92 protein-coding genes and 5 tRNA genes (1 of these 97 running past the window's edge) are annotated in these 115,343 nt (G+C 29.3%); 24 read left to right on the forward strand and 73 right to left on the reverse strand.

The features are described 5' to 3' along the window. Positions 1-225 precede the first annotated feature (225 nt). From JV122_RS00910 to JV122_RS00950, 9 genes are read right to left on the reverse strand one after another with little or no spacing between them, the layout of a single operon-like run. Positions 226-600, reverse strand: a complete 375-nt coding sequence (locus JV122_RS00910; RefSeq protein ID WP_205842594.1) for a hypothetical protein — start codon at positions 598-600, stop codon at positions 226-228. 5 nt (positions 601-605) lie between these two features. Further along, positions 606-2,012 (reverse strand): F0F1 ATP synthase subunit beta, encoded by a 1,407-nt coding sequence (gene atpD / locus JV122_RS00915; RefSeq protein WP_205842596.1) that lies wholly within the window; start codon positions 2,010-2,012, stop codon positions 606-608. A 13-nt stretch (positions 2,013-2,025) separates the two neighbouring features. After that, positions 2,026-2,883 (reverse strand): ATP synthase F1 subunit gamma, encoded by an 858-nt coding sequence (gene atpG / locus JV122_RS00920; protein WP_205842598.1) that lies wholly within the window; start codon positions 2,881-2,883, stop codon positions 2,026-2,028. Then, positions 2,883-4,445 (reverse strand): F0F1 ATP synthase subunit alpha, encoded by a 1,563-nt coding sequence (atpA, locus tag JV122_RS00925; protein ID WP_205842600.1) that lies wholly within the window; start codon positions 4,443-4,445, stop codon positions 2,883-2,885. The genes atpG and atpA overlap by 1 nt, the downstream gene beginning before the upstream one ends. Then, entirely contained in the window at positions 4,445-4,996 is a 552-nt protein-coding gene (locus JV122_RS00930; protein ID WP_205842602.1) for a F0F1 ATP synthase subunit delta, read from the reverse strand. Before JV122_RS00930 ends, atpA begins: the two co-directional genes overlap by 1 nt. A 2-nt stretch (positions 4,997-4,998) precedes the next feature. Next, positions 4,999-5,565, reverse strand: a complete 567-nt coding sequence (atpF, locus tag JV122_RS00935) for a F0F1 ATP synthase subunit B (RefSeq protein ID WP_205842604.1) — start codon at positions 5,563-5,565, stop codon at positions 4,999-5,001. A gap of 3 nt (positions 5,566-5,568) precedes the next feature. Next, a complete protein-coding gene (gene atpE / locus JV122_RS00940) occupies positions 5,569-5,853 on the reverse strand; it encodes an ATP synthase F0 subunit C (RefSeq protein WP_205842606.1) in 285 nt (94 codons plus the stop codon). 18 nt (positions 5,854-5,871) lie between these two features. Beyond that, positions 5,872-6,552 carry a F0F1 ATP synthase subunit A gene (locus tag JV122_RS00945; RefSeq protein WP_205842608.1) on the reverse strand — a complete coding sequence of 227 codons (681 nt, stop codon included), beginning with the start codon at positions 6,550-6,552 and terminating at the stop codon, positions 5,872-5,874. Next, complete coding sequence (locus JV122_RS00950; protein ID WP_205842610.1) at positions 6,527-7,117, reverse strand: hypothetical protein; 591 nt, start codon at positions 7,115-7,117, stop codon at positions 6,527-6,529. Before JV122_RS00950 ends, JV122_RS00945 begins: the two co-directional genes overlap by 26 nt. Positions 7,118-7,207: 90 nt before the next feature. Here JV122_RS00950 and JV122_RS00955 point away from each other — a divergent pair, with 90 nt between their 5' ends. The 6 genes from JV122_RS00955 (at position 7,208) to JV122_RS00980 (ending at position 12,773) form a co-directional block, all read left to right on the forward strand. After that, positions 7,208-7,648, forward strand: a complete 441-nt coding sequence (locus JV122_RS00955) for a division/cell wall cluster transcriptional repressor MraZ (RefSeq protein WP_205842611.1) — start codon at positions 7,208-7,210, stop codon at positions 7,646-7,648. Beyond that, on the forward strand, positions 7,648-8,544 hold the full coding sequence (gene rsmH, locus JV122_RS00960) for a 16S rRNA (cytosine(1402)-N(4))-methyltransferase RsmH (RefSeq protein ID WP_205842613.1): 897 nt from the start codon (positions 7,648-7,650) through the stop codon (positions 8,542-8,544). The genes JV122_RS00955 and rsmH overlap by 1 nt, the downstream gene beginning before the upstream one ends. 26 nt (positions 8,545-8,570) lie before the next feature. Then, positions 8,571-9,791 carry a hypothetical protein gene (locus JV122_RS00965; RefSeq protein ID WP_205842615.1) on the forward strand — a complete coding sequence of 407 codons (1,221 nt, stop codon included), beginning with the start codon at positions 8,571-8,573 and terminating at the stop codon, positions 9,789-9,791. After that, complete coding sequence (locus JV122_RS00970; RefSeq protein WP_205842617.1) at positions 9,784-10,902, forward strand: cell division protein FtsZ; 1,119 nt, start codon at positions 9,784-9,786, stop codon at positions 10,900-10,902. The genes JV122_RS00965 and JV122_RS00970 overlap by 8 nt, the downstream gene beginning before the upstream one ends. A 121-nt stretch (positions 10,903-11,023) precedes the next feature. Continuing rightward, positions 11,024-12,109, forward strand: coding sequence for a nicotinate-nucleotide adenylyltransferase (locus tag JV122_RS00975; RefSeq protein ID WP_205842619.1), 1,086 nt, complete (start codon positions 11,024-11,026; stop codon positions 12,107-12,109). Further along, positions 12,081-12,773 (forward strand): phosphorylase family protein, encoded by a 693-nt coding sequence (locus JV122_RS00980; protein WP_205842621.1) that lies wholly within the window; start codon positions 12,081-12,083, stop codon positions 12,771-12,773. Before JV122_RS00975 ends, JV122_RS00980 begins: the two co-directional genes overlap by 29 nt. 37 nt (positions 12,774-12,810) lie before the next feature. Here the strand turns inward: JV122_RS00980 and JV122_RS00985 are convergent, their stop codons facing one another. From JV122_RS00985 to JV122_RS01085, 21 genes are all read right to left on the reverse strand, one after another. After that, on the reverse strand, positions 12,811-13,107 hold the full coding sequence (locus tag JV122_RS00985; RefSeq protein ID WP_205842622.1) for an HU family DNA-binding protein: 297 nt from the start codon (positions 13,105-13,107) through the stop codon (positions 12,811-12,813). Positions 13,108-13,263: 156 nt separating this feature from the next. Beyond that, positions 13,264-13,350, reverse strand: a tRNA-Leu gene (locus JV122_RS00990). A 3-nt stretch (positions 13,351-13,353) separates the two neighbouring features. Continuing rightward, positions 13,354-13,444, reverse strand: a tRNA-Ser gene (locus JV122_RS00995). 86 nt (positions 13,445-13,530) lie between these two features. After that, positions 13,531-15,390 (reverse strand): P68 family surface lipoprotein, encoded by a 1,860-nt coding sequence (locus JV122_RS01000; protein WP_205842624.1) that lies wholly within the window; start codon positions 15,388-15,390, stop codon positions 13,531-13,533. 77 nt (positions 15,391-15,467) lie between these two features. Further along, positions 15,468-16,283 (reverse strand): ABC transporter permease family protein, encoded by an 816-nt coding sequence (locus tag JV122_RS01005; protein WP_205842626.1) that lies wholly within the window; start codon positions 16,281-16,283, stop codon positions 15,468-15,470. After that, complete coding sequence (locus JV122_RS01010) at positions 16,276-17,211, reverse strand: sugar ABC transporter permease (protein ID WP_205842628.1); 936 nt, start codon at positions 17,209-17,211, stop codon at positions 16,276-16,278. Before JV122_RS01010 ends, JV122_RS01005 begins: the two co-directional genes overlap by 8 nt. A gap of 1 nt (position 17,212) precedes the next feature. After that, positions 17,213-18,349, reverse strand: coding sequence for an ATP-binding cassette domain-containing protein (locus tag JV122_RS01015; RefSeq protein ID WP_205842630.1), 1,137 nt, complete (start codon positions 18,347-18,349; stop codon positions 17,213-17,215). A 19-nt stretch (positions 18,350-18,368) separates the two neighbouring features. Further along, positions 18,369-19,196 (reverse strand): deoxyribonuclease IV, encoded by an 828-nt coding sequence (locus JV122_RS01020; RefSeq protein ID WP_205842632.1) that lies wholly within the window; start codon positions 19,194-19,196, stop codon positions 18,369-18,371. Beyond that, entirely contained in the window at positions 19,189-20,565 is a 1,377-nt protein-coding gene (locus JV122_RS01025) for a hypothetical protein (RefSeq protein WP_205842634.1), read from the reverse strand. Before JV122_RS01025 ends, JV122_RS01020 begins: the two co-directional genes overlap by 8 nt. Further along, positions 20,558-21,337, reverse strand: coding sequence for a Nif3-like dinuclear metal center hexameric protein (locus JV122_RS01030; protein ID WP_205842636.1), 780 nt, complete (start codon positions 21,335-21,337; stop codon positions 20,558-20,560). Before JV122_RS01030 ends, JV122_RS01025 begins: the two co-directional genes overlap by 8 nt. Then, on the reverse strand, positions 21,330-22,661 hold the full coding sequence (locus tag JV122_RS01035) for an RNA polymerase sigma factor (protein WP_205842638.1): 1,332 nt from the start codon (positions 22,659-22,661) through the stop codon (positions 21,330-21,332). Before JV122_RS01035 ends, JV122_RS01030 begins: the two co-directional genes overlap by 8 nt. Positions 22,662-22,731: 70 nt before the next feature. Beyond that, a complete protein-coding gene (gene dnaG / locus JV122_RS01040; protein WP_205842640.1) occupies positions 22,732-24,528 on the reverse strand; it encodes a DNA primase in 1,797 nt (598 codons plus the stop codon). Positions 24,529-24,536: 8 nt separating this feature from the next. Beyond that, positions 24,537-25,895 (reverse strand): glycine--tRNA ligase, encoded by a 1,359-nt coding sequence (locus JV122_RS01045; protein WP_205842642.1) that lies wholly within the window; start codon positions 25,893-25,895, stop codon positions 24,537-24,539. 58 nt (positions 25,896-25,953) lie between these two features. After that, positions 25,954-27,477, reverse strand: a complete 1,524-nt coding sequence (locus JV122_RS04885) for a DUF2130 domain-containing protein (RefSeq protein WP_205842643.1) — start codon at positions 27,475-27,477, stop codon at positions 25,954-25,956. A 20-nt stretch (positions 27,478-27,497) separates the two neighbouring features. After that, on the reverse strand, positions 27,498-29,045 hold the full coding sequence (locus JV122_RS01055) for an MHO_4530 family protein (protein ID WP_205842645.1): 1,548 nt from the start codon (positions 29,043-29,045) through the stop codon (positions 27,498-27,500). A gap of 12 nt (positions 29,046-29,057) precedes the next feature. Beyond that, positions 29,058-31,244, reverse strand: a complete 2,187-nt coding sequence (locus JV122_RS04890; protein WP_205842647.1) for an ATP-dependent helicase — start codon at positions 31,242-31,244, stop codon at positions 29,058-29,060. A gap of 12 nt (positions 31,245-31,256) precedes the next feature. Further along, positions 31,257-31,955, reverse strand: coding sequence for an RDD family protein (locus tag JV122_RS01065; RefSeq protein WP_205842649.1), 699 nt, complete (start codon positions 31,953-31,955; stop codon positions 31,257-31,259). Continuing rightward, positions 31,928-32,920, reverse strand: a complete 993-nt coding sequence (locus JV122_RS01070; protein ID WP_205842651.1) for a glycosyltransferase — start codon at positions 32,918-32,920, stop codon at positions 31,928-31,930. Before JV122_RS01070 ends, JV122_RS01065 begins: the two co-directional genes overlap by 28 nt. A 10-nt stretch (positions 32,921-32,930) precedes the next feature. Continuing rightward, positions 32,931-34,277: an asparagine--tRNA ligase gene (gene asnS, locus JV122_RS01075; protein ID WP_205842653.1), complete on the reverse strand. Its 1,347-nt coding sequence runs from the start codon at positions 34,275-34,277 to the stop codon at positions 32,931-32,933. An 86-nt stretch (positions 34,278-34,363) separates the two neighbouring features. Further along, a complete protein-coding gene (locus JV122_RS04895) occupies positions 34,364-35,905 on the reverse strand; it encodes an MATE family efflux transporter (protein ID WP_205842655.1) in 1,542 nt (513 codons plus the stop codon). A 2-nt stretch (positions 35,906-35,907) separates the two neighbouring features. Beyond that, positions 35,908-36,561, reverse strand: coding sequence for a deoxynucleoside kinase (locus JV122_RS01085; RefSeq protein ID WP_205842657.1), 654 nt, complete (start codon positions 36,559-36,561; stop codon positions 35,908-35,910). Between the two features lie 196 nt (positions 36,562-36,757). Here JV122_RS01085 and JV122_RS01090 point away from each other — a divergent pair, with 196 nt between their 5' ends. The 7 genes from JV122_RS01090 (at position 36,758) to JV122_RS01120 (ending at position 44,186) form a co-directional block, all read left to right on the forward strand. Next, positions 36,758-37,846, forward strand: coding sequence for a YitT family protein (locus tag JV122_RS01090; RefSeq protein WP_205842659.1), 1,089 nt, complete (start codon positions 36,758-36,760; stop codon positions 37,844-37,846). An 89-nt stretch (positions 37,847-37,935) separates the two neighbouring features. Then, on the forward strand, positions 37,936-38,838 hold the full coding sequence (locus JV122_RS01095; protein WP_205842661.1) for a nucleotidyltransferase: 903 nt from the start codon (positions 37,936-37,938) through the stop codon (positions 38,836-38,838). Beyond that, the gene (locus JV122_RS01100; protein WP_205842663.1) at positions 38,838-39,200 is read left to right on the forward strand and encodes a PTS glucose transporter subunit IIB; all 363 of its coding nucleotides are present in this window, start codon (positions 38,838-38,840) and stop codon (positions 39,198-39,200) included. Before JV122_RS01095 ends, JV122_RS01100 begins: the two co-directional genes overlap by 1 nt. A 9-nt stretch (positions 39,201-39,209) precedes the next feature. Next, positions 39,210-42,341 carry an AAA domain-containing protein gene (locus JV122_RS04900; protein ID WP_205842665.1) on the forward strand — a complete coding sequence of 1,044 codons (3,132 nt, stop codon included), beginning with the start codon at positions 39,210-39,212 and terminating at the stop codon, positions 42,339-42,341. After that, entirely contained in the window at positions 42,328-43,416 is a 1,089-nt protein-coding gene (locus tag JV122_RS01110; RefSeq protein ID WP_205842666.1) for a class I SAM-dependent RNA methyltransferase, read from the forward strand. The genes JV122_RS04900 and JV122_RS01110 overlap by 14 nt, the downstream gene beginning before the upstream one ends. Before the next feature lie 75 nt (positions 43,417-43,491). Continuing rightward, on the forward strand, positions 43,492-43,785 hold the full coding sequence (locus tag JV122_RS01115) for a YneF family protein (protein ID WP_205842668.1): 294 nt from the start codon (positions 43,492-43,494) through the stop codon (positions 43,783-43,785). A 310-nt stretch (positions 43,786-44,095) separates the two neighbouring features. Continuing rightward, positions 44,096-44,186: transfer RNA gene (locus JV122_RS01120), tRNA-Ser, on the forward strand. Between the two features lie 56 nt (positions 44,187-44,242). Here the strand turns inward: JV122_RS01120 and rpsO are convergent. From rpsO to JV122_RS01165, 9 genes are all read right to left on the reverse strand, one after another. Beyond that, positions 44,243-44,509, reverse strand: a complete 267-nt coding sequence (gene rpsO, locus JV122_RS01125; protein WP_205842670.1) for a 30S ribosomal protein S15 — start codon at positions 44,507-44,509, stop codon at positions 44,243-44,245. A 90-nt stretch (positions 44,510-44,599) separates the two neighbouring features. Beyond that, a complete protein-coding gene (gene tpiA, locus JV122_RS01130) occupies positions 44,600-45,328 on the reverse strand; it encodes a triose-phosphate isomerase (protein WP_205842672.1) in 729 nt (242 codons plus the stop codon). Between the two features lie 173 nt (positions 45,329-45,501). Continuing rightward, positions 45,502-46,320: a hypothetical protein gene (locus tag JV122_RS01135; protein ID WP_205842674.1), complete on the reverse strand. Its 819-nt coding sequence runs from the start codon at positions 46,318-46,320 to the stop codon at positions 45,502-45,504. Positions 46,321-46,438: 118 nt separating this feature from the next. Next, the gene (locus JV122_RS04905; RefSeq protein WP_205842676.1) at positions 46,439-48,313 is read right to left on the reverse strand and encodes a DUF2779 domain-containing protein; all 1,875 of its coding nucleotides are present in this window, start codon (positions 48,311-48,313) and stop codon (positions 46,439-46,441) included. Between the two features lie 5 nt (positions 48,314-48,318). Next, complete coding sequence (locus tag JV122_RS01145) at positions 48,319-49,158, reverse strand: MAGa7180 family putative nuclease (protein ID WP_205842677.1); 840 nt, start codon at positions 49,156-49,158, stop codon at positions 48,319-48,321. Positions 49,159-49,249: 91 nt separating this feature from the next. Then, complete coding sequence (gene yihA / locus JV122_RS01150; protein ID WP_205842679.1) at positions 49,250-49,810, reverse strand: ribosome biogenesis GTP-binding protein YihA/YsxC; 561 nt, start codon at positions 49,808-49,810, stop codon at positions 49,250-49,252. A 1-nt stretch (position 49,811) separates the two neighbouring features. Further along, positions 49,812-50,234: a pantetheine-phosphate adenylyltransferase gene (coaD, locus tag JV122_RS01155; RefSeq protein ID WP_205842681.1), complete on the reverse strand. Its 423-nt coding sequence runs from the start codon at positions 50,232-50,234 to the stop codon at positions 49,812-49,814. After that, entirely contained in the window at positions 50,227-51,432 is a 1,206-nt protein-coding gene (locus tag JV122_RS01160) for an acetate/propionate family kinase (protein ID WP_205842683.1), read from the reverse strand. The genes coaD and JV122_RS01160 overlap by 8 nt, the downstream gene beginning before the upstream one ends. Position 51,433: 1 nt before the next feature. Next, positions 51,434-52,402: a phosphate acetyltransferase gene (locus JV122_RS01165; protein WP_205842685.1), complete on the reverse strand. Its 969-nt coding sequence runs from the start codon at positions 52,400-52,402 to the stop codon at positions 51,434-51,436. Between the two features lie 218 nt (positions 52,403-52,620). Here JV122_RS01165 and JV122_RS04385 point away from each other — a divergent pair, with 218 nt between their 5' ends. Genes JV122_RS04385 through JV122_RS01180 form a run of 5 tightly spaced genes read left to right on the forward strand, consistent with a single transcriptional unit; the run spans position 52,621 to position 58,248 of the window. Then, complete coding sequence (locus JV122_RS04385) at positions 52,621-52,983, forward strand: type III restriction endonuclease subunit M (protein ID WP_240463385.1); 363 nt, start codon at positions 52,621-52,623, stop codon at positions 52,981-52,983. Between the two features lie 5 nt (positions 52,984-52,988). Then, positions 52,989-54,251, forward strand: a complete 1,263-nt coding sequence (locus JV122_RS04390) for a site-specific DNA-methyltransferase (protein WP_308699320.1) — start codon at positions 52,989-52,991, stop codon at positions 54,249-54,251. A gap of 23 nt (positions 54,252-54,274) precedes the next feature. Continuing rightward, positions 54,275-55,906: a site-specific DNA-methyltransferase gene (locus JV122_RS01175; protein WP_205842686.1), complete on the forward strand. Its 1,632-nt coding sequence runs from the start codon at positions 54,275-54,277 to the stop codon at positions 55,904-55,906. Position 55,907: 1 nt separating this feature from the next. Beyond that, positions 55,908-56,531, forward strand: a complete 624-nt coding sequence (locus JV122_RS04395) for a DEAD/DEAH box helicase family protein (RefSeq protein WP_308699317.1) — start codon at positions 55,908-55,910, stop codon at positions 56,529-56,531. Next, complete coding sequence (locus JV122_RS01180; RefSeq protein ID WP_240463386.1) at positions 56,464-58,248, forward strand: DEAD/DEAH box helicase; 1,785 nt, start codon at positions 56,464-56,466, stop codon at positions 58,246-58,248. The genes JV122_RS04395 and JV122_RS01180 overlap by 68 nt, the downstream gene beginning before the upstream one ends. A gap of 42 nt (positions 58,249-58,290) precedes the next feature. On the opposite strand, the gene JV122_RS01185 is transcribed toward JV122_RS01180, so the two are convergent. The 17 genes from JV122_RS01185 to JV122_RS01265 all read right to left on the reverse strand — a co-directional run bounded on the left by JV122_RS01185 (position 58,291) and on the right by JV122_RS01265 (position 84,141). Next, positions 58,291-58,818, reverse strand: coding sequence for a hypothetical protein (locus tag JV122_RS01185; protein WP_205842688.1), 528 nt, complete (start codon positions 58,816-58,818; stop codon positions 58,291-58,293). 24 nt (positions 58,819-58,842) lie between these two features. Continuing rightward, positions 58,843-59,664: a nucleotidyl transferase AbiEii/AbiGii toxin family protein gene (locus JV122_RS01190; RefSeq protein ID WP_205842689.1), complete on the reverse strand. Its 822-nt coding sequence runs from the start codon at positions 59,662-59,664 to the stop codon at positions 58,843-58,845. A gap of 129 nt (positions 59,665-59,793) precedes the next feature. Continuing rightward, positions 59,794-65,676 carry a phosphatidylinositol-specific phospholipase C domain-containing protein gene (locus JV122_RS01195; protein ID WP_205842690.1) on the reverse strand — a complete coding sequence of 1,961 codons (5,883 nt, stop codon included), beginning with the start codon at positions 65,674-65,676 and terminating at the stop codon, positions 59,794-59,796. Positions 65,677-65,761: 85 nt separating this feature from the next. Next, positions 65,762-66,487: an NAD(+) synthase gene (gene nadE / locus JV122_RS01200; RefSeq protein WP_205842691.1), complete on the reverse strand. Its 726-nt coding sequence runs from the start codon at positions 66,485-66,487 to the stop codon at positions 65,762-65,764. A gap of 80 nt (positions 66,488-66,567) precedes the next feature. Beyond that, complete coding sequence (locus tag JV122_RS01205; protein ID WP_205842692.1) at positions 66,568-70,791, reverse strand: DNA-directed RNA polymerase subunit beta'; 4,224 nt, start codon at positions 70,789-70,791, stop codon at positions 66,568-66,570. After that, positions 70,791-74,447 (reverse strand): DNA-directed RNA polymerase subunit beta, encoded by a 3,657-nt coding sequence (gene rpoB / locus JV122_RS01210; RefSeq protein WP_205842693.1) that lies wholly within the window; start codon positions 74,445-74,447, stop codon positions 70,791-70,793. The genes JV122_RS01205 and rpoB overlap by 1 nt, the downstream gene beginning before the upstream one ends. A 121-nt stretch (positions 74,448-74,568) precedes the next feature. Next, positions 74,569-74,826 (reverse strand): 50S ribosomal protein L27, encoded by a 258-nt coding sequence (gene rpmA, locus JV122_RS01215; RefSeq protein WP_205842694.1) that lies wholly within the window; start codon positions 74,824-74,826, stop codon positions 74,569-74,571. A 6-nt stretch (positions 74,827-74,832) separates the two neighbouring features. Then, complete coding sequence (gene rplU, locus JV122_RS01220; protein ID WP_205842695.1) at positions 74,833-75,132, reverse strand: 50S ribosomal protein L21; 300 nt, start codon at positions 75,130-75,132, stop codon at positions 74,833-74,835. Between the two features lie 178 nt (positions 75,133-75,310). Further along, positions 75,311-77,137, reverse strand: coding sequence for an oligoendopeptidase F (gene pepF, locus JV122_RS04910; RefSeq protein ID WP_308699318.1), 1,827 nt, complete (start codon positions 77,135-77,137; stop codon positions 75,311-75,313). 42 nt (positions 77,138-77,179) lie between these two features. Beyond that, on the reverse strand, positions 77,180-77,917 hold the full coding sequence (gene rsmI / locus JV122_RS01230; protein ID WP_205842696.1) for a 16S rRNA (cytidine(1402)-2'-O)-methyltransferase: 738 nt from the start codon (positions 77,915-77,917) through the stop codon (positions 77,180-77,182). After that, positions 77,904-78,770 (reverse strand): DNA polymerase III delta subunit-related protein, encoded by an 867-nt coding sequence (locus JV122_RS01235; RefSeq protein ID WP_205842697.1) that lies wholly within the window; start codon positions 78,768-78,770, stop codon positions 77,904-77,906. Before JV122_RS01235 ends, rsmI begins: the two co-directional genes overlap by 14 nt. A 1-nt stretch (position 78,771) precedes the next feature. Next, positions 78,772-79,404, reverse strand: coding sequence for a dTMP kinase (gene tmk / locus JV122_RS01240; RefSeq protein WP_205842698.1), 633 nt, complete (start codon positions 79,402-79,404; stop codon positions 78,772-78,774). Between the two features lie 2 nt (positions 79,405-79,406). Then, positions 79,407-79,982 carry a toprim domain-containing protein gene (locus JV122_RS01245; protein ID WP_205842699.1) on the reverse strand — a complete coding sequence of 192 codons (576 nt, stop codon included), beginning with the start codon at positions 79,980-79,982 and terminating at the stop codon, positions 79,407-79,409. Then, positions 79,982-80,263, reverse strand: a complete 282-nt coding sequence (locus JV122_RS01250) for a YbaB/EbfC family nucleoid-associated protein (RefSeq protein ID WP_205842700.1) — start codon at positions 80,261-80,263, stop codon at positions 79,982-79,984. The genes JV122_RS01245 and JV122_RS01250 overlap by 1 nt, the downstream gene beginning before the upstream one ends. 9 nt (positions 80,264-80,272) lie before the next feature. After that, a complete protein-coding gene (gene dnaX, locus JV122_RS01255; RefSeq protein ID WP_205842701.1) occupies positions 80,273-82,816 on the reverse strand; it encodes a DNA polymerase III subunit gamma/tau in 2,544 nt (847 codons plus the stop codon). Positions 82,817-82,927: 111 nt separating this feature from the next. After that, a complete protein-coding gene (gene gap / locus JV122_RS01260; protein ID WP_205842702.1) occupies positions 82,928-83,923 on the reverse strand; it encodes a type I glyceraldehyde-3-phosphate dehydrogenase in 996 nt (331 codons plus the stop codon). Positions 83,924-84,065: 142 nt separating this feature from the next. Beyond that, positions 84,066-84,141: transfer RNA gene (locus JV122_RS01265), tRNA-His, on the reverse strand. A gap of 190 nt (positions 84,142-84,331) precedes the next feature. Between JV122_RS01265 and JV122_RS04915 the strand changes: the two genes are divergently transcribed. The 4 genes from JV122_RS04915 to fmt are packed head-to-tail and all read left to right on the forward strand — an operon-like array spanning position 84,332 to position 88,953. Further along, positions 84,332-84,667: a thioredoxin family protein gene (locus JV122_RS04915; protein WP_205842703.1), complete on the forward strand. Its 336-nt coding sequence runs from the start codon at positions 84,332-84,334 to the stop codon at positions 84,665-84,667. 3 nt (positions 84,668-84,670) lie between these two features. After that, positions 84,671-87,175, forward strand: coding sequence for an MAG2960 family serine endopeptidase lipoprotein (locus tag JV122_RS01275; RefSeq protein WP_205842704.1), 2,505 nt, complete (start codon positions 84,671-84,673; stop codon positions 87,173-87,175). A gap of 10 nt (positions 87,176-87,185) precedes the next feature. After that, complete coding sequence (locus tag JV122_RS01280; protein ID WP_205842705.1) at positions 87,186-88,088, forward strand: variable surface lipoprotein; 903 nt, start codon at positions 87,186-87,188, stop codon at positions 88,086-88,088. Positions 88,089-88,092: 4 nt separating this feature from the next. After that, a complete protein-coding gene (gene fmt, locus JV122_RS01285; RefSeq protein ID WP_373422600.1) occupies positions 88,093-88,953 on the forward strand; it encodes a methionyl-tRNA formyltransferase in 861 nt (286 codons plus the stop codon). A 36-nt stretch (positions 88,954-88,989) separates the two neighbouring features. On the opposite strand, the gene JV122_RS01290 is transcribed toward fmt, so the two are convergent. From JV122_RS01290 to efp, 8 genes are all read right to left on the reverse strand, one after another. Further along, positions 88,990-89,562: a hypothetical protein gene (locus JV122_RS01290; protein WP_205842706.1), complete on the reverse strand. Its 573-nt coding sequence runs from the start codon at positions 89,560-89,562 to the stop codon at positions 88,990-88,992. A 110-nt stretch (positions 89,563-89,672) separates the two neighbouring features. Then, the gene (locus tag JV122_RS01295; protein ID WP_205842707.1) at positions 89,673-90,164 is read right to left on the reverse strand and encodes a redoxin domain-containing protein; all 492 of its coding nucleotides are present in this window, start codon (positions 90,162-90,164) and stop codon (positions 89,673-89,675) included. Beyond that, positions 90,154-91,551 carry an MAG5620 family putative phospho-sugar mutase gene (locus JV122_RS01300; protein WP_205842708.1) on the reverse strand — a complete coding sequence of 466 codons (1,398 nt, stop codon included), beginning with the start codon at positions 91,549-91,551 and terminating at the stop codon, positions 90,154-90,156. Before JV122_RS01300 ends, JV122_RS01295 begins: the two co-directional genes overlap by 11 nt. A 29-nt stretch (positions 91,552-91,580) precedes the next feature. Continuing rightward, positions 91,581-91,654, reverse strand: a tRNA-Trp gene (locus JV122_RS01305). A gap of 15 nt (positions 91,655-91,669) precedes the next feature. Beyond that, positions 91,670-92,461, reverse strand: a complete 792-nt coding sequence (locus tag JV122_RS01310) for an ECF transporter S component (RefSeq protein WP_205842709.1) — start codon at positions 92,459-92,461, stop codon at positions 91,670-91,672. 128 nt (positions 92,462-92,589) lie between these two features. Beyond that, complete coding sequence (locus tag JV122_RS01315; protein ID WP_205842710.1) at positions 92,590-94,452, reverse strand: transketolase; 1,863 nt, start codon at positions 94,450-94,452, stop codon at positions 92,590-92,592. A gap of 11 nt (positions 94,453-94,463) precedes the next feature. Next, positions 94,464-94,775 carry an MMB_0454 family protein gene (locus JV122_RS01320; RefSeq protein WP_205842711.1) on the reverse strand — a complete coding sequence of 104 codons (312 nt, stop codon included), beginning with the start codon at positions 94,773-94,775 and terminating at the stop codon, positions 94,464-94,466. Between the two features lies 1 nt (position 94,776). Continuing rightward, positions 94,777-95,340 (reverse strand): elongation factor P, encoded by a 564-nt coding sequence (gene efp, locus JV122_RS01325; RefSeq protein ID WP_205842712.1) that lies wholly within the window; start codon positions 95,338-95,340, stop codon positions 94,777-94,779. Between the two features lie 94 nt (positions 95,341-95,434). On the opposite strand from efp, the gene JV122_RS01330 reads away from it, so the two are divergent. Further along, the gene (locus JV122_RS01330) at positions 95,435-95,803 is read left to right on the forward strand and encodes a hypothetical protein (RefSeq protein WP_205842713.1); all 369 of its coding nucleotides are present in this window, start codon (positions 95,435-95,437) and stop codon (positions 95,801-95,803) included. 889 nt (positions 95,804-96,692) lie between these two features. Here the strand turns inward: JV122_RS01330 and JV122_RS04920 are convergent. The 9 genes from JV122_RS04920 to JV122_RS01375 all read right to left on the reverse strand — a co-directional run bounded on the left by JV122_RS04920 (position 96,693) and on the right by JV122_RS01375 (position 113,323). After that, positions 96,693-99,101 carry a PTS sugar transporter subunit IIABC gene (locus JV122_RS04920; RefSeq protein WP_205842714.1) on the reverse strand — a complete coding sequence of 803 codons (2,409 nt, stop codon included), beginning with the start codon at positions 99,099-99,101 and terminating at the stop codon, positions 96,693-96,695. Between the two features lie 115 nt (positions 99,102-99,216). Continuing rightward, positions 99,217-99,876, reverse strand: a complete 660-nt coding sequence (locus JV122_RS01340) for a GntR family transcriptional regulator (protein WP_205842715.1) — start codon at positions 99,874-99,876, stop codon at positions 99,217-99,219. Next, the gene (locus JV122_RS01345) at positions 99,876-100,070 is read right to left on the reverse strand and encodes a hypothetical protein (protein WP_205842716.1); all 195 of its coding nucleotides are present in this window, start codon (positions 100,068-100,070) and stop codon (positions 99,876-99,878) included. The genes JV122_RS01340 and JV122_RS01345 overlap by 1 nt, the downstream gene beginning before the upstream one ends. After that, complete coding sequence (locus tag JV122_RS04925) at positions 100,054-102,585, reverse strand: PfkB family carbohydrate kinase (RefSeq protein WP_205842717.1); 2,532 nt, start codon at positions 102,583-102,585, stop codon at positions 100,054-100,056. The genes JV122_RS01345 and JV122_RS04925 overlap by 17 nt, the downstream gene beginning before the upstream one ends. Continuing rightward, positions 102,578-104,146 (reverse strand): PTS transporter subunit EIIC, encoded by a 1,569-nt coding sequence (locus JV122_RS04930; protein WP_205842718.1) that lies wholly within the window; start codon positions 104,144-104,146, stop codon positions 102,578-102,580. Before JV122_RS04930 ends, JV122_RS04925 begins: the two co-directional genes overlap by 8 nt. A gap of 112 nt (positions 104,147-104,258) precedes the next feature. Next, positions 104,259-105,236, reverse strand: a complete 978-nt coding sequence (locus JV122_RS01360) for a hypothetical protein (RefSeq protein WP_205842719.1) — start codon at positions 105,234-105,236, stop codon at positions 104,259-104,261. A gap of 67 nt (positions 105,237-105,303) precedes the next feature. Beyond that, positions 105,304-105,747 carry a hypothetical protein gene (locus JV122_RS01365; protein ID WP_205842720.1) on the reverse strand — a complete coding sequence of 148 codons (444 nt, stop codon included), beginning with the start codon at positions 105,745-105,747 and terminating at the stop codon, positions 105,304-105,306. Positions 105,748-106,028: 281 nt separating this feature from the next. Beyond that, positions 106,029-107,981, reverse strand: coding sequence for a BMP family lipoprotein (locus JV122_RS04935; protein ID WP_205842721.1), 1,953 nt, complete (start codon positions 107,979-107,981; stop codon positions 106,029-106,031). A gap of 233 nt (positions 107,982-108,214) precedes the next feature. Further along, positions 108,215-113,323, reverse strand: coding sequence for a hypothetical protein (locus JV122_RS01375; protein ID WP_205842722.1), 5,109 nt, complete (start codon positions 113,321-113,323; stop codon positions 108,215-108,217). A 360-nt stretch (positions 113,324-113,683) separates the two neighbouring features. Between JV122_RS01375 and ptsP the strand changes: the two genes are divergently transcribed. Continuing rightward, positions 113,684-115,343: the 5' portion of a phosphoenolpyruvate--protein phosphotransferase gene (ptsP, locus tag JV122_RS01380; RefSeq protein ID WP_205842723.1), read on the forward strand. 59 nt of this gene lie beyond the right edge of the window; 1,660 of the gene's 1,719 nt are visible here — the first part of the coding sequence; the start codon lies at positions 113,684-113,686; the stop codon falls past the right edge of the window.

Here is a 115,343-nt window from a genome sequence, read left to right on the forward strand (position 1 = left end):
GACCTTGAAGAAGAATTATTGTATAAAGAATTTATGGAGATATTATCTAAAGTGCTGTTATAAAAAAATATCAACTTTTGTAAAAAAGTGATATTTCTTGTTTCTTGCCTAAACTGGGAAACACAGGAGTAAAATAATTAATTAACTTCTCAAAATGAGAAGTTTTTTTATTGCCTTTTGGCACAAAGCGAAAAACAAAAACACCTGTGGTACAGGTGTTTTGGATTATTTTTTTGATTTTTCAATTTCTTTTTTCAATTGAATTTCAGTTTTGGCTTCTTGTGAAATTTCGTGCTTTGATGTTTGTTGAGCTAAAGAATATTCTTCCAGAACTTTAGGATCGTATGAAACTTGATCGCTAATTATGTTGGCAAGTTCTTTTTCAACATAGACAATTCCAGAAGCAATATAAGCTTCTTTGCGTTCAGGCGAGAATTGGCTATTAATAAACATCTTAGCAGGAACTAAAGAAGAAATGAATGGTTGCATTCCATATTGAATTCCACGGTAACCTTCGGTTGTTTTAAGAGTGATGTTTTCAACTTCTTCTTCTAAAAACACGCCTTTAGGTGTAGTAATTTTCAATTTGATTTTTTTCATAATGATTATTTATTTCTATTTGCTTTTTCAATTGCTTCTTCAATTGAACCAACATATAAAAATGCTTCTTCAGGTAGATTGTCGTGTTTTCCTTCAAGAATTTCTTTAAAACTTCTGATTGTGTCTTCAAGTTTTAAGAATTTACCTTCAATCCCTGAGAATTTTTCTGCAACAAAGAATGGTTGAGATAAGAAGTTTCTGATTCTTCTGGCTCTTGAAACAGTTTTCTTATCTTCTTCAGACAATTCATCCATCCCTAAAATAGCAATAATATCTTGTAATTCTTTAAATTTTTGTAGAATTTCAAGAACTTGACGAGCTACTGAATAGTGTTCTTCTCCAATAATTAATGGATCAAGCATTCTTGAACCAGAAGCTAAAGGATCAACAGCTGGATAGATTCCTAAAGCAGCTATATTTCTGTCTAGAACTGTTTTTGCATCAAGGTGAGCAAAGGTTGTAGCAGGAGCTGGGTCAGTTAAGTCATCAGCAGGCACATAAACAGCTTGAACTGATGTAATTGATCCTTGTCTTGTTGAAGTAATTCTTTCTTGTAGTTGCCCCATTTCTGTAGCAAGTGTAGGTTGGTAACCTACAGCTGAAGGAATACGTCCAAGAAGTGTTGAAACCTCTGAACCAGCTTGAGTAAATCTAAAGATGTTGTCAATGAATAAAAGCACATCTTGATTCATTTTATCTCTGAAGTATTCAGCCATTGTAAGGCCTGTTAGAGCAACTCTCATACGTGCTCCGGGAGGTTCATTCATTTGTCCAAAAACTAGTGCTGTTTTATCTAAAACACCAGCTGCTTTCATTTCGTGGTATAAGTCATTTCCTTCACGAGAACGTTCTCCAACTCCCGCGAAAACAGAAAGACCACCATGTTGAGTAGCAATATTATTAATTAATTCTTGTACTAAAACTGTTTTTCCAACTCCAGCACCTCCAAAAAGACCAATTTTACCTCCTTTTACATAAGGGATAAGTAAATCAATAACTTTAATTCCTGTAACAAGGATTTCAGATGTTGATTTTTGATCTTCATAAGAAGGAGCAGGTGCATGAATTGACATTTTTAATTTTGCTTCAGGTGCTGGCATTTCGTCGATTGGTTCTCCAAGAACATTAAACATTCTTGAAAGAACTTCTGTACCAACTGGCACTTGAATAGGTTTTCCTGTGTCAACAACTTCTAAACCTTTAGAAAGCCCATAAGTCATCTCCATAGCGATTGTTCTAACTGTGTCATCACCAATGTGTTGCTCAACTTCTAGAACAATTTTCTTTTTTGCATCTTTTGTTACTAATTCAACTTCAAGAGCATTTAAAAGAGCAGGAACTTTTCCGTTTTCAAACTTAACGTCAATAACTGGACCAAGAATTTGTACAATTTTTCCAACGTTTTTTTGCATTCTTTCCTTTCTTTTATTCGGTTGATGTTCCACCAATAATCTCTGTAATTTCTTGAGTAATTGATGATTGTCTTCCTCTGTTGAATACAATTTCTAAATAAGAAATTATATCATCTGCATTGTTAGAAGCATTTTCCATAGCACTTCTTCTCGCAGACATTTCTGACATTTTTGATTCTGCTAAAAAACTAAATACTGAAGAACCTAAATATAGTGGAATTAGGTTTTTTAAAATAACTAAAGCAGAAGGTTCAAACTCTGTAATTACCCCTTTGTTTGAAAGTGGTTTTGCGTTTTCTTTAATTATTTCTTCTTTGTTTAGTGGCAATAATTTTTTAATAGTAGGCTCAAAAGAAACGCTGTTGATAAATTTTGTATAAACAACATTTACTGAGCTAATTTCTTTTTTGTCCATTAGATTTTGAGCTCACTTTGTTGCTCTGTAAACTAAGTCATAATTTAGATCATCACCATAGTTTAAAAAGACATCAATAATTTGAGACTCAAATTCTTTAAACAGGGAATTTCCTTTATTTCCGAAAATAATTAGCTTATCATCAGGCTTAATTTCGTTTTTGAGTAACTTAAAAATATTACTGTTGTATCCACCACAAAGACCTAAATCTGATGTGATTATAATATAAAGTTTTCCTTTAGTAGAATCGAGTGTATTTAATTGAGAAATTTCATCAGTTTTAGTTACTAATGAAACCAATATATCATTTATTGTTTGTGCATATTCTTGAATTGAAAGAAAGTTGTTTTTGACTTTTCTTATTTTTGCACTTGATAGCAATTCCATTGCTTTTGTTATTTTTCTTGTATTTTCAATTAAATTAATTCTTGTTTTAATTTTTTGTAATGAAGCCATTAGAACTCCGGCATTGCTGGGTGTAATTGAGCATCATAGTTAGGAATTTTTGAAATGAATTCTAATACAAACTCTTTTACAAGACTTCTAAATGAACTTAATAATTCTTGACTAAAAGCTCTTTCTTTAATTAATTCGGCTTTTAGTTCAAGCGCTCTTGTGTCACTGTTGATAAACTTAATTAATTCATTTTTATACTGAGAAATATAATCTTTTGGAATTGGATTAATTAATCTATCTTTAACTGAAAGTAGAATAATAGCTTGATCGTTTTGGTCAATGTTTACATATTGTCATTGTTTTAATAACTCATAAACTTTAGCACCATGATCAAGGATTCTTCTTGTTGATTCATCTAAATCAGAACCAAACTGAGCAAATGATTTCATTTCATTATATTGTGCTAATTGTAGTTTTAGTGATGATGAAACGGCTTTCATTGCTTTAGTTTGCGCACTTGATCCAACCCTTGAAACAGAGAATCCAACATCAACAGCAGGTTTTTGTCCTGAGTTAAATAATGCTTCTTTCATAAAGATTTGTCCATCTGTAATTGAAATAACATTTGTTGGAATATAAGCAGAAATATCTCCAGCTTGTGTTTCAATGATTGGTAGAGCAGTAATTGAACCACCACCATTTTCTGCATTTAGTTTAGCAGCTCTTTCTAAAAGATATGAGTGTTGATAGAAAATATCTCCAGGGTAAGCTTCACGACCAGGAGGTCTTCTTAATAGTAGTGAAAGTGTTCTGTAAGCAACAGCATGCTTAGAAAGATCATCATAAACTATTAAGACATTTTTTCCTTTGTACATTCACTCTTCAGCAATTGAAACTCCAACATAAGGAGCGATGTATTGTAGAGGAGCAAGCTCGGAAGCTCCAGCAACAACTACTGTTGTATACTCCATTGCACCACTTTTTTGAAGTTTGTTAACTATTTGAGCAACTGTTGAGTTTTTTTGTCCGATTGCAACATAAACACACTGCACGTTTTGACCTTTTTGGTTTAGGATGGTATCAATTGCAACAGCTGTTTTTCCTGTTTGTCTGTCACCGATGATTAGCTCACGTTGACCTTTTCCGATCGGCACCATTGAATCAATTGCTAAAATCCCTGTTTTAAGAGGTTCATTAACCTCTTTTCTTTTCATAACTCCAGGAGCTTCAACGAAGATTTCTCTTCTTTTTGAAAGATCGATTGCACCTTTTCCATCAATTGGTTGTCCTAATGCATCAACAACACGTCCAAGCATTTGATCACCAACTGGAACTGAAATAATTCTGTTTGTTCTTTTAACAAGATCTCCCTCAACTATTTCATTTTCTTTACCCATGATAACAACACCAACAAATTCTTCTTCGATATTTAGTGCCATTCCATAAATATTATTAGGGAATTCGATTAGTTCTCCCATCCCAACTTTGTCAAGTCCAGAAACAAGAGCAACTCCATCTCCAACAGAAATAACTTTTCCTACTTCATCAGAGTTAATTTTTTTATTATAAGACTTAATTTGATTTTTAATAAGTGCAGAGATATCGCTTGTTTTTAATGGCATTATTCTCCTCCTTTTAAAATGTGTTCTTTAATTTGTTGTAGTTGTGAAACTATTGTGTTTTCAAAGATCTTGTCGCCAATAACTATTTTAATCCCAGCTATTAAAGACTGATCAATGATGTTTTCTAAAATAACTTCTTGATTAAGTTTTTTAGATACAAATTCAATGATTTGTGCCATTTTTTCTTTTGAAACTTTTTTAGTTGAATAAACAACACCTTTAGCAATGTTTTTGTGTTTAAGCACGATTTTTTCAAAATCTAAAATGATCTCATTTATTTGTAAAATTCTGTGTTTTTTGGTAATTAGTTTTAAAAAGTTAACTAAAAATTCCTCAAACTTTAATTCATTTAAAAATACATTTGTAATAACTTCTTCTTTGGATTCTTGTTCGATTGAAAAAGATCTCAAAAAGTCGATTAATTCTTGTTGATTCTTAAAGATATCTAAAACTTCTAAAGACTGTTTGTAGTATTTATCAAGTTTGTTTTCTTCTAAAGCAATATCAAAAAGTGCTCTAGAATAATTTAAATGGTTGTCATTTGAAATCATGATTATTCATAAACCTCATTAAGTAGTTTATCAATCATCTCTCTGTCTTCATAATGACTAACGTGTTTTTCAAGAATTTTTGATGCTAGTTTTGTTGCTACAGAAATAATCTCTTCTTTAGATTCTTGTTCGAATCTTTTTCTTTCTTGAGCAACGCTTTGGTGTCCATCTTCAATAATTCTCTTAGCTTCTTTTTTAGCGTGAGAGATGTATTGGTTAGCAATTTTTTCAGATTCGATTTTTGCTTGGTTGACAATTCCAGCAGCAGCAATTCTAGCTTCTCATAATTCTGTGTTTCTTCTTTTCTCTAGTTCAATTGAACTTTCTTTGTTTTTTACACTTTCATCGATATTATCTTGAATAAACTGTCTTCTTTCACCTATAACTCTTTTTAAAGGTTTATAAATTAAAAGAAAAAGAGATACAACCACCACTGTTAAAGCAATCAGTGTAGCAAGCATCATTCAAGGGTTAGGCAAAATGTTTTTAAATAACTCTGAAATACTTTCTGTTGATACACCACTGTCTACTTTTTCTGTGGTTGCTTCACTTAATAGTAATAATTTCATTTTTTAGTAAGCAAATATTAAAAGAAAAGCAATTAGTAGAGCGTAAATTGATGATGTTTCAGCAATAGAAGCACCGATAATCATTAATTTATTGATTTTTTTCTCAGCTTCAGGGTTACGACCTACAGCTTCTGCAGCTTTACCAGCAGCATAACCTTGTCCAGCCCCTACCCCCATAGCACCAACCATGGCAAGTCCAGCTCCAATAGCAACTAATCCAACACCTTGTGAGTTAGCTGGATTGGTTTTGTCTAATTTTTGTGCAATTTCTAAAATTTCGTTTGTCATAATAATTTCCTTTCGTATTTATTCTAAAGCACTGCTTCAGTAAATAGTTGTTAATAATGCAAAAACATAAGATTGCAATACCACACCAAAAATGTCAAAATAGAAAATAAATGGTGCAAAAAATATTGCAGCAGGTAAATTGAATAATCCAAATGCACCAACAGGGAACAGATTTCAGATTCATTGAGTACCTGCATATAATAGTATTAAAATAGCTGATCCACCGATGATATTTCCAAACATCCTAAATGATAAAGAAATCAGTGGAGCAGGTATACTAATAATTTCTAATGGATTTAAATATCTTTTTAAAAACCTGTGTTTTTTAAAACTAAACCCTATTATAAAAATTCCTAACCAAGACAATAGTGCTAATGTAAAGGTTACAGAATAGGTACTTCCGATTGGTTCAACCCCAATCATTGATAGAAGGTTTCCACCTAATAAAAATGTCAGAAGACCGAAAATATAAGGCTTAACAAAAGATAATTTTCCTCCTGAACTTTCGTCCACTAAGTTATCTACAATATAAAAATATTGCTCAGCCATATAAACTACTGCGCTTGGAGCTTTATCTTTTTTTGTTTTTTTGATCTGAAAATGAACAATAATTGATATTAACAGAACAAAGAAAACTAATAAAAATAAAGTGAAGAGTTGAGGCTGATTTCAGTTATTCAGTACTTCTTGTAGATTCATCCTTCTTCTCCTTTATATAGTTAATTAATCAATTAATTAACACAGCTGGCAGTATCAAAGAAACACCTACAATATAACTTATTAAATTGACAGGTCAAAGAAAACTAACTGCTCCATTTCAAGATTTATTAATAAATACCATCGCAGCTATTAATAAACCCTGAAACAAAAGTGCAAATATATATAAAAAAATAATAAGCATATTTGCTACTTTTTTCTTTCTTGAAATTCGAGTCATATCTGGTTTAACATTTTTAGTAACTACTGCTGCAAACATCACTTTTGTAAAAAAAGCATAGCTTACAGAAACTAATGAAAAAAGTCAACCCAAGATAAGTGAGTAATTTCAAATTGTTAAAATTAAAAAAATAAAAAAAACCAAGAAATATATAACCAAATATATATTAATTAAATCTCTAAATTCTCTTATTTTTTCTTTCAACTTCTTACCTCGTTTGGACTTGAATGCAATCAAATCTTTTATTATTTTACTCCTATTTTTAAAAACATAGATTGTTTTTTTAAAAAATGCAAAAAAAGGCCAAAAACTCCCCTTTTTTTGCATTTTAAAAATTTCGCAAAAAAATTCTTTGTTTTTTATTTTCTTTTTTATAAAAAAGGCATATAATTTGGTAGATAGTGGAAAGGAGTGGAAATGTTTGGAAATCACCTCAAACCAATTGATGATAAGAACAGAATCACAATACCTGCTGAATTTAGAGCAGAACTTGGCGAAAAATTTTATTTTTCATTAAGCCTTGATAAAGTGATCGAAATTAGATCTGAATCAGAATTTGAAAGAATCAAACAAAAAATCCAAAACAATAACTCTCTTAACAAAAACTTAAGAGACTTTGCGAGATTTTTCTTTTCAAATACTACAGAAGCTACCTTTGATAAATTGGGAAGAGTTGTTTTACCAAAAAATTTACTGAAACTTACTGCTATCAATAGCGAAGCATACTTAATTGGTGTTGGATCTAAATTAGAGATCTGACCTAAAGATAGATATGAAGAGCAAACAAACAAATTTATGGACGAAGATAATCTTGAAGAACTTCAAGAAAAATTATTTGAAAGCGGAGTGGAGTTATAATGAAACATTATCCGGTTTTGCTTAAAGAAGTAATCGAAAAATTAAATATTAAACAAGACGGAATTTATGTTGATTTAACTCTTGGTCGTGCTGGTCATTCTTCAGAAATCCTTAAAAAACTAACATCTGGTTGACTATATGGATTTGACAAAGACGGTGTAGCTATAAAAGAAAGTAGCTCACTTCTAGCTCAAATTTCCAAAAACTTTACTTTAATTCACTCAGATTTCAAAAACATCAAAGAAGAACTAAATAAATTAGGGATTCAAAAAGTTGATGGAATCTTAGCTGATCTTGGTGTCTCATCACCACAACTTGATGAAATCGAAAGAGGATTTTCTTATAACAAAGACTTTCGTCTTGACATGAGAATGAATCAAGATCAAGAATTAGACGCACACTTTATTGTCAATAATTATTCTGAAGAACAATTAATTAAGATTTTTAGAGAAAATGCAGATGTAATGCTCCCACAAAGAGTTGCGAAAGGCATTATCTCCGCTCGTCCTATTGAAACTACAATGCAACTTGTAGAGGTTACAAAAAGCTCACTACCTTCAAAGCTAGTAAGACAGAAAAACCCTGCAAAAGCTGTATTTCAAGCAATTAGGATCGAAGTTAACAACGAACTCGAATCGCTCAAAACTTTATTAGAAGATGCTACAAGTCTTTTAAAACCAAACGCTGTATTGGCAATCATAACTTTCCACTCAATCGAAGATAGAATTACCAAAAACTATTTTAAAAAACTGATTGAATCTAAAGTGGACTACAGACTACCAATCATTGAAGAAAAAGAATGATCTGCGAAATCTTTTCTTCCTTCAGCACAAGAATTGGAACAAAACAAAAGAAGTCGAAGTGCAAAACTAAGAATTCTGACAAAACTAAAATAACTGAAAAGACCTTAGAAAGGAGAAATATGAAAAGAAACATAAAAATTGTCGCACAACTTGCTACAAACAATTATGCTTTATTTGCTTTTGAAGAAATTAAAAATGAAAACGTTCTCATTTACAATAAAGAATATAGAAATCAAGAGAACTTCATTGATTTTTTCAAAGACGCAATTAATGAATTAAATATTTCTCTTAAAACAAAAGCAACTGAAATCTTTGTTTATTTAAAAGAAACAAAGAACACACAGATGCAAATTAAAAACTTTTCTACAGAAATTTCAGTTAAAAACAAAAAATCAATTATCTCTAAAAAAGAAATTCAAATGATCCAAGAAAAAGCTAAAAACGAGCAAATAGACGAGGCTTTCAATTTAGTTTCCTTTTCAACATTAATGTATCATTTAAAAACCGAAGATAAAGAAGTTAATACAACAGAAGTTCCTTTAAAAATGACTGCTAAATCCCTTAAAGCAGATTTCAGCGGTTTCTTTATTGACAAAGAAACATACCAAAAAATTACAAACATTTTTAGTAGCTTAAATTTAAAAGTAGTGCAAATTTTAACTAATGAAATAGTAAAATCACAAATGATTAAGCAAGAATACAACTCAGACTACAGTGCAACAATTATTAACATTGATGATTTAGATGCCTTTGTAGCACATGTCGATAAGTCGCTTATTACAAGAATTAGCAAAGTAGATTTTTCATTTAATAACCTTATAGATCACTTTAAAAACAACTTTGGTCTTTCTTTAGGCCAAATAACTAGAGGACTAAAAATTTTTGGCAGAATTTTTGAGAATCTAGACAACTACGATCGCAGTTCAGTTATTATTGCAAATCTCGCAATTCAAGACTTTCTAGACGCAATCACTCAATACTTCCAAAAAATAGCACTGATTGTCCAAAAAATTTCTTACAACAATCACAAACCTTTAGTTCTTTGTGGAACTATTAACAACTATTTCAACACAAAAGCAATACTTAAAAATTTAGTTAATAAAGACATAAATGTAATTAAACAAAAATCTAACAAAACAATTTCAAAGCAAGCTCGTGAAGTTCTTTATGGAATTAATTTTCTGGCGGAAAATTTCAAAATTAACTCAACAAGCTTTAGCACACTGCTACACACTCAAAACATCAGTTTTAGTCAATTACTCAAAACTAAACACACTTTTTCAAACTTAATTTCCAAATTATTAAATAGAAAAAACCACATAAAGGAAAACTATGCATAATATTAAAATCAAAGTATTAGGAATTGGGGGTTGTGGAAACAACATTCTTCAAGAAATACTTAAACATCCAAAAGAAGATAATGTTGAATATAAAGCATTAAATACAGACGTGCAAGCATTATCAGTCTTTGATGAATCAATGATTTTAGCACTTGGAAATAAAGAAAGAAAAGGTTTTGGAGCAGGAGGTAATCCTGAAGTAGCAAGAGAGTGTGCTTTAGAGTCCAAAGACCAAATCCAAGATTTAGTTGCTGGAGCAGATATTGTTTTCCTTTTAGCAGGATTAGGAAAGGGAACTGGTTCAGGAGCAACTCCTGTCATTGCAGAAATTGCAAAGCAATCAGGCGCACTAACTTTTGGTTTTGTATTCACTCCTAAAGAAGAATTCACAGGAGATAAACAAAAACAAAACGTAAAAGAAAGCTTAAATAAGCTTAAAGCAAACACTGATGCACTCTTAATTTACTCCAATGAAAAATTAGCTCAAACAAACGGAACACTTGATGCAAAAACTTCAGACGAATTTGCCTTTAGAACACTAAAAAAAGCTATCGACGTTATTTTAGAAATTACAAATAAAGTCGGTAAGAAAAATGTGGACTTTGCAGATTTATTATCAATCACTAAAAACAAAGGTGAGATTTTTATAAACTCTTCTGTACAATTTGGGAAAAATAGAGCCCAAAAAGCAGCAAAAAGCTTACTAAATCCTTCACTTTTAGAAAACCCAAGTATAATTAACGCTCAAGACATAATTGTCAACATTACTGGATCAGATATTACAGCTAATGAAATATCAGAAATTATCAAAGAAATTAGAGAATCTACTACTACAAATCCAAACATTGTCGAAGGTTGAATCATAGACGAAAATTCTAAAGATCTTTCTGTATCTTTAATCGCTTCGGGAATGTCTACAACAAGCACTCAAGCTAATACACAGCAAAACACAGACTTTGAAAAACAAATAACTTCCTCTATTGCAAAAGAAGAAGAAAACATTATATTTCAAAATCTAACTACTACTACAAGGACTATGGAGTACAACCTCGAAAAAGAAACAGACGAAAACGAGCAAGAAGAAAACAGATTTCCAGCCTTTTTAAAATAACGAATCGATGTCTTAGAAGATAAATTATAATTAAAAAGTTCAAAAACAAGCAACAAGCTTGTTTTTATTTTTTTGCAACTTTTTATAACTTTTTTAAGGAATTTTAAATATAATTTAAAGCATGAAAATAGGAATTTTTGGCGGATCTTTTGATCCCATTCACAACGGACACATTAAAGTAGCAAAAGAAGCAATAGAACAACTTAATTTAGATAAGTTATATTTTGTTCCAACCTTTAAAAGTCCTTTTAAAACAAAGCAAAAATATGCACCATGAGAAGACAGAATTAAAATGATAGAAATGGTCAAACCACAAAAGAGTGAAATTTCCCTTTTTGAAATCAAAAGAAAAGGAACAAGCTACACAATCGACACTGTTTCACACTTTAAAAAGCAATTTCCAAACGATGAATTGTTTTTAATTTTAGGTTCAGATAACCTTGATAAACTACACAAATGAAAAGAAATTGAAACAATTTCAAAAAGTGTTCAAATTGTTATTTTTAAGAGAAATAAAAACATTTTTAAAGAGAATTTAAAGAAATTTAATTGTTTATTATTAAACAATCAAATTTATGAATTTTCTTCTTCAGATGTTAAAAAAGGAAATTTCAGCGGTTTAGATCCTAAAGTAAATCAATACATTGGAGATAACTATTTATATATTTTAGACATCTTAAATAACACCTTAGAAGCCAAAAGAAACAAGCATTGCCGTGCTACAGCATCAATTGCTGCAGAGTATGCAAAATTGCTTAAATACGACGCTAAAATTGCTTGATTTGCAGGCCTAACACACGACATTACTAAAAACTGAGATAAAGAGTTTCACCGTATGTTTCTTGAAAATAATGGTGTAGATTCTTCTGTAATTCCTGATTACAAACTTCACCAAACCACAGGTGCTCTTTGATTACAAAAATATTACAAAATTACAAATCCAGAAATTATTCGTGCTATCTCAATTCATACTTCTTTAGATTTTGAACTTGATACACTTGACAAAATTGTTTTTATGGCTGATAAATTATGTGAAGGAAGAAGATTTGAAGGTGTTCAAAGAATAAGAAAACTTGCTTTTGAAGACTTTGATAAAGCCTTTAGCGAAGTTGTACAAATGACTTGAGACTACAATTTAAATAAAGGAGTAGAAATCCTACCGGAGCAAATTGCAATTTATGAAAAATGAATACAAAAAGATAATTAAAAAAGCAATAGTAGTCGCAGACCCAAACGAACTAAATCTTCTTAATTTAGAAAATTGAGTTGTTTGTGATACTTTAGAATACAGAACTAAAAAGGTTTATATTTTAGAAAAAGATAAACAAAAAATAGCTCTAATTCACTCAGGAATCGGTCTTGCAAACGCAGCTGAAACAGTTGCTTTTGTAGCTGCTTTTTTTGAAAACATAGAAGGAATTTACAATTATGGAGCTGTTGGTGCTAATTCCGATAATTTAGAAGTTTATGATGTTGTAGCACCTGAAAAATTCTTTTTAGCAGATGCTAAAACTCCTTGATATCCAGAAGGTCAAACTCCAGGAGAAAAACTTTTTTATCAAAACAATAAAGCTCTCAATTATCTAAACAACAATATTAAAAAAACAAATATTGTTTCTTCAAATTCTTTTTTTGCTAACAAAGAAATTGCAGATTATTACGGAAATATTTTTAATACAGAAATATTTGATATGGAAGCATCTTCTTTTAGTCACATCTGTGATAAATACAATATTGATTTTTACTGTATAAAGGCAATTTCAGATATTATCGGCAAAGATTCTCCAGAAATGGAAAACATCAACCAAAGAATTGCAAATGCAGGAAAATTAGCTCTTAAAAGTCTTTTAGAAATAATTGAAAAAAAATAACTTAACCATTTTTGCGTTAAGTTATTTTTATTTATTCTTAGTTAAAGTCAACTAAGTCTCTTAAGTATTTTGAAGGTTTGTATTTGATTGTTCTTTTTTGTGGAACAACTTGTTCTTCTTTTGTAAAACTGTTAACGATTGTACGTTGTTTTTTAACTGTAGTTGAGAAAATTCCAAAATCTGCTAATTTAACTGAATCTTCAGCAATTAGTTGTTCTTTAAGAACGAAAAGCATTGCGTTTAAAACGTCATCCATTTCTTTTGGTGTAATTTTTACAGTTTCATCTGAAGCTAGTTTTTCTACTACTTCATTAATAAATTCTTTTTTAGTCATTATTAACTCCTATTTGTAATTTTTGCTTTATATAATTGTATAACATAATTTATTTTTTCAATGCAAAATACACAAAATTTCTGTATATTTGAAAAATTATGTCTTTTTTGGTTTTGGCAATGAAAAAGAATTGGAGTTACCAATTCTTGTTTCAAATGGTGCTCAAGACGGGACTTGAACCCGTATGCAATCTCTTGCACTAGAACCTCAATCTAGCGTGTCTACCAATTTCACCACCTGAGCCAATGGCGGAACAGACAGGATTTGAACCTGCGCGAGAGTTGCCCCTCCTAACACGTTTCCAACGTGTCCCCTTCAGCCTCTTGGGTACTGTTCCATTAATTAATATAATTATAATTTATTTTTTCCAAACAAAAAGAAAATCACCTTCAAAAAGGTGATTATCTGTGTTCATTACAGGGATTATCTGTTTTTTTCAATTTTATTAATTTCATCAATTAGTTTTTTTAGAACTTCTTCACCGCTTAATTTAGAGTTTTCAGTGTCTTTATCAACTGTTGCTTCTGATAAACTATCTTTAATAATATAAACTAATGAAGTTGTGTCTGAGTCTGATGCATAGTGAAGTGCATTAATATCATTATTTTCAACGAATTTTTTAATACTTCCAAAAGAAACTAAAGCACTTTTTAGATAGTTGATTTCAGATTGGATTTTATTTTTTGTTTCTTGATTTGTTTCTGCTGTAAATTTAGCTTCTCATTTTGTTAATAATGCTTTAATTTCTGTTTCTTTTTGTTCTGTTACATTTTGTTCTAAAGGAATAATGTAGGCTGAAAGCATAGCAATTAGATCACTAACTTTAATTTTTTCTCCTCTGTAAGTTACTTCTCCAAAGTAAAGTCATTCTAAGAATTTAATTGTTGCTTTGTCTTCTTTTCCACCATTATCTACAGAAATAGGAACTAAACTTGAACCTCCTTCTAAAAATGTTTTGTATGTTTGATTTGAAGTTTCAAATAGCTGTGGATTTAATCAAATATCATCAGCTTGAGCAAAACTTGCTGCTACATCTTCTTTTCCTTTAGCAAAAAATCCTATTGAAGTAGGTGATTTAATTGATTGCTCATAACCTACAGCAGCTGCAAAAGCAAAAGCTGTTTTGTATGTTCTTAAATCTCAAGAAGCTCATTCTGTTTTATTGTCTTCGTATTTAATATCACGTAATCCAATTTTTTTAGTACCAGCACTTACTAAATCTGTTTTGTGTGTTTGTAGAGAAAATTCATTGAAAACTTCCTTAAATTTATTTTGAATTTCTGGATCTGTTTTGATGTTGTAAGAAATTTGTGACTGAATATTTTTGTCACCAACAAATTTTTGAGTTCACATTTTTTTACCATTTAATCTGTTGTTTAAGTCTTTCATTAAAGCATCTTGTTGGTAATCAATTGAAAAGATTTGAATGTTGTCCATTCCATCTTTTACTTTAGTTTGATCGATTTCTAGTCCTGCTTGCAATTTTCTTGCAAAATCCATTGCTGAATTAATTGTTTTAAAAGTTGCATCGTTTACACCAACTCCAGCAAAAGAGTTATTTGCTTTTACTTTTAGTGCTTTTCATAAAGAATTTTCAGGAATGCTTGAACCTTTATTTTCTGATTCTTTAGCTTTTTTATAAACTTCAGAATTTTCGTCTACAACCCCGCCACCTTGTTTAACAAAATCAAATAGAAGTCTCATTAAATCAAGATTCATTGAAATTGCATCTATGTCAGAAACATTGAATGGTAAATTATATAAGTGATCTTTTTCGTTCGCTTCTCCAACCAATTTGTTGTGGTTATCTGCAATTTTTTTGCTAAATGAGTTGTATTTAATTTTTGAGTCTTTTAAATCAAGTAATTTTCCATATGTATTAATTAAGAAAGCTCCTGATTGATTTCCTAAAAGAATGTTAGCAACATCTGGAGCATTTGTTTCAATTGATTTTGCTTGAGCTACTGATAATTGGTTTGGGCCAGGTTGTTTTGTTTCTTCTCTTCTTTTTAATTCTACAGGAATAAATCCTTCTTCATTTTTCATTAATTCGTTATACATTGGAACTAATTGAGACATGGCAATCATCATAGGGAATACTGATGATTCTCCAGTTGCAAAGATAATTTTATTGTCGCTTGCAGCTGCTGAAGTATCATATATTTTTGCTTGTTTATCTGGATTTTGATTTTCGTTGTTTGTGTTATTTTGACAAGATAAAAATGTTGCCAAAGGAGCTAAGGTAAGCGCTCCAAAAGCTAAGGTTTTAGTAATTTTTTTCATTTTCTCTCCTTAAATTTTTTAGTATAAAAATTTTACAACTATAAAGCAAAAATGTGCCTAAAAAATGAAAAAAATCACTAAAAAGCGAATTTAGTGATTTTTTTAGAGAAAATTGCGTAGATTCCAAGTGGAAACAGGATTGAAATGAATGCTCCAGCGGACTGAATATTTTGGAAATTTCCACCCGAAGGTGTTGGCCCTAATTCTCTAAATCAGATCGCAATTGTTTTGTTTTGAGTTCCACTTAAAACAAAGTTCGCTCATAAATAATCATTTCAAACAGCAATGCTACTAAAGATAATTATTATTAAATAAACACCTTTTAAGTTAGTTCAATAAATATAATAAATTCTGTTTCAGATATTTAAATTATCTAATTTAGCAAGTACTAATTTATTTTTATTTGTGTTTTCAATTTCTTTAGCTAATTGAAAACACAAATAGAAAGAAAAAATCGAATTAACTGCAAGATTGAAATAGCTTGCTGTTTGAATTAAATTAAGATTAATTAAAATGGATTTAAGAGCTAAAAATAAACCAAACTCAGGTGTTGAAGTGATTATAAAAAGGCTTATTAACAAAATCTTTTTGATTTTGGCATTAGCTAAATAATAAGCTGCTCCAAAGGTTGTATAGATTGTAATTCTAATTAAATTAAAGATCAAAATGGCACTAAAAGAAAGACCTAAAGCCCTTCAAAAATCACTGGTTGCAAAGAAATTATAGTTTGAAAAATCTCAGCGACTTATGTGAATTGAGTAATCTCCAGAAGCTACAGAATTTGTGTCTTTTAAGCTGTATGCCAGCAGTATGTATAAAGGAAATAAAATAAAGAATAAACAAGACACTAAAGCAATGTATTTTAGTGTTTCTTTAAAAATAGTCTTAAACATAAACACCTCTTTTTTGCTTTATTTTATTTCAAATAGAAAAGCTTATAAAGGGAATTGCACTGATAATCACTAAAAATAGAAGATATAAAAGCGTTAGTAAGCTTGCTGCATATGCTTTATTAAAATTGATTCTTACAGAACCATTTAGTGGGTTGATTCAGTCAATGATGTAGCTTGCCAGTGTGTGTGCTTTTAGTTGATCAATTAATTGAGGTTCAATGATTGCTGATGGAAAGAATAAAAAGGCATAAATCACATTTGTGAGTGCAATTGTAATAAAGCTTGCTTTTCATTCTTTGAGATAAAGTGATCTAAACTTTGTTAAAAAATTAAGATTATCAAGCTTAATTTGTTTTTTATATTTGTTGTCTACTTTTAAAAATAGAAAACTGAAAAAAACAATATTAAAAGAGATTGAACGTCAAATTTGGAAGACTAAAAAGTAGATTTTGATGTCTAAAGGATCTTTGAGCGAGCTAAAGCTATAAGTAGAATTAAAGAAGCTAAAAAAGATGTTTTTTTCTCCAAATAAAAGAGAAAAAGAGATTCCGATTGCAAAGCTTGAAATAAAAAACTGCGAATAAATTACATTAATAAAGATTTTTGAAAAAAGCTTGCTTAATAAACTATTTAAAATATAAGCCAAAACAAAAGAAATAATTATTCCTGAAGGAGCGGCTACAAAGAATAAAAAGGTTGAATTTTTGAGTGCTACACTAAAGGAAGGATCATTTGTGATGTTCTGAAAATTTTCGATTCCTATTTTATAAACTAATCTTTTGTTACCTAAAAATACAACAAAAGATTCTGAAATTGTTTTGCTAAGAGGAACTATAAAAGTTGCTATTGAAAAGATTAAAAAAGGGATTAATAGAGAAAAGAAAGTTATTGTCTTTTTTCAATTAATTTTTTGATAAAGATTTTTCATTTTAAAAGGAAATTAAGTCCTTTTGGTTGTATTTTAGATCAAATTTATCATTGATCTCATAAAGATCTTTTAGTAAAGAAACTTTTATAGTTTGCTCTTTGTTTTTTAGAAAATAAATTACTAAATTACCTGTATATTCTTTATTTTCTAAAATAAATTCGCCTTCTTGATTTGGTAATAGTTCAATTTTATTTGCTCTTATATAGAAATCCTTATCTTGTTCTTTTTTCAAGAAATTAATTTCTGGATAACCAAAGAAATTAGCACAAAATAAGCTTTTTGGTTTTTCAAAAATGGTAACCGGATCATCAAATTGCTCAACAGTTCCTTGATTTAATAAAAGGATTTTATCGCTAATTTTTAGAGCATCGTTTTGCTCATGAGTAACCATGATAATTGAGAGATTGAACTGCTTTTTAGTTTCGGTTAGTCACTGAATTGATTTTTCTTTTATTTTGATATCTAATGCTGAAAAAGGCTCATCCATTAAAATTAAATTGTTCTTTTTGATGATTGCTTTAGCAAAAGCAACTCTTTGTTTTTGACCACCTGATAACTCTTTTGCCTTTTTGTTTAAAAGGTCAGAAATTTCAAGTTTTTGAGCAAGTTCTTCAAGCTGAATTCTGAAGATGTTTTTTAGTTTTGTTTGCTTTAAAAAGTCTTTGTTTTTTGTTTCTTTTTTTGTAAAAAGTCCTTTAATCCTAATTAGATTTCTTAATCAAAACTCCCTATTTTCCTGTATATTTGATTGATATTTAGCAACTAAAGATGCTAATTTTGAATCTTGATCACTAAAGTTTTTTATAGCTTCTAAAAAGCTTTCCTTTTTTCATTTAAAAGAACTTTTAGAACTTAAAAAGATGTTATCAAATACAGAAATTTCATCATAAAGAAAGTGGTTTTGAAGGATGTAACCAATTTCATGAATTTTAAGATTATTTTTAATAAAAACTTCTCCTTTGGTTGGTTTGAGAAGTTTAGAAATAATATTTAAAAGTGTACTTTTTCCTGAACCGGAAGGTCCAACAATTGAGATAATTTCATTTTCACTAAAGTTAAGTTCTTCAATTTTGAGTGTTTGTTTTTTATCATAAAAAAACTCAAGATTTTTAATTTGGACAATGTTTTCTTTTTCCATTTTTGTCTCGATTCTCTATTTATTTTTCTAATAAATAAGCTATTTCTTGTTTATAAATTGGTCCTTCTTCTTTTCAAGGAGTTTCTAAAATTATTGGGATGTTATCAAAATGTGGATCATGAACCATTCTTTTGAGAATTTCTTTTGGAATATAACCTTCTCCAATGTTGGCGTGTCGATCTTTATGTGATTCTAAAGGATTTTTAGAGTCATTTAAGTGAATTACTTTAAGGTATTTAAAGATATTTTTATCTTTGAGCAACTGAATAAACTCATCGTATTTTTGCAGATCATAACCAGCATCTCAAATGTGACAAGTGTCAATGCAGATTCCTGTTCTTTTGTTATTTACGTTTTCCAAAACATAAAGAAGCTCATCAAAATTAATTCCAACTTCAGTCCCTTTTCCGGACATTGTTTCTAAAATAATCTCTACATTTTGTGTGTTTTCTAAAATATAATTCAGAGATTTAATTAGTTGATCAAGTGATTCTTGACGACTGAAAGTTGTGTGTGATCCAGGGTGTAAAACAAGGTATTTAGCACCTATATAGTTCATTCTTTCGATTTCTTTAATTAAGAAATTATTAGCAAATTCTGCTTTTTCAGGGTTTGCTGGGTTAGTTATATAAGGAGCATGCACAACAATGTCTTCTGGTTTGATTTTGTCTTTAAAATCTCTTAAATACTCAAATAACTGGTAGTTTTGAACACTTGCTCTCAAAGTTGTTTGTGGAGCACCTAAATAAATCATTGCACAGTTTGCTCCGTTGTTTAGTGATTCTTCAATTGCTCCATAAAGGTAGTTTGGTTTTTTAAAGGAAACGTGTGAACCAAGTTTAATCATTTTTTGCCTCCAAAATAAAAGTTACATTTTTTTCATAGTTGATAATAAATTCTTCGATTGTGTATTTTTCAAGTCCTGTTGTGTTGACTACAAATTGATTATTTTCAACTTTTACATTAATATATTTTACTTCTTTTGAGCTTACTGTTTTTCCATTTTCTTCTTTTGAATTTAAAAATGATAATTTAACAGCAATTTCAATTGATTTTATTTTTGAGTCACCTTCATTTAGTTTATAAGTTTTAGTTTTGTTTTGAGCATCTTCAGATACTAAAGAATAGCTTGGAGAGTAATTGTAAGACAAGGGTTGAGCTATGTTAATTTCTCTTTGATTTTCTGTAAATTCCTGTCCATCTCTTGTATATTTAAAGGATACATTAACTAAATTGTATTTTTTATCTGGATCAAAATCGCCTTTAGAAAACTCAATTTCTGTTTCTAATAATCCTGAGTCGCTTTCTTCGTCATAATCACCATAACTAAAGGGAATTTCCTTTGTAATCGTCTTTTTAGGCATTGAATCTTCTGTATTTTCTTTTTTATCTTCTTCGAAAGTATAACTAATTGAGTGTATTTCAGAAGGAAGAGCTTCAAAAGATTTTGAAATAGTTTTTAGAATTACTTTATCTTTTGTTTGTTTAACTTGGATAGGACTTAAATCAATTAAAAGAGGATATTTAGATAAATCAAAAAATTCATATCTTGTGATTTCTGTTTGATCTTCGTTTGTGTCAAAGATTACTATTTTGTATTTTTTGTTTTTATAAAAAGGATTTTTGTTAGGTTTAAAGAAAAATCTTACTGCATCTTTGAAAGGTTGGGGTTTTATAAATTCAAATTCATTTTTTTCACTATAAACATTTTGAACAGTACCTCCAACCGCAACTTGATCAAAAATTGGAGTTCAAAGATGATCATCTTCAATAATTCTAAATTGAGTATCTTTTGTAAGATCATAGAGATTAACAAAAGAATAGGTGTTTTGTCCTATTATAAATGATGATTCTGCATCTTTAAGTTGAGCCGTTTTTAATAACTCTAGTAATTTGGTGTTTATTAGTTCTGCTTTTTGTTCCTCTGTTTTATCAACAGGATCTTTTGGTTTTTCAGGTTCAGGGTCTTTTGATCCTGTTTCTCCAGGATTTGGATTGTTTGGATCGCTTTTCCCTGGATCTTCAGGTTTCGGAGTGTTTGGATCGCTTTTTCCTGGTTCTTGAGGATTTGGTTTATTTGGATCGGGTTTTCCTGGGTCTTGCGGATTCGGTTTTGCTGTATCTTTTTGTTCTGAAACTTTAGAACAAGAAAACACAAATGCAGGGCTAAAAGCTAAAACAGATAATGGAAGAAGTAATTTTCACTTTTTAAACATTTCTTATAATCTCCTTTAAATTAAAAATTTCAATCTCAATTCCTTTTGTTTGTTGTTCTAAAATTTCTTTAAAATAACCTAAATTTATTTGTTCTACTAAATGTGGAACAAATAAAACATTGGTTTTTTTCAGTTGATTGTAATTAATTAACTCATTTCATTTTGGATCTGAAGTTATGTATAAATCGGCTTTATTTTTGATAACATCTAGCATATTCTCAAGACCTGCAGCACCTGGTAAAATAGCTACTGTTTTAAGTTTGTAAGTGTCTTTAAAAACATTTGTTTGCAAACAATTTAAATTTGTTTTTTGTTTGAAATTATTGACAAAATCACTGAATTTAATGCTATTTTCAAGTTCATAAATAGCATTAAATTGACTAACTGAAACGACTCTTTTTCCAGCTAATTCCAGTGATTTGAAAATCAAATCAGAACCTGTGTTAGCAACATAATCAAAGTTTGTGTGTACAGAAAAAACACTTATTTTGTTTTTCTTTAATTTGCTATAAATGTTTCTTTTGTAAGGATCAATTACAAAGGATTCTTTGAGTGTTTTCTTGTAAAAAAGGAAAGTGTGATAATTTAAAATAAAATCAAAATTGTTGTTGATTGCATAATCAACAACTTCATTTGTTAAATCTAAAGAAATAAGAATTTTTTGAATGTTTTTTTCATAAAAAGAAGAAAAACCCACTTTGTCTCAATCCTCAATTGATTCTTGTGGGAATTTTCTGTCTAAAATGTTTTGAATGTCTGTAGTTTTAGTCATTATTTAAAAAGTCTTTTAGTTTTGTTTTCTTATTTCCATGTTTTAGTTTTCTTAAGATTTTGGTTTCAATTTGTCTAATTCTTTCTTTAGTAACTCCTCTTTCCATTGCTAACTCTTCTAAAGAGTGAACTTTGTATTTTTCACCATTTTCATCTTCACCGACACCATATTTTTTCATAATAATCTTTCTTTCATCTTCATCAAGATTATTCATTAGCATTTCTTTTAAAACAGCTGCTAATTCTTGGTTTGAGGTGTAATCGACAGGAGAAATCACTGATTCATCCTTTATAAAGTCAGAAAAGAAAGAATCGTCTTCTTTTCCAATTGGCTTGTCTAAAGAAATTGGATCAACATTAATTTTTCTGATGTATTGAACTTTTTCAGGAGTAAAATCATCGCCCATTCTGTCTGCGATTTGTTGATCAGTTGGTGTTTGTCCTAATTCTTGTTGAAGTTCTCTTTCAACTTTAGTAAGTTTATTAATTGTTTCAACCATGTGAACAGGAACTCTGATGATTCTAGCTTGATCAGCTACAGCTCTTGTAATCGCTTGTCTAATTCATCAAGTTGCATAAGTTGAGAATTTATAACCTTTTTCATATTCATATTTTTGAACAGCTTTTATAATTCCGGCGTTTCCTTCAGAAATTAGATCAATAAAGGAAAGTCCTCTATTTTTGTATTTTTTAGCATTGTTAATTACAAGTCTTAAGTTTCTGTTGATTAGTGTGTGACGCGCTTTTCTTGCTCTGTATGGTGAACCGTGTCTAATTTCTTTAGCAAGCTCAATTTCCTCTTCTTGAGAAAGGAGTTTTCCATATTTACCAATTCAACGCATGTATCATTTGATGATATCGTTTGTTTCTGTAAGTTTGTTTCTTAACTGAGAATCACTTAGATCGTATTCTTCAACTTCGAGATCGTTGTCGTCATCAATTTCATCCATTGAATCATAGTCTTTTAGATATAAATCATCGTCTTCATCATCTAAATCATCGAGCATGACTTCATCATCACCAAAGTCGCTTTCTTTTTCTTTTTTAGCTTTTTTGGTTTTGCTTTTTGTTTTTTTAGCTTCTTGTTCAAGTTCTTTTTCGGATACCTCTTCTAAATCTGAAGCATCTGCTTCAGACTCAATTATTCCTTCTTCGATTAATAAAGCAAATAATTGATCTGCTTCATCTTCTTCGATGTAGTATTTTTTATTATTGATAAATTTAAAAACTTCCTCTTGTGTGAGGTGTTTTTTATTCTTTTTCTTGGAAATTTCTTTCTTTAATGCCTCAATAAGAGTTGCGTATGTCCCAACTTTAGTACCCATTCTTCTCCTTTTCTATTTTATTAAAAAAATAGAGAAAATTTACTATAAATTATATAATAAAATCGACTTTTTAGAGCCTTTTTTCTTTTTTTTCTTTATTTTTTTTATCAAGTATAGCCATATAAACTTGAATTTGTCTTAAATATCTTTCTTTTTCTTCTTCGTTTTCAGAATTGATTAAACAAGATTCATAATATTTAATCATTTCAATGATGTTTAAATTTAATTTTTGATCGTTTAGTTTTAGTAAATTTGCCTTTATTGAAGTTCAATCTGAGTTCATTTTAGCATATTCTTCAATGTAAATATCTTTTAGTTTTAAAAATTCTCTGCGTTTTTCTGTGTCATAAACCAATAATAAATTATCAATTAAGTCTTTGTCGCTGTCTTGAATTTTGACACTTGATTTATCACTAAGATATAGTTTTTCGATGTCCGGAAGTAATAATACAGAAGTTATTAGAGTGTTAGTTCACTTTCTGATCTCAAAATTAATGTCTTCTTTAATTTGTTTTGAGGTTCTTGCTTTTTTTTCTTGAGCTACAAATTGAGTTGCACTTGGGTAGTTATTGCGATCAAAATTATAGTTATTAGCGTGATTAAAATTGTGTGGATTTGAAATTTTGATGTTGATTTTAAAGTCTTCTTCAGCTCTTTTGATAAAGAAGTTTTTTTCATCTTGGTTGGCAAATTCTAAATAAATTGAAAATTCATTTGAGAATTTTTGAGCTGATAAATAATCATTTTGATCAACTTCTTGTGATAATTTATTGTAAATAAAAGATAGAGCAGAAATTCTTTTGTCTGCTATTAAACGACTTAATTCATCTTTTCCGTGTGCTTCTAAATACTCATCTGGATCTAAATCTGTTGGATTATTAATGATCTCAACATTAATAGAAAATCTTAAAAGTGTCAAAATGGACTTTTTAGTCGCTTCTAGTCCAGCTCGATCTCCATCAAGCATTAAAAGGATTTTTTTGTGTTTTAGCAACGGAATGTGATGCTCTGTAAGTGCTGTACCCATCAGTGCGACAGCATTTTTGATGCCGGCTTTGTAAAGAGCTATAACATCCATAAATCCTTCTGTAATTATCAGTTCTCTTTTGGAATTAAGATTTTGATTTGCAAAGTGGTAATTATAAAGGATGTTTGATTTTGAAAATAGTTGATTTTGCGCACTATTTAAATATTTTGGACCATTGTCATCAAAAAGAAATGTTCTTCCTGAAAAACCAACAATGTCGCCATATTCATTTTTAATTGGAAAAATAACACGATTTTTGAAAAAGGAATTTTCTGTTTCTGTAATTAAAGAAGCATTCATTAAGATGTCGACAGGATTCTTTTTGAGTAATAATATTTCTTTTAGTTGCTCGTTGTTACCATTAAAACCAATCTCAAATTGTGAGATTGTTTCTCTTGAAAAATTTCTTTTTTTAATAAAGGCAACTAGCTCTTTATTCTTAGTTAGTTCTGTGTTTAAATTAAGTTGAAAAAAGGCACTAGCATCTGTGTTTGCTTTGATGATTTGCTTTTGAATTTCTGTGTATTCAACAACTTTTTGGTTATTGTTTTCGTGAATATCAAGATTAAGATTGTATGTATTATTAAATCATTTTAGAGTGTCGATAAAACTTCAGGAATTGTATCTCATGATAAAATCAATAACAGTTCCAGAAACATTACAACTGAAGCACTTAAAGATCTTTTTAGAGGGTGAAATAGATAAAGAAGGCTTTGTGTCGCTGTGAAAAGGACAAATTGCTCAATAGTTATTTCCGTTCTTTTTAACGGAAATAAAAGAAGATATTGTGTTTACAATATCAACATTTTCAAGGATAAAGTGTGCTGGTGTTTGGTCCATTTAACTCCTTACAAATATTTTTTTATTTCGTCAATGAAAATTCTTGTTTGTTCCATTGTGTCTCTATCTCTTATTGTTACTTTATTATCTTCTAGTGTGTCATAATCAACTGTTATACAGTAATTTGTCCCAATTGCATCTTGTCTTCTGTATCTTTTTCCGATTGATCCTGCTTCATCGTAAATTGCGCTGATGTTATTTAAAATTAAGTTGCTAAAAATCTCTTCTGCTTTGTCAGAAAGTTTCTTAACTAAAGGTAAAACAGCAATTTTGTATGGTGAAAGTTCTTTGTCAAGTTTTAAAACAATTCTTGAGTCACCTTCAGCAACTTGTTCTTCTTCATAAGCATCAATTAAAAGTGCAAATAGTAGTCTATCCATTCCAATTGAAGGTTCGACAACGTGTGGAATTAGTTTTTGATTTGTGTTTGGATCTAAATACTCAAGTGATTCTCCTGAGTGTTTCATGTGTGAAGAAAGATCAAAATCACCTCTATGAGCAACTCCTAATAACTCTCCTCAACCAAACGGGAACATAAACTCAATATCACTTGTTGCTTGAGAATAGTGAGCTAATTCGTCTTTTTCATGTTCTCTGATTCTGATTGATTCTTCTTTAATTCCTAATGTTAATAAGAAGTTTTTTACTTTAGAAATGTAGTCTTTATAAACTTCTAAAGATTGATCTGGATGACAGAAAACCTCGAGTTCCATTTGTTCAAATTCTCTAGTTCTGAAAATAAAGTTTCCTGGTGTAACTTCGTTTCTAAAGGATTTTCCGATTTGTCCAACTCCAAAAGGAAGTTTTGCTCTTGTTGTTCTTTGAACATTTTTAAAATTAACAAAAATCCCTTGAGCTGTTTCAGGTCTTAAATAAATTTTGTCTTTTTTATCAACAACTACCCCTTGGTGTGTTTCAAACATTAAATGGAATTCTCTGATTGGTCCTCAGTCAGCTTCTGAACCATCATATTTTTTTACATTGTCTTTAATTAGTTTTTCTAATTCTTCTTTTGATAAAGCTGCAACATTAACTTCTGGAAATAGCTCTTCAGCAATGTGATCTGCTCTGTATCTTTTGTTGTTTTTTCTGTTTTCGATTAGTGGATCTGAGAAATTAGCAACGTGCCCTGATGCCTCTCAAGTTTTAGGATTCATTAAAATTTTTGAATCGATTCCGTAGTTATTAGGTACTTTTGTTATAAATTCTCTTCATCATAGATCTTTAAGATTTCTTGTAATTAAAACTCCTAAAGGTCCATAATCTCAAGTGTTTGCAAGTCCTCCATAGATTTCAGAACCCTGAAATACAAACCCTGAATTTCTTAAATGATTAATAATATCTTGTATATTTTTGCTCTTATTCATAATATTTAAATTATATAAAATTTAGCTCCTTTTTGTGTTTAAATAGTGATTATTGTTATTAGTCTTCATCGATTTCGATTTGATCATTGACATCAGCTTTTTTAAAACTGAATTTTTGAAGCCTTTTAGCTGCGTTTTCAATGTATCTATTAATTTGAGCTTCAGCTTCTTCTTGAATTTTTTCTGCTGTTGAAATAATTTTTGTAGCTTTATCAAGAATTGAATTTGCCTTTTCTCTTAAAAAGCGCAGTTCCTTTTGTAATAATGTGTTTTTAAGTTCTTCAAATTCAGCAACAATTTCTTTGTTTGACTTGAATTCATTTTGATCAATAAGTTCATTTTCTCTAGCTCAAAGACTGGCTGCAATTAATTTTAAAACAGATTTTGCATAAGCTGGTCTTACAATAATCATTTTTGGATATTCAGAATCGAAAGTGATCGAAAAGTCTAATTCAGGTTCTAATTCAGTAATTAAAAGAGAGAAATCTCCGTTGAAATTAATTCTGTCCATTTCGAGTTTTTCAAAGTGTTCACTATTTTTTGTTTTTCCTGAAGTGCTTTGAGCTTTAACCTCGATTACAACACTTCCTAAAACTAATTCCTCTTTTTGTTTACTTTGAACTTCAAAATAAAAATCTGGTTTTTTTCCGTTTATTGCTTTTGTTGTTTTTTCGTATTTGATTCCAGACATCATATCAAAGCCATCACGCAGTATTTCTTCAGAAACATATCTTTCTAGCTCTTCTCCAATGAGTTTTGAGTTGTTTCCTCTTGACCTTTCAAGCTGATCGATTTTGTTTTTTAATTCAATATTTTCATTTGTTAAAGCTAATTTTTGGTTTGCTATTTCACTATCGAATTTAAGTTGGAAATTTTGTTCCATATTAACTGTTTCTTGTTCTAGTTTTGAAAGTTCTTTGCTTAATTTTGAGTTTTCAGCAACTATTTTTGTATATTCTTCTGTTTTTTTGAATTGTTCTACGGCTTCAATTCTAGTTGTTTTAAGTTCTTGTGCATGAACTTGAATTTTGGTGTTATTTTGATTGTTAATTTCTTTTTGCTGCTCAAGTTCTTGTAGAAGTTTTCTAAATTCATCGCTTTTTCTAAATTCTTCAATTGCTTCTGCTTTTAGTCCAGAAATTTTTGCATCTTTTTCTTTTACTAAAGCTGTATTGTCAGCGTTTTGTTGTTTAAGATCGTTGATTTCTTTTTGTAGTTTTAGATACTCATCGCTTTTTCTAAATTTCTCAAACGCGGATAATTCAGCATTTTTAAGTTCTCCGTCTTTTTGTGTAAGAAGGTTTTTGTTTTCATTTAAGTCGTTTTTGTATTTGTCTATTGACTCTAATAAACCTTTGTATTCTGGATTTTCTTTTTTGTATTTATCAATAATTTCAGATGTTAGTTTTTGTCTTAAATCATTTGTTAGTTGCAGCTCAATTGCTTGAGTTAATTGAGCTAATTCTTTTTCATTATCTGTTTGAATATAAAAGAAATCGCCTTTTTTAACATCGTCAGAGTTGATTTGGAATTTTAGTTTTGGTTCATTTTCAATTAATATTACTTTTATTTCTTTTGACATTTTTTCTCCTTGTTTATTGTTTATTTTTCTATTTTGTAGTTAAAGATAACATCGAGTCTCTTTGTGTGAATTTTATCTGGTTCGTTTTCAGAGAATTCATAGATGATTGAGATGGTATTAAGTTTACAGATTTTAAGCAGTGTTTCGAGCGAAAGTGCTACTCCACTGTTTTCTAAATGTTCTGTAATTAAATAAGAAATTACAAGAAATTGTGGTTTTAATTCTTTTAATAAAGAGAAGAAGTGAATGTTGAGTCTATCAACATACAATCCTCAATTTTTGAAATCATTTTCATGAATTTGATTCTTAAATTCCTTTAAGAAACTTGAATAATTTCTTGTTTTAATTATTAAGCTTGGTGTGTTTTCATTAAAGGTTTTATATTGTTTTAAAAAGAGTGATGAATTAATGAAAATGATTGAATTTGGGTTAGGATTTTCTAAATAGTGACTAGCAAGCTCGTTAAACAGCCTTTCTTTCTCTCTTTCATTGAAAAACTTCATCACTTTTTTAGGAACGTCTGGGTAAATAATTTTTGAATCAATCGGTTTTTTCCTTTTTAAAATAGAAATTTCAGTTATTGGCATTGCATCATTATTAACAAGTCTTTTGTATTGATCTTTTGCTTCTCCAAAAGCTTCCATTTCTCTTGAATAATCAATTACATAAGGTAAATCAAGTTCAAAAATTGTTTTTTGTTGTGATGATTTTCAAAGGGAATAATTTACTAAAGGTTTAATTCTCGGACCATAAATTAGAGATTCTGAATAAGAAGATTCAGCAATAACAGCTATTTCGTTATAGAAATAATTGTTTCTGAATTTTAGAAATTTTTTGATTAGTCTTGTTTTAATTTTTGGAAGTGCTTTTTTGTTTTTTCTTCTAAAACCTAAAGATAAAACACCATCTTCGTAAATAATTTCATTGATTATAAAACTGTATTCAGGGTGTCAAGTAAAAAATCTTTCCATAATTTGTTTTACAGATTTTTCACTGTTTCAGATTTGTTTTAGAGAAAATGAGATGTATAAATGGAAGTTTTTGTTTGAGTTTTTAATGTCTCTAAATTTGCTGAATTTGATTTTTTTTCTTAAATAAAATGGTGGCTTGATTGTAATTTTAGAAACTTTGTTTCTGAAAATTAAAATCATTTTTTCATTGTCGCTTTCTGTAAACATAAAGCTATATTTTTTATAAGAATCAATCTTTTTGTTTTTGGTTCTATCTGCAATAACAACATCCATAAACTCATGTTCTCAAGTTTCAATGTTTTCTAAAAATTGATCACGATAGTTTTCTGTAATAGTTTTTGAGAATTCATTGATTGAGAGTCAGTTTCCAGAGTAAATGTGTTCTCTGTGTCCAAAAACTTCTTGAGCACTGTCAAGGTACTTAACATCAATCATTCTAATACGTTTTTGTTCGTGATCATAAAGCATTGGAACAATCAACGAGCTACTTCTACGCAGTTTTTTTGTTGTGTATCTAAAAATATAAACTGTTGCAATTATTATCGCAACAGCACATATTATTAATACAGAAACATAAATTAAGAGTTTATAATCCATCTATTTTTTCCTTTATAACTGTATTTTTTCTAATGATTTATGGTTTTTAAGAAGTGTTTTGATTAAGCCATCTTTTTGGAACTTGATGACAGCAACATCGCCTTGAATTTCAAGTACAATTCCTTGTCCAAAAACGATGTGATTTACAATATCACCAGCAATTAATTCGGCAGCTTTATCATCTTTTGAGTAGTTAAGTTTTCCGTCTTGACTTATTCTTGTAAAGTTAAGTAGTTTTTCTGATTTAATTCCCATTTCAGAAACAAAACGAGATGTTTGAGAAAGTTGGTTGTTGTCATAGAAACTTCCACCAGAATCACTGATAAATAGACGTTCTTTAGCACGTGTTACAGCAACATAAGCAAGTCTTCTTTCTTCTTCAATATCTTTATCTTCTAAACTTCTTCTACTTGGGAAAATCCCTTCAGACATTCCAACTAAAAAGACATTTTGGAACTCAAGTCCTTTTGAGCTGTGAGCTGTCATTAGAGTAATTCCTCCAAAACTTGAGCCTAATTCATCAGAGTCTGTAAGTAGTGAAATTTCGTCTAAATAAGCATTTAATCCTTTATCTTTGTTTTTGTTTTCTCAAGATTTTATTGCAGCTAAAAGCTCATTAATGTTTTGTTGTGCTTCGTGTTTTTCGTTTGGTTGAACTTTCATTGATTGCATGTATTTAATTCTTTCGAGGAATTTTTCTAAAATAGCATGAATTGGGTGTCCATCTTTGATCATTTTTCTTGATCAGTTGATGTCGTTTAGAAACTTAACAACTTCTTTTTGTAAATTGTGTGAAAGAGGCAATTCTTGGAAATTTGCCTGTGTTTTTAGTTGTTTTAGGTTTCCAAAGTAATCAATTAAACACTCAAAAGGACTCATGTTTTTATTGTTTGCAAACTCAACTATTTTTTGAATAGCAACTGGTCCAATTTTACGAGAAGGAACATTAATAATTCTTAAAAGACCTACTGTTGAACCATCATTGATAACTTTTAAATAAGCAATGGCATCTTTAATAACTTTACGCTCAAAGAATTTTTGTCCACCTAATAGTTGATAAGGAATGTTTTCGTTGATTAGTGCTTCTTCAAAAGCTCTTGAATAAAAGTTAGAACGATAAAGAATGGCAATGTTTTTTAGTTGAACTTTTTTCTTTTTAAGTTCATCTATTTTATGAACAACTCATCTTGCTTCAGATTCCATGTTAAAAGCATGATAAAACTGAATTTCATCTTCTCCTTCATTTTCTGTGAAAAGATTTTTTTCAAGTCTGTTTTTGTTATTTTTGATTAGTGAGTTAGCTGCAGAAAGAATGATTTGAGTTGAACGATAGTTTTGAGCTAGTGTAATTGTTGTTGTGTCTTTGTAAAAATCACTGAAGTTAACAATTAAGTCTGGATCAGCTCCTCTTCAGGTATAAATTGTTTGATCTGGGTCTCCAACTATTGTTAAAATAGCGTTTGTTGAGGTTAGTGATTTTACAATATCAAATTGCAGTTCTGAAGTATCTTGGAACTCATCAACTAAAATGTATTTAAACTTATTTGCCCATTTTTTCTGTATATTTGGAAAGTTTTTAAAGATTTTGGCAACAAAAATTAGAAGATCATCAAAATCAAGAGCTTTGAGTTCTTGTGTTTGTTGATGGTATTGTTTGTAAATTTGAAAATGAATTTCTTCGTCTTCTTCAAGAGATTCGACTTTGATGTCTTCTGGTTCAATTTCATTGTTTTTTCATTTAGAAATTCGATCAAGAGCAGAACCATATGTGATGTCTTTGTTTGTGATTGAGAGTTTTCTGTAAATATTTTCAAGAATTGATTTTTGATCAGAAGCATCTAAAATATCAAAACCAGAATTATAACCTTCTAAAACTTCGATTTCTCTTCTTAAGATGTGGTTGCAAAGTGAGTGGAATGTTGTTATAAAAGCAGAAGCACCCTTTTGACCAATTAAATCAACAACTCTTTCTTGCATTTCTTGAGTGGCTTTATTTGTAAAAGTTACAGCTAAAATTTCAGAAGGATTGGCTAATTCTTCTTGAATTAAATAAGCTATTTTTCTTGTTAAAACTCCTGTTTTACCACTTCCAGCACCAGCAATTATTCTGAGGTGTCCTTTGTTGTATAAAACAGCAGCTTTTTGTTCTTTGTTTAGATTTGCAATTAAATCTACTTTTTGGTGATCGGCATTAACCATTTCTGCCTCCTTCTATTTTCAAATAACTTCTTCTCAATTTGCGTCTTCTGGTTCAAATATAACTTTTTGTTTAATATCAATTGTTTTATTTAAATAGATTGTTCTTGTTTTGGAATATATGTCCATAAAAGACATTTTTCTTTTGCTAATTAATATTGAAAGCATTGATAAAAACATAGCAATAAAAATTAAATAAGAAAATCAAACAGGGAAAGTGATTAAAAAGATTTCTAAATTAGAAAAGCCTTTTAGTTTTGCTACACTAATTTTTCCAACATTTGGATTTGAAAGTCATTTATGAGCCAAATCTGGGTTTATTACAATCGGAAATAAAGTTAGTAAAATGATTCAAATAACGCTAAAAGGAATTTCTTTTTTTACTAAAAAGACTATTTTATCCTTTGTTTTGTTAATTGGTTCACTAAAAGTAACTCCTAATTTACAAATCTTTCTTCCTAATGTTTGAGTTTTAGAATCAAACAAAGGAGCTATGATTTGCAATCCTGCTAATAAAAATATTTCTAAAATAAATCAAAGAAAGTAACTTATATAAAATGTTTCTTTGCTTGTTGATCAATGAAATAATAAAAACGAAATTACAAAAGAAAAAAACAAAAATATAAGAATATCAACAAAACCAGCTAACAGTCTAATCCAAAAAGTAGCTAGTTTTGAAGCTTTAATTATATTTTTTTGTGTAGAGTTATTCATTTTGATGGTGAAAAGCTTTGGATTATTAATTTACTTTCTTCGCAATTTTGAAGAATGTATCTGTTAATTGTTGTTCATAAATTGAATTCCGCTTTTCTTATTTCTTTGAGTTTGTCATAGTATTTTAAAACAAGTGGAGAAAATTTTTCTTCGTGTTTTAAAATTCTTTGTAGTAAAGAAACTTTTGTAAGACCTAAAATTGCAGGGAAGAAAACTTCAAGTTGATAAAGTTTTGCATACTGGATTTCTGCTTTAAAATTTGGGAAATTTTCTGTTGTAAATTGATCAATTTCACTTCAATCTCTTAAGATTTGCATTGGGTTTGAGATTGGAATATTGTTATTTCATTCGTTAATTATAACTTCATCAATATAAACAAAAGTGTCAAAGGAAATAATTGTTTTGTAAAGTAAATCAATTAAAAATTTGTTGTTTGCATCACGATAATTTCTTGCTTGAGCGATTTCTTTAAATTTTTCTGTTTTAAAGAATTTATTAAAAATTAAAGGGAATGTGTATGCAACAACCTCTTTGTTTTCTTGAATTTTAAAAATTTTAGAGTCTTCTAAACGTTTGTGTGGTTCAAGTTTGAAAAATCCCTTGAATTGCGGTCTAAATTCAATGATGTCTGTTTTGAATTTTTTTGCTGTTTCTAAAAACTTAGCAACAAAGAAATCTTTTAGGTTTGTTTCAGGGAAGACTACAATAAAATAGTCTCCTTCGGCAATTTTAAGCATTGTTTCAATGTTGTTTACAACACCTTGTCTTTTAGTTGTAAAAATAACTTTTAATTTGTCTTTAAAAATTTCTTTATAGTTCTCAATTAATTTTAATTCTTCGTTTGTAGGTTTTGTTAAATTTAAAATAATTTCAAAATCCTGTTTTTTCTGCGCTATACAGGAATCAAGCACTGATTTTAATTCATTTTTTTGTTTATATGAAGGAATAACAATAGATAATTTCATAAAATCTCCTTTACATTTTTAGGTTATTTGATGTTCTTGGGAACGGAATTACGTCTCTGATGTTATCAATTGCTGTAACATACATTACAAGTCTCTCAAAACCAAGACCAAATCCAGATGAACCAGAGTCTCCAAAACGTCTTAAGTCCATGTATCACTGTAAATCATCTTCTGGAATTGAAAGTTCTCTAATTCTTTGTTGTAATTTTTCGTATCTAACTTCTCTTTGTGAACCACCGATTAGCTCTCCGATTCCTGGAACTAATAAATCAAAGGCAGCAACTGTTTCTCCATCTTCATTTTGGTGCATGTAGAACGCTTTGAAGCTTTTTGGATAGTTAATTACAGCAACAGGTCCTTTGAATAATTCTTCTGCAAGATATTTTTCGTGTTCTGTTCCTAAATCAAGTCCAAATTCAATGTTCTGTTCTTCAAATCTTGTTTTAACTTTTTGTAATTCTTTGATTGCGTCTCTGTAATCAATAAACTGTAATTCTTTTGCAATAAACTGCTTTAATCTTTCTCTTACATCAATTCCTAGATATTCATCAAGAAAATCAAATTCAAGTGAGTTTGTTTCAATTGTTGCAGAAATAACAGATTTTAGCATCTTATCTGCAAGTTGCATAATGTCTTTAAGTTCATAAAAAGCAACTTCAGGTTCAACCATTCAAAACTCAGCAGCATGCTTTTTGGTGTGAGAGTTTTCAGCTCTAAAAGTAGGAGCAAAAGTGTAAACCTTATTCATTCCAATTGCATAAGATTCAGCATGTAGCTGTCCTGTAACTCCTAATGTAGCCTTTTTACCAAAAAACATTCCTTCTGATTCATCATCAACAACAAAAGCTTCACCAGCTCCCTCTCCATCGTTTGATGTGATTATTGGAGCAGAAACATAAAGGAAATTATTTTGTGAAAAGAATTTGTGAATTTCAAGCGCTAAAGTAGAACGGATTAGCATAATTGACTTAAATAGTCTTGTTCTGTGTCTTAGGTGTGGAATTTCTCTAAGTGCCTCTAGTGAGATTTCTTTCTTTTGAATAGGAAAATCTTCGTCTGTGTTTTTTAGCAACACAAACTTTGTAGCTTGCAGTTCAATTGGTTGTTTTGAGTCAGGAGTATATTTTAGAATTCCTTCAATTTTGATTGAAGCTCCGTCTCTTGCTTTATCAACTTCTTCAAGGTTGACATTTTCTTTTTTCAGAACCACCTGTAGGTTAGCAACTGTAGATCCATCGTTAATTGTAACGAACTTGATGTTCATGTTTCCTCTTGAACCAGTCAGTCAACCTAAAACTTTAATTTCTTGACCATCAAATTTTTGAGCATTTAAAATAATTTCTTTTATTGTTTTCATTTTTTCTCCTTTAATTTACTATTTAAATTTTACCACTTTAGAGCAATAGAATGAAAAGAAAAATAAAAAAACTGCCAAGCAGTCTTTTAGTGTTGTGTGATGTTTTTTGTTCAATGAATTTTTTGGTACATGATTTCAAAAGCAATCATCTTGACAAAGTCTGAAATAAAGAATATAAAATAGAAAAATCCCATTGGATATCTGAAAGTTTCGATATGTCCCGGAACCATTAAATAAACTATTAAAGCAAGTCAAGCCATTTGTAATACACTGATTAAAAATTGAATGATTGCTGTTAAGTTTGTTTTTCCACCCGAATCAATAATTCTAATACTTGTTGCAAAGTAGATTCACATTGGATTGAAAACAGCAATTGAAATACAGGTTAGTTGAATTTCTTTTAAATAGTAGGATTTTGCCATTTCTACCTGTGTTTTTATTTGCTCCGGACTTAATTTTCCAGCATCTTTAAGCTTCTGTTCTACTCCGTGTTCTAATCCACCTGCTAAAAAGGACATCAGTGGTATAAAAATAATAATTATTGCAAACATTGAAGATAAACACATTGCTAAAACAGCATGAAATCCCTTTAGTTCCTTTGCGTTCTTTTTAGCTTCTTCAAATTCGTTATTTCCTAATTTAGCCCCTACAAACAGAGCAATATTTGCTCCAATAACTCCAAAAGCGGATGTAAAAATGTTTGTTAAAGAAGCTGTTATACCTAAAATATCTCCAGACCCAAGTCCTCAAATATTTTTGTATTCACCTTCTCCTAAAGAACCTATTTTAAAAGCACTAGCCCATAAAAAAGTTCTTACAGAAACAAATAAAAAGCTTGTTGAACTTAAAATAAAACTTGGAATTCTTTTGAAAAAGTGATTTCAAATTTCTTTTGAAACTTTAAATAACAAGTGCACCTTAAAGAAATATCTTCTTGCTTTAAATCAAATAAAAATAAAAGACATTATTAAGGTTGCAATCCCTGAAGCAATTGTTGCTCAAGCTGATCCAACAACTCCATAATGAGGAATTAATGTAAGGTTTAAAACAATATTAGCGCCTAAAGCAGCTAGAGAGATGTAAAAAGAAATTGAACCATTTCCTGTTTCTCTTAATAAAGATACAGAAGTAAAGGTAATTCCTGTAAGAATTCAAGAAAATGACACAATTTTAATGTAGTCAGTTGCTTGATTTAAAATGTTTAAATATTGTTCTTGGTCTCCTTTTGAGTCTTTTTTGGCCACAGAAGAAATAAAGAACTCTGGGCTGATTCAAATAATTGCAAAGAACGCAAGAACAAACGCAAGACAAATAATATATCTTGCCCTTATTACTTCTATGTCTTTGTCTTTTTTGTTGCTAGAGCCTCGATACTGGCCAAAAATTGCAGTTCCTATAATGTTTATACTAATTATTATTCCTGTAATAATTCCTGTATAGCTGTTTGCAAAACTTAAAGCAGCAACTCCTCCTGAAATATTAGTAACCATAAAGTTATCAATAAAACCATTAAAAGAAACTAAAATCCCTGAAAAAACAATAGGAACAGCAATTTTAAAATATAATTGTCATCTTTGTTTTGTTGAAGGAAAATGCGATAAAAAAGATAAAAATGCTCTTTTAAACATTTTTATCTTTCTTGGTATTTTTCAATAATTTTAATAACTTTTTCTTCAACTTCTTGTTCTGAAAGATTGTTTGTATCAACGATTTCATAACTTAAATTATAATCCTTACACAATTTTTCAAAAATAGTTTTGTAATTTTTGTGTAAGATTTCAAAATAATCCTTGTTAATTTCTCAGTTATCAACCTCAACAGCTCTTTCTCTTTTGAAAAATCTTTCTTTAAATGTTTCAAAAGTAACATCAAGAAAAATAGCAAGCTCTGGTAATTCTTCTTTTGTAATTAATTCTTTAAAAGCAGCATCATATGCTCTCATGTATTTTTCATCTTTTTGGGCAAGATTTATTTTGGCAAAAATATAGTGTTCTAAAGAGAATCTATCTAAAAAGAAATGTCCTTTTTGTGTGTTGTTTTTATTTTTTTCATTAAAATCTTTTAACATTTTTGAAAAAATTGAAGAGTGTGACTCAATAATATAAGTTTGAAAACCAATTGTTAAGTTCTCCTTTTTTTCATAAAATCATTTTAAAAATGTATTGAATACTTCGTCGCTTTCGCTAAATTCTAATAAAAGCTCTGAATTAGGAAATTTTTGTACTAAACTTTTTGTTAGTGTACTTTTTCCACTGCTAATCATTCCACTTATTCCAATAATCATAATGTCTCCTTTTTTGTTTTTTTGTAAGTTATAAAATAATAATAAAAAAGTTAAAAAATGGAAATAAAAAAATTACAATTTTCAAAAAATCGAAAAAAATCTCTTTATAGATTAATTTTTGAAAATAAGTTTTATTTTTAATAAAGAATTTTGGAATTTATTATAAAATTTTATTTATTTATTTTAAGGAACTAAAATGAAACACGACAAAGACAAACACAATCAACCTCCAAAGACCAAAAAGAACAGATTTCATGCAATTTCTAAAGAAATTATCAATTTAGAACACCAAACTACCCCACAAACCTTTTTACAAGTAATAAAAAGAAAACCTTTTTCAATTTTTATGATGCTTATTTCATCAATGATGTTTTCTTTTGGAATCACAATTATTCTTTCACAATCCAAAACAATTCCTTCAGGACTAACAGCGATTCCAACACTTATTACTTACATTGTGCCTCAAACTCAACCTTATTTTGCACTTTTATATTTAGCATTCAACTTGCCTTTATTAATTATTTTTTGAAAGCATCTCAAAAAGTCATTTATCTTACTAACAGTTATTTGAATGCTTTTCCAAAACTTATGACAATTAGTGTTTAACATTACAGAAATACACAAGTTTTTAGTGTATCACGTTTCAATTACACCACAAAACTGAAATGTAGAAAATGCACTAAAAGATAACTCAATTGTTTTTCCTTTTATTTACTACACAGTAATTGGAGCGATTTTAATTGGAGTTTCAATTGGTTTAGCTTGAAAATTCGGTGGATCTACAGGTGGAACAGACATTATTTCTTATTACTACTCAACCAAAAAGAAAAAATCAATTGGTAAATTTATGTTTATTATTTCTTTAATAATTGCATTCAGTTCCCTTTTAATTTTTGGTATTTTAGGTCACTTCGATATCGGTGGAAAAATTTATAGAGTTTTAGGAATCCAAGTTGTTTCAACAATGATCTATATCTTCTTAACTTCAATTGTTGTAAACTGAATTTTCCCAAAATACAAAAAAGTTTCAATTTCTTTTTACACAGCAGAACCTGAAAAAATCGTTGCTCACTTAAAAAATATGAGATACTGACACTCATACAATATTTGAGAAGGAACTTCAGGATACACAGGAAAATCTACATATAAAGTTAAAACGGTTTGTTTATATTTAGAAGCAAAACCTCTAATTGAGCAACTCAAACAAATCGACCCTACAATTTGAGTATCAATCAAGCCTGTTTTAGAAACAAGTGGATTATTCGATACTTCAAAAATTGAATAGTTTAAAATCTTAGTTTTGACTAAGATTTTTCTTTTCAAAAAATACAAAATTTTTTCTATTTTTTGGCTAAATTAATATAAAATTTGAATATGGCAATAGCAGTAATAGCAGAATACAATCCCTTTCACAATGGACACAAATATCAACTAGAATACATTAAAAAACATTTTCCAAATGATAAAGTCTATATTATTTTATCTGGAAAATATGTCCAAAGGGGCGAGCTTGCTGTTGCTTCTTTTGAACAAAGAAAACAAATGGCACTACAACATGGGGCAGATGAAGTAATTGAGCTACCTTTTGAATATGCAACACAGGCAGCTCATATTTTTGCTAAAGGGGCAATTGACATCATCGCAAAACACAATATTGATAAACTTCTTTTTGGAAGCGAATCAGATGATGTTGAGTCTTTAGTAAAAATCGCTGAAACAATCTACTACAACGAAGAAATCTACAACAAACTACTCAAAGGCTTTTTAAAACAGGGTTTTTCCTTTCCAAACGCTTCAGCAAAAGCACTTGGAGAACTTACAGGAGCTGAAATTACAATGCCTAACGACATTTTAGGTTTAGAGTACATAAAAGCAATCGTCTTTAATAACTACAACATTAAACCTTACACAATTAAAAGAACTGTGGGTTTCCATTCTGAGCAAACAAATGAAAATTTCGCTTCAGCTTCTTTAATTAGAAAAATGATTTTTGCTGGTGAAGATGTTTCAAAATATACACCAATGAAGTTTGAGACGCTTCCCGATCGAATTGAAAATTATTACAAAGATTTTCAAGAAATTGTTAGAAATACACCAGCTGAAGAATTAGCAAAAAACCCTATGATTTCTGAAGGGATGGAAAATCTTTTTAAAAAAAATATAGATATTGAAACATATGAAGAATTTGTTAATAAAACTAATTCAAAAAGGTATACATCCAGCAGAATCAAAAGAGTAATGTTGTGAGTGCTATTACAAAAACACAAGGAGAAATAATGAAAACAAAAGATAAATTTTTAGTTGGTTTTTTAAGTGTTATTACACTTGGTTTGATTTGAATCTACTGAAAAAAAGCCGCAAAGCCAACTCAACACAATCAACTATCACAAAGCACAAAAATCCCTTTTAATCTTAATGAATTAATTTCTTTATTAGGCAATAAAGAAAACATCACAAAAGTTGAAAACAGCCATAAAAAAATCAAAATTTATCTAAACAACACAAAGAATTTAGAACTGCAAAAAATACAGTCTCTAAAGGGAATTTCAGGCGTTTTAGCATCTTCTAACTACATAAATTTAATTGTTGGAAACAACGCTGAATACTTAAAACAACAAATAGAAAATATAATTAAATAAAGGAAAAATATGTATAGTAATGAATATGAAATAGCAAAGAAAAACAAAGATAAATACAAGAGTGTTCTTGATAATTTATTTGATTTAGGTCCTAATGACACTTCGTTTTTTGTAACAATCAATGAACACGATTTCATCGATTTAACAAAGCTTTTAGATGAAAAACACTTAGAAAAAGTTTATACAAATGCTTCTTTTAGAATTCCATTAGATGAATACAATCTTAAAAAATTTACAAAAAGCTTACACAAAGCAACTTCAATTGATGGAATTTTAGAATTAGCTCAAATTCACGAGCAAAACATTTCTGCAGAAGATCTTAAAAGATTTGAAAAAGACTTTGATAAAAATCTTTCTTTATTTATTGAAAGAAATGAAGAAAGAATTCAAAAATCAAATCTAAAATGAAAGAAATTTTTAGCTAAAGCAAAAGCTATTAACAACGAAAGAAATATCTGGCCTATGCAAATAGGTGCTGTTTTTGTGTCTGTTGAATTAGAAAACAGAAAGGTGTTTGCTCCTTTATTTTTAAAAGAAGTAAATATTGATATTGAAAACTCAAGACCAATTTTATTCTCCAATGGAGAACTTAAATTAAACGAAAAACTTGTTTGATTACTCGAAAAAGGTGGCTTTTTAGTTGATGTTAACCAAGATGTCTCAAACTTTAGTTTAGAAGAACTAGAACAAACAATTTCAAAAGACTGAACAAACTACAAAATCCCTTCTTTAAAAGGATTGAGTCAAAAAATTAGTCTTAAAGACGAAAATTGAAACAAAAACTTACAATTCCATCCAGGAATTGTTCTTGGTCTTTTCAACTCTTTTAGTAGCTACCAAAGAAAAGTTATGGAACACATCATTGACAACGATGAAGTAGATACCATTTTGGATGTAGAGTTTGATAAAAATCGTTATAAAAAGAGAATTCACAAAACAATTTTCGAAGATACTTTTAACTTTATTAAACTAAATAAAACAAACTACTCACAAGACAAAGCAACAGTGTCTGCTTTAAGTCACAACACAGTTATTTGAGGTCCTCCAGGAACAGGAAAATCTCAAACCATCTCCAACATCATTGCAAACATTCTCTTTTTCAACAAAAAAGCTTTAGTTGTTTCACAAAAGAAAGCTGCTTTAGATGTTCTAAAGAGCAGAATGAATGAGCTATCACCGTTTTGTTTATTTATTCTTAATGATAAAAACATGAATAAAAAAACATTCTTTGATCCTATTGAAAACTTAATTAACACACTTGAAAATTTTGAATCAAATGCTAAATTTGAAACACTAAAAATCATTTATGATGATGAGAAAAAATACATTGATTCCTTTAAACAAATTAAAGGACTTGAAGACTATGAAAACTTACTGGAAACTTACTCATTTTTAAAAAGAGAAGTTCCGGAACTTGCTTTTGATACAGTTGAAACACTCTTTCAATTAAGCAAAAATATTGATCTTAACAACACAGAAGCTCCTAAAAATCTTAAAAAACTTAAAATTGCTATTTTAGAAGCTAAACAAGGTAAAAAAGCAAATATTTTCCAAAAATTCTTTGATAAAAGTGCTGATTTAGACGCTGAAATAATTTACAAAGATCTTCTAAACTACAAAGGAAACATTAAAGAACTTACAGATAAAATCGAAAACATCAAACCTGAAAACCTAAAGGATATTGATGCCTTTTATAACTATGTTTTTGATAACAAAAAACAAGAACTAAATGATGGTCAAGAAATTGCTGATTTCATTTACCTTCGTCTTTACAAAAAAATCCTTAAGTTTTCAGAAGAGCAAAGACGTTTATACAACCAATTTGTTTTCCAAGCAAGAAAGAAAACCAAAAACCCTTATAAATTTGTTCTAGAAAACGCAGAGATTATAAAGATTCTTTTCCCAATCATTATTTCTTCTGTAGACACAGAATTAAGTAAGTGATCAAAGAATGAATTTGACTATGTAATCTTAGATGAATCATCACAAATTTTTATCGAAAAAGCCTTTCCTATCCTGTATTTAGGAAAAATTAAGATCCTTGCAGGAGATGACAAACAGATGCAACCAAGCAGCTGATTTGCTACAAGAAACGTTGATGAAGAAACTGAATTAGGAGACGTTAAATCTGTATTAAGTTATGCAAACTATAAAGGGGTTTATTCTGTTCTTTTAGACAAAAACTACCGTTCTCAATTTGCTTCTTTAATGACCTTTTCTTCAAAACACTTCTACGATTCTAAGCTTGAAGTTATTGATAAATACAATCCAAATGAGTTTGAACCAATTGAAGTATTTCAGGTTGATGGAGTTTGAGAAGAAAAAATCAACAAAGTAGAAGCGGACTTTGCAATCCAAAAAACAAAAGAAAACCTTGATAAATTTGAAAAAATTATTCTTCTTACACTCAACAGTACTCAAAGAGATGAAATTGAAAATATGATTTTCTCTTCTCATCCAGATCTTGAAGAAGCAATCTATAATGAAAAACTACTTCTTAAAAACATTGAAAACATTCAAGGTGATGAAGCTGATCTTTTAATTATTTCGATTGCTTATGACAAAAACGCAGCTCTACACTCAACTTACATCGCAAGACCTGGAGGTCAAAACGCACTAAACGTTGCAATTTCAAGAGCTAAACAAAAAATGATTATTATAAAATCAATTAAAGCGGAAGAAATAGATGTTTTAGGTGCAAGAGAAGATATGGTGATGCTTAAAAACTGACTTCAATTTTTAGAATTATCAAAAGAAGAAAGAACAAACTACATCAATATCGATTCTCAAATCAGAAAAAGAAAAAACTCAAGTAATTTAATTTCAGAAATTGCACAAGTGATTAGAGAAAGCGACTTTATTAAACAATATAATTTATCAATTATTGAAAACTATTCTATAGGAACTAAAAATATTGACATTGCAATTTTAGATCAATATAACAATCTTTTATCAGGATTTTTAGTTGATGATTTTAATAAATACAACTCTTATGAAGACTTTATTGAATACAAAGATCAAAATAACTTCTTATTCTCTAAAGGTTATAATTTAAAACAAATCAACAAACTACAATGATCTATTAATAAAGAAAAAATTGTTGAGAATCTGAAAGAAGAACTAAACAATGCCCTCAACTAAAATTGTTTATTACAATCAAAAAGGAGAAGGTGTTGGAATATATAATCAAAAACCTGTTTATTTACCTTTTAGTATTTTAGGAGAAGAAGTTGAGTTTGAAGTAATTCAGCAAAAAGAAAAATACTATATTGGTAAGGTTTCTAAACTAATTAAAGCCTCAAAAAACAGAAATTATAATCTACCAGAAGGTGTTGAATACATCGGCGGTTATGAACTTATGCACATGAATAAAGAGGCAGAAAAAGAATATAAAATCTACAACATTAAAAACCTTTTTAAAGGGAAAATCCCTGTAGAACAGCTTGAAAATATAGAATATTTCGCAGGACAAAAAGAACTAAGATACAGAAACAAAATCACTTTGTTTGATGGCGGTCTTAAAAAGAAAAACACAAATGAAATCTATTATTTAGATGACTTTCTTTTAAGTGAAATAAAGCCAAAAACAGATAAAAAAGGAAAAATTATTTTAAGACAGTTAGATAGTCTAATTGTTGGTAAAAAGAGCGATAATCTCTTTACAACAGATACTTTAGGTGATTTTAAATTTAAGGTTGGAATCGGTTCTTTTTATCAAGTTAACAAAGAAGTTACTTTAGAAGCTTATAACACGATAATTAGCTTTATCGAGCAAGGTGATAATGTTTTAGATCTTTATTCAGGAATTGGAACTATTAGTGCTTTTGCTTCTAAAAAAGCAAAAGCCGTAATTGGTGTTGAAGTTAATAAATCTTCATTTAAAAATGCTCTTGAAAACAAAGAAATTAATAAATTAGATAATGTCGAGTTTGTTAATGCTTCTGTTGAAAAGTTTTTATCACAATACAAAAACACACAAAACACAACACTGATTGTTGATCCCGATCGAACAGGTCTCAAAAAAGAAGTTGTTGATAAAATAGCTAATTTAGACTTTAAAAGAATTATTTATTTATCTTGCAATCCAGCAACTCAAGTCAATGATATAGCTGCTTTATCTAAAAAATATCAAATAAAATTTATGAAAATTTTTAATATGTTTCCTAAAACATATCACATTGAAAACCTAGTTGTTCTTGAAAAAATCAACAACTAATAAGCTCTTTAAGATTTATTATCTTAAGGATTAAAGATTTTATTATATAATTAAATAATAAATTAGGAGGAATTAATGGTATCTTTATTTAATGAAGCAACAACTACTGCTACAGTTTATGTAAACGAAGCTGGAGGAGTTGGTCTTGGTGGATGAATAGGAATTGTAATAGCTGTTGCTATTGTTCTATTCATTGCAGGAGGGTTCGTAGGATTCTTTATAGCAAAAAGAATGTTTGAAAAACAACTAAAAGAAAATCCTCCTATTACAGAAAAAATGATTAAAGCTATGTACGCTCAAATGGGTAGAAAAGCTTCAGAATCACAAGTCAAAGCAGTTATGCGTGCTGTAAAAAACGCAAAAAACTAAAGAATTGTCTCAAAAACAATTCTTTTTTTATTCTTTGGACAAAAAAATGTCAAAATTTCGCGTTTTTTTCATCGATTTTTATTTTTTTTAGCTTTTTTGATCAAAAGTGTATTAAAATTTAATTGTAAATAAATTAAAGGAGGTGCTTAGATGTCAAACTGCAAATGCAACAGCTGCACATGCAACAACTGTTCTTGTTCAACATGTACATGTGGTACAAAATAGTTAGAAACTAGATATAGACTCCCAAAATGGGAGTTTTTGTTTTGTTTTTTTTGGTTTTTTTGTATAATATTTTTATAAATCTTGTGGGGCAATACTCAAGAGGCTGAAGAGGACGCATTGCTAACGCGTTAGGGGCTTAACCGCCCGCGCAGGTTCAAATCCTGTTTGCCCCGCCATTTTTTTTATTCCTTTTTTGAGCAATAAAAAAAACAAGCCGAGGCTTGTTTGTCAACTATTTTCTAATTCCTAATTTTTCAATAGTTGCTTTGTAAGAATCGAAATTGTTTTCTCTTAGGTAAGCTAAAAGTTTTTTACGTTTGTTAACTTTTGCCATAAACCCTCTTTTTGAGTGTTTATCTTTTTTGTTAACTGCAAAGTGGTGTTTTAGAGATTCGATGTCTTCTGTTAAAATAGCAATTTGAACTTCGATCATCCCTGTGTTTTTTTCGTTTCCACCAAATTCGATTGTTAGTTCTCTTTTACGTTCTTTTGTAACCATGTTAAATAGTCTCCTTTATTTTATATTTAAACCCAGCAAAGAATCGAACATTTTCTAGACCGAGAATAAATTTTTTTTAATTATACCACATTATTTGTTTAATGTTAATAGTTTAATAAATGAATCTACTTTTAATGAAGCTCCACCAACTAATGCTCCATCGATATCTTTTTGTGACATTAATTCTTCAATGTTTGCTGGTGATACAGATCCTCCGTATTGAATAACAACATTGCTTGCTGTATTTTGTCTAATGTATGAACAGATATCTTGAGCAATTTCTGCTGTAGCTGTTTTTCCTGTACCAATCGCTCAAACTGGCTCATAAGCAATAACAACTTTAGAAAAGTCTTCTACACCTTTTAGTGAGTGTTTAATTTGGTGTAAAATTACATCTTTTGTTTTTCCACTTTCGTATTCTTCTAAAGTTTCTCCAATACATACAATAGGAGTTAAGTTTTCTTTTAGTGCTTGATGTAATTTTTTGTTTACTACTTCATCTGTTTCAGAGTAGTATTGTCTTCTTTCTGAGTGTCCTAAAACAACATATTCAACACCTAAATCTTTAAGCATTGATGCAGAAATTTCCCCTGTGTAAGCTCCAGAATCAAAATTTGAAAAGTTTTGAGCTACTGATGCAATTCTTGAGTCTTGTAGTAAAAATAAGTTTGTGAATGGTGCAGCAATTCCAAATGAAGTAGTTGCAGCAATTTTATCTTTGTTTGATTTGTATTCAACTTCAAATTGATCTAAAAATTCTTTTGTTTCTTTAGAATTTTTATTCATTTTTCAGTTTCCAACGATGAATAATTTTTTCATGTTTCTCCTTAAGATTTTATTTATTAATATTATATATTCTTTTTTACATTCTTTGTAAATAAACTATAAAAATGTTTGTGTTTGTTAAAAACAAAAGAAAAACAGTTTGAATAAGCAATATTATCTTATTTAAACTGTTTTTTTGTATTTTAATTAGTAGGGGAAATTGCTTTTTATTTAAAATCGTTAGTAGGGGAAATTTCTTTTGATTTAAAATCAGCAAATTCATAATCAAAGAAGTATTGTCCTATATGAATTGCAGGTTCAAATCCTGTAATGAGATAACTGTAAGTGTGTGTATAAACAATATATTTTTTATTTGTTTTTTTATCTATTTTTGTAGTTAGCTTTGTGTGTTTTGGAGAAAGCAAATTATCACTAAATTCTTTAGGTTCTGCATTTTTAGAAACAAATTTGACTCTAAAACTACTTCTTTTTCCTGCGTTTGTTTTATCTGTTTGATCTATAAGAATTGGAATATATTTCGGTTCTTTAATCTCTGTTTTTTTCTCGTTTTCTTCAACTAAATCAGAGACTTCAAAAGTCATGAAATTAACTAAATATTGTTTTTTATCTTTTTCTGTTTTTGTGGAATCTTTTAGTTCACCAAACTGATATCCCACATATTCATTTACATCAATATCATTTTTTATGTTTTCTTTATTATAAGAAATATTTGGAATCATCTCTTCCAAAATCTTAAAGGTGTCAAGGTTATATAAATAAAAATTATAAGCAGAATATCTTTCTTCAATGGGTTTATAGGTTTTGGGATTAAAATGAACCACTCCAAATTCAAAATTTGAAAAGTAATCGGATGTCTCTGTTTCGCTAAAAAAGGACAAATCAGATTTAGATAATTTGTGTTTTAGTTTTGCTGTAGAATCTGGTTTATGACTCTTTTGGCAAGATGTTAAAACAGGCATTGTTGAAACTGAAGATATTGCCATAAATGTTGTAGATAATTTTGTTAAAAGTGACATAAATTTCATTTTTACTCCTTACAAAAAATTGTTTTTTAGATAAACTTAATCTTTTGTATTTCAATTTATTCTCTATATTAAAATTATATACCTTTAAAAAGCGATATTGAAATAAAAACCAAAAAGCTTATTTTTTGCTTTTTGGAGTCGTATATTGATAGTTTTTCATAATATAGTTGATAAAATCTTTTACCATTATCATTGCCATAACATCATTTTCACAGTATTTTTTGAGATTCTTTTTGGTAATTTCTCACTCATTATCACCGATGTCGCCAACAGCTCTTGAAATAGCTTTTGACATGGCAATTAAACCATTTTGAACTTCTAATTCTACATAAGGTGTAATTAAGTGATCGAGTTTAATATTGTTTTTAGTGATGTATTTTTCTATCTTTTTGATACTGTAAAAACCTTTAAGATCTGGAATAAAAATAAAAGGGAGATTTTTGTTTTTTTCTGAGTAACCACTAAAGAATTTAGCTAAGTCAATTGTTTTTTCTTTGATGTGATCAGCATATTTTTGAGCTTCTAAATATTTTGAATAATAAGGTGTGTTTTCTGTTTTTGCTTTGATGATGTTTAGCATTTCTTTAATTCTTGTGAGTTCATAACCTTCATTGAAAACAACAAAGTGATCCGCTTTATTAGAATAAATTCTTTTGATGATTTCAAAAAAAGAATTTTCATCAATTTTTTTAGGATCATAAACAATATTTCCTGAATCAAAACTTTCATCAATAATCTTATTGTTGTGTGTTTCTTTAATTGATAACTGGAAAACAACTTGGTTGTATGGACCAACTCCATCAATCGGAGGATAAGGCAGAGAGTAACCTTCGAAGTCGTATCAAACAATCCGTTTTTTAGGATCGTTTAGATCATTTAGAATCTTTTCCAATTCTTCTGAATGGTGGATTTTAATTTCACCTTTGATTATTTGTTGGCTTAAGAAAACTTCACGTAATAGTTGATATAGAGGAATATTTGGATTATTAACCATATCAATAATGGTTTTTTTAGAAAGAATATTTCCACTAAAACCCGCTAATTCAGGGTGTTTTAGAGCAACTATTTCTGAAAAATTAGGATTTGCAGCAAAATCGCCATTGTCTAAATTACTTATAGGATCTAACGTTGTAATTTCTTTTGCTTCCATAATTGAATCAATTGCATAATTAATTTCTGGAAGTTCTTTTTCAGCTATTTCACGAGAAGAAATGATTGCAAAAATATTATTGTCAATGTGGACATTTTCTATATCTTCATCTAGTTCTGCTGCTGATAATTCTAAACCTTCTTGAGCTAATCTTGTTTTAAAATAAAAGAAATCATTTGGATCTGCTCCTTCTGAAATCAGTTTTTTCTCTTTTGCAGGAGATCATTTTTTTGTTGTTTTTCCTGTGTTGATGTGAAAAATTTCTTTAAAAGCTTGTTGATCTTTTTTAGGAAATTCAACTTTTTCTAAAAGAAATAAAGAGATTTTGTGTATTTTCAGAGTTTGTTTTGCAATTCAGAAACTTCAATATAGTTTTAAAATATCATCTTTTTTAGTTGATGATGAAACCTTTATTTGTGAAATCTTTTCTTCTTGAAGATCTATAAAAGGAATTTTTGCAATTGCTCCTTTATACTCAAAAGCTCCATAAAGGATAATTCTGTATTTTTTGGACTCAATTACCTTTTTAGTTTCTTCAATTGCTTCTTCATTGCTTTTGGCTTTTACAAAATAAATTTGTTCAATACCAAAAGTAGATCTTATTTGATCTTCAAAAATTTCATTTAGTTTATTGAAAGCTGAAGTTGATGAATGGGTTGGTAATTCTTTTGTTTCAATTGAAGAAAAATCTTCATAACCAAAAACTTCTCAATAATTATCAGCAATCTCATCATCTTCTATTTCATCGCTTTGTGCTTTTTCAATTGTGTTTCAGATGAAATAGGGTTGTGAGTTGCAAAATCTTTTAAATTGAGAAAAAGTTATATATTCTTTTTTGTCCATAATTACTATCTATCAATTTTTCCTTCATCTGCTCATTTTTCAAGAAGCATTCTTCACTCATCCATATTTTTACACTCTAAATACTCTAAAAGAGCTGCATCCAGTCTTTCGTTGTATTTTGGAGAAACTCCTGAATCTGTGTATTTATAGTATCAATCTTTGATTTTTACAATATCATCTTTAATTTGTTCTTCGTTTGTTTTGAATTTAAAAGACTTAACAATTCTTTTGCTAATGTCATAATCTTGGGGATTTTCGTAGTCTTCAGGCTCTAAAAAAGTTGCCACAATGATAAAGTGTGGTGAGTTCATTAAATAAGAGTATAGTTGAGCTTGTTTTAAGTAGTTTAATGGAATATCTCCTGATTCTCATTTTTCTAGGTTTTTGATTTGTGTTGTTTTGATTTCGATAATTACATTTTCTTGAGCGATGTAACCATCAGGAATTCCACCAATAACATCATCTTTTCCTCTAAAATAATCATAACCATATTCAACTGGGTTAAATGTTTGTACTTCTCTGTTTCATTTTTTAGAAATTAAATCAATAACTTTAGGTTCGATCGCAACTCCGGCATCAATGTATTTTGTGTCTAAAATTGGCAGATCAAGTTTTGACATTCTACAGAATGCTAAAAACTGCGATTTTCATTGATCAGTTAATAAAACATCACCTAATGATGAACCTCCAATTTTTTTGAATCCAAAATTAGTACCTCTTTGTTTTAGAAGCATTTGGTGGAATTCTGGTTTTAGTCTTACCACTCTTTCGATTTTATCAATTTCATAGTGTTGTGTATTAAAGTATTTTCTATTTAGAAAGTCTTGTATTTTTTTTCTTTGCATATTTTCTCCTTTTTATATATTTTTATTATATTTTAAAATTGCTAAATTCGACCAAAAATTTTTAGGAATTTAAAAAAGAGGATAAGTCCTCTTAGTTATTAAACTCTTCATTAATTATTTGTTGAAGATTTGCAATATTTCTTTTTGTTTGAGATGAAACAATAATGTTTTTGAAATTGTTGTATTGCTCCATTTGTTTTTTGATAGCGTGCTGTTGAGACTGATTTAGTTTGTCCATTTTAGTTCCCACTAAAACTATTTTTCTGTTGACTGAATTTAAAAACTCAATCATTTGTTTATCGATTTCTTGTAGACCTAAACGAGAATCAAATAGCAGAAAAACGGTTTTAAGTTGGAGTCTTTGAGCAAAATATTGCTCAATCATTTCAAACATTTTTTCAGCAGCACTTTTAGACATTTTAGCATAACCATATCCAGGTAGATCAACAACAACTCTGTTTTGATCGTCGCTGAAAAAGTTAATTAATTGTGTTCTTCCTGGTGTGTTTGAAGTTTTGGCAATTTTTGTGTTTGCAAGAGCATTAATTAAAGAGGATTTTCCAACATTAGATCTTCCAATAAAGCAGATTTCAAATCCATTGTGATCATATCAGTTGTCTTTTTTGGAAGAGGATACTATAAATTTTCACATATTACTTACCTAAAATTCTTTTATGCCTTTCTAGTGTTGAACTGATTGTTTTTGTTGATTCATCAGGAAAGAAAATAATTGTTTCTAGCTCACTATTAACAATTTTATTTCCTAACGCAAGTTCAAGTTCATAGTTAAAATCAATGTTGTCTCTTGCTGATCTAATTAAGAAATTTACACCCAGTCTTTTTGCTAAAACACCTGTTAATTCCTTTTGATTGACTAAAATTTCTATGTTTTTTAGCTCTTTAGTCATCTCTTTGACGTTTTGAACTTTTTGTTCAAAATCTTTGTTGTTGTCTTTGTCTGGATTAAAAGTAACAATGATATAAATATAATCAAAAAGCTTTTGAGCTTTTTGTAATATATTCAAATGCCCCGAGTGAAAAGGGTCGAAGCTCCCTGGAAAAATTGCTTTATTCATATAGTTTTAGTGCATCTTGAGCAATTAATAGCTCTTCGTTTGTTCTGATTACATAAACTGGAATATCAGAATTTGCTTTAGAAATTAGAGCAAAATCTTTAATTTCTGAAGGACTTACAGCGTTTTTAGAATCATCTAATTCAACATTTAAATTCATTAAGTTTAGTTTTTTGATTACTAAATCTCTAATAAAGAATGAGTTTTCTCCAATACCTGCTGTAAATACTAAAGCATCAATGTTTTTACCAACTTTGTTGATGTAGTTAACTAAATAATCAACAATTTTTTGTGAATATAGTTCTAGTGTAAATACAACATCTGCATTTCCTTCTTTGTATTTTGAAACTAAATCTCTCATGTCTGAAGACACTCCAGAAACACCTAATAATCCTGATTGTTTGTTTAAAAGGTTTGTAAATTCTTTGATGTTCATGTTTGCAGCTGAAAGTGCATATTCATGGATTGCAGGATCGATGTCACCACTTCTTGTCCCCATCATAACTCCTGCTAAAGGAGTGAATCCCATTGAAGTATCAACTGATTTAGATTCTTTAACAGCACATAATGAAGCACCGTTTCCGATGTGTAAATTAACAAAGTTTACTTTGTCTTTTTTAAGGATATCTTGTAATTTTAAAGTAATGAATTTGTGGCTAATTCCATGCATTCCGTATTTTTTAATTCCGTATTTTTTAGCAAATTCTTTGTTGATTCCATAGTATGAATAAACATCTGGCATTGTTGTATGGAAAGCTGTATCAAAACTTGCTGATAACTTAGCAGCTGGCACAACTTCTTGGAAAGCTTTAATTGCTTGAACAGCTCCTGGATTGTGTAGAGGAGCAAATTTTGAACACTCATCAATTAAATCAATTGCTTTTTGATCTAATTTTGTTGAGTCTTTGAAGTATTCTCCACCGTGAACAACTCTAAATCCGATTAATTCGATTTCTGAAAGATCTGAAATTACATTGTTTTCTTTTCACATTTTAATTGTTTCAACAACTGAATCTTTGTGATTTGATAATTTGATTTCGTTTTTAAAATCTTGATCTCCAAAAGACATTTTTAAAAATGATCCATCAATTCCAATTCTTTCTGCAATTCCGTTTGCTAAAACAGAAAAATCACTTTTGTTGAAAAGAGATCATTTCATTGATGAAGATCCGGCATTAATAACTAATATTTTTTTAGACATCTTAGTTTTCTCCTTCAAAGCTTTGTAGTGCTGTAATTAAAATTGTGTTGTAAACATCTTCTGTTGTTGAACCTCTTGAAAGGTCATTAACTGGAGCTGCAATACCTGTGATGATTGGACCAATAGCTCCAAATCCACCTAATCTTTGTGCAATTTTGTATCCAATATTTCCTGCATCTAGTGTAGGGAATACAAAAACACTTGTTTTTCCTTGGTATGCTTCTTTTTTGTATTTGCTCATTCTGATTTTTTCATCAAATGCAGCATCAAATTGAATTTCTCCGATTGCTTTTGTGTTAACACTTAATTGATTGAATTTTTCTTTAGCTTCTTGTACTAATTTTGATTCTTCGCTAACAGCTGAACCATCTGTAGAGAATGAAAGGAAAGCAACTTTTTGCTCAATTCCTAGGCTTCTTGCGAATTCAGAAGCATTTAATCCAATTTCTGCTAATTGATCTGCATTTGGTTTAATGTTTACAGAAATATCTGAAAAGATGAATTTTTCATCTCCTTTGTGCATAATCATAGCTGAAGAAATAGTTTTAATTCCTTGTTTTGGTCCTATAACTTTAAATCCGGCTCTTAAAATGTCTGCTGTTGTGTAGTTTAGTCCACCAACAACACCATCTACTTCATTATTTTTAAGCATCATCATTGCATAGAATGGTTTTGTTCTCATTGCAGCTTGTGCTGATTCTAATGTTTCTTTTCCTTTTCTGAAATCAAAGAATTTGTGTGCATAAATGTTTTGTTTTTCTTCTGAAACAACTTCTTGAATAACACGTTTATCAATATTTTCATTTATTTTATCAACCACTAAAACAGGTGTAATTAAATCTGTTTTAGCAATCATTTCTGCAGCTTCAATCGCTCTTTTATCATCTCCATCAATTAAAACAATTTTTCTTTTTGATTCTTTTTGATTGTTTAATGAAATGATTTCTTGTAATGTTTTTTGAAATTCCATAATATCCTCTTTCTTATTTCTTAATTAATATATTTAATTATATCACTACTACCATAAGAATAATTAATAGAAATGATTAAAAATTAATAAAATTCCAAAAAACTTCAAAAATTAAGATTTTTCGCAATTTCTTTGTCTTGTAATTAATTTAGTGCTTGATTTGTATTTAAATTTATCTGTAGTAAAATTTAATTACAAAGTTATTATTAAGGAGACAAATGACACTATTAGAAAAATACAAAAGAGATCTACAAGAGATCTCTTCAAAAGAACTAAACCAAGATCAAAAAGATCTTGCAATAAAAATTCTAGAAAAATTCGAAGACAAAGATCTAGAATATGTTTTCCAATTTGTGACTCAAAGAGTTAAAACAGGATTCAGATTTGATGCAGCACCAGAGAGTGATTCTCAAACTGTTGCTCTTTTAGAAAAAGACCAAAAGTTATCTTTTGTTTTAGACAAAGATAAACCAACAGAAAACACACTAATTATTGGTGAAAACTACGATGCACTAAAGAATCTTTTAGTGATCGAGAGAGAGAGAGAGAGAGAGATGCGCTTAATTACAACTACGATGTAATTTACATTGATCCTCCTTATAATACAGAAGCAACCAAAAATGATGGAAATTCTGTTGCAAATGACACAGAAAACATCTCACCAAACAAGTTTATTTACAGAGATAAATATTCCAGAAATGGTTGACTAAACTTGATGAATGAAAGATTGAAACTTGCTAAACAACTGCTCAAGGATGATGGAGTTATTTTTGTTTCAATTGATGATTCAGAGCAGGCATACCTAAAGGTTTTAATGGATGAAATCTTTGGAGAAGAGAATTTTGTTGCATGTGCTCCAAGAAAAACAACAAGTCACATTAGAAAAATATCTGACCGTGAACTGCAAATACTTCACGATTATTTACTAATTTATTCAAAAAACAAAAACGAAACAATTTTCACAAAGGAAATAACAGGTCAAAAAAAATATGATTTTTCTGATGAAAAAGGGAATTTTCTTCTTAAAGAATTTCAAAATTCGGGTGAGGAAGGGAAAAGAAAAAATAGACCTAATTTATACTATCCAATTTACTACAATGAGAGCGAAAAAACATTTTCTCTTGAAAAATCAAATAACTCGCTAGAAATTCTTCCAAACAAAGTTCAGAACGAGGATGGAAGATGATTATGGAGTAAAGAAAAATTTTTGAAAGATAATAATTTATTATTTTTCCATAAACAAAAAATATATAGAAAAGAATATTTTACAAATGATGAATCTTCTCTTAAATTTAATAATTTTAAAACTTGACTTGACAACTTTTTAAACGCAGAAGGGAGCAGACTTAATTCATCGATAAATAAAGAATCTTCTTTTTCATATCCTAAGCCCCTTTCTTTAATTAAATGATTATTGTCTATTATTTCTTCTAAAAATATTCGTGTTCTTGACTTTTTCGCAGGCTCTGGAACTGCAGCTCATGCAGTTTTAGAACTCAATAGAGAAGATGGCGGAAATAGAACTTATACCATTGTTACAAACAACGAAAACAACATTGGAGAAGACGTCACTTTTGAACGTTTATACAGGATTAATGCAGGAAAAGGTACAAAAGGAGAGTCTTTTGATTGACTTAAAAATAACGAACCTTACAACACTAATCTAAATGTTTTCAGAATTAATTACTATGATGTTTCTGTTAATTCAAATGAAATAAATTCGCTGGAATTAACGAATAAATTAATTTCTTTATTAAAAGAATTTGGAATTGAAAACATCGATTCCGTAAACGATTCTAAATATGTTGATCTGCTCTCTAAACTACTGTCTTTAAAACCTCAAAAATAATTTAATTTACACAAAAATAAATTATGACATTATTTGAAAAATACAAAAGAGAGCTTGAAGAAATCTCTTCAAAAGAACTAAACCAAGATCAAAAAGATATTGCAATTAAGATTCTGGAAAAATTCGAAGACAAAGATCTAGAATATGTTTTCCAGTTTGTAATTCAGAGAGTTAAAACAGGATTTAGATTTGATGCAGCACCAGAGAGCGATTCTCAAACTGTTGCTCTTTTAGAAAAAGATGAGAAATTATCTTTTGTTTTAGACAAAGATAAAGCAAGAGAAAACACACTAATTATTGGTGAAAACTACGATGCACTAAAGAATCTTTTAGTAATTGAACGAGAAAGAGAAAAAGATGCACTTAATTACAACTACGATGTAATTTATATTGATCCTCCTTATAATACAGAAGCAACCAAAAATGATGGAAATTCCGTTGCAAATGACACTGAAAATATCTTCGCAAACAAGTTTATTTACAGAGATAAATACTCCAGAAATGGTTGATTAAACTTAATGAACGAAAGATTGAAACTAGCCAAACAACTACTTAAAGAGGACGGAGTTATTTTTGTTTCAATTGATGATTCAGAGCAGGCATACCTAAAGGTTTTAATGGATGAAATCTTTGGTGAAGAGAATTTTATAGAAATGTTTTTATGAAATAAAAATGTTGGAGGATCCTCCTTATCGAAATTCACGAGAAGTGATTTTGAATATGTTATTTGTTATTCATTGAATAAAGAAAAGATAACAAATAAATTTTTCTCAAATTACAGCGATGGTATGGAAGATAGCTCACTAATTAATGCTCCAAATAAATATAAGCAACTAAAATTCCCACCAAATACAATAAATTTTAATTCGATTGAGAACGGATTTATAAATCCTTTTAAGGATGAAGATTTAGAATTGCACAATAGATTAGAAATAGAAAATAATTCAAATAAAAATGAGGTTTTAATTTCTTCAAAATGAAAATGAAGCCAAGACAAATTAAATGAAGAATTAAAAAACAAAACCACTTTAATTTCAAGAACACAAAACCTCAGAATTAGATATATAAAAAATAATAGCGGAACAATAATTTCTCCTACTAAATCAATAACAAAAAATAATAACGTAGGATATACAGTAACGGGTTCAACTGAACTAATTTCGATAGTTAATAATTCTAATTTTAATTTTCCCAAACCTGTATCATTAATAAAATATTTGATTAAAATGATTTTATACAACAACAAAAACTCACGTGTTCTCGACTTCTTCGCAGGTTCTGGCACTACAGGGCATGCGGTTTTAGAACTAAACAAAGAAGACGGCGGAAACAGAACTTATACTATCGTTACAAACAACGAAAATAACATTGGAGAAGATGTAACTTTTGAACGTTTATACAGGATTAATGCAGGAAAAGGCACAAAAGGCGAATCATTTGATTGACTCAAAAAGAACGAACCATACAACACTAATCTAAACGTTTTTAGAATTAAATATTATGATGTTTCTGTTAATTCAAATGAAATAAATTCACTTGAATTAACCAATAAATTAATTTCTTTATTAAAAGAATTTGGAATTGATTTTAGCGATATTAAAAGTGCTGAATTACTTAATAAATTACTAGCACTTAAACCTCAAAGAAAGGATTAAAATGAAACTAATCAAATCCCAAGAACTTGTTGTGGATCAGTTGGTTGAAAAAACAAAAGTTTCTTTAGATCAAAACACTAAAACTTCTGTTTATTTCAAAGCTCCAACAGGTTCTGGAAAAACCTTTATGATGATCAATTACATTGATAAATTAATTGATCACTCAAAATATGATCAAAGTCAAAAATTGATCTTTGTTATTGTTACTTTATCAAGTGCACAACTTCCACAACAAATGGAAGAAAACTTCAAAGAATACAAACACTATATCAACAACAAAGACTTACAAATTCACAGAATTGAAAGTCCTTCAAACACAAAAACAAGCTCTAAAATTGAAAAGAATTTTAAGTTTTATGCAGAACAAAATCATGTTTACATTATGGGTGGAGCTTCTTTTAAGGCTAACTCCATTTTAAGAGAAGAAGAAGCGATAGAGTCTTTTTTAAGTGAAATCAAGCACAAAAACTACAAACTGATTTACATCAGAGATGAAGCTCACATTGGTTCTGATGTTGAAAAAACAGCTTCAAAAGGTAAAAACGAAATTGCTTCTTTTGAAAAAAAACATGCAAACAAATGCTCACTTTGTACTCAAAATGACAGCTACACCAAACAATGATAATGAAGTTGTTGAACTAACAGAAAAAGAGCTAAACAATGATCAAATAAAACTACTAAAGCCAATCAAAAAATACAATGATGATTTAGAAAATGCTGAATTGTTAGATAATCAAACAATTCTAAGAACAGCATGTGCTAAATTTAAAAGAATTAAGGAATTATATAATAGTCCTCAAGAAGAACCGGGTTTAGTAGGAATTAATGCTGCTATGTTAATCCAAGTCGAAAACAGCAGTACAAAAGATAAAGAAAAACAAAAGAAATTCGACGAAAACATTGATTTAATTATCAAAGTTTTAGAAGAAAATAACTTGAGTTGAGTAAAATACTTTGATCAAAACGATAAAAGTAGTAACTTAAGACTTAAAGAAAATTACTCACTTAGAGATATTTCAAAAAATACCTCAACAGTAGATGTTATTATCTTTAAAATTGGACCTGCTACAGGTTGAAATATCCCTAGAGCCTGTATGTTAGTGCAACTTAGAGATGTTTCATCAAACAACTTAAGTATTCAAACTTTAGGAAGAATCAAGAGAAATCCAAATCCAGGTTTTGATTTTGGATTTAATAGTGTTGCTCTAAATTACTATATTTACAGCAACCAAGATATCAAAGATAACTCTCAAAAAAGACTGATTCTTAAAAATGAATTTAAAGATCAAGTCTTTAGCTTTGGTAAGCTACAAAACGTAAACTCAAGCACTATTTTTAACAAAGAACACTATCAAAAACAAGCTTTTGAGTTTATTGATAAACTCGATGTTGATGACTTTGTTAAACAAAATAAAGCAATTGAAAAAGAGTTTGTTAAAAATAGCTTTGTTGTTGCAGAAAAGAAAAAATATGGTTCTCAAGAAATCGTTGCTCAAAAACTCGAAAACAAGATTGAAATGGAAATTTACAATCTAAACTTTCTACAAAACAACAAAAAAGCAATTTATAAAGAAATCAAAGATAAAATCCAAGATTTTTATAACAAAAATCTTGTTTCTAAAATCGATCCTACTGTTTTTTGATACATTTTTATCAAAAACAAAATGTTTTATTTATTAGACCTTTACAAAAATGAATTGCAAAAACAATTAGAAAACAACGATATTCAATACAAACTTGAAAAAGCAAAAGCTCTTCCCAATACAATCTTTGAGCAAGTTGGTGAAAAAAGCAAAAATGTAAACGAAAAATACGCTTATGAAGAACCTTCTTCTTCAAAAACATCACCACTTTCTTTAGATTCTGATGCTGAAGAAAAATTTGTAGATGTTTTATTAAATATGAGTGAATACAACCCTGATATACAGCAAAATCTAACTATTTGAACCAAAAACCCTTCTTATTCAGGAATTAACTTTGAGTATGTTAGAAACTCTTTTGAAATTGCAAATAGTTATCCTGATTTTTTAATCAAATACAAAGATCACTATTTATATATTGAGGTTAAAAAATATAAAAATGATATTGATGCTGCTAAAACACTTGATTTATTTAAAGGCTATAGTCAATACATCAAAAACAATCAAAACTCTAAAACTAAACTTAGTCTTTTAATTGCTCTTGTTGGTCAAGCCAATAATGAAATCTACTTTGCTGGAGCAAGCACAATTGAAGCACTAAACACAAAACTTCAAAATAGAAACCCTGAAGCAAAAGACATTCACGAGCAAATTAAAACCAAAGAATCTTTAAGTTTAATGCAGATAATCATGGCAAACTAAAACAAAAAAAACATCAAAACGCAATGTTTGATGTTTTTTTATCTAAAAATCAGGATCGTTTATATAGAAATTATTGAAATCGTTTCCTGAAATCTTATATCCTCATTTTTCTAAATTTCTTTTAGAAAATTTAGCAAAGAAATCAGGATAACGCTTTTCAAATTCACTTAAATTATATTCGAGATTTTTATAAATCCCTGTCATGATAAAATCAAGACCTTCATTTCAATTGAATTTATAGAATCTATATTCACGCGAAATGGAAGCATAAAAATACATTAAATAAGAAATTATATAAACACGATCAACAAAATCTAAATTATATAAATCTTTTTTTTCTAATCCAGGAATATAGACAATATCAAAATGTGTATTATCTCCATAATAAATCTTTTGTCTTTTAGGGTTGTTTGTAATATAAAATGATTTTGTGTCTTCGAAATCTCTAATAAAGAAGTTAATATCTTTATATCCTAATTTTCTGTAGATGTTATCTTCTTCTGTTGGTTTCATGTGATGTTCGTACTTTAAATCTTCATAGATTTGCTCAAAAATTGGATTTACTCTCATTTTTCTCCTTTACAAATTCACTTTTTAGAAAAGCTCTGAGAATTTTTTCTTTATTCTAATTAAATGACTTATAAGAGTTTGAATTTCAAACTCATCCTCCGTCTCTAATTTATTATTTTTTAAATATGTTTCATAAAAAATAACATTTTCTCTTTTGTTAAACAAGTCGATAATATCATTGAAAAGAGTAGCTATTGTTTCAAAATGCACATTTTTAGCTCTAAAAAAGCTATAAATTTCCTTAAAATCAGCAGTTACCCTATAAACTATCAATCAAGAAAAATCAAGAAGATATTTTATAAAGTTATTGTCTTTAACTCTAAATTGACTTCCTTTAATGCCTTCAATATTTTTTAGCAGATACTCAATTTTATTAAAACAGTATTTTTCAATACTATAAGTATTAATTGAAAATATTTTATCATTATAGGTAATATTTTTTGTAATCACTTCATATTCGTTATCTTCATAAACTAAATCAACATTTACTGTAATTGTTAATCCTGTTTTAGTACTAGAAATTTTCATTTGTACAACGTTATAATTATCTTCTTCATACTTTTGCTCATTTATTTTTAAAGTAATATCTTTTTCATTTTTAAAAATTTCAGTCATTATTTTGAATAACTTGTTGTTTTTTTCTATATCCTTTAAATTAAAATCGATATCTTTAGGAAATCTATAAAATAATTTTGTTTCATTTTCTAAATCTGAATCAGTTTGATCAAACAATAAAGCGTTCGATCCTTCAAGAATAAAGTTTTGTTTGAACTGTGAACTAAAAATTTTATAGATTATAAAATTCATAAAGTCTTGTTTTTGGTTTTGTATTGTCAATTGTTTCATAATAAATATATTCTCCTTCTCATTATTTCTATTCATTTATTATCTGTTAATATTATAATACAAAAAACTTGCTATATCTTTTTAGTTTGTTAAAAATATAAAAAATACAAAAAAGCAGCATTTTGCTGCTTATCTTCTGTTTGTGTTAATTATTTCTTGAACTAAAGCATCTCCAGGGAAATCACTTACCACAATTCCGAGTTTTTTAAGATCTTTATTTTCTCTAATGTGCTTTGTAACTGGTTCATTTATTCCGCTTGCGACATCTCAAACAGAGTAAATTCCCTGTGTATAAGAAGTAAAGTTAATAAACATTATTCCTGATAAATCTGTATTATTTGAGTCTTTGAAATGATTTTTGATTGAACCAAGTTTTTCGGCCTGTGAAACATTTTGGAATCTATCTTGAATTCAGAATGTGTAATTATTTTGATTTCTGTAGTATAAAGGACCATAAGTTGTGTCTTGAGAAATATCTGAGTGAAGATCATTAAAGACAATAAGTTTTCCTCTAACGTCTTTTACTTTAGGTCAACCACCAGATCTGTTATCTGCTGTTTTATAAAGCATGTCATAGTGTTTTTTGAGTGCTTCTTCGACTTTTCTACGGTAGTTTTCGTTTCTTCCACCACCATAGTTTTCACTTTTTAGTCTAATTAAAATAAACTCATGTGGATGTTGTTTTAAGAAGCGTTCAAATTCTTTTAGCATCTCTGGAAGACTTGTAAGCGATTTAGCACTACCGTGGATTATATTAAGATTTTCTTCAATTCTGACATCAAAGAATCTGATTCCTTGTTTTAGTTGGTATTCTCAACTTTTGGACTGCGTTTTAGCTCACAATTGACCAAAGAAGTAAGTTCAACCACGACCACTAAACATCCCGCTATCATGTGTTCCTGGAATACTAATATCTGAAATTAGTTTATTGTCATTTAAAGAAGACATTCAATCTCAGTTATTAAGCCCTGTGGTAGAGCCATTACTTATATAGTCATTGTTATTGACTGGTTGATCATAATTGTAGTTAGGTTTAGGTTTTTCAGGTTCTGGTTTTGGTTTTGGTTTTTCGGGTTCAGGTTGCACAACAACATTATTTCCAGTTTCTTGGTTTTGAGTTTTTTGTGTTGAGAATCTGATTCCGGTTGGGAAATCTATTGCAACTTCATCATAGTCTTGATAACCATAAAATGCACCGTAAATTTCATAAGTTCTGTTAGCAAACAGTGAATATGTAGTTGTTGAAATGTATTTATCAGAATTTAAATAAGAACCATCAAATTTCACTTGAATATCTTTGTATTCTCCAGTATCAACTGTTTTAATTTTTAGTTTTATTCTTTTAGAAGAACTATAAGCATGATCGTCTATTAGATGTAAATTAAATGAAGCTACAGTTCCTGTATCAGAAGAAGTATTTGATACTTGAATTGAATCAATTCCAGGTCTGTTCGCAACCGTTGTAAAGGATTTTTCCTGTAGATTAGAAGGAATAATAACTTCTTTGTTAGCGTATTTAATCTTTCTAATTGTATAAGTTGTTTTTGGACTTAAGTCATTGATGTTAAACACAAAATTGTTAGCATAGTTTTTGTTGTAGTTTGTAACTTCTTTTGTGATGTTGTTATTAAACTCAAAAACAAAAGGCGTGTTTTCGTTTATTAATTCTTGATTTTTAAAACTTATTTCTAGAGTTGCAGAGTTGCTTTGGACGTTAGTGATATTAATTGAATTAAGCTCAACACTTTTTGGAGTTTCAAGAGTTCTAAAAGTGTTAAATACAGTGTTATTTGCAACTTGGAAAACTTGATTTAAGTGTGTAATTCCAGAAATTTTGTATTCTGTATTTGGACTTAAGTCTATTAATTTAAATTCTATTGTGTTATTATCAATAATTTCATAAGCAACATCTTCGTGAACTGAATCATCATTTAATAAAACACTAATTTTTCTATTTGTTGTTGAGAGATCTTTTAGATTTCTTAAATTTAGTCTAAATTTAGCTGAATTATATGTAATTTCAGAAGCTGTAGCTGAACTAATATATAAATCACTTTCTGTTTTAAAGTTTCTGTTTACTTCTTTAATTTCTAGCTCAATTCCTTTATGAATTATTTTAGAAATTTCATAAATGGAATTGCTTTCTAAATTGTCTAAAATAAAGGAAATAGTGTTATTTTCGATTCTATAACCAGTAATTTCTCTTCTTATTTCTTGATTATCTTTAACTAAAGCAACCACAATTTTTTCGTTTGTATTAATTCAGTCTTTGTTTTCTAAAACAGCAGCAACTTTAGTTGTAAGTGCGCTTGTTTCAGAAAAACTTAAGTTCGAAACAGAAGCTGGAGAAAGTGTTGTTGTGAATGCAAAAGATGAGCCTTTTTTAGCTATTTGTTTTCCATTGATTACCAAAGATTCTAAAGAATAATTAGTGTTTTGAGTTAGATTTTGAAGGTCTAAAACAATTTTATTATTTTGAATCACATAGTCGTTCAGTGTTTTTGCGTAACCATTGCTAAATGTTGCGACAATAGAGTTAGTGTTTGTGTAATCTTGAGCATTAATTAAATTTAGTTCAATATGAGCAAAATTTGGACCAATACTTGTTTGATTTAAAGAAGTAACTTTTGTGTCTTCTAAAGTTTTAAAATCGGCTACAGAAATAGATTTTTTGATGTCTTTATTATCATATTGAATCTTTGTAATTCTATAGTTTGTTTCTGTTGCTAAATTATCTAATAATAAAGAAATTCTATTACCATTTTTTGTGAAGTTACTAAAGGTTTTTTGTGTATTTCCGTTTAATTCTACTGTAATACTTTTCTCTGTTTCGATATCTTTTGAGTTAATAAAATTTAGATTTAATAAAGCTGAATTTTTAGTTATTTCAGACACAGAAAAAGAACTTAAATCAATTAGTTCTCTTGTTTTAAAACTGTGAATTTGATTAAAAACAAGCAGCTCTTCATTTTCATATCTTGCAGCAATTAGTTTATATGTTGTGTTTGAAATTAAAGAATTAAGATCAAAACTAAATTGATTGTTTGTTAAAGAACTGATAGCGATATTTTGGTTTAAAACATGAGAAGTATTGTTTTCTTGATAGCTAAAGTGAAGAACTAAATTGCCTTGTTTTGATTCAAATCAGTTTGCATTTTCCACATTTAAAACAACTCTTGCAGAATTTTGGCTTATGTTTGAGAAAGTTGCGTTTGAAATTCTTGCTCTTGTTTTTGAAGTTGTAAATACAGGATATTCAACAAGATTTTCAACTACTTTATTATTTATTTTAATGCTATTTAATCTGTATTCTGTGTTTGGATTTAAAGATTCTAAATTAACATTAATTGAACCTGCACTTAAATTTGAAGTATTAAGTGTTACAGTTTTATTGTTACTAAATTCTACTAAAATTGTTTGATTTGGTTGAATTAATAAAAAGTTGCTAAAAGAAATTGAAAGATTGGCACTTGTTTCATAAACTCCATTAATTCCAACTGCATCAACTTTTGCTTCTTCTAAAGTTGTAAATTCAAAATCTTTGTCTAAAACTTCAATTGTTTTTCCATTTAATAAAACATTAGAAATTGTGTATTTTGTGTGTGGTGATAAGTTGTCTAAATGAACTTCATAAAGGGAATTTTCTATATTTACAGAAGTTTTTTGGATTTTTTTACCGTCAGATAAATCAAAAGAAAAACTTTGATTTTTATAAGAATTATCTGCATTTGCAAAGGCAAAAACTAATGTTGCTGCATTATCTTTAATATCCTTTGCAGAGATGTTTTGAACTTTAATATCATCAGCTGTTTTAAATGATTTTGTGTTTATAAAATCAATGTTTTGAACAATATCATTGATTGAAATTTCTGTAATTGAATAGTTAGTTTCAGCAACTAAATTATTTAGTTCAATGTCAAATTTTGTTTGAGAACTAATATTTGAAAAAGTTTTTTCAAATGCTTGATTGTTGTCTAATTTAACTTTAATTTTAAGTGAGTTTTCAACTACGGGATCTACATTGTTAATTGCTAAATTAACTGAAGCATTGCTTTTTGTGATGTTTGCGATAGAAAGATTAGAAACTTCAGGTCTTCTTTTTGTGCTAAAAGATGGATAGCCAGTTTCAGGAACAATAGCATTTGTATCAATTAAAACATAGTTAATTATGTAGTTTCTATCTGATTCAAGATTTTCAAGATTAAAAACTACATCATTTCCGCTAATTGTATAGTTATTAAAAATGAGTTCTTTTTGAATTCCTGTGTAGTCGCTTAAATAAATTTTTATTGGCTTGTTTTGTAATAAACTAGCGCTCGCAAAGCTTAAAACAGCTTGTGCACTTGTGTATTTTTCATTTTGAATTCTTATTGATTTTAAGCTTTGTTTTGGAGCATTTCTATCGTTTGTTTTAAATCTGATGTTGGCATTATCAAGTAACAAACTTTTGTTTCTGTGAGTTGCTTCAATTAGTCTATAATAAGTATTTTCTTCCAAATTATTAAATAGAAATAATTTCTTATTTTCTTCTCAAATAAAGGAAATTTCCTTTGTTTCGCCAGAATCTTTCTGTAATTTAAATTTAATACTTTGATTTTTTCTTAATGATTCAGGATTTAAAAAATCAATGTTTGCAATAATGGAAGTATAGTCGCTTTGTGAGATTTGAAATGAATTAATTTTAGCATCAGGTGTTGCTGTTTGAAACTTAATTTCATTTTCTGTTTTTAGTTCTTTTTGATTTATTGTAAAGTTGCTTAAAACATATTCTGTTTTAGGTTGTAAATTTTCTAAAACTAAATTGAAATAATCATTTGTTTTTGCAACGTTTTTAAATTCTTTCTTTTGACCATTAAGATCAAAACTTAAAGAATCTATAGAAGTTAAATCTGGATAGACTTTAAAGTAGAATTTAGTTGAATCTCCGTCTGTTTCAATAAAGTATGAACTTTTAATTGTGTAGAATTTTTTAGAAGTTGAAAAGTCAATTGTTTGTCTAAAAGCTACAAAATCATCTCTTTCTAAAGCTATAAATTTGTAGTTTGAGCTTTCTTCTAAATCGCTAATTTTAAACTCTAAATTGTCCCCATTAAAACTGTAAGACTTCATTTCTTTTTCAATAATTTGATCATCTTTTTGCAACTGAATTTTAAATTTGGTGCTTGAGGTTAAAAGTTCTTTGTTCTTTGTGAAGAAAGAAAAACGCATAACTGTTGGTTCAAGTTCTTTTAAGCTCGCTTCTAAAACATTAAATTTCTTAATTTCTTTAGTTCTGAAATTAAATTCTTGATTTGAGGAATAAACTGAATCAAAATCATAGTTAGCATGCATTATATAAGTTGTATTAGGTTTAAACTTTTTAAAAAAGTGAAGATGAAACTCATTTTTCTGTGTGCTAAAGTCATAAAAATCTTCAGAAGATACAACGTGTCCGTCCTCAGAAGCAAAACGAAAATTAAGGATTTTCCCTTTTTCTAATAATTCACCATTTCTTAAATAAACAACGGCATCCATTGAATCTTCACTAATATTTTTAAACACAACATTTTCTACTGTTAAAACTTTTTGTTTTGTTTTAAAAGTTGGATTAGCTATTTCCATTTTAGATTTGATGTTGTTAATTCATAAATCGCTGATTTTGTATTCTGTGTTTGGTTGAAGGTTACTTAGTGTAATTTCAAGCTGGTTTTTGTTTCTGTTAATTTTAGTTGGTTTTGTGAGTTCTGTATCTGAATTTAGTTTTAAAACAATACGATCGATGTCAATTTCTTGAGGAAGTGAAGCAAATTCTAATTCTAAATCAGCGTATTTATCATCTATATTTTTTTCGCTAAAGTTAACTAAATTAGCCTCTTTTAAAACTGGTTTTGGGTCTGGTTTTGGTTGTTGTGTTGGTGTTTTTTTAAGACCGAATAATAAACCAATTCCAACTCCTGATGCAACAATAACTGAAGCAGCAAGGGAGCTTAAAATTATGATTGCTTTTTTCTTTTTGTTTGTTTTGTTTTCCATATTATTCCTTAAGTATGTATTATTATAAAAAATTAAAAAAGAAAAAATACTTTTTTAAAGTTTTTTCTTCCTTTTGTGAAATATTTTAGATTTCTGAATATTTTTTTGGTCTTGGAAGTGGAAGGCGCTTGTGTTCTGTTATTTTGTGTTGCCTCTCAATTAAGTTAATAATATTGGAATCTAGTTTTGTTTTATCTTTTATATATTGATCAAAATCGTCATAGCTAAAGCCTAATTCTGCTTCGTCGCTTTGGTTGTCTCAAAGACCTGCTGTAGGGGTTTTTAAGATGATTGATTCAGGGATTCCGATTTCTCTGGACATTTGTCTTACTTCGCCTTTTGTTAGCTGTACAATAGGCAATAAATCAACTCCACCATCTCCATATTTAGTGAAGTATCCTAAAAACATTTCTGAAAGGTTATCAGTACCTAAAACTAAGTATCTTTTGTCTTGAGCAAGGGCGTAAAGGGTTGTCATTCTTAGACGTGGTTTGATGTTTGCGATTGCTAGTTTGTTTGAAAGATCGAAGTTTTGGATCATTGTTTCATAAGTTGATTTGAGATCGATTGTGATGTTTGGAATATTAAATTTGGTTGTTAGTTGTTTGATGTCGTCTAAATCCTTTTCCATGCTGTTAATTGGCATTATTACACCAAGCATATTATCTGGAAAAGCTTTTTTAGCAATTGCTGCTACTAATGAAGAATCGATTCCGCCTGAAAGACCGACAATTACTCCATCCATGTTTGCTTTTTTTACTTCATCTTTTAGTCATTGGACTAGATAATTAAAATAGTTTGTATAATTCATAAAGTAATTTTACTTCAAAAAGGCAAAATGGCACAAATTAAAATAAAAAAATGCTGAAAATACAGCATTTTTAGTGTTTATTAGTCTTTAAAGTAAGTAATTGGGTCTTTAATATCGTATTTAGATTTAGCTTCATAGTTATAGTTTGTTCCAGCTGGAATTTTGTGTCCAATAACAATGTTTTCTTTTAGACCTTTTAGAGGGTCAACTTGACCTGTAATTGCAGCGTGAACAAGTGTTTTAGCTGTTTCTTGGTATGAAGCAGCTGCTAAGAATGAATCTGATAATAAAGGAATTTGTTTAGCTCCTTTAATAACAATATTTCCAAATGCAGGTTTTTTACCTTCTGATAATAATTTACCATTTACTTCTTGATATTCAAATACATCAACTAAAGAACCAACAAATAATTGTGAGTCTCCGGCTTCTGTAATCAGAATTTTTGAAAGCATTTGACGGATGATAATTTCGATGTATTTATCACTAATTGAGATCCCTTGCATTCTATATAGACGTTGAACTTCTTTTAGTAAGTAGTTTTGTACTTTACGTGCATCTGTGTGTTTTAGAAGTTCTTTAAGAATGATTGGTCCTTCAACAATTTTTTGTCCTGGAACAACTAAATCACCAACTTTAACTCTTAGTTTTCTGTTGTTTGGAACGTGTCATACTTTTTCGTTTTGTAGTCCATCGTTGTCTACATAAAGCAGTTTAACAAGGTTTCCTGTTTTGTCTGATTTTTCATCAATTGAAACGATTTTTCCTTCGTATTCAGAAATAACAGCTGGTTTTCCTCAAGGACGATCATAAGCATCGATTAGCTCGATAAGTCTTGTGAACCCTCCTGTAATATCTTCAACCCCGGCAACCCCTCCTGTATGGAATGTACGCATTGTTAGCTGTGTACCAGGTTCTCCGATTGATTGAGCAGCAATAATTCCTACAGCTTCTCCAATTGCAACGATTCTGTTTGTTGCAAGGTCTTTACCGTAACATTTTTTACATACTCCGTTTCTTGTATGACAACTTAGGATTGAACGAATTTCTACTTCTTTAATTCCTGCATCAATGATTTCTTGAGCAATTTCTGGAGTAATAAATTCGTTTTCTCTGATGATTAATTCACCTGTTTCTGGATTTGAAATTGGTGTGTTTGTGTATCTTCCTTCAATTCTTTCATATAAAGAAACGATTGATGAGTTTGTTTTTGTATCAATGATTTCTTTTACTTTGAATCCAAAGTCAGAACCACAATCTAATTGAGATACAACGATGTTTTGAGCCATATCTACAAGTCTACGTGTTAAGTACCCTGATTTAGCTGTGTTAAGCGCTGTATCTGTCCCCCCTTTTCTAGCCCCGTGGGTAGATGAATAGAACTCATATGATGTAAGCCCTTCAAGGAATGAACTCTTAACAGGAACTTCAACAGTTGAACGCACAACACGTTCGTTTTCAGCATCGGCTTTAAGTGTTTTAACGTTGTTAGCCATCAGCCCACGCATTCCCGCTAGTTGAACGAAGTTAGAGATATTTCCACGCGCCCCTGATTTCATCATCATGAAAATTGGGTTGTTGTCTTCTTTTTTAGTAACTTCGTTAAGATCTTTTTGGATTTCATCTTTGATTTTGGTTCATTTTTCAATTGTTAGAATATATCTTTCGTCATCTGTTAACATACCCATTTTGTAGAATTTGTTAAGTTGTGAGATGTATTCATCTCCTTCTTTAATAAATTCTTCTTTTCTTGGTGTTAATTTGATGTCGCTAATTGAAATAGATGTACCAGAAAGCATTGAGTATTTGAATCCAAGATCTTTGATTTTGTCAAGAATTTCAGCAACTAGGTTTGTGTATTTGAATCAAACTTTTTCTAAAAGAATAACTTTTTCTTCTTTTGTTAATTCTCTGTCTGTTCCAAAGTTTCTTTGTTTTACTTTTGAATATAGACTGTTGAATTCTTCAAGTGTAAATTTAGTTAAGTTTGAAGCGTGAATTGAAGAAATTGTTTCGTTTTTGTAGTCAATTAGTTTTGAGTATTGGTTGTTGATGTATTCTTGTGTGTTTGTGTCGTAATTAATACGTTTGATTACAGAAGCAACATCTTCCATTGAAACAACAACATCAAAATTGTCGTATGTTTGTCTAATGATTTTGGCAATGTGTTTTTTGTTTAGAGCTTCTGAAAGTGGTAAGTTTTGGACAAATTCTACAATATTTGCACCTTTTGGTACAGAGTATTTTTCAATTTGTCTTACTTCGCTTGCATATAAATTATCAACATTTGCATCAAATACAAATGGGAAGTTTCTTGGGAAAGCATTATTGAAAATGAATTTACCTACAGTTGAAACAACATATTGTTTGTGTTTGTTTTCAAGATCTTCTTTAACTTCAGAATAAGGAAGTGCAACTCTTGTATGTAAAGAAATAACTCCAGCTTCGTGTGCTCTAAGCATTTCTTTGTAGCTTGCATAGTATCTACCTTGTGCATGAGTTGTTTTTTCGTCGTTTAGTTCTTGTGTTAAGTAGTAAAGACCAAGAATCATATCTTGTGAAGGGTTAACAATAGGTTCTCCATCTTTAGGTCCAAGAATGTTTTTGTTTGCAAACATTAACTCTCTTGATTCTCTAATTGCTTCTGGAGAAATTGGAACGTGAACAGCCATTTGATCCCCATCGAAGTCGGCGTTGAATCCTGCTGTTACAAGTGGGTGTAGTTTAATAGCACGCCCTCTAACTAAAACAGGTTCAAATGCTCTAATTGATAGACGGTGAAGTGATGGCGCACGGTTTAGAAGAACTAATTTACCTTCAATTACTTTAGCAACGTGTGGTCAAATTTGTGGGTTTAGTTCATCAACCATTTTTCTTGCAGTTTTAATTGAAGAAGCAATATCTTTTTCAATTAATCTTCTGATGATTCATGGTTCAAATAGTTTTGCAGCCATTTCACGTGGAATACCCACTTGGTGCATTTTTAAGTTTGGACCAACAACAATAACACTACGTCCTGAGTAATCAACCCTTTTTCCAAGTAAGTTTTGTCTAAAACGACCTTTTTTCCCTGTAAGAGCGTCAGAAATTGACTTAAATTGTCTTCCGTCTTTTGCAGCAACTGGTGCTGGACTTCTTCTTTGGTTGTCGATTAGTGCATCAACAGCTTCTTGAAGCATTCTTAATTCATTTTGGATAATTAACACAGGCGCGTCGTGTTCAAATCATTTTTTAAGACGAGCGTTTCTGATGATAATACGACGGTAAAGTTCGTTAATATCACTTGTTGAGTGTCTTCCTCCGTCTAGCTGAATTAGTGGTCTAAGATCGGCTGGAATAACAGGAAGTTTGTTAATTAACATGTTTTCAGGTTTTTGTCCTGAATTAATAAATGAGTTAATAACTTGAAGTCTTTTGTAAAGTTTGTCTCTTTCTTGAATCTTAGTGTCAGTTCTTTTTTCTGGACTAAGGTTTTGAATTTCATCTACTTGAGCTTTAACTTTATCTCTTTCTTCTTCTAAGTTAATGTTTTTTAATAGATACTCAATCGCTTTTGAACCTGTTGCGATTTTAGCATCTGAGAATTCTTCAATAATGTTGTTAAGTTCATAGAAGTCGATTCCGTATTCTTTACCAACTTTTGAACCAGCACTATCCGCTAAGTCTTTTAGTGCGCTTGTAATATCTTTTCACTCTTCTGAGTTTTCAGCATATTTATCTCTAATTTCTAAAAGAGCATTTTTGTAGATAATACCAGCTTCATTAAGCTCAATAATTTGGTTCTTAGGTAAAGCTTTAATTCCGCCTGATTCTAAAATAATGTGAGCTTTGTAGTAAATTAGTGATTCTAAAGAAGATTTAGAAACAGCTTTATTGTTGTCTTCTGTTTTGATTCCTAAAAGTTTAGAAATAATTGAGTGGTCAATTTTGAAGTATCAAAAGTGAACAACAGGAGCTTCTAGAGCAATGTGTCCCATTCTTGATCTTCTTGAAATTTTAGGTAAAATTTCTGATTTTAGTTCTTTACACTCTTCAGTTGCTAAACAGAATGAACCTTCGTTTGATTTTTTGTATTTTCTACCACAAACAGAACATTTGTAGTCAATCACTGGACCAAAAATTAATTCATCAAACAAACCATCTTTTTCTGGTTTGAAAGTTTTGTAGTTAATTGTTTCAGATTTAGTAACTTCCCCGTGAGATCACTCCATTACATCTTCATCTGTAGCTAAAGATAGTGAAATTTTGTCAATTGTGTTTTCGTCAATTGTGGCATATTTTCTTGAAATTTTTGTTATGTTATTCATTAATATTCACCTTCTTCTGAGTCCTCTCCGTATTCTACATCATCTAAAATATTTGTTTTATATTCACTTAAAAAGTCTCTTGAGTACTCTTCTTCGATTCCGATTGTGTCATCTTCGATCATTTGAGTATCTTCGTTTTCATAATCGCTGTAATTTTGTTCTTCAATGTCTTTTTTGTGAACTTCTAGTTTAATACCTAAACCCCTTAATTCATAAGCAAGAACGTTAAATGATTCTGGCATACCTGGTTTAGGGATTTTCCCACCAATTGCAAGTGAGTTATAAAGGATATTTCTTCCTTGAATATTATCTGATTTGTAAGTTAGTAATTCTTGTAAAACAGTTGCTGCTCCAAAGGCTTCAAGAGCTCATGTTTCCATCTCTCCAAATCTTTGTCCCCCGTTTTGAGACTTACCCCCAAGTGGTTGTTGAGTAATTAGTGAGTAAGGTCCAACACTACGTGCATTCATCTTATCATCAACCATGTGTTGTAGTTTTAGCATGTACATGATTCCTACAGAAACTTCATTGTCAAAAGGAAGTCCTGTAATTCCGTCATAAAGCTTGAATTTCCCTGTTTCAGGTAGTTGAGCATCTTTTAATAAACTCTTAATTTCGTTGTTTTTAACTCCATCAAATACAGGAGAAACGAATTTAACATTAAGTTTTTTAGCAGCCATTCCTAAGTGTAGCTCAAGAACTTGACCGATGTTCATACGTGATGGCACCCCTTGTGGGTTAAGAAGAATATCAACTGGTGTTCCATCTTCTAAATAAGGCATGTCTTCAACTGGTAGAACTAAAGAGATAACCCCTTTGTTTCCGTGACGTCCAGCCATTTTATCCCCAACTTTGATTTTTCTCTTTTGAGCAATGAAAACTTTAACAATTTTGTCAATTCCATCTTCAAGACTGTCTCCGTTTGCTCTTGAAAGAATTTGCACATCAATAACTGTACCAGCATCTCCATGTTTTACTTTTAGAGAAGTATCTTTTTGGTTTGAAGCTTTAGCTCCAAAAATAGCGTTAAGTAGTTTTTCTTCTGGTGTAGGGTTTTCTTCACCTTTTGGACTTGTACGCCCTACTAAGTAATCTCCTGCACTAACTTCAGAACCAACACGAACAATACCATTTTCGTCTAAGTGTCTTTTTGCTTTTAGTGAGGCATTTGGGATGTCAGCTGTTAGAATGTCATCTCCAACTTTTGAAACTCTGAATTGAATTGTTTGTTCTTCAATGTGAATTGATGTAAACACATCGTCTTTAACAAGTCTTTCGTTGATGATAATAGCATCCTCGAAGTTGAATCCGTTTCATGTTGAAAAGGCAACTAAAACGTTTTTACCAAGAGCAAGCTCTCCATCTTTTGTTGAAGGACCATCACAAATTAAGTCTCCAGCTTTAACTTTTTGACCTACTTGAACGATTGGTTTTTGTGTAATGATTGTACCTTGGTTAGATCTTTCAAAAATTCTAAGTGTGTAAGTTAGAATTTCTTCTTTTGGTTCGTTTGATTTGATTTGAATTTTTGTTGAATCAACGAAAATAACTTCTCCGTCTTTTCTAGCTCTTAAGTTTGTTGCTGCATATTTGGCAACATCGTGTTCAACACCTGTTCCAACAAATGGAGCTTCTGATTGAACTAATGGAACTGCTTGACGTTGCATGTTCGCACCCATCAGTGCACGGTTGGCATCGTCATTTTCTAGGAAAGGAATTGCACTAGCAGCAATAGAAGTCATTTGTTTTGAAGCAACGTCAACATAGTCAACAGCTTCCGGTTTAACTAATTGGTATTGGTGATCTTTTCTAACTGTGATTGTATCACCTAAAATTCTATTATTTTCATCAACTGTAATTGATGATTGAGCAAATGTGTAACCATATTCTTGCACAGCTGTTAGTCATTCGATTTTGTCATAGTTAACAACACCGTTTTCTACAGCATAATAAGGAGTTTGGATGAATCCATAGTCATCAACTTTTGAGTATGATGCAAGGTTAAGAATCAACCCGATGTTTTGTCCCTCTGGTGTTTCGATTGGACAAATACGTCCATAGTGAGTAGCATGAACGTCACGAACCTCGAATTGAGCTGTATCTCTGTTAAGACCTCCAGGTCCAAGAGATGTAATTCTTCTTTTGTTTGCAATTTCAGCTAATGGGTTAATTTGATCCATGAACTGTGAAAGTTTTGATGAGTTAAAGAATGTTTTGAATTGGTTGTAAATTGGTTTGTTGTTTGTAATTGATTTAGGTGTAATTTTGTCAATTTCTTTTGAAGAAAGTTTTTCTTTTGCGTGTTTTTCAAGTTTTGTAAGACCAATAATGAATTGGTTTTGTAATAACTCACCAACTCCAACGATTCTTTTATTAACTAGAGAATCTGGGTCATCTTCTTTTCCTAAGTTATCAATTAGGTTGAAGTAGTAAGAAATAGTTGCAATAAGGTCAGAAATTAATAGATGCATTTCTTTTGAAGTTGGATCGTTAGCAATAACTAAAGTAGGTTCTTTTTCAGTTTCCATTGCTTTTTTAGAAGATCAAACTCTAACCATTATTACTTTGGTTCTTTTTGCAAGTTCTGGATTAACTTCAAGTTGTCTTCCATAAACTTCTTTATCAATTTCTGGAATTTCTACTGTTGGTAAAATACCTTTATCATATTGTTTTTGAATTTCAGCAGCTAATTTAGGAGTAACTAGTGTTCCTTTTGCATAAAGAACTTCACCTTGTTTTGTAACAAGATCTTGTGCTAAGTATGTTTCAAGAATTCTTTCTACAAGGTTAAGTTTTCTGTTAAGCATGTATCTACCAGTTCTTGATAGATTGTATCTTCTTTCATTGAAAAGAGTAGTTGGAATTAAATTGGCAACAGCTTCATCAGTGATTCTGTCCCCTTTTCTAATAATTCTGTAAATGCTTTCTAGGTTTTCTTTAGAGTTGTAGTTTTTCTCTTTTTTCAGTGATTCTAAAAGAACTTCTGAAGTTCCAAAAAGTTGTGAAATTGTTTCTTTTTGTAGTCCTAAAGCATTTAAAAATGAGATTAATGAAATATTTTTGTGTTTGTCAATTCTGATTTTTACTGTATCGATTGTGTTCCCTGTAACTCTGTGAAAGATTTCGATTCATGATCCTAATTGAGGCAAGATTTCAACTTTGTTAAATAAGTCATCCGCTTGTTTATTACGCACGTTTCTTCCGAAGTATGCTCCAGCAGATCTAATAAGTTGTGAAACGATTACTTTTTCAGAACCATTAATAACAAAAGTACCACCATTAGTCATTAGTGGTAATTCACCATAAAGAACTTCATTTGGTTCTAATTCCCCTGTTTCAACTGTATGTTTTCTTAATGTTGCATAAATTTTACATACATATGAAGTTCCTTTTTGTTTAGCTTCTTTGATCGCCAAAAACTCGTCTTCAGGCAGTTCTAATCTTACTGTCCCTTTCATGTATTGAATTTCAATTTTTCCATTTGTTGAAATAATTGGATAAATTTTATTTAGTGCTTCTTCAATTCCTTCTTCCAAGAATCATCTAAAAGACTTTCTTTGTGTTTCAAGAAAGTCTGGTGTTTCTAGTGATTGTTTAGTTTTTGAATAGTCACGTCTTTGTGTTTTTGGTCCAAATTTTTTAATTTTATATTCCATTTTTGGCTAAATCCCTTCCTCTTTGCGTTTAAAATAATAGTTTTTGAATTATACCATTTTTTTTAAAAAAATAAACAAATAACTAGACTGAAAAATCTAGTTATTGTCTAAAAAAATATTTTTATTGTTTTTCTGAATAAACAGAAGCAACTTTTCTATTTCTTTTTGTTTCGAATTTTACGTATCCATCTATTAATGAATAAAGTGTGTCATCATTTCCACGACCTACATTATTTCCAGGGAAGATTTTTGTTCCTCTTTGTCTGAAAATAATTGCTCCAGCACTCGCGAATTGACCATCACTTAATTTAACACCTAGACGTCTACCGATGGAATCTCTACCGTTTCTGGTGGATCCCCCTGCTTTGGTTTTTGCCATTTTAAATTATCCTTTCAATTCTGTTATTTTTACACGAGTGTAAGGTTGTCTATGACCTAATTTTCTCTTGTGTGTAGATTTAGCGTTGTGACGGTAAACAACTAATTTTTTAGCTTTACCTTGTTTTTCAATCACACCTTCAACTACAGCTCCGTTTACAAAAGGTGTACCAACTTTTTTGTCTAATACTAACACTTCTTTAAAGCTTACTTTTTCTCCTTCAGCTCCTTCGATTTTCTCGATAAAGATTGTGTCTCCAACTTTAACAATAAGTTGTTTTCCACCAGTCTTAATTACTGCAAACATGATGTCCTCCTTATAGTGGCTCATCCTTGAGGTGCTATGCTTGTAAACCTCTTCGGTATGGTTACATAAGTAACGCATAAATTATACTACTTTTATTAATTTTTTGTCACTTATTTTGACTTTAATTTAAAAAGTTGATTTTTGTGTGTATTTTTTCTGTATTTTTTGCTTTTTTAGTTTATTTAAAGATCTTTTTACCAATTTTTTCGAATAATTTTATTTTCTCATCAAGCACTGCAAAAGCTTTTTCGTAGATTTTTGAGTCATTTAAATCAACTCCAGCATCTTTTAATAACTGAATTGGTCAATCTTTTGAACCGGCAGATAAGAATTTATTGATGTAGTTTTGTAGTTCTTCTGTTCCACTTTCTTTATATTTTTGGAAAAAGACATTAGCAACTATAAATCCAATTGCATATTTATAAACATAGAAGTTGTAGTAGAAGTGCGGAACCATAACTGAATAAACGTTTCTTGGATCACCTGTTTTAACTTTTTCAGGGTTATTTGTGTATTTTTTCATTGTTTCCACATATAAATCTTCAAATGCTTTATATGATTTTACAGGAATTCCAGCATCTATTTTTTTGTATAACTCAAATTCATAGTTTGCTCATTGAGTCTGTTTAACTACTGTACCCATGAAATCATTGATTGATTCTTGTAGTAAATAGAATTTCATTGTGTCCTTTTTTGAGTTTTTATACATGTGATCAAAAAGCATTAATTCATTGAAAATTGAAGCTATTTCTGCTAAGAAAATTGGGTATGCAGCAAGCTCAAATGGTTGGTTTTCATCTGAGTATCATGAGTGCATTGAGTGTCCCATTTCATGAGCTAAAGTAGAAACAGCATCTAAAGTTCCGTTGAAGTTCATTAAGATGTATTTTTTATCAATTCCAAAGTGACCACCAATTGAATAAGCTCCCCCTCTTTTGTTTTGAACTGGTAAATAATCAACTCATCTTTGCTTGATTGCTTCTTTAACCTTGTTTAAATAAACAGTTCCTAAAGGTTCTACTGCTTTATAAAGTAACTCTTGAGCTTCTTCAATTGAGTAGTCTTCCTTAACTTTAACTAAAGGTAAGTTTAAGTCTCATTTTTTTGGTTTTCTATTGTATTTTTTAGTGTGGAATGCTTTTAGCAGTTTTTGATATTTATCATAAGAACCTTTGTATTTTTGCACAGAACTAAAGAGTGTTTCTAGTAATTCAACACTCACTTTATCACTGAAGATTTCAGCTTCTGTTAAGGAATTAAATTTTCTTGAAATAGCTGCTGTAGATTTGTTTCTTAAGTGAGCTTCTAATAAAGAAGAAAAGGTTTCTTTGTGTCCTAAATAACCTTCAAAAAAGTTTTTGTAAGTTTCTTTTCTTAATGTTTCATCTTTGTTTTTCATCAATTTTGCATATGTTGATGGATTTAGTGTGTATTCTTTTCCTTTTGAGTCTCTTGGCTTTTGGAATTTTGTTTCTGAGTCTCTTAAGATTGCAAAAGTTTCTTGTAAAGCGATTTGTCCTTTAGAAACTTCTGAAAGGTAATCTTCAATTTTGTCGTCTAGCTTGTGTGAAAAAGAATCGATGATTCCATCAATTTCTTTTTTGTAAATAGCAACTCTTGGATCGTTTTTTCAAGCTTGCATTTTGTCAATGTTTTTGAAAAATCTGTTTTTTTCAGATCCTAATTCTTTCATGAAGATTTGGTATTTATTCATGAAAATACCAAAAACTTTAGTTGTTTCTGGATCAACTAAATTTGTATTTCTTTTGTTTGAGATATAGTTATAAACCTTGTTGAAATAGATTTGAAACTCTTTGCTTTTTTCTTTGTATGCAATAAATTCTTCAATACTTTGGTATTGTTTTTCTTTATTCTCAACTAAAACTTTTGTATATTGATCTAATCCTTCAATTAGTTCTTCAATTGTTTTTCCTTGTAATAAGTCTTCTAAATCAAATTTGTATTGATTAGGTATTTCTTTGTAATTATTATATTTTTTTATCATATTAAAATGATACTACATTTTTAAATATTAAGTTGATAAGTCTTAAAAATCTCTTTGTTGTGCTTTTGAAAATTTTTGATATTTATTAACTTTTTGCTTTATTTTTTGCTCTTGTTTGATTTTAAAACAGAGGGTGTATTCGCCTTTGATGACTTCTGGTAATTGAGCTAAAATTTCTTTAGGATTACCTAAAAAATGCTTTTCAAACATTTTTGTGATTTCTTTAGATAAAAAGACATCAACTTGATCGCCAAATACAGAATCTAAGTCCTCTAAAGTTGCTATAAGTTTGTGTGGAGAAACATAAATAATATAGTTTCCAGGAATCAATTCAGCAAGCTCTTTTTGTCTTTGTGAGCTTTTATCTTTTAGAAAACCTAAAAAGCTAAAAGTTCCATAGAACGGAGATAAAACAAAAGAGGAAATAGCAGCATTAGGACCTGGAATAATTTCTAATTTGATGTTTAATTCATTTGCTTTTTCAATCAAAATAAAGCCTGGATCAGAGATTTTAGGCATTCCTGCATCAGATACAAGAGCAATTTTTTGGTTCTGTTCAAATAAAGAAAAAATGTAGTCTATTTTTTCTTTTTCATTGAATTTGTGATAAGAAATTAGCTTTTTGTTTTTGATTTCTAAATGGTTCAGTAACTTTTGAGTCACTCTTGTGTCTTCACATAAAATAACATCAACTAAATTTAGTGTTTTTATAGCTCTTAAAGTAATATCTTCGAGATTTCCAATCGGAGTTCCTACTATGTAAATTTTATTTTCTTCCATTAAACACCTCTGTAATTTTGGTTAATAAAGCATTTTTTTGTAAATCAAAATTTAGGTTGTATCTGCTGATGTTAATACTAAAGTCAACTAATAAATTAATGATTTCAATAATTTGGGATTTATCAATGTTTTTGATTTGAGTATGATGATTAAAACTTTGTTTAAAAAGGGAAATAAACAACTCACAAATCAAATCAAAATTTTTAGCATTGATGTTTTTGTAAAGAATTTTTAAAAAGGCTTTGTAGTCAAATTTTTTAGTAAGATTTTTAAATTCTAATATTAAATTTTGGATTAGATCTAAGTTTTTTTCAAGAGTTTCTTGTGATTGTAAATAAAGATGTTCAAGTGTATCTTTAAATTCCAAAAATACAGGATTTTGCTGTATAAACGCTAAATTTTGCTCATTTGTTTCAGAAACACACTTAACTAAAATACAACGTGATTTAATTGTTTTTAAGATATTGTTTGAATTAAAAGTACTGAAAATAATGAAAGTATTTTCAGTAGGTTCTTCAATTGTTTTTAAAAGGGTATTAAGAATTATATTGCTTGCTTTTTCTAAGTTTTCAATAATTAAAATTTTGGATTCAGATTCGTTTTGAGATCTAAAAGAGAGTTTGTTTAAAAAGTGATCAACAGCTTCTTTGTTTAAAGAATTAGAGTCTATAAATAAGGTACTGTTTTTTATTTCTAAAAAACTTTTATATTCTTTTTTTCTAATTTGAGAAACTAAGAAAGTTATGTGTTGTTCAAAAACAAAAGCGTTTTCAGATTCTAATATTCAGGAATGGAAAGTTTTATTTTGACTAAAAGCATTTTTAATTAATGTTTTTGATTGAGAAAGTTGCATATTATTTGTTGTTTAGTAATTTAATAATTTCGATTTTTACTTGCTCAAAGACTTCTTCAACACTTTTTGTTGCATCAATTATGTAATAACGATTTGGTTCTTGTTTTGCTAAGTCGTGATATGCATCGTAAGTTCTTGTGAAAAAATCTATTTTATTCATTTCCATTCTGTCATCGCTGTGGTTAGTTTTGGCTAGCAATCTTTTTCTAGCTTCTTGTGCAGAAATATCAAAAAGGAATGTTGCGTTTGGATAGGTGTTTTCAATAACGATTTCATTGAGTGCTCTAACTTTTTCTACTCCAATTTGTTTTCCAGCCCCTTGATAAGCGATGGAAGAATCGATGTAGCGATCACAAATAACTATTTTGCCTTCTTTTAGTGAAGGTCAAATAATTTTTTCTAAATGAAGTCTTCTTGAAGCGGCAAATAAAACAGCTTCTGACATTGGATCAATTTCGTTTTCTTTATCAAGAATTACTTCTCTTATTTTTTCAGCTTCTTTTAAACCACAACCTCCAGGTTCACGCGTGAAAACAAAGCTTAAATGGGAGTAGTTTTGAGCTAAAAAGTCTCTTAATTTATCTACTATTGTAGTTTTTCCGCTTCCATCAAGACCTTCAAATGTTATAAACATAATTACTTAACTTCCTTTCTGTTTTTCAGAGATTCCATAATGGTGTTTTCGTCCATATAGTCAATTGTTGCACCAATTGGAATTCCATAAGCAATTCTTGAAACTTTTAAATTAGTTTTATCTGCTAAAAGCTTTTCAAGATAATTAGAAAAAGTCATTCCTTCAATTGTTGGTGATAAAGAAATGATTACTTCTTTAAAATCATCAACAACTGAAAGTAGTTTGTTTGTTGTTTTTTCAAGATTTTCTTTATCTTTGTAATCGAAAATGTAATATTTACCATCAAATAAGTTGTGTTTTTCAAGCTTAATAATATCGTTGTTTGTTTCAACAATTAATAAGTTTTTTCTTCTGTTTAGATCTAAACAAATGTAGCATTGTTTGTTTTTAGTAATGAAATTGCAAGTCACACACTGATTAAGATTTTGATTAACAGACTTGATTGAGTCTGTTAATTTTTGTAGTTGCTCATGATCTAAATTAAGAATATAAAAAGCAATTTTTTCAGATTGCTTTTTAGTAACAGATGGTATCTTTTTTAAATTTTCAATTAATTCATCAAATTCTGGACCAAACATTAGAATCCAAGACCTTTTGGCATAATGCTTTCGTGTTTTTCGTCTAATTCTTCCATCGCATCGTTAATTGCAAGAATAATTAGATCTTCTAATGTTTCTTTGTCATCTGGATCAATTAAAACTTCGTTGATTTCAACTGATTTAATTCTTCTGTTTCCGAACATTACAATTTTAATTCCTTGTTTTTCGAAAACGAATTCTGTTTCATTTAATTGTTTTTGTTTAGCTAAAATTTCTTTTTGAGCCTTTTGAGCTTGTTTCATCATTTCTTGTATATTCATAATTTTCTCCTAATCTTTTATAAATTTTGAACCGAAGATTGACATAACTTTTTCTTCTTCTAGTTCTTGTTTTGTTTTTTCTGTTAATACTGGTAGTGGTGTTGGATCTGGAACTGTTTTGGTTTGTAAAATTCTTTCTCACTTCATTTTTGACTCAAAAAACAGTGATTTTGAAATTGCAAAGAAGTGAATTTCTTTTCCAAAAATAGATCTCATTAGTTCTCTAAATAATAGAGAGTTTTTAAAGGAATTTATTTTTCAAATTGCTTCAACGTTTGCATCATCGGCAGAAACTAAAATAAAATCTTCAAGACTTGTAATTATTTTAACTCTTAATAGCTCGCTAATGTAGTCTTTATATTCTGGATTGGTTTCCATAAATAACTTCAAGTTGTCGCTTGAAAGTTCAACTTTTCTTCTTTCAATAATGTCTTTTTTCTTTCTTGACTTTTGAGCTAAAGAGAATAAATTTATTGTCTCATTTACACTTAAGCTATCTTCTGGAATTGCTAAAGAGATTTCTGCAGTTAAGCTTACATCTTCCATTCCTTGAATTGGAATTTCTTTTGTTTCTTCAAATAAAAACGCTGGTGGTTTTGGTTTTTCTTCTATGATTTCTTTTTCTTCATCATCAATTGAAAGGTCTGCAAAAACTTCGCCTTTAATTCTTTGTTCTGGTTTTTCTATAGCTTTATCATATTCGTTTGTAGCTTGATAATTATTGTTTTGTGTTTCTAAAATAACACTATTTTCTGTATTTTCGATTTTTTGTGTCTCTTGAATTTGTTCTTGAGTGTTGTCTAATAAGATGGTATTTGTGATTTTTGGTTGGGCATCAAATTCTTGAGTTATAACAATTTCTGTTGTTATTTCTTTAGAACCAACAATCTCATTTTGATTTAATATTAACTCTTGAGATCTTGAAATAATATCAGTGTTTGAAAGACTTTCAAAGTTTTGCGAAAACATAGAAGGTTCTTCAGAAATCGGATCAAGTGGTATTGATTGTGTTTGGAACATTTCTGATGAGAAGATTGAAGGGTTTGAGTCTTTTTCTAAATATTGTGTTTGAGAAGAATCAAATACATTTTGCTCAAAAACAGAGTGAATTTGTGTATTTTCAACTTTTGGTGGTTCAATTTCTTTTAGTGAACTTTTTACAAATTCTGGGTTTTGTTTATATTCAAACACTTTTGCTTCTGAAAATAAAACATCTAAATCATGTAGTTTATTATCTTCTTGTTTTGGTTGTTGCTCTTGTGGTTTTTCTACAATTGGTTCTGGTTTTATTGGTGTTTCTTTTTCATAACTCTTTTGATTAAAACTAAAGTGATCATCAACTTGATTTTGCTTTGAAAGAGATTCAAGTGCTTCTTTTACTTCTTTTATTTCTTCAACATGAGCACTTTGTTTAGGAACTTCTATAACTGTGTTTATTTCTGTATTTTTGTTTATTGGAGCAACCTCAATCTCTCGTTGAGTTGATTCATAAAGAATTTTTATAAAGCAAATTTCAAGTGTTTGAATTGAGTTGTGAGATGAATTTAGGCTTTGAGAAGTATCAAATAAAATATCAATGTATTTCAGAGCTTTTTTAGGATTAATCTCAATCATTTGAGCTTGGTTAACTGTTATAAAATTAATTAAATCAGCGTTTTTAGTCTTTTTATAAACTAAATAATCTCTTAAAATGGAAATTAGGTTTAAAACGATTGAATTAATGTCATTTCCTGTTTTTTCAAACTCTTTAACAAGAGCAAAAACTTCGCTTGAGAGGTTTTGGTTTAGTTTGTTTAGCAAGTCAATTAGTTTAGTTTTTGAAACAATTCCAAAAACTTTTTCTACAGAATCTTCTGTTATATTTTGTTGAGAATAAATTGAAATTTGCTCAAAAATTGATAGAGCATCTCTCATTCCTCCGTCCGCTAAAGCAACAATTTGTTTTAGAGCATTTTGCTCAAAGTTAATTCCTTCTTTTATTGCAACAAATTTAAGTTGTTCTAAAATAACTGAATCAGATATTTTTGAGAAATTAAACTTTTGAAGTCTTGAAAGGATTGTTAGAGGGATTTTGTATGGATCTGTTGTAGCTAAAATGAAAATCGCATGTTTTGGTGGTTCTTCTAATGTTTTTAATAAAGCATTAAAAGCTGATTTAGTTAACATATGAACTTCATCAATGATATAAATTTTGTATTTTGATGCAACAGGTCTATTTTGAATTTTATCTCTTAGTTCTCTGATTTCTTCTACTCCATTATTGGAGGCAGCATCCATTTCGATTATGTCGAGGGAATTATTTGCGTTTTGAATACAATAATCACAAGGCTTAAGAATATCTTCTGAATGTGGACAATTGATTGTATTTGCAAAAATTTTCGCAACAGAAGTCTTTCCAGTTCCTCTTGGACCTGAAAAAAGATATGCATGAGAAATTTTGTTTGAAGTAATAATATTTTTAAGAGTTTGAATTATAAATTTTTGTCCTCTTACTTCATCAAAAATTTGTGGTCTGTATGTTCTATATAAAGCTTTGTAATTTTTATTTTCCATATTTTATATTTTACCAATAAATGGCCTGATTTTATAAAAATTGCTAATGTTTTGAGTATATAAAAAATGCATAAAAAAACACCAAAAATGGTGTTTTTGTTTTGAGTGTTATTATAGTTTTGTTAAGTAGTTTAATACTCTTACATATTGGTTTACATATGATGATTCATTATCGTATCATGTGTAAATTTTGTATAGACTTTTTCCATCAACTGACATAACTTTTGTTAAAGTAGCATCGAAGATTGATCCTTCTGTTGCTCCAATGATGTCTGATGAAACGATTGGTTCATCTGTGTATCCAAATGATTCGTTTCTGTTTTCAAACATTAATTTGTTGATTTCTTCTGCTGTTGCATCTTTTTTAAGTTCAACTACTAAGTCAACGAATGATCCTGTAATTGTTGGAACTCTTAAAGCGATACCATCCATTTTTCCTTTTAATGAAGGAACTACTAAACCGATAGCTTTAGCTGCTCCTGTTGAAGAAGGAACGATGTTTGTAGCTGCTGCTCTAGCTCTTCTTAAGTCTGAGTGAGGAGCATCTTGTAGTCTTTGGTCAGCTGTGTAAGCGTGAATTGTTGACATGTATCCACGTTCAATTCCAAATGCTTTGTCTAAGAAGTGAACAACTGGTGCTAATGCGTTTGTTGTACATGAAGCAGCTGAAACGATTTTGTCGTCTGCTGTTAAGATGTCGTGGTTTACGTTGTAAACAACTGTTTTTAAGTCTCCTGAAGCTGGTGCTGAAATAAGAACTTTTTTAGCTCCTGCTGCAAGGTGTTTTTCTGATCCTTCTTTTGATGTAAAGAATCCTGTTGATTCAACAACAACATCGATTCCCATTTGTCCTCATGGTAATAATTCTGGGTTTCTTTCAGCTAGAATTTTGATTTCTTTTCCGTTAACTACTAAGTTTCCGTCTTTAACTTCAACTGTTCCGTCAAATCTTCCGTGTGCTGAGTCGTATTTTAATAGGTGTGCTAATGTTTTAGCGTCTGTTAAGTCGTTAATAGCAACGATTTCTAAATCTTTGTATGATTTTAAAATTGCTCTAAAAACTAATCTACCGATTCTACCAAATCCGTTAATTGCGATTTTTTTCATTTCTATCCTTTCGTTTAAAAAACTTTTATTTCTTTAATATTATAATACTATTATTTTTTTTTGTATAAATTTTATTAACTAAATAAAAAAAGTAATAAAAAAACCATTTTTTAAGATACCTAATTATAGAAATCTTAAAAAATGGGGCGGACGACGGGGATTGAACCCGCGAATGTCGGAGCCACAACCCGATGCGTTAGCCACTTCGCCACGTCCGCCATATTCTTTTATATTCTACCATATTTTTTATTTATGATAAACAAATTATAAAAAATAGTAAATATCGGAATTTTTAAGCTCGAAAAGACTAAATTTACACCAATTACACAAAAAACAACTATAAAATAGTAAAATTTAGATATTAAATGAAAGGATTTACAAATAATTTTCTTTTGTAATTATTTAAATATGGAATTAAAAGAAATGAAATGAGCAGATGCTCAAAAAGAAATTGAAAGTGGTGTAGTTTATTTAGAATTCACTACAGCTTGATGTGGAGACTGCAAAATGATGGCTCCAGTTGTTAAACAAGTTGCTGATCACTTTAGTGAAGATAGCAAATTAAAAATGATTAAAGTTGATGCTGAAGAAGCTCAATTATTTAGAAAAGAAGGAACAAAATTTGAAGTTCTAAAAGTTCCTACACACCTAGTTTTAAAAAATGGAGAAATTCTAAACAAAGGTTTTGAATACTTTCCAAAAGACATTTTGATTGAATGAATTGAAAATGCACTAAAGAAATAGTAAATGAAGTTATCTAAAACTATATTTAAACTTTTTTTATTAAGCTCATTTTCTGTTGTTGCAATTAGTTGCAATCAACACCAAGTTCAACCAAATGAAAACACTATTAATAAACCAATAACAGATGATTCTAAAAAGACTAAAATAACCAATATTTCTTTTGAAAAGGTTGCAGAAACTTCTGTTAGTGTTTTTGTTTTTCTAAAAAATCTGGATTTAAAGTCAAATAACAAAATTTACATCCAGATTAATAATAATAAAATAGAAATGAATGCTTTTGATTCTCAGGAATCAAAGGCTTCTTTTTTAGTTAAAAATCTTACCGAAAACACAGAATATACAGTAGAAAAAGCATTTTTAAATTCTCAACAAATTGAATTATCAAAAAAATATTCTTTTAAAACAAAAACTCAAACAACAGAGGGTATTGAGCTTCCTATCAAACCAGAAGATCCACAAAAACCACAAGATCCTTCTGAAACTAAAGAACCAGAAAAACCCACAAATCCAACTCCTTCAACAGAAGATAAAGAAAAACCTCAAACACCAGACGATCAAAACAATCAAACAGATAACAAAAACCCCGCTTTAAGTGAATTTGCAGAAAAATTCAGTTTATCTCTAAATGATGTTTTTGATACTCAAACACAAAAATACAAAGAAGCATCATCAATTCAAACAGCAACTAATTTATATAAAACAAGCTTAAAAGAATTTAAAACATTTTTAAAAACAGAAAATATCGATTTTTCAAATTACAATGAAAATCAAACTGACAGATTCTTTGAGAAACTTCAAAATGTAGGGATTTATGGGGATTTTGGAGAAAATGATGAAGAAAAAATCAAGTATTTTACAGATGGATACAGACAAAAATGAATGACAACTGCAAAATATTTAGAAAACTTTGATGTTAAACAACAAAGTCAAAATCTAAATTCTCAAACTCTTCAAAAACTCAAAGAATTTATTAGCAAAAATCCTTTTGGATTACTCCCTTCAAACTTAAGTCAATTTCTATATTTCTTAAATTTAGACTCAATTCAACAACTATTTTCTATAGAGTCTAAATTAAGTGATGTAAAGGCTAATTTTGATGATAAAAAAGGTGAAATAACTCTTTTATTTAAAACAGAAAAAGGAGATTTTCTCTATTATTTAAATAAACAAAATTCAGATCTAAAAAGCGATAACGACTTTTATTCCTTTATTAATGACAGAACTTTTAGTATTGCTTTTGATTATCTCGTGATCAAACAACAAAATTTTGAACCTTATCCAAAACTTCATAAAGCTAATATCGGTGGTACAGCCTGAATTCTAGACAGAATCACAAATGCACAAAACAGAATTGATGGCGTTTATGATTTTATTGTTGGAACTAATGCTCACGTTATCAACTTTGGTGATTTCTTTGATAAATCACAGTTCTTTTTTGACCCTAATGAATCAACTCAAAAATCTAAAGATTGATATGGTGGTTTTGATTTTAATGCAGTTCCAAAAGTAGAAGATGTTACACAAAACAACAGGATTTCACACCAAAAAATCACAAACCTGCCTCAACAAAATCACCAGTGACTAACAAGAGTGACTTTTGCTAAAAATAACTACAACTCAAGTTATGATTTTGAGCAAAATATCTACAACAGACCAGAATTAACTTATAGCACCTTTAACCTTTGAAGAGAGTGAAAAGACATGTTACTTTACACTCCATTTTTTGCAAGTGAAGGTGTTAAAACAAAAAGAGATGTTGCAGATATTATGCTTAACAAAGGACATCAAAACAGAATCGGAACAACTCCTTATGGTGGCGGAGACTTTGTCTTAATTAAAATAAGACTAACAAAAGCTGAAATCCAAAGAATGTTTCCAAGCTTATATGATGTTTTAGATACAGACAAAGAAAAAGATTGATATTTAGGTCTTGGAAATGAAAACAGCGACTCTAAAGAACTTGAAAATCCAACTAAAACACACTTTGTAGGTGGTTATCCTTTATATTTTGGAAGTTCTGATTATAAATTTGCTTTTAAGGTTGCTAAATCTAACGGTGGAACTATTATTGCTAAAAATAGAATCATTGATAACAAAGATTTTGTTAATATGTGGACTAAATATGATGAGCAAAAAAATAAAGAATATAACAGCTTAAACGAAGACTGAAAAAAATATCAAAAACCTTTTGTTGAGGGCGTTGATCATGGAATGAGAATCAGAATCATCAACCAAATGCCTATTTTAAATCTAAACAACTCAAAAAGCCCACTTGATAGCGGTTCTTCGGGTTCTATGGTAATTGATTCTAAATTTAACTTAATTGGAGTTAATTTTGCTCATGTTTATGCAGCAGACCACAAAGAAGAAATCGGAAACTCTGTCGCACTCTTTAAATCACCTATAAAATACTCAGATTCAAGATTTTCAGGTGATATTAAACAAGATTTTGTTAAAATTCTAAAAGACAAAAATATTCAAACTATTAAGCTAAATTCAGCAAACTAGAAAGGAAAATATGAAGAAAAAATTATTACTATCTCTATTGAGTCTTGCAACAATTCCTGCAATTGCCTTTAGTTGTAATCAAGCTCAAAAAACCGAACAACAAAAACCTGATGATCCAAAAAAAGATAATCAAAAACCTATTAAAGGATCTGACGACTCAAATAAACCAAAAGACACTAAAGAAACTAAACAAGACAAACCAAAAGAACTAACTCAAGAAGAAAAAGACAAATTAGAGCAAGAAAGAAAAGAAAAAGAACAAAAGGAAATACAGTTCAAAAGAAATGTAAAAACTCTTTATCGTGTAACTAATGAAATTGATACTAAACTATCAACATATGCTTATAACTCAAATTATCCAAGATACATTTTCCACTTTAAAGGACTCGATTTATTAAAGCAACTACTTAATTATATAAATGAGCAATTTCCAGAATTAAAAGAAATTGCTTGAAACAAAGATTTTCCTGAATTATTCCTTAACCTTAAAAAAGAAGCTTATAAATTAGATCAAAAAAATCCTGATACAAAAGAATTATTTAGTCTTATCGACAGTTTAGAAAAAAAACATTTAGCAGGAATTAAAACCTCTTTAGGGCAAAGAATTGGTGTAGATAAAAATGAAGATAATTACTTTATCGATTCTAAATTTATGTGAGAAACATTTTCAGATATTTACAAAGATAAAATCGCTGATCTTCACATTTATGGAATAGAACTTATTGATCTTTATTTATCTTATTATTTAAGTCACAACATCACAAACGAACAAAAAAGACAGCAAGAATCAGAAAAATTAAAAGAAGTTAGAGAAATCCTAAAAAATTGATTAATCACATCAACACTTACAAAAGAAAATGTTGAAAAAATAACTAATTTTTTCAATAGCTATGTAAATATAGCTAATAAATAGAGGAATGATGAACAAAAAAATTAAAATAGTTTTAGCAGGAACACCTGAATTTTCAGTTCCTATTTTTGAAGAAATAATCAATAATTTTGATGTTGTAGCAATTGTTTCTCAACCGGACAGACCAGCAAATAGGGGCTATAAATTAGAACCGACTCCAACAAAACTTCTTGCTCAAAAATACAATATCCAACTGTTTCAACCAGAAAAAATTTCTCAAATTTATGATCAATTAGCACAATTAAACTTTGATTTCTTTGTTTCAGCAGCTTTTGGACAATGAGTTCCTGAAAAAGTCCTAAAGCTTGCTAAAAAAGCTTCTGTTAATGTCCATGGTTCTTTATTACCAAAATACAGAGGAGCAAGTCCTATTCAGTATACTTTATTAAACGGAGATAGTGAAGCAGGAATAACTCTTATTTACATGACTAAAGAAATGGATGCAGGAGATATGATTGCAAAAGCATCCATTTTAGTCAAAGAAGAAGATACTTCTCTTGAGTTATTTAAAAACCTTTCTGAATTAGCTAAAAACAATATAGTAAGCTGATTGAGTGATTTATACAATGATAAATTAGTAGCTCAAAAACAAGATGAATCCCTTGTGAGCTTATCACCTAAGATTTCTAAAGAGTTTGCTCAAATATTTAAAGAAGATAAATTAATAGAAACATACAGAAAAATAAAGGCTTTAAACGATAACCCAGGATGCTTTATGTTTGATTCTAATAACAAAAGAATTAAAATTTTTAGAGCATCTTTACAACCACTAAAAAATGCTCTAAAAATTGAATTAAGCGACGGAATTCTATATGCTTACGAGTATCAATTCGAAGGAAAAAAGAAAGTAAACATCCTTTCAAAATAAACAAAAACACGGAAAATTCCGTGTTTTTTGGTTAAATTATTTTTTAGCTAAAATAACGTCTGTGTTTGTGTCGTATTTTAATGAAGAAATTCCTAATGAAGATAATTCAGCAGTAGTTCCTTCGTTTATAGCAATTTTAAATTCATAGTGAGGTGGTAGATCTAATTCTCTTCCAGCTACTACTTTTTTCTCTGCTGCTACAAATGTACTTGTTGCAGTAAATGTTTTTGCGTTTTCTTTAGCAGCTGTTCCTTCTTGGTTTAATTCTTTTAATTCAATTGTAAATTGTTTTGAACCATTATCGTGTGAAACATCATCACCGTCTTTATTTTTTAGAACTAATCAGAAAACAAATTCATTTGATTGTGCTCCATTTTTTTCAAATTTGAAGTAGTAGTTAGCAAACCCTTCTGTTGTTGAAGTGAAGTATGAGTTATCTTCCATGAATTTTGATAATAGTGCTTGTTCTTGTGTTGCTTGATCTGGTTTTTCTGGATTTTCTGGTTTTTTCTCTTCTGCTTTGTTACATGAAACAGCGAAAGCTAGTCCTGAAACTGCTGCAACTGTTGCACTTGAACTTAATAAAAAGTTTTTTAATTTGTTTGACATAATTTTTTTATATCCTTTCGATTTGTATAAGTAATATTCTACCATAATTTTAAAAAAATCAAAATCCACAAAAAAACAGGCAGTTTTTATGCTGCCTGAATTTTTATAGTTTATTTATTGTTTTTGATAATATCTTCTAATTTATCAAAATCAATTTGTTGGTGAACATCGCTGTTGTAAGCGAAGTCAACTACTTTAGAATTTTGGTCTACTACAATGTATCCTCTATTTAATAAAAAGACTTGATCAATTAAAAATCCATAGCTCAATCCAAAGTCTCTTCTTTTGTAATCTGAATAGATTTCAATGTTTGGCATCATGTTTACGCTTTTTCATTCTGCAATTGCACTTGGTAAATCTACTGATACAGAAATAAAATCTACTTCTGGATATTTGTTTGCTAAAATTGAAATTCCTTTTGTTTGCTCATCACAAACTCTTGTGTTAATTGAAGGAAACACAGAAATTATGCTTAATTTCTTAAATTCTTTAATTTCAATATCTTCAAACATTGTGTTTGTAAGCTTTAGTGAAATTTGTTGTCCTTTTTGTAAAGAAGTTCCAAGTAGGTTATATTCTTTATTTTTAAATTTAGTTGTCATTTCTACCTTTCATAAATAACTTGTTGATTATTTGCTTATATTTTATGCTATTGTCACTATTTATAAAAACTAAAAGTTTTTTTAGTGAAAAATCAGCAAAAATCTTGATTTTTTCTCCGGTATTGCTTTCAAAATAATAGATTTGGTCTCAGTAATTTAATAATTCAATTTGCTTATCGATTACCTTAAAATCATAGAGTTTGAGTTCTTCAATGAGATCTTCTACTTGTTCTACTCCATAAACTTCAAAATCAATTATTCCTTTAAAGGAATTCATTTTTTTGAAAATCTCTTTTGTTTTGTCAAAATTTGAGTTTTGAGTCTTTTGATAATTTAAGAAATTAAGAATTAAAATAACTTTAACAAAGGGATTTTGTTTAACTAAATTGTTTAAATAGCTAAACTCAATTTCTTGATTTTCAAGAAGCTCTATTTGTTGTTTAAGTACTTTTGAGGAGTTTGACATCTTTTGATTTAGTAAATCAAAATTAAAGATGGAATTGAAGTTGTTGATGATTTTAGTATCTTCTGCTGTTCTGTAGTTTTTAAAGAAGATTAAAAAGAGAATTTGCTCTTCTAAAGTCATTTTTCTGTATTTTTTATTTTCTTTTATGTAAATGTCAATTTTTTGGCCATTTGAATAAATATCAATAATAACATCTGGTTTTTTATAAAAAGAAAATAACTTGAGTTTGAGAGCTTTGTTTTTTGACTTTTTGAAAAAAGGTAAAAAGTAATATTTGAAGTCTAAATTACCAATTAGGTGCTTTTGTAATTGATCGATTTTGTAGTTTTGAGACAGAAAACCAACGCTTAAAATTCTGCTTTGATCTTTGTTGAGATCTAAAGAACCAAAGGTTTTGGAAATAAATTCATTAAAGATGTTTTTGGTGCTTAAAATGGAAATATCGCTTTTGATATTTGAGTTTGAAAAGACTTCTTGCTGTAGTTGTTCTGCTTTTTGTTTGAGTAGCTCAAAGTTTGTGGAACTAAATAAATTGAATTTTGAGTTGTAGATTTCTAAAACATATTGATTTGTGTTTTTGTCTTTGTAGCAATAAAAAGAAATGGCAAATTTAGAGCTTTTAGCTACAAAATCAAAAATTGGTTTTAAAACAAAATCGCTTTCTTTTAAAGAGAAAACTTTGATGTGGGATTGGTTAAGATTTTGGTTGATGATGTTGATAATTTTTTTAGAAAATTTGTCATTATCATGACAGCTCAGAACTTTAATAATTGTTTGATCTTGTGGTTTTGAGAGTTGAGCAATAGCTAAAGCAAGAACTTTAAGATTTCTTTCGCTAAAGATTTCTTCTTTTGCAGATTCTGAAGCGACAAATTGGCTTTTTTTAAGGTTTTGTGGGAAAAATGTGTTATTTTCTTTCATTGTACTCCGTTTTTTGGTGAATTAACATATGGCGGAGGTTAAAGGAATCGAACCCTTGCGAGCGGGTTTGGAATCCGCTGTACTACCATTATACTAAACCTCCATAACCCAAAAAGGGTTATATTGCTCATCCGTTTTGATAATTTCTTGCATATTTCTTCTGTAATTTTCATAAAACAGGTGTGAGCGACACTAAAAATAGTGTATAAATAGGAATTGTAATTAATCCCTTAAGAATAATTGGTGTTAAATAAATGTAGAAATATTTGCTGATTTCTCTGCTTTTATTACTTTTAACACCAATAAAGCGGTTGTAATACTGCACAAAAGCAAAAGGACCTCATAGTCATCTTGCAAGCATTATTACAATTAAAATAATTGCAAAAACAAAGGTAATTAGGAAATAAATTTCTTTTTTAGTCTTGATTCAAAGACTAAAAAAGGTACTAAAGAATGCTAATGATAAAATCATGAATCCTATTAATAATCCTAAAATTACTTCTTTTGTGAAAAAGGATGAAACATCTTTTTCAATACTATCTAATTTAATAGTTGATTTTGCATTTGGTTTTGTAATTTCAAGTGCATAAATTGTAATTAATAAACAAAAAACAACAGCAATTGAAATAATAATTATTGTTAAACTCCACTCTCGTGGTAGTTTAAAGGTCTGGAATAAGCCTCAAGAAACTAAAACAACAAACACAGGGACAATTGCATATTCAATCATCCAAGTTGCAATTGTTGAGGTTATTAATAAATTGAGTGTGTCAGCCAGAACTCCTAATAAAGAACCTTTGAAAGGTCCTAAAATTAATCCAAAGATGATGAAAAAAGGAATTTCAAAGCTGATATTAAGTTTTTTGGTGAGAATGGTTAGTCTTAATAAAAAGGCTAATCCTAAATACATTCCTAAAAGGATTGCACTGATTGTAATATCATATGTAGTAAACTTAAAAATTTTGTTTTTTTGAAAATATTCGAAAAACTTATGTTTTCGAATATTTTGTTTATTTAAATTGTTATTTGTATTAAAACCTACTTAGCTTCTAATTTAAAGTGTTTTATTACATATGCTCTTACTGAATCGTAATCTAGTTTAATTTTTTTGTAAACTAATGAACCTGGTGCTGAGTAACCAAAGTCATCGTGTCCAATGTTGTGACGAGCAACTTTTGCTCATCCAAAAGTTGAAGCAGCTTCAATTGAAATTGCTTTTGAAGGATTTCAAAGAAGTTTTCCGTCTCAGTTTGAAGCTGAAATTAAGTTAAGGTTGAATTCTTTAGCAACTTTGTATGCATTTGCTAATTCACTTCCTGTTGCAATAAGTGCATATGGTGAATCTGTTTTTTGTACAAAGTAGCTTCCTTGTTTGAATAGTTCTTTGTTTGTGTTTTCTAATGAAGTAATGTTTTGTCTTGTTAGAACGATTGTGTATGGTTGGTGTTTTGAGTTAATTGCAAGTTCATATGAAGCAACTACTTCTTTTTCATCAGCTGGTCTTAGAACTTTCATTCCTGGAAGTGAACGTAACATTGCTAATTGTTCAATTGGTTGGTGTGTTGGTCCATCTTCTCCAACAAACACTGAATCGTGTGTAAATACATAAGTTACTGGAAGTTTCATTAGTGCTGAAAGTCTCATTGCTGGTTTTACATAGTCAGCAAATACAAAGAATGTAGAAACAAATGGTTTTAGAACTGAGTGTAGAGCTAATCCGTTTGCAATTGTTCCCATTGCAAATTCTCTAACTCCAAATAAGATGTTTCTTCCTTTTCTGTTGTCTCTTGAGAAAACTCCGTCTCCTCCACCTGCTTTAGTTGAAGCAACTAAGTCAGCTGAACCTCCGATTCATGTTTCAACATTATCGTTTAGGTATTTGATTACAGAACCTGAAGAAGATCTTGTTGCATCATCTTTTTTAAGTTGTAAATCAAGTTTGATTTCTTTGTTTGCACTGTTTAAGTAAGCTTTTAGAGCATCTGATTCATTAAATGCAGACATAATTTCTTCTGATCTTGCAAATAATGTATCTTTGTAGTATTGACTAACTTCTTCTGGAACTTCGAAATCTCCGTGTTCTCAGTTTAATTGAAGTTTAACATTTGCAAAGTCATCTCCTAAAGGTGCTCCGTGAACATCACTTGTTCCTTGTTTTGTTGCACCTTCACCAATAACTGTTTTAACTTCAATAAATGAAGGTCTTTTTGTTTTTTTAGCTCTATCGATTGCTGCAGAAATTCTTTCTACATCGTTTTTAGAAACTAATTGGTAATCAAATCCCATAGCTTCCATTTTTAGTCTTAGATCATCTGAGTTTACTTCTGAAACTGGTGTATCTAATTGAATATCGTTTGAGTCGTGTAGAACAATTAGTTTGCTTAATTGTCATTTTCCAGCTAAAGAAAGAGCTTCGTTTGCAACTCCTTCTTGTAGATCTCCATCTCCACATAATACATATGTGTAGTGGTTAATTTCTGGGAATTTTGCGTTTAGGTGTGATTCAGCAAGTGCTAAACCAACAGCCATTCCAACTCCTTGTCCTAAAGGACCTGTAGTCGCTTCAACTCCAACTGTGTGACCAAATTCTGGGTGTCCTGGTGTTAGAGAATCTAGTTGTCTAAAGTTTTCTAGGTCTTGTTGTTTAATTAAACCTAAAATTCTTAGTTGTGCATATAAAAGAGCAGATCCGTGTCCTGCTGAAAGAATAAATCTATCTCTGTTGATTCATTCTGGAGCCATTGGGTTGAACACTAAGTGTCTTGTGAATAGTGTATGCATAATTGTAGAAGCACCTAAAACAATTCCAGGGTGTCCTGAATTAGCTTTGTTAATTGCTGCTACTCCATTAACTTTTAAAGTGTTTATGGATAATCTATCTAAATTTTTATCGAATTTCATATTAATATCCTTTATTTTTTAATTTTGCCTTTGTATTGCAGAGTCATGTTTTCAGCTTCAACTCCAATTAAGAATTTGATAGCTTCTTTAAGGGAATTTAATAAATTGTTAACTACATCACTAAAATCTTGATTTGTTTCAAAAACATAAAAAGCAAGATCTACAGAAACATTTGTGTTTGTGTTGTTTATAACAACTTCGATATCTCCATCAAGTTTAACATCTCTGTTTTTAACAAAAACTGCTTTGATTGTTTGGGCAAAGGCATTTTTGTGAATTGAGTATACTTGATTTAATCCGTAATTAACAATGACATATTCCATTTTATTTACCAGCTCTTCCTACGTATTTTCCTGTTTCACTTGAAACAACGATAATTTCACCTTCTTTGATGAACATTGGTGTTTCAACTTCGAAACCAGTTTCTAATTTAACTTTTTTCTGTGGGTTTGTAGTTGTGTTTCCTTTAACAGCTTCTGGAGCTTCTACAACTTCTAATTCAACATTGATTGGTAATTCAATGTCTAAAACTTCTGATTCGAATTTTCTTACGATTACTTTTTGACCATCTTTTAGAAAATTCATTTCTCATTCAACTTTTGAGTTTTCAATTACTATTTGCTCATATGTTGTTTCATCCATTAAAACGATTCCTGTACCATCGTTGTATAGATAGTTCATTCCTGTTTTTTCAATGTGAGCTTTTTCAACTTTATCTCCACCTGTGTAAGATTTAATTGTTGTTGATCCTGTTCTTAAATTTTTTACTTTTGCTTTTACAGTAGCTTGTCCTCTACCTTGTTTTGAGTGTTGTGATTCAAGCACGATAAATAACTCACCATTTTCTTGGTACGTTATTCCTGGTTTAAAATCATTAACGTTAAACATTTTTCCTCCTATATTAAAGTAATTTCTTTATTAAATTATATTATCTTTGATGAATTTAAATAACAAAAATTTATAAATCTTATATAATTTTTTTATGAATTTTTACCAGTTTGCCCAAGAAACAACAAAACAAGCCTCAAATCCAGCAAATTACACTATTTTTCCTTATTGATTACAAGTAATTTTAGGAGTTCTTTTTATTTTATTAGGAATTGTTACTTTTTTGCTTTATCCTAAAGCAAAAAGAAAAGCTGAAGAATACAAAAAAGGACAATTAGAAGAATACAAAAAACTTCATAAAATTGCCCCAGCAACTAATGTAAGTTATGAATCAACAAAGATGTATTTACCTGCTTGAGAAAACTTTAAATTAGGTTTACCTATAATTTTTGGAATTGTATTTATTGTGATTGGGATTTCATTTATATTTGGAAGTTGAATCTTCCCAAATATTCTAAAATAAAAACACTAGCTAAATTTAGTTAGTGTTTTGTTTTGCTTTTGGTTTGCCAAAAACTATTGTTTTAGTGCTATTTTAGAAAATTTTAATCATTTCTTCAAGGGTATTTATTTCAAAAAATCTTTGTTTTAAAACTGATGTATTTAGGTCTTTGTACATGTGCACTAAAAACATTTCTAATGTGATAATAGATAAATAGAAGAGCGTAAATTAATATTCATAATATATTGACAAGTGATAGATAAACTAAATCAGAAGGGTGGTCCGTATAGAGTTGAAAAGTTACATATCCTAACGGAACAAGAAGCGAATATAAAAGAACTACTAAAGTAGCTAAAATTATTTTAATTCTTCTTATTTGTTTCTTGCTTCATTGTTTCTCAAAATCTAATTTAACATTAACTATATAAGAGAAAAATAGTCAATTTTTCTGATCTTTTGGAATTGGTTGTTGGTTTTTGTTAAATAAATAATTAAATTTCAAGGCGTAAAGTATTCTGAAAAATGCAAAAAGTAGTCAATAAAGACCTGTAAAAAAATAAAAGTTAATTACTAATATCTGCTTGCCTTTGAAAGATCAGTGCAAACAAAAAAGAAATAAAAGAAATTAACAAAAAAACTAATATGAGTATTTTTGTCACTAAATAAGTTTTATTTTTGTTATCAATATCCATTGTTTTTTCTCCTTTGTCAAATTCATTTTTTGAAGTTAATCTTTTAATTTTCAGTTCTTCTCTCATTCTATTATAAATATATCTACAATTTAATTATATAACTTTTTAGACTAAAAAATTAAAAATAATGAATTTTAGCAACTTCAAAAATTTTTTATAGTATAACTAAACAAAAGCTAATAGAAAAGATGCAATTTCTTGCATCTTTGTCTTTTGTGTTATTTTACACTGAAAATTTCATCTTTTTCTGTTGCTTTTCCGTATTTGAAATCAAATACTTCGTTTTTAGATGATTCAGACATAACGATGTAAACGATGTCTGTTTTTTCAATTTCAGGTCTGATGATATTCATATCAACTTGTCCTAATAATTGACCTTGTTTAACTTCATCTCCTTGTTTTACAACGCTTGAGAATCCTTTTCCACCTAAATTAACTGTATCAATTCCAACGTGAATCATAATTGCAATTCCGTCTTTTGATTTAATTCCATATGCATGTTTTGTTGGGAATAGAGTTTCTACTACTCCATCAAATGGTGCATACAGATCGACGATTTGTGTTGATGGATCAACTTCAATTACAACTCCATCACCAAGCATTTTTTCTGAAAATACTCCATCTTGAATGCTTGATAATTCTTTAATTGTACCTGAAGCAACTGATCTTAAAGAAATAGATGATGAGTTATTTTGTACTTCTGTGTTCACTTGAGCTTCTTCTTTCATTTGTTCTTGAGGTTGCTCATTTGATAAGTCTTCTCCAATGTGAGAACTTAATTTTGAGTTAAGTTGTTCAGCTATTGGTCCAAAAATAGCTTGAACGTGGTTTTCTCCAACAAAAACAACCCCAACCGCACCTGCAGCTTTTAAGTCATCGACATTAACTAACGTTTTGTCTTTAATGTCGTATCTTAATCTTGAAGCACAGTTGTTGAATTTTGAAATGTTGTCTCATCCACCGAAAGCTCTAATAACTGCTTTTTCTTTTTCATTTAAAGAATTTTTGTTTGATTTTGTTTCTTCTGTATCTTTATTTTTGTAGTCTGCTTTTGTAAATAGTTTTACATTTTTTCCTCTACCTGGAGTTTCTAAGTTTGCTTTTTTGATTACAAAGTAGAATACTACAAAGTAAATAGGAGCATAAACAATACCTACGACGATTCATCATCAGAAGTGTGTTCCTTTAACAACAGGAATAATTCCATAGATAATTAAGTCTAGGATTCCTCCTGAGAAAGTTTGTCCGATGTGAGCTCCAAGAACGTTCATTAACATAAACGCTAATCCAGCCATAACAGCGTGGAATCCTCAGAACATGTAAGGAGCTAAGAATAAGAATGTAAATTCGATCGGTTCTGTAACCCCTGTAATAAGAGCTGTAAGAGCTGAAGGCATAACAGCACTTAAAGCAACTTTTCTGTTTTCTTTAGGTGCTGCAAATACCATAGCTGCTGCAGCTGCTGGTAATCCAAATTGCATAAATGGATATTTACCTTGTAGGAATCTACCAACTTTAAGACCTAAGTTTGTTTGTAGGAATTCAAATATTGGTAATATACCGTATTTTTCGTCTGTTCCTTTTCAGTAAACATAGTTTTGTGGTAACCCTAAAACAGCTGAAGAGATTTTAGAGTCTCCTGCTCATTTTTCAACATCAAGTTTTACTAATGCAGCAAAATCGTGAATTGAAAATGCTTGTGATTGTGTAACTCCAAGAGCTTTGAAATCAATGTCTTTATAGTCATCTAAGTATTTTCCGTCTGTTAGAGCAGTTTGTAATAAATCATTAACATCCCCTCCAACTGATGTATATCATAGTGGTGAGTAGAATGCATGGTGAAGTCCAAATGGAATTAGAGATCTTTCAATAAATCCAAAGATTAATGACTCAAATCCATATGGCACATGGTTAAGTGATTTTCCAAATGCTGTTAGTCCAGCACCGACTCATGGTCAGAATAATAGGAAAACTAATGAAATTGGCACCATAGCTAAAATAGAAACTATTGGTACAAATCTTTTACCTCCAAAGAATGAAATCATTTGAGGTAGTTGAATTTTGTAGAATTTATTGTATAGATATGAAACAACAATACCTACGATAATCGCTCCAAAAATTGATGTTTGCATTGATTTAATTCCAAATGCAAAACCTACAATTTGTTTAGAGGACTCAAGGGTTCTTCCAGCCCCTGCGAATAAAATAGTATAACCTTCAAGTGTTTTACCATCTGCGGCTTTAACTTCGTCTATAAAAGGAACTTGAAGTCCTAAGAAAACAAAGTAAGCAACCATTGATGAAAACACAGCCGTACCTGCATCATTTGTAAAGGCGATAACAAATGCTGCTGTAAATAATATTGGAAGAGCTCCAAAAACTGGGTCTCCTAGGTTTTTAATTAAAAGACCGAATTTTATTAAGCCTGTTGAATTACCTGCTTGAGATACAATTGTAGAACCGATTCCAAGCATTAATCCAGCAATAGCCATAACAGCAATTGGAAGCATGAAAGCACCAGAAATCTTAGATAAGATTAATTTTGCTTTACCATTACCACCATTTACTTTTGGCTTGTTCTTTTTAAACTTAAAGAACTCAGTAAATTTCTGTGCGAATTTATGCATATTTCCTTTCTTTTTAAACTTGTTTCTACAAGTTCTTTAATATTATATATTATTTTCGTATATCATAGTAAAAACAATATATAACACTGTGTTTGAATACTAATTTTGCTCAAAATTAGTCCAAACTGTGATATTCAATAAATTCTCACTCAAAACTATTTAAATAGTAATTAATAGATATTTCTAGTAATTCATTTTTGTCTGAATAGGTATAAGAAACTAACTTAATTAAGTGCGAAGCACTAACATGAAAATACTTTTTAATTTCTTCAGAAACCTTAATTAACTTAATTTTCTTTTTTGCAAATTTAATGTTTATTCCACTTTCTTTAAAAGCGGAATAAACAGAGTCTTCTGCTTTTTCTTGTCCTACTTTGTTGATAATACTTTTTGGCACTTTTTGGATGGTATAAATAAAGGGTAAGTCTTTATAGTAGCGAATTTTCTTTATTTCATATCATCCGTTTGATTTTAGTTCTTCTGAGAAATCTGCATGAAAAATTGTTTTGAGGTGCACAGATTGTGCACATTCTCCATAAACTTCTAAAAATGAACCTAATACATTATTAGATTCATTATAAACATATCCCTTTCCTTGAAAAGGGATTAAGACTCTAGAAGAAACAAGCTGTTTTAGAGCAACTCTCACAGTTGTTCTAGAAACAGCTAAAGTTTTAGATAATTCATTTTCAGAAGGAATTAATTTATTAGGTTCAATTTGGCCGCTTTTGATCATTTCTGATAAATAAGAAATGACTTTTTTGATCTTTGACATTAGCTTTTTGGCTTTTTAAAAATAAATCAAAAACTTAAGATTATTAAGGCGAAAATAGAACCGATTGCTAAAGGAATAATAACAAAACTATATCAGTTTTCTTTTAATCCTTCGATACTAAAACAAAGAATTATCCCAATAATGATTCCAATCAAAAACACGCTTGGAATCATTATTTTAATTACTTTTTTCATTTATAAATTCCTTTTTGAATTTCTGTTCAACAGCTGCTCATAACTCTTTTTGTTTTTGGAAGGCAAGCGGTTTTGGAGGTAGTGAAAGCGCTCCGACTTTTTCAACAACATAAGAAGCAACTACATTAGAATCAAAGACTTTTTCAATTAGTTCTAAATTGAACTCAAGTTTCTTTTTAGTTCCTGAATTAAGACCAAGTCATTTGGCAATGAAAGTTCCAAAGAAAGCATCTCCAGCTCCTGTTGTATCGATTTGTTCTGCTTTTCTAGAAGGAACAACAAAGTGTTTTTGATTTAAATAAACAAGAGTTCCTTCTTTTCCTAAAGTCACTAAAAACACTTTATTTTCATAAACAGCAAGCTTTTGTAGTGCCGATTCAAGATCTTCTGTATTTGTAACTAAAAGTAGTTCTTCTTTTGAGAATTTAACAAAATCAGCATATTCAATGAACTCATTTGTTTTTTCTAAAAAGGAATCTAGTTGATCTTTGTATAGTGCTTCTCTGTAGTTAGGATCAAAGAAGATTGGTTTGTTTTCTGTTTTAGCTTTTTGAGCTAATTTTCTGTATGTTTGGAATAGATCACCACCTAAAAAGGCAGTTGCAGATACTAAAGCAAGCGCACTAAATTTTTTGTTTTTGATTCTTTCGTAGTTAAGATCTTTATCAGCTCCACGAATGAATTCAAAACTTCTTTCACCTGCTTTATTTAATTTAACAATTGCTCTTGTTGTGTATTTGTCTTCTTGTCAAAAAATATTGTCTCCATCTAAATCTCATTTTGCTCTAGTTTCTAATATTTTTGCAAAATTTTTATCTTTACCTCCGACCATTCCACAGAAAGCGCTGTTTATGTCTTGGTGCTTAATTGCTACCGCAACATTAAAGGAAGCTCCACCAATTTCTTCGTGTTTTTTTCTTCCGATTCTGTATTCATCGAACACAAGTTCTCCAGGAACTAAAACGTTATGTCCATAGTCTCAATCAATTGAAATTGGCTTAATATCTCCTTTTCAAACATCAAGATTTTTTGGTGAAAAAGTAAGATCTCCATCGATAAAGTATTTTATTGTGAAGGCTTTTTGACCACCATTAAAGTGAATTTCAATTAATGAAGAGTCTAAAATCATACTAAATTCAGTCGCATCAGGGATATCTCTTGTGATGATGTTAGGAGAAGTTTTAGAAACAATTTCTGTCATTTGTTCTCTATTAACAATCAGTTTTCCTCTTTTGTATTCAAAAGTAATTAAACCTAAAATATTACCTTTTTCATCATGCCCTTCAATCTTAAATGATCAACTCTTTTTATTTGCTCTTGCATGAAATACTGCTTGTCTTTTGTATTTATCTAAAACTACAGGCGAAGAAGTGAACTCATAATCATCAAATAAGTAATCAACTTTTTTGATGTATTGAGTTTCTAATTTATTTTCAGGAGAAATTCAGAACTGTCTTGGTAATGTTAGTGAGTTAGCATAGTGATAATCAAAAGTTGCCACAGATTCTGTTTCTGGGTTTCCTGCTCAAGCTATAAAGTGAGCATTTTGATCATCTGGATTATTCATAATTTGTGGTGCATAAAAATCCGGACCAAGGTCTAAAAGATCTCAGCTTTCAACCTCAAATTCCAGTGTGTCTCAATTCATTTGTCCTAATAAATAAATTGAAACATCTCTGTTTTGATTGTCTTTTTCATAAAAATAAGCACCTTGTGTTGAAATAAATAAAACATCTACAAAGGCATTGTAAGTAAAACTTGGACACTCAAACATAAAGGCATCTTCGAGTTGTTTTGGTGCATTAATAAACTTAATTTCACCAATTCACTCAAATTTAGAATCAGCTTTTTTAGATCTGTATACAGCGATTTTCCCTTTTGATTCTAAATTTTGAGCACCTAAAAGTAAATAGTAATAACCATCTTTTTTAAATACATAAGGATCTCTAAAGTGTCTTGTGTATTTTGTTTTATCAACTGAAAAAAGTAGTTTTTTAGTTTTTTCAGTTTCTTTTCAGTTGTCATTAAATTTAGCAACCATGATGTTTGAAGTTGCTTCTTTTGAGCCATAAGTATTATTTTCTTTTATATTACCTGTGTAATATAAAAGTGTGCTTTTGTTGTCTGAAATAGCAGAACCAGAGTAGATTCCGTTTGCATCATATTCATTTGAAGGTCTTAGACCAATTAAATGGTGCTTAAATTCTCTAAAGTTAGTTGTACTAAAATAAGCTTGATGCTTGTTTGCATGAATTGGATCAAAGGGATTTCATTGATAAAAAATGTAGTAAGTTCCTTTGTGGCAAACATAGTTATTTGGATCATTTAATAATCCAGAATAAGCAGAAAGGTGAAGTCTATTGTAGTAGACATCACCTTTTGTAATTAAGTGTTTTTGATATAATTCAGCAATTGAATTATCATCAAAAACTTTAGTTTTATTTTTTTGTTCTTGATAGAGTTTTTCAATTTTTGAAAGTGTTGTTTGATATTTTTGTTCTTTTTTATTAAGCATTTTCCTTTATAAATTCCTTAAGAGCTTTTTTACCAAATGTTTTTGAAAAAATAAATGTTAGAGTAGCTGAGGAAATTGAAGCAATTACTGAAGCAATTGCAATGTTTGCCATTGGAGCAAGTGCTCTGTGGAAGAACATTTTGTTTCCTCATGGAACTAATTTTTCATAAGCATCATAGTATTTAACTAAAGCATCGCTCTTAACAGGAGAGAATTGAATAAATCCAAGTCATGAAGCTGAACCTAATGAACTTGCTACTGTTTGTGACATTCCTACTCAGTATCCTCCAATACCAGCTGAAATTGAAGCAGCTAACATAGGGAAGAATAGTGGAATATTTGTACCAAACATTGCTGGTTCAGTAATTCCTAAATTAGCAGCAATACCTGATGAAAGAGCTGATGATGCTAGTTTTTGTGATTTTTTGTAAAGAATAACAAACATCATTAGAGCAGCAACCCCTTGTGCAATGTTTGAAACAGTTGCAATAGAAGTAATTCAAGTAAATCCTTGTGAAGCTATTAATTGAGCTTCAATTGCTGTAAATCCTTGGTGTAGTCCTGTTACAACTATAAATGGATAAGCCATACCAATTAATAATCCACCTAAACCAAACCCTGGGAAGTTTGTGTAAGTAAAGATTGCATTAGCAGCATAACCAATTCCGATTCCGATGTATCTTCCAATTGGACCTACAAATCAGAATCCAAAGAAGACACTGAATACTACAGTTACTAAAGGAACTACAACGATTGCAAGTGCTTCTGGTGTGTATTTTTTAAGTAATTTTTCTACATAATAAGCCATTGCAATAATTAATAGAACTGGGAAGATTTGTGCTTGATATCCAATGAATTTTCATTGGAAGAATGAAACAAATGAAGGGAATAGAGCAAAAGCGCCTTCTACTTCTTTTGCATTTGAAGAATTTCATCCATTTACTAAAGCTGGTGAGATCATTATTAGACCAATTGCAAGACCTAAAAATGGATTTCCGCCGAACTTTTTCATTGCTGTATAACCCACTAAAGCAGGTAGTCCACCTAAAATTGCTCCACCAATTAATTCAAAGAATTTAGCAGCACCTTTTGCAGATTCGCTATTTGAAACTGTTGAAATAAAGGATGTTAGAGCAAGAGAGATCCCTCCTGCAATAAACACAGGGATTAATGGTACAAAGATCTCTGAAAATGATCTAACTAGTCATCTTAAAACTAAAAATAAATTACTTTTAAATGATAACTCAGGATTTCAGAGTTTTTTCTTTGTGCTTGTTTGTTGTTTGTTTTCTGTTGTGTTGTTGTTATTTAGATAATTATTTAAATTATCAACTACTTTGTTTACTGTCCCTGGACCATAAATAACTTGGTATTGATCACCTTCTAAAGTAGCACCTTTAGCAAGTGCTACTTTTGAAAGTTTTTTAAGATCAATTTTAGTTTGGTCATGAACATAAACTCTTAATCTTGTGGCACAGTTAAAATATTGTTTAATATTTTCTTTACCACCTAATGCTTCAACGACTTCTTTTGAAACATTATCTCAATCAAATTTTTGCATTTTGTCCTTTCTAAAAAACTTTATACTCTAATTATAAAATTTTAGAAATCAAAATACACAACTTGTTGATACAAGTTAATTTTATCAATAAGTCATGTATTTAAAAACTATTTTATGATTTAAACATTGAACATAATTGCTCTATGTGTTTTTGAATGAATTTTTCAACTTCAAAAACACTACCATTTTGTTTAATTACTTTGATTGTGTAGCGATAGGGAAGTAATTGTTTGTTTTCTAAACAAAACTTGATTTCATTGTAATCAATGTATTCAAAATCTTTAAAATCACTCTTTTTCATTTCATTAACAATGTATTTCATTTGTGTATGATGAAAAAATGTTTGCAAGCTTTTTGAGTGAACTAAGTGATTTCTAAGATCTTTATAGAAAATAAGACTATTTTCAATTTCTAGAATATCTTTATATTCTAAAACACTGAAATTTCAGTGTTTATTGATTCTTTTAATTAAAGTTGTTTTAAATTCGGACTCAATTCTATTAGATTTTAGAATTGAAACTAAAAAATCAACTAAAGAACCAAAAGATAATTCTCTTGAGTTTTCAAACATATCTTTTGTTTTTTGAAAAACAACATAAAAGTTATGTTTTTCAAAGTTTTCGATTTTGTGTTCTAAAAACTCAAATCAGTTTTTAGAATCAATATTTTCTAGTTCCATATAAAAAGAAATGAAATTAAAAACTAAAGAACGGATTCTTCCTTCTAGTTTAATGAAATTAGAAAGTAAATGACTTGAAAAATGCTTATTTTTGTTTTCAAGTTGTTCTAGAAAACCAAATCTAAAAGTGATGTTTCTATCTCTGTTGTGTTGTTTGCAATCGCAAACAAACTCATCATGCATTTCCGGAAACAATTGATTTAAAGCAATCTTTTGTTTAATTATTTTTGTTATTTGTTCTGGAGTTTTAAGTTCTTGGATAATGTGTTTATAATTATCGATAATTCAAATATAGTGATGATTTTCTAAAAAATCATACACTATTTGTTTTTGTTCTTCTTTAAACAAAATACCTCTATTTTTGAGTTCTTGAATCTGTTTTTCAAAGTTAAAAATATCTAGTTTAGCCATATTTAAATTATATTGCTTTTGGATTTTAAAAGGCAACAAAAAATTGGCAATTACTGCCAATTGTGTTTTAGTTAAGTTTTTTGATTTGTGAAATTGTAATTGCTCCTGTAACAATAGGAACTATTAATGCTGCTATTTTAATAAATGTTCCCGCTAAAGGTATTCAACCAAGTAACAGACCTACAATTACTAAAACTAATGTTGCTATTCATAAACCAAATAAATTTACTAGATAATTTTCTTTCTTTAAATCTAGATATTTAACAAAAGCAATTATCACAACAACAAGTAGTGCTATTGATAAAAATACAGTAAATAGTATTGATAATAGTGAAAATGCTGCTGCTCCTGTAGCTGCTGCTACAGCTCCGTTTGCATTTTGAGTTGTTGCAGCAACTGTAAATACAGCAATATTTACTATTCAAAAGATAATATCTAAAGCAACTCCAACTGATAAGATAGCAATTAGAGCAATAGATAGCTTTTTAAGAGTTGTTAATTTATTGTTCATTTCTCTCCTTTCGTTTGCTTGAGAGAATCTTACAAAAAAAAAAAAAAAAAACAAAGCCTTTGCTTAATATAACTAAATCCTCTTTTCTGTTTTGACTATTGTTTACATTTATCTTACAGCACTTTTCTCTCCTTTAGAAAACAAAAAAAAACATTACCAATAATTGATAATGTTTTGACGTTTATATAGGAATTTGTGTTATTTTTGTTCTTAAATTATTTTAGATTTAAAATGTTTTAATTAACAAAATACTGAATTAACAGAATGTTTTTTAGTTTATTCTAATTGGTCTGTGTTTTAATTTTTCCTGTTTGTTTGTTTATTTTTTGTGCTAGTTCATCAAGTAATACTTGATTAGTTTTTTCTCCAGGAACATTAGCTTCGCCGCTTACAGTCATAAACGGAATTGCTAAATCTGATTCCATTTTTTCTCTATTATATTTATTTGTTTCTGGTAATAATTCCTTGAATTTAGCAATCGCTTTGTCTAGTGAAGCTTGAGCGATTGTTTTTTTATCATCTGAAAGTGAAGATTTAGAAACATCTGTGAAACCATCGTAGTATCCTAAATAAACGTGTGCGTTTTGACCTTCCGCTCCTTCTTTAAATTCAGGAATAATATTTGAATTAGTTCCTTTTTGAATAAATAGATCTGTTAGAACTCTGTACAGGGTTGCTCCAAGTCTTTTTTCGATTGAAGTAAAGAATAATTCTGCATCTGATTCAAAAGCTTTTGATTGGTCTGTGTCAACCCCGATAATTAGTTGTTCTTTATTTGCTTTTTTAACACCCTCTATGACGACATCTATAAGTTTTCCAGAAATAGGTAAAATGATTTTAGGTTCACTATTTTTAACTAAATAATCAACTTTTTCTCTTGAGTCAGGATTATCTGGATCGAAACCTGTGTAAAGAATGATTCGGTCGTCTGTTAATTTTGTCACCTTTTCATGTTCTTCATTGTATTTATAAATTCCTCCTAGATAACCTGCAATAAAGTTTGTTACCACAGCTGCCGGATGACCTCCAAACGCAACAGTCTTTCTTTTAGAATCATCTTCTTCTGTTTGAGCTAAATAGTTTGCAGCAGCATATCCTGCTATTCATCCCGCTTCCTCTTGTCTATAATTTAAAGAAATAAACTGTCCTTTTGGGAGTTCGCTATCATCTTCATCTCAGTGAACAGCAATAATAATTGGATGTTTTGCATCAAATCTTGCCTTCTTGCTTGAGTTTTTATATCATCACTTAAATGCATAACTGTGTTGGTATCCCGATAATACTCACACATTCATATCAGTTTCAAGTAGTTGATCATACAAATCAGAAATTTCAGATTCTTCAACTTCTACATATCTACTTGTTTTGTTATTAGTCTGAAATGATTGTTTTGAAATAGCTTCTCAGAGCGATTGATTGAATGCTTTATCACTCACCTTACTATTGACTGTAATTAACGCTATTTTTAAGTCCTTTGTTTTGTTAGAATTAATTGCTTCAGCAACTTCATCTGTTTTTTTAGCTACTAAATCACTTATTTCTGCATAGTCTGTTTTTGCATAATAATCATTTATTTTCTCATCATCAATTTTAAAATATTTAGAGTATGGAGACTCTTTTTCATTGTTTTTGTCGCCACCTTTGTTATTTGGTTCTTCATTATTTGAAGGAGTTGTTGGTTTGCTATTTTCAAAATTTGATTCGTGTACTGGAAACACTTTTCTATCTTCAATAATAAAATTTTTAAATAATCATTTTTGTCCTTCTTTTTCAACAGAATAAAAATGTGATAAAGCGCTTCTAAATGCTTCTAAATTTAATCACGATGCTGAAACGGTAATATCTAAACTTATTTTTATAGAACCTTTTTCTAAATCTGTTTTTATAGTTGGGAGAATTTCATCAAGAGAGTGAAGGTAGATAATATCATAATTCTGATTTAGATTTGAATTTAGAATTTTTGTAAGAGCTTGCTCTTTTTCATTTTCTGATAAATAACGGTATCTACCATTTTCACCCCTAGTTATAAGAAGGAGATTTTCTCTCACAAAAGTTACTGCACTTTCAAGTAATTTATTTCTATCATTTCATACTTCATTGTCACTTCTCTTTCATTTAAAAGTTCTTGAATCATCTGTATTTTCTTTATCTTTTGAAGAATTATTACATGAAACAATAGCAAATGAACTTAATGCTATTGCAGGAGTAATAAAACTAATTAATTTCTTTTTCATATTTGTTCCTTTCTTGTTAAAAATTTTATTAGCTTACATAAATTTTCTTTATATATACAAGAAAATCTTACAAAAAAAAAAAAAAAAAACAAAGCCTTTACTTAATATAGCTAAATCCTTATTTTTGTTTTGTCTGTTATGAGTGTTTGTTTTTCAGTACTTTTCTCTCCTTTAGAAAACAAAAAACATTACCAATTATTGATAATGTTTTGACTTTTATACAGGAATTTGTGTTATTTTTGTTTTTCTTCTTTATAAATATCACTGTATTTATTTGGATAGAGATAGCTAACTTTTTTAACTTTATTATAAAAAGTGTTTGGGTTATAAATATTTGTTTCTGTTCCCATAAATGAGAATCTTTGTGTGTCTGCTATTACAAAGTTAGAAAAAGTATTTAGATTTCCGTTTGTATCAATTCCTATTAGTTTTCCTTCGTGATCGTATGTTCCTGAACTTGAAGAACCACTATATAAATCGATGTTTTGTGCTTCTAATTTAATTGAAGGTCTTGAAGCATAAACAACTCCTCCTTGAGGAGAACGAACAACTTTAAATCCATTGTATCCATATAGATATTCACGATATCTTGCTTCATATGTGCTTTCTGGATTTACAGGAACTTTATCTTTAGGAATTGAACCCATATAGAAATTAAGGTTAGAATAAGTATTAATATATTTACCTAAATCAGATTGTTTAAGAGGTTTTAGATTTTTGAAATCTAAAAATCTCTTAATTGCATTTTTCTCTCTTTGTTCCAGTTTTTTGCCATTGTGAACATAAGTATCTAAATCAACATTTTGGAATTTATTGAAAATTGGTTTTAGATCTACAATTGCAACAACCATATCAATGATTTTTTCTCTATTGATTTCTTTTTGTTTTTCAGCGTTTTCATTTTTTTCTATTTCAACAACTTCTCCCATGTTGTCATATTGTTTTCCAAATGGATTTTCTAATGAACTACTGAAATCAGAAAACATTTCAAAATGAATTTTGTTTTCATCTTCGATTGGATTTCCTTTTGGATTAAACTCAAAAATATTACCTAAAAGTGGAATTGTTTTTTCTCTTTCTTTTCCACCTTCTGTTTCAGGAGCATATTTATAGATAGGAGAAATTGGATTTGCTATTTCGTTTTTATTTAGTGGTGTTGAAGTTACTAATTCAATAATTTTGTTTTTAAGAACTTCTCTACCGTAAGCACTTTGAGACTTATCAGCAATTCCAGATTTTTCAGATCTGTTTGTATCTCAAACGTGGTAGTTTGCTACTGTATAGAAACGATAATCATTTGAATCATTGTTAATTTTTCCAATGATATTTCAAGTTCCATCACTTTGAGCTCACATTGAAAAGAGTCTTTTTCTTGCTTCCTCAATTCCTTTTGATTCGTTTTCAAGATATAAACGAGTTCTTGTTTCGTCTGCCGGAGTTTTAGGATCGAGCAGTTGTTCGTTTCTGTAAGTATCTTGAGAAGGGGCTAATGTTTTGATTTCATAAGTATCATTATAACCAGTCTGATGTCCTTGAATTGAAAGGGCATCAACTTTTCTTGTTTCTTTAAATGAAAGTCTTTTTTGTGTTTCTGTTTCTGGTTGTACTCAATTTACAAACATTGTAGCTACATTAATAAATGCTGAACGTTTTGAAGAGTTGTTGTGGAATCAAACTTCATTGTTGAAGGAAATATCATTGTTTCTTGTTTTAAGATCAAGTTGCAATTGATTGTTTGTTAAGCTTAAATCAAATCTGATGTTTGATTTGATTTTGTTAAACAATTCTTGTTGATAAGTTGAATCTTGAGCAAAGTAATCAAACATGAAATCAACATCTTCAATTTTTGATTTTTCTTTTAGCTTTGAAAGTCCAACAGGAATTCTAATTCTTGAAACAATATCATTAAATTCTGTTCAGTCTTGCGGTGTTCTTGGATTTAGATCAAGTTCAAAAGTTAATCAAATGATTGTATCATCATAATTTGATTCATTTAATCCAACAATGCTACTTAAGTCTTTTGTAATAGTTGCTTTTGATTTGTTCTCATAAATTTTAAATAAAGTGTTTGCAAGAATTTCAGAAGGTTGGAATCAATGCATTTTTTGAACTACATTGTTTTTAATTAACTTAAATTCTTTTGTAGGCGCTTTGTCATCTTCTTTTACATTTTTATATCTTAATTGTTGGTTGTATCTATTAAAGTTGTAGTCTAATAAAGTATTGAAGTTATTTAATGAGTATTTAATTAGATTTTTGGTATCTGGTTGTGTTTGAGATTTTTTAGGTCTTCTTGAACTTGAAGCAGGTTTTGAGTTATTGGCTATTGCATATAAGTCTTTTTTAGTGATGTCTAATTTATCAGAAGCTAAATTAGAATTTACAGAATTATCCTGTGTATTTGTTTGTAAAAGGTTTCTGAGTTGAATGTTTTCATTAGCTCAATTTAGTGAATAAACAAAGGATTTATTCTGTGTTTTAGTATCAATTCTTGGAATTAAATTAATGAAGCTGTTAGGACTTACAATATCAATAGAACTTAAGGTGTATCTGATTTTTTCCTGGAATCCATCCATACTAAATTTAGCTAGATCATCAAAGTTGACATAGATTTTTTTGTAAGGTTGAATAGTGTGTGCGAGATCAAATTTCTGTTCTTCATTACTTGTCCCACCAAAAATATCGGTTTTAGGCACAAACACCTGTTTATCAACATCAAATTTTAAAACAAATACTTTGTCTCATAAGTTTTGCAGTTGTTCGCTTGTTCAATTTAGACTTAAAGAACCATAAAGTTTTTTGTTTGCTTCATCTTTAAATACTTCAAAATTTGAAATATTTAAGTTATTTAGATTAGGCATAGTAACATCAAAAATATAGTTTGAAGCAATATCATAATCAACTCTATCATGGTTATTAATTTCAAGTTGAGTTATTACGAATTTACTTTGATATTTAGTTAATTGAGAAGTATTAAAACTTAAGTTATTTGAAGAAACGGAAGTGCTGATTCATTTTGTTCATGGACTTAAGTGATCTCATCCTTTTACTAAAACCCTTGCACTGGTGATGCTTTTGTTTGTTGTATTGTTTAGAGTTATGTTTACAGCGTCATTTTGAACAGCGATTGTATTAATTAAAATTTGATCTTTTAGAAGGTTTGAAGTTGATTCTTTATCACTGCTTTGATCTTTTTGTGGTTTTGCATTTTTAATTGCAAAATAGCTTGTGTAGTTTGCTTTTGAACTTAAAGCAGATTCGCTCAGTGCTTGTTCTGTATATGTTTGTACGTTTTCTTCTGTTTGGATTATTTTGTTGGCATTTTGTAACTTAAAGATATTAACATGCTCATCTGCGTTTTCTGGACTAAAGGGAATTCCTGTATTATCGGCAACTTTTTCAGCTTCCACATTGAAAACAGTCTTAAAGTTTCCTTTGTTGATTTCAGTTCAATTTCCATTTTTAAAGACTTCTACTTTAGATAAAGTATAAAGTCCTTCAGTTAAGTTGCTGAATGTTGCTTCATAACTAAATTTATCTTTTTCTAAAGTAATTTCTTGTGAATTTACAACACTTTTATCTTTTTCTTTAACAAAGGAAACTCTTGCTTTTTGAGAAACTTCATTATCTAATAATTGATCAACTGAAAAGAAAACAGTTATTGAATTTTCAGGTAATGTGATTGAGTTATTTGATAAAGAAATAGAACTCAATGAAGTTTGTTGAGCTTGCGTCATAAAGGATAAATCAAGGTTTTGAGAATTTTGAACGCTTCTTTGTTCAGACTCAAAACTATAGCTAATTGGCATTAGTGAATAGCTTGTTTTTTCATTTAGATTATTTAAATTAAAAGTTAATTCTCAACTATTTGAGTCTTGAGATAGTGCACCAACATGAGATTCGCTTCCTACTAAAGCAATAAATCTTGTGTCTTTTGTTATTAGATGATCTGGATCATCTAAAACAACTTTAAGAGTTGCTGAATTAGGGCTAATTTTTGCAACTCTAAAACTTCCTACTTCTACTTTTCTTGTATCTTGAGGAACAATAATTTCAATGTTATTAGGATTGAAATTATCTAAAGGCTTGTTGTTTATTATTGGATCAGCGATTTTATAAGTACTTGCTCATTTTAAAACAAGATCATTAGCTTCAATGTCGTTTGAGTTTAAAATAAATGCTTTTGAAACAGTATCACTTAGATTTTTAAAACTTAAATTTAGTGTTTTAGATGCTAAATTTAAGTTTGTTTTCTTAAATTTTAAATTAATACTTTTTGAAATAGAATTGTAGTTAGCTGCAATGATTTTGAGTTCATTTCCAAACTCATAACCATTGGAAGATTCATAAATAACTTTATTTGGACTCAATTTTGATCTTAAAGTTGTTTCTGCTTTAAGTGATTTTAGACTCTTAACTGCATAGTTGTGATTTGTTTTAAAGTTTTTGTTTAGATCAAAATAAATGTGTGATTCATCATTTTCTAAGATAACTTTAGCAACAACCTTAAATTCAATGTTTGGTTCTTGTTTATCATAATAAACTAATTCAGTTTCAGAACCTACCATTTCGTTTTCTTCATCTCTTAAAACAAAGTGTAATTTTGCTATATTAATATCACTTGCTTCTGTTAAATAAAAGCTTTTTACAGAAACATAATCAACACTTGGTGCTGGGTGTGTTCTAAAAGTTTTGTTAGCTAAACCTAAAGAAATAGGTTTGTCTTTAATTAATAATTCTTCAATTGTGTATTCTGTATCTGGACTTAAATCAAAAAGGTAAAAACTTAAAACCGAACCATTATTTGAAATAACTTTATAGTATCTTTTGTTTAACTTAAGCTTAATATCTTCTTCATTTGTAGTTGCGTTTAAATAAACTTTAACATTAACTTTATCATAACTTAATTCATTGTATTCAATTTTATTAACTGTAGATAAGTCCTCTGTTAAAGTTTTAAAACTTCTAGAAATCTCAGGATTAATAGCAATAGCTTTGCCATTAATTTTAAGTTCAGAAAGGGAATATTCTGTGTTTTGGTTTAAATCTGCAACTTTTTGATACACAAGATTATTAAAGATTTTGATATTTTCAAAGCTATATAGTTTGTTGTTTAATTTAAAAGATAATTTAGAAATTTCAGTAGCTTTTAGATCAAAATTAGCTAAAGAAAACTCGATATTAACTGAATCTGTTGTTAGTTCCTTAAAAACTAAATTATTTAATTTGATTTCTTTATTTTCAACAGCTGCATTATTATTGCTACAAGCTATAAAAAATGGTGTAGAAATTGCTGTTATAGATAAAATACTTACTAAAGATTTTATTTTTTTAATCTTCACTTTTTCCTTCTTTCAAAAATATATTTTATTATTTAAATAATACCAATTTAGTTGCTATTTTTACCAAAAATAGACTAAATGGGCTAAAAAAATCTTATTTTTTAAAGAAAATTACAAGAATTGCTAAAAATGACAAAAAATTTACATCAGAATTTTTGAGTCTGTTTTTTTTGAATCACTCTTCAAAAACTCGCTTTAAAGAATATAAATCTATTCTCAAAAAAGTCATTTAAAGCCAAAAAGGTCTTATCATTTACGATTTTTGCCAAAAACTTCTCTATTAATAAGGAAAATAGGCTTTTTTTTGTATAATTATAATGTACATAATTAGTTATATTAAAAAAGAGAAATGGAGAAAAAATGTCACACAAAATAAAAGGTATTGGAGCATCAAACGGTGTTTCAATTGCAAAAATTTTTAAAATTGAAGAAACAAAAATTGAAATCAAAGATAACAAAATTACAGATGTAGAAAAAGAAATAGCTCTTTTACAAAGTTCTATTGAAAAAGCTGTTAAACAAATTGAAAAAATTAAAGAAGTTGCATCAAAAACTCTAAAAGCTGAAGAACTTGAAGTTTTTGAAGCTCACATTCTAATTGCTAATGACCCTGTAACATTCAGTGAAGCAGAAAACTTAATTAGAAATGAAAAATACAATGCAGCATTTTCATACAATCAAGTTGCTCAAATGCAATATGATTTCTTTTCACAAGTAGATGATGCTTACATGAAAGAAAGAGCAGCAGATATTAAAGACGTTAGCTCAAGAATTATTAAAGCTATTTTAAACATTGAAGTAGTTGATTTAACAACAATTAACGAAGAAACAATCATTGTTGCAGAAGACTTAACACCTTCAGATACAGCACAACTAAACAAACAATTTGTAAAAGGATTCTTAACAAACATTGGAGGGAGAACTTCTCACTCTGCAATTATGGCAAGAAGTCTAGAAATTCCTGCAATTTTAGGTTTAGGAAACATTACAGAATTAGTAAAAAATGGTGATGTAGTTGCAATGAACGGAGAGAGTGGAAAAGCAATTATTAACCCTTCTCAAGAAGAAATTGCTCAATTCAAAAAAGAATACGAAGACTACTTAAACCACAAAAAAGAACTTGAAAAATTCTTAAACAAACCTTCTGTTTCAAAAGATGGTAAAACAGTTACAATCGCTTCAAACATTGGTTCTGTAAACGATGTTGAAGGTGCGCTAAAATTCACAGCAGATGCTGTTGGACTATTTAGAAGTGAGTTTTTATACATGGATGCAGAAAACTGACCTTCAGAAGAAGAACAATTCCAAAGCTATAAAGCTGTTTTAGAAAAAATGCAAGGAAAACAAGTTGTTGTAAGAACACTTGATATTGGTGGAGATAAAACTCTAAAATACTTCAAATTCCCAGAAGAAATGAACCCATTCTTAGGATACAGAGCTATCAGATTATCACTTGATAAAAAAGAAACTTTTGTTACACAATTAAGAGCTTTAATTAGAGCGTCTGCTTTTGGAAACCTTGCAATTATGTTCCCAATGATCGCAACAATTGATGAATTTAAGGCTGCTAAAGCAATCTATGAAGAAGTGTTTGCACAACTTAAAAAAGAAGGACACAAAGTTTCAGACAAAATCGAAGTTGGAATGATGGTTGAAATTCCTGCTGCTGCTGTTTTAACAGAACAATTCTGTAAATACGCTGACTTTGTTTCAATCGGAACAAACGACTTAATGCAATACACAATGGCTGCTGATAGAATGAACGAAAAAGTTTCATACCTTTACCAACCATTAAACCCATCAATTTTAAAACTAATTAAAATGACAATCGATGGAGCACACAGAGCAGGAAAATGAGCTGGAATGTGTGGAGAAATGGCAGGAGATGTTAATGCAATTCCTTTACTTTTAGGAATGGGATTAGATGAATTTTCAATGTCTTCAACAAGTATTCTTGAAGCAAGAAAATTAATTTCTGAAATTGATTTCAAACAAGCACATGAATTAGCTCACAAAGCTA

Source organism: Mycoplasma procyoni, from assembly GCF_017052595.1.
Lineage (GTDB): Bacteria > Bacillota_I > Bacilli_A > Mycoplasmatales > Metamycoplasmataceae > Mesomycoplasma_A > Mesomycoplasma_A procyoni.